The 113,626-nt window shown below is 51.0% G+C and carries 112 protein-coding genes, 2 tRNA genes, 1 other RNA gene and 2 pseudogenes; 60 read left to right on the plus strand and 57 right to left on the minus strand.

Going from position 1 to position 113,626, the window contains the following annotated elements:
- Positions 1-349: 349 nt before the first annotated feature.
- On the minus strand, positions 350-541 hold the full coding sequence (locus NA624_RS00005) for a DinI-like family protein (protein ID WP_000497441.1): 192 nt from the start codon (positions 539-541) through the stop codon (positions 350-352).
- Positions 542-967: 426 nt separating this feature from the next.
- On the opposite strand from NA624_RS00005, the gene pepN reads away from it, so the two are divergent.
- The 3 genes from pepN (at position 968) to zapC (ending at position 5,506) form a co-directional block, all read left to right on the plus strand.
- Complete coding sequence (gene pepN / locus NA624_RS00010) at positions 968-3,580, plus strand: aminopeptidase N (RefSeq protein ID WP_000193768.1); 2,613 nt, start codon at positions 968-970, stop codon at positions 3,578-3,580.
- Positions 3,581-3,787: 207 nt separating this feature from the next.
- Positions 3,788-4,798 carry a quinone-dependent dihydroorotate dehydrogenase gene (gene pyrD, locus NA624_RS00015; protein ID WP_000291723.1) on the plus strand — a complete coding sequence of 337 codons (1,011 nt, stop codon included), beginning with the start codon at positions 3,788-3,790 and terminating at the stop codon, positions 4,796-4,798.
- Between the two features lie 165 nt (positions 4,799-4,963).
- Positions 4,964-5,506 (plus strand): cell division protein ZapC, encoded by a 543-nt coding sequence (zapC, locus tag NA624_RS00020; RefSeq protein WP_001220671.1) that lies wholly within the window; start codon positions 4,964-4,966, stop codon positions 5,504-5,506.
- Here zapC and NA624_RS00025 read toward each other — a convergent pair.
- The gene (locus NA624_RS00025; protein ID WP_000224062.1) at positions 5,503-6,612 is read right to left on the minus strand and encodes a YcbX family protein; all 1,110 of its coding nucleotides are present in this window, start codon (positions 6,610-6,612) and stop codon (positions 5,503-5,505) included. The two genes, zapC and NA624_RS00025, sit on opposite strands and share 4 nt — an antisense overlap.
- A 98-nt stretch (positions 6,613-6,710) precedes the next feature.
- Between NA624_RS00025 and rlmKL the strand changes: the two genes are divergently transcribed.
- From rlmKL to rmf, 6 genes are all read left to right on the plus strand, one after another.
- Positions 6,711-8,819 carry a bifunctional 23S rRNA (guanine(2069)-N(7))-methyltransferase RlmK/23S rRNA (guanine(2445)-N(2))-methyltransferase RlmL gene (gene rlmKL, locus NA624_RS00030; RefSeq protein ID WP_001086481.1) on the plus strand — a complete coding sequence of 703 codons (2,109 nt, stop codon included), beginning with the start codon at positions 6,711-6,713 and terminating at the stop codon, positions 8,817-8,819.
- 12 nt (positions 8,820-8,831) lie between these two features.
- Positions 8,832-10,739, plus strand: a complete 1,908-nt coding sequence (locus NA624_RS00035; protein ID WP_000053044.1) for an ABC transporter ATP-binding protein — start codon at positions 8,832-8,834, stop codon at positions 10,737-10,739.
- A 14-nt stretch (positions 10,740-10,753) separates the two neighbouring features.
- Positions 10,754-12,007: a membrane integrity-associated transporter subunit PqiA gene (gene pqiA / locus NA624_RS00040; RefSeq protein ID WP_000333193.1), complete on the plus strand. Its 1,254-nt coding sequence runs from the start codon at positions 10,754-10,756 to the stop codon at positions 12,005-12,007.
- A gap of 4 nt (positions 12,008-12,011) precedes the next feature.
- Positions 12,012-13,652, plus strand: coding sequence for an intermembrane transport protein PqiB (pqiB, locus tag NA624_RS00045; protein WP_000433412.1), 1,641 nt, complete (start codon positions 12,012-12,014; stop codon positions 13,650-13,652).
- A complete protein-coding gene (gene pqiC, locus NA624_RS00050; protein ID WP_000759136.1) occupies positions 13,649-14,212 on the plus strand; it encodes a membrane integrity-associated transporter subunit PqiC in 564 nt (187 codons plus the stop codon). Before pqiB ends, pqiC begins: the two co-directional genes overlap by 4 nt.
- A gap of 255 nt (positions 14,213-14,467) precedes the next feature.
- On the plus strand, positions 14,468-14,635 hold the full coding sequence (gene rmf / locus NA624_RS00055) for a ribosome modulation factor (protein ID WP_001537784.1): 168 nt from the start codon (positions 14,468-14,470) through the stop codon (positions 14,633-14,635).
- Positions 14,636-14,735: 100 nt separating this feature from the next.
- Here rmf and fabA read toward each other — a convergent pair whose 3' ends face one another.
- Together fabA and NA624_RS00065 are read right to left on the minus strand one after the other, a co-directional pair.
- Positions 14,736-15,254 carry a bifunctional 3-hydroxydecanoyl-ACP dehydratase/trans-2-decenoyl-ACP isomerase gene (gene fabA, locus NA624_RS00060; protein WP_000227928.1) on the minus strand — a complete coding sequence of 173 codons (519 nt, stop codon included), beginning with the start codon at positions 15,252-15,254 and terminating at the stop codon, positions 14,736-14,738.
- Between the two features lie 68 nt (positions 15,255-15,322).
- Positions 15,323-17,083, minus strand: a complete 1,761-nt coding sequence (locus NA624_RS00065) for an AAA family ATPase (protein WP_000156462.1) — start codon at positions 17,081-17,083, stop codon at positions 15,323-15,325.
- Positions 17,084-17,268: 185 nt separating this feature from the next.
- Between NA624_RS00065 and matP the strand changes: the two genes are divergently transcribed.
- Positions 17,269-17,721, plus strand: a complete 453-nt coding sequence (gene matP, locus NA624_RS00070; protein WP_000877172.1) for a macrodomain Ter protein MatP — start codon at positions 17,269-17,271, stop codon at positions 17,719-17,721.
- 71 nt (positions 17,722-17,792) lie between these two features.
- Here matP and ompA read toward each other — a convergent pair whose 3' ends face one another.
- Positions 17,793-18,845 (minus strand): porin OmpA, encoded by a 1,053-nt coding sequence (ompA, locus tag NA624_RS00075; RefSeq protein WP_001562588.1) that lies wholly within the window; start codon positions 18,843-18,845, stop codon positions 17,793-17,795.
- A 356-nt stretch (positions 18,846-19,201) separates the two neighbouring features.
- Positions 19,202-19,711: an SOS-induced cell division inhibitor SulA gene (sulA, locus tag NA624_RS00080; protein WP_000288730.1), complete on the minus strand. Its 510-nt coding sequence runs from the start codon at positions 19,709-19,711 to the stop codon at positions 19,202-19,204.
- A 216-nt stretch (positions 19,712-19,927) separates the two neighbouring features.
- Here sulA and NA624_RS00085 point away from each other — a divergent pair, with 216 nt between their 5' ends.
- Positions 19,928-20,533 carry a TfoX/Sxy family DNA transformation protein gene (locus tag NA624_RS00085; protein ID WP_001202375.1) on the plus strand — a complete coding sequence of 202 codons (606 nt, stop codon included), beginning with the start codon at positions 19,928-19,930 and terminating at the stop codon, positions 20,531-20,533.
- On the opposite strand, the gene yccS is transcribed toward NA624_RS00085, so the two are convergent.
- Both yccS and NA624_RS00095 read right to left on the minus strand, forming a co-directional pair.
- Positions 20,520-22,673, minus strand: coding sequence for a YccS family putative transporter (yccS, locus tag NA624_RS00090; RefSeq protein ID WP_000950884.1), 2,154 nt, complete (start codon positions 22,671-22,673; stop codon positions 20,520-20,522). The genes NA624_RS00085 and yccS overlap by 14 nt on opposite strands.
- 18 nt (positions 22,674-22,691) lie before the next feature.
- Positions 22,692-23,138 (minus strand): YccF domain-containing protein, encoded by a 447-nt coding sequence (locus tag NA624_RS00095; protein ID WP_001261222.1) that lies wholly within the window; start codon positions 23,136-23,138, stop codon positions 22,692-22,694.
- Between the two features lie 123 nt (positions 23,139-23,261).
- Here NA624_RS00095 and helD point away from each other — a divergent pair, with 123 nt between their 5' ends.
- Positions 23,262-25,316, plus strand: a complete 2,055-nt coding sequence (gene helD / locus NA624_RS00100; RefSeq protein WP_000420522.1) for a DNA helicase IV — start codon at positions 23,262-23,264, stop codon at positions 25,314-25,316.
- Positions 25,317-25,351: 35 nt separating this feature from the next.
- On the opposite strand, the gene mgsA is transcribed toward helD, so the two are convergent.
- Entirely contained in the window at positions 25,352-25,810 is a 459-nt protein-coding gene (gene mgsA, locus NA624_RS00105; RefSeq protein ID WP_000424187.1) for a methylglyoxal synthase, read from the minus strand.
- Positions 25,811-25,904: 94 nt separating this feature from the next.
- Positions 25,905-26,567, minus strand: a complete 663-nt coding sequence (locus tag NA624_RS00110) for a DUF2057 family protein (RefSeq protein ID WP_000847732.1) — start codon at positions 26,565-26,567, stop codon at positions 25,905-25,907.
- 173 nt (positions 26,568-26,740) lie between these two features.
- On the opposite strand from NA624_RS00110, the gene NA624_RS00115 reads away from it, so the two are divergent.
- Positions 26,741-27,154: a CoA-binding protein gene (locus NA624_RS00115; protein ID WP_001537782.1), complete on the plus strand. Its 414-nt coding sequence runs from the start codon at positions 26,741-26,743 to the stop codon at positions 27,152-27,154.
- 44 nt (positions 27,155-27,198) lie between these two features.
- Here NA624_RS00115 and hspQ read toward each other — a convergent pair whose 3' ends face one another.
- Positions 27,199-27,516 carry a heat shock protein HspQ gene (gene hspQ, locus NA624_RS00120; protein ID WP_000561983.1) on the minus strand — a complete coding sequence of 106 codons (318 nt, stop codon included), beginning with the start codon at positions 27,514-27,516 and terminating at the stop codon, positions 27,199-27,201.
- A 57-nt stretch (positions 27,517-27,573) separates the two neighbouring features.
- Positions 27,574-28,785 (minus strand): 23S rRNA (cytosine(1962)-C(5))-methyltransferase RlmI, encoded by a 1,212-nt coding sequence (rlmI, locus tag NA624_RS00125; protein WP_000140480.1) that lies wholly within the window; start codon positions 28,783-28,785, stop codon positions 27,574-27,576.
- Positions 28,786-28,999: 214 nt separating this feature from the next.
- Between rlmI and NA624_RS00130 the strand changes: the two genes are divergently transcribed.
- Genes NA624_RS00130 through yccX form a run of 3 tightly spaced genes read left to right on the plus strand, consistent with a single transcriptional unit; the run spans position 29,000 to position 30,683 of the window.
- Positions 29,000-29,548 carry a YbhB/YbcL family Raf kinase inhibitor-like protein gene (locus NA624_RS00130; RefSeq protein WP_000859413.1) on the plus strand — a complete coding sequence of 183 codons (549 nt, stop codon included), beginning with the start codon at positions 29,000-29,002 and terminating at the stop codon, positions 29,546-29,548.
- A 25-nt stretch (positions 29,549-29,573) separates the two neighbouring features.
- Positions 29,574-30,353 carry a helix-turn-helix transcriptional regulator gene (locus NA624_RS00135; protein WP_000548082.1) on the plus strand — a complete coding sequence of 260 codons (780 nt, stop codon included), beginning with the start codon at positions 29,574-29,576 and terminating at the stop codon, positions 30,351-30,353.
- 48 nt (positions 30,354-30,401) lie between these two features.
- Positions 30,402-30,683 (plus strand): acylphosphatase, encoded by a 282-nt coding sequence (yccX, locus tag NA624_RS00140; RefSeq protein WP_000072883.1) that lies wholly within the window; start codon positions 30,402-30,404, stop codon positions 30,681-30,683.
- On the opposite strand, the gene tusE is transcribed toward yccX, so the two are convergent.
- Together tusE and yccA are read right to left on the minus strand one after the other, a co-directional pair.
- Positions 30,680-31,009, minus strand: coding sequence for a sulfurtransferase TusE (tusE, locus tag NA624_RS00145; RefSeq protein ID WP_000904446.1), 330 nt, complete (start codon positions 31,007-31,009; stop codon positions 30,680-30,682). The genes yccX and tusE overlap by 4 nt on opposite strands.
- An 86-nt stretch (positions 31,010-31,095) precedes the next feature.
- The gene (gene yccA, locus NA624_RS00150) at positions 31,096-31,755 is read right to left on the minus strand and encodes an FtsH protease modulator YccA (protein ID WP_000374046.1); all 660 of its coding nucleotides are present in this window, start codon (positions 31,753-31,755) and stop codon (positions 31,096-31,098) included.
- Positions 31,756-32,149: 394 nt separating this feature from the next.
- Between yccA and NA624_RS00155 the strand changes: the two genes are divergently transcribed.
- Positions 32,150-32,237 (plus strand) — tRNA-Ser (locus NA624_RS00155).
- A 136-nt stretch (positions 32,238-32,373) separates the two neighbouring features.
- Here the strand turns inward: NA624_RS00155 and pipA are convergent.
- Positions 32,374-32,874, minus strand: a pseudogene (gene pipA, locus NA624_RS00160) (type III secretion system effector protease PipA); the annotation flags it as partial.
- A gap of 169 nt (positions 32,875-33,043) precedes the next feature.
- Positions 33,044-33,919: an SPI-2 type III secretion system effector PipB gene (gene pipB / locus NA624_RS00165; protein ID WP_001123036.1), complete on the minus strand. Its 876-nt coding sequence runs from the start codon at positions 33,917-33,919 to the stop codon at positions 33,044-33,046.
- A gap of 217 nt (positions 33,920-34,136) precedes the next feature.
- Between pipB and NA624_RS00170 the strand changes: the two are divergent.
- A pseudogene (locus tag NA624_RS00170) lies at positions 34,137-34,458 on the plus strand (hypothetical protein).
- Positions 34,459-34,467: 9 nt separating this feature from the next.
- Here NA624_RS00170 and sigE read toward each other — a convergent pair.
- A complete protein-coding gene (gene sigE, locus NA624_RS00175; protein WP_000444724.1) occupies positions 34,468-34,809 on the minus strand; it encodes a type III secretion system chaperone SigE in 342 nt (113 codons plus the stop codon).
- Between the two features lie 16 nt (positions 34,810-34,825).
- Complete coding sequence (gene sopB, locus NA624_RS00180; RefSeq protein ID WP_001166958.1) at positions 34,826-36,511, minus strand: SPI-1 type III secretion system effector inositol phosphate phosphatase SopB; 1,686 nt, start codon at positions 36,509-36,511, stop codon at positions 34,826-34,828.
- A 334-nt stretch (positions 36,512-36,845) separates the two neighbouring features.
- Here sopB and NA624_RS00185 point away from each other — a divergent pair, with 334 nt between their 5' ends.
- Positions 36,846-37,016: a YlcI/YnfO family protein gene (locus NA624_RS00185; protein WP_001111006.1), complete on the plus strand. Its 171-nt coding sequence runs from the start codon at positions 36,846-36,848 to the stop codon at positions 37,014-37,016.
- On the opposite strand, the gene NA624_RS00190 is transcribed toward NA624_RS00185, so the two are convergent.
- From NA624_RS00190 to hprR, 4 genes are all read right to left on the minus strand, one after another.
- Positions 37,017-37,127, minus strand: coding sequence for a hypothetical protein (locus NA624_RS00190; RefSeq protein ID WP_000174814.1), 111 nt, complete (start codon positions 37,125-37,127; stop codon positions 37,017-37,019).
- 108 nt (positions 37,128-37,235) lie between these two features.
- The gene (locus tag NA624_RS00195) at positions 37,236-38,705 is read right to left on the minus strand and encodes a C69 family dipeptidase (RefSeq protein ID WP_000760235.1); all 1,470 of its coding nucleotides are present in this window, start codon (positions 38,703-38,705) and stop codon (positions 37,236-37,238) included.
- Between the two features lie 172 nt (positions 38,706-38,877).
- Positions 38,878-40,242 carry a heavy metal sensor histidine kinase gene (locus NA624_RS00200; RefSeq protein WP_000240026.1) on the minus strand — a complete coding sequence of 455 codons (1,365 nt, stop codon included), beginning with the start codon at positions 40,240-40,242 and terminating at the stop codon, positions 38,878-38,880.
- Positions 40,235-40,915, minus strand: a complete 681-nt coding sequence (gene hprR / locus NA624_RS00205) for a response regulator transcription factor HprR (protein WP_000698217.1) — start codon at positions 40,913-40,915, stop codon at positions 40,235-40,237. The genes NA624_RS00200 and hprR overlap by 8 nt, the downstream gene beginning before the upstream one ends.
- Before the next feature lie 135 nt (positions 40,916-41,050).
- Between hprR and hiuH the strand changes: the two genes are divergently transcribed.
- Positions 41,051-41,461 carry a hydroxyisourate hydrolase gene (hiuH, locus tag NA624_RS00210; protein WP_000833182.1) on the plus strand — a complete coding sequence of 137 codons (411 nt, stop codon included), beginning with the start codon at positions 41,051-41,053 and terminating at the stop codon, positions 41,459-41,461.
- A 332-nt stretch (positions 41,462-41,793) separates the two neighbouring features.
- Here hiuH and NA624_RS00215 read toward each other — a convergent pair whose 3' ends face one another.
- The 3 genes from NA624_RS00215 to hpaR all read right to left on the minus strand — a co-directional run bounded on the left by NA624_RS00215 (position 41,794) and on the right by hpaR (position 44,544).
- Positions 41,794-42,306 (minus strand): 4-hydroxyphenylacetate 3-monooxygenase reductase subunit, encoded by a 513-nt coding sequence (locus NA624_RS00215; RefSeq protein WP_001195556.1) that lies wholly within the window; start codon positions 42,304-42,306, stop codon positions 41,794-41,796.
- Positions 42,307-42,323: 17 nt separating this feature from the next.
- Positions 42,324-43,886, minus strand: coding sequence for a 4-hydroxyphenylacetate 3-monooxygenase, oxygenase component (gene hpaB / locus NA624_RS00220; protein ID WP_000801496.1), 1,563 nt, complete (start codon positions 43,884-43,886; stop codon positions 42,324-42,326).
- A gap of 217 nt (positions 43,887-44,103) precedes the next feature.
- Positions 44,104-44,544: a homoprotocatechuate degradation operon regulator HpaR gene (hpaR, locus tag NA624_RS00225; RefSeq protein WP_000543924.1), complete on the minus strand. Its 441-nt coding sequence runs from the start codon at positions 44,542-44,544 to the stop codon at positions 44,104-44,106.
- 274 nt (positions 44,545-44,818) lie between these two features.
- On the opposite strand from hpaR, the gene hpaG reads away from it, so the two are divergent.
- The 9 genes from hpaG (at position 44,819) to NA624_RS00270 (ending at position 53,871) form a co-directional block, all read left to right on the plus strand.
- A complete protein-coding gene (gene hpaG / locus NA624_RS00230) occupies positions 44,819-46,108 on the plus strand; it encodes a 4-hydroxyphenylacetate degradation bifunctional isomerase/decarboxylase (RefSeq protein WP_000679210.1) in 1,290 nt (429 codons plus the stop codon).
- The gene (gene hpaE, locus NA624_RS00235) at positions 46,105-47,571 is read left to right on the plus strand and encodes a 5-carboxymethyl-2-hydroxymuconate semialdehyde dehydrogenase (RefSeq protein WP_000723524.1); all 1,467 of its coding nucleotides are present in this window, start codon (positions 46,105-46,107) and stop codon (positions 47,569-47,571) included. The genes hpaG and hpaE overlap by 4 nt, the downstream gene beginning before the upstream one ends.
- A 1-nt stretch (position 47,572) precedes the next feature.
- Positions 47,573-48,424, plus strand: coding sequence for a 3,4-dihydroxyphenylacetate 2,3-dioxygenase (gene hpaD / locus NA624_RS00240; protein WP_000516978.1), 852 nt, complete (start codon positions 47,573-47,575; stop codon positions 48,422-48,424).
- A 9-nt stretch (positions 48,425-48,433) separates the two neighbouring features.
- Entirely contained in the window at positions 48,434-48,814 is a 381-nt protein-coding gene (locus NA624_RS00245) for a 5-carboxymethyl-2-hydroxymuconate Delta-isomerase (protein WP_001119849.1), read from the plus strand.
- A gap of 144 nt (positions 48,815-48,958) precedes the next feature.
- A complete protein-coding gene (gene hpaH, locus NA624_RS00250) occupies positions 48,959-49,762 on the plus strand; it encodes a 2-oxo-hept-4-ene-1,7-dioate hydratase (protein ID WP_000884795.1) in 804 nt (267 codons plus the stop codon).
- A gap of 10 nt (positions 49,763-49,772) precedes the next feature.
- The gene (gene hpaI, locus NA624_RS00255) at positions 49,773-50,564 is read left to right on the plus strand and encodes a 4-hydroxy-2-oxoheptanedioate aldolase (protein WP_000785060.1); all 792 of its coding nucleotides are present in this window, start codon (positions 49,773-49,775) and stop codon (positions 50,562-50,564) included.
- 72 nt (positions 50,565-50,636) lie between these two features.
- Positions 50,637-52,013, plus strand: coding sequence for a 4-hydroxyphenylacetate permease (hpaX, locus tag NA624_RS00260; RefSeq protein ID WP_001285803.1), 1,377 nt, complete (start codon positions 50,637-50,639; stop codon positions 52,011-52,013).
- A 9-nt stretch (positions 52,014-52,022) separates the two neighbouring features.
- Positions 52,023-52,919, plus strand: coding sequence for a 4-hydroxyphenylacetate catabolism regulatory protein HpaA (hpaA, locus tag NA624_RS00265; RefSeq protein WP_000336602.1), 897 nt, complete (start codon positions 52,023-52,025; stop codon positions 52,917-52,919).
- 13 nt (positions 52,920-52,932) lie between these two features.
- Positions 52,933-53,871: an MBL fold metallo-hydrolase gene (locus NA624_RS00270; RefSeq protein WP_000976558.1), complete on the plus strand. Its 939-nt coding sequence runs from the start codon at positions 52,933-52,935 to the stop codon at positions 53,869-53,871.
- 407 nt (positions 53,872-54,278) lie between these two features.
- Here NA624_RS00270 and NA624_RS00275 read toward each other — a convergent pair whose 3' ends face one another.
- The 3 genes from NA624_RS00275 to cbpA form a co-directional block, all read right to left on the minus strand.
- Positions 54,279-54,641, minus strand: coding sequence for an anti-adapter protein IraM (locus NA624_RS00275; protein WP_001542612.1), 363 nt, complete (start codon positions 54,639-54,641; stop codon positions 54,279-54,281).
- Between the two features lie 653 nt (positions 54,642-55,294).
- Positions 55,295-55,600, minus strand: a complete 306-nt coding sequence (gene cbpM, locus NA624_RS00280) for a chaperone modulator CbpM (protein ID WP_001284251.1) — start codon at positions 55,598-55,600, stop codon at positions 55,295-55,297.
- Positions 55,600-56,520: a curved DNA-binding protein gene (gene cbpA, locus NA624_RS00285; RefSeq protein ID WP_000420603.1), complete on the minus strand. Its 921-nt coding sequence runs from the start codon at positions 56,518-56,520 to the stop codon at positions 55,600-55,602. The genes cbpM and cbpA overlap by 1 nt, the downstream gene beginning before the upstream one ends.
- A 235-nt stretch (positions 56,521-56,755) precedes the next feature.
- Between cbpA and NA624_RS00290 the strand changes: the two genes are divergently transcribed.
- The 5 genes from NA624_RS00290 to agp all read left to right on the plus strand — a co-directional run bounded on the left by NA624_RS00290 (position 56,756) and on the right by agp (position 61,543).
- A complete protein-coding gene (locus NA624_RS00290) occupies positions 56,756-57,118 on the plus strand; it encodes a copper resistance protein (RefSeq protein ID WP_001118902.1) in 363 nt (120 codons plus the stop codon).
- Between the two features lie 48 nt (positions 57,119-57,166).
- Positions 57,167-59,053 (plus strand): protein-disulfide reductase DsbD family protein, encoded by a 1,887-nt coding sequence (locus NA624_RS00295; protein WP_000972971.1) that lies wholly within the window; start codon positions 57,167-57,169, stop codon positions 59,051-59,053.
- Complete coding sequence (locus NA624_RS00300) at positions 59,050-59,673, plus strand: DsbA family protein (protein ID WP_000876684.1); 624 nt, start codon at positions 59,050-59,052, stop codon at positions 59,671-59,673. The genes NA624_RS00295 and NA624_RS00300 overlap by 4 nt, the downstream gene beginning before the upstream one ends.
- The gene (locus NA624_RS00305) at positions 59,663-60,169 is read left to right on the plus strand and encodes a protein disulfide oxidoreductase (protein WP_000907529.1); all 507 of its coding nucleotides are present in this window, start codon (positions 59,663-59,665) and stop codon (positions 60,167-60,169) included. The genes NA624_RS00300 and NA624_RS00305 overlap by 11 nt, the downstream gene beginning before the upstream one ends.
- A gap of 132 nt (positions 60,170-60,301) precedes the next feature.
- Complete coding sequence (gene agp, locus NA624_RS00310) at positions 60,302-61,543, plus strand: bifunctional glucose-1-phosphatase/inositol phosphatase (RefSeq protein WP_000749187.1); 1,242 nt, start codon at positions 60,302-60,304, stop codon at positions 61,541-61,543.
- A 33-nt stretch (positions 61,544-61,576) separates the two neighbouring features.
- On the opposite strand, the gene NA624_RS00315 is transcribed toward agp, so the two are convergent.
- Together NA624_RS00315 and wrbA are read right to left on the minus strand one after the other, a co-directional pair.
- A complete protein-coding gene (locus NA624_RS00315) occupies positions 61,577-61,804 on the minus strand; it encodes a YccJ family protein (RefSeq protein ID WP_001143125.1) in 228 nt (75 codons plus the stop codon).
- 20 nt (positions 61,805-61,824) lie between these two features.
- Entirely contained in the window at positions 61,825-62,421 is a 597-nt protein-coding gene (wrbA, locus tag NA624_RS00320; protein WP_001062898.1) for an NAD(P)H:quinone oxidoreductase, read from the minus strand.
- 384 nt (positions 62,422-62,805) lie between these two features.
- On the opposite strand from wrbA, the gene NA624_RS00325 reads away from it, so the two are divergent.
- Positions 62,806-62,973 (plus strand): general stress protein, encoded by a 168-nt coding sequence (locus NA624_RS00325; RefSeq protein WP_001273663.1) that lies wholly within the window; start codon positions 62,806-62,808, stop codon positions 62,971-62,973.
- Positions 62,974-63,108: 135 nt separating this feature from the next.
- Entirely contained in the window at positions 63,109-63,747 is a 639-nt protein-coding gene (gene rutR / locus NA624_RS00330; RefSeq protein WP_000083128.1) for an HTH-type transcriptional regulator RutR, read from the plus strand.
- Here the strand turns inward: rutR and NA624_RS00335 are convergent.
- Both NA624_RS00335 and putA read right to left on the minus strand, forming a co-directional pair.
- A complete protein-coding gene (locus tag NA624_RS00335; protein WP_000821064.1) occupies positions 63,744-64,139 on the minus strand; it encodes a lysozyme inhibitor LprI family protein in 396 nt (131 codons plus the stop codon). The two genes, rutR and NA624_RS00335, sit on opposite strands and share 4 nt — an antisense overlap.
- A gap of 58 nt (positions 64,140-64,197) precedes the next feature.
- Entirely contained in the window at positions 64,198-68,160 is a 3,963-nt protein-coding gene (gene putA, locus NA624_RS00340) for a trifunctional transcriptional regulator/proline dehydrogenase/L-glutamate gamma-semialdehyde dehydrogenase (RefSeq protein WP_000537503.1), read from the minus strand.
- 421 nt (positions 68,161-68,581) lie between these two features.
- On the opposite strand from putA, the gene putP reads away from it, so the two are divergent.
- The gene (putP, locus tag NA624_RS00345; RefSeq protein ID WP_001018467.1) at positions 68,582-70,090 is read left to right on the plus strand and encodes a sodium/proline symporter PutP; all 1,509 of its coding nucleotides are present in this window, start codon (positions 68,582-68,584) and stop codon (positions 70,088-70,090) included.
- A gap of 892 nt (positions 70,091-70,982) precedes the next feature.
- Positions 70,983-71,771 (plus strand): phosphate starvation-inducible protein PhoH, encoded by a 789-nt coding sequence (phoH, locus tag NA624_RS00350; RefSeq protein WP_000533527.1) that lies wholly within the window; start codon positions 70,983-70,985, stop codon positions 71,769-71,771.
- Between the two features lie 105 nt (positions 71,772-71,876).
- Here phoH and NA624_RS00355 read toward each other — a convergent pair whose 3' ends face one another.
- The 3 genes from NA624_RS00355 to NA624_RS00365 all read right to left on the minus strand — a co-directional run bounded on the left by NA624_RS00355 (position 71,877) and on the right by NA624_RS00365 (position 75,557).
- Entirely contained in the window at positions 71,877-72,758 is an 882-nt protein-coding gene (locus tag NA624_RS00355) for a MurR/RpiR family transcriptional regulator (RefSeq protein WP_000433674.1), read from the minus strand.
- Between the two features lie 285 nt (positions 72,759-73,043).
- Complete coding sequence (locus NA624_RS00360) at positions 73,044-74,540, minus strand: sodium:solute symporter (RefSeq protein ID WP_000628085.1); 1,497 nt, start codon at positions 74,538-74,540, stop codon at positions 73,044-73,046.
- Positions 74,541-74,876: 336 nt separating this feature from the next.
- A complete protein-coding gene (locus NA624_RS00365) occupies positions 74,877-75,557 on the minus strand; it encodes an N-acetylmannosamine-6-phosphate 2-epimerase (protein WP_000054244.1) in 681 nt (226 codons plus the stop codon).
- Positions 75,558-76,063: 506 nt separating this feature from the next.
- Here NA624_RS00365 and NA624_RS00370 point away from each other — a divergent pair.
- The 4 genes from NA624_RS00370 (at position 76,064) to NA624_RS00385 (ending at position 80,641) form a co-directional block, all read left to right on the plus strand.
- Positions 76,064-77,224 (plus strand): N-acetylneuraminate epimerase, encoded by a 1,161-nt coding sequence (locus NA624_RS00370; protein ID WP_000525757.1) that lies wholly within the window; start codon positions 76,064-76,066, stop codon positions 77,222-77,224.
- Between the two features lie 44 nt (positions 77,225-77,268).
- Positions 77,269-77,961, plus strand: a complete 693-nt coding sequence (locus NA624_RS00375; protein WP_000700859.1) for an oligogalacturonate-specific porin KdgM family protein — start codon at positions 77,269-77,271, stop codon at positions 77,959-77,961.
- Between the two features lie 282 nt (positions 77,962-78,243).
- Positions 78,244-79,524 (plus strand): MFS transporter, encoded by a 1,281-nt coding sequence (locus tag NA624_RS00380; RefSeq protein WP_000560753.1) that lies wholly within the window; start codon positions 78,244-78,246, stop codon positions 79,522-79,524.
- Between the two features lie 10 nt (positions 79,525-79,534).
- Positions 79,535-80,641 (plus strand): Gfo/Idh/MocA family protein, encoded by a 1,107-nt coding sequence (locus NA624_RS00385; RefSeq protein ID WP_000988594.1) that lies wholly within the window; start codon positions 79,535-79,537, stop codon positions 80,639-80,641.
- Between the two features lie 149 nt (positions 80,642-80,790).
- Here NA624_RS00385 and NA624_RS00390 read toward each other — a convergent pair.
- Together NA624_RS00390 and NA624_RS00395 are read right to left on the minus strand one after the other, a co-directional pair.
- Positions 80,791-80,926, minus strand: a non-coding RNA gene (locus tag NA624_RS00390) — RtT sRNA.
- A 48-nt stretch (positions 80,927-80,974) separates the two neighbouring features.
- A tRNA-Ser gene (locus NA624_RS00395) sits at positions 80,975-81,062 on the minus strand.
- A 235-nt stretch (positions 81,063-81,297) separates the two neighbouring features.
- Between NA624_RS00395 and ghrA the strand changes: the two genes are divergently transcribed.
- From ghrA to NA624_RS00415, 4 genes are all read left to right on the plus strand, one after another.
- Positions 81,298-82,236 carry a glyoxylate/hydroxypyruvate reductase GhrA gene (gene ghrA / locus NA624_RS00400; RefSeq protein ID WP_000402552.1) on the plus strand — a complete coding sequence of 313 codons (939 nt, stop codon included), beginning with the start codon at positions 81,298-81,300 and terminating at the stop codon, positions 82,234-82,236.
- A gap of 84 nt (positions 82,237-82,320) precedes the next feature.
- Positions 82,321-83,058 (plus strand): phosphatase, encoded by a 738-nt coding sequence (locus tag NA624_RS00405; RefSeq protein WP_000283646.1) that lies wholly within the window; start codon positions 82,321-82,323, stop codon positions 83,056-83,058.
- Between the two features lie 23 nt (positions 83,059-83,081).
- Positions 83,082-83,636: a TorD/DmsD family molecular chaperone gene (locus NA624_RS00410; protein WP_001001890.1), complete on the plus strand. Its 555-nt coding sequence runs from the start codon at positions 83,082-83,084 to the stop codon at positions 83,634-83,636.
- A gap of 100 nt (positions 83,637-83,736) precedes the next feature.
- Entirely contained in the window at positions 83,737-84,219 is a 483-nt protein-coding gene (locus tag NA624_RS00415; protein ID WP_001546652.1) for a DUF1097 domain-containing protein, read from the plus strand.
- Between the two features lie 38 nt (positions 84,220-84,257).
- Here the strand turns inward: NA624_RS00415 and csgG are convergent, their stop codons facing one another.
- The 4 genes from csgG to csgD are packed head-to-tail and all read right to left on the minus strand — an operon-like array spanning position 84,258 to position 86,611.
- Entirely contained in the window at positions 84,258-85,091 is an 834-nt protein-coding gene (csgG, locus tag NA624_RS00420) for a curli production assembly/transport protein CsgG (protein WP_001137620.1), read from the minus strand.
- Positions 85,092-85,117: 26 nt separating this feature from the next.
- On the minus strand, positions 85,118-85,534 hold the full coding sequence (gene csgF, locus NA624_RS00425) for a curli production assembly/transport protein CsgF (protein ID WP_001264073.1): 417 nt from the start codon (positions 85,532-85,534) through the stop codon (positions 85,118-85,120).
- Between the two features lie 26 nt (positions 85,535-85,560).
- A complete protein-coding gene (gene csgE / locus NA624_RS00430) occupies positions 85,561-85,956 on the minus strand; it encodes a curli production assembly/transport protein CsgE (RefSeq protein ID WP_000833307.1) in 396 nt (131 codons plus the stop codon).
- A gap of 4 nt (positions 85,957-85,960) precedes the next feature.
- Complete coding sequence (csgD, locus tag NA624_RS00435; RefSeq protein ID WP_000481517.1) at positions 85,961-86,611, minus strand: biofilm master transcriptional regulator CsgD; 651 nt, start codon at positions 86,609-86,611, stop codon at positions 85,961-85,963.
- A gap of 754 nt (positions 86,612-87,365) precedes the next feature.
- Here csgD and csgB point away from each other — a divergent pair.
- The 6 genes from csgB to NA624_RS00465 all read left to right on the plus strand — a co-directional run bounded on the left by csgB (position 87,366) and on the right by NA624_RS00465 (position 91,207).
- Positions 87,366-87,821, plus strand: a complete 456-nt coding sequence (gene csgB, locus NA624_RS00440; RefSeq protein ID WP_000791656.1) for a curli minor subunit CsgB — start codon at positions 87,366-87,368, stop codon at positions 87,819-87,821.
- Between the two features lie 41 nt (positions 87,822-87,862).
- Complete coding sequence (csgA, locus tag NA624_RS00445) at positions 87,863-88,318, plus strand: curli major subunit CsgA (protein ID WP_000771416.1); 456 nt, start codon at positions 87,863-87,865, stop codon at positions 88,316-88,318.
- 61 nt (positions 88,319-88,379) lie between these two features.
- On the plus strand, positions 88,380-88,706 hold the full coding sequence (gene csgC / locus NA624_RS00450; RefSeq protein ID WP_000557256.1) for a curli assembly chaperone CsgC: 327 nt from the start codon (positions 88,380-88,382) through the stop codon (positions 88,704-88,706).
- Positions 88,707-88,836: 130 nt separating this feature from the next.
- The gene (locus NA624_RS00455) at positions 88,837-89,157 is read left to right on the plus strand and encodes a type 1 fimbrial protein (RefSeq protein ID WP_000111254.1); all 321 of its coding nucleotides are present in this window, start codon (positions 88,837-88,839) and stop codon (positions 89,155-89,157) included.
- A gap of 87 nt (positions 89,158-89,244) precedes the next feature.
- Positions 89,245-89,784, plus strand: a complete 540-nt coding sequence (ymdB, locus tag NA624_RS00460) for an O-acetyl-ADP-ribose deacetylase (protein ID WP_000203948.1) — start codon at positions 89,245-89,247, stop codon at positions 89,782-89,784.
- Positions 89,720-91,207 carry a phospholipase D family protein gene (locus tag NA624_RS00465; RefSeq protein WP_000976323.1) on the plus strand — a complete coding sequence of 496 codons (1,488 nt, stop codon included), beginning with the start codon at positions 89,720-89,722 and terminating at the stop codon, positions 91,205-91,207. Before ymdB ends, NA624_RS00465 begins: the two co-directional genes overlap by 65 nt.
- 16 nt (positions 91,208-91,223) lie before the next feature.
- Here NA624_RS00465 and mdoC read toward each other — a convergent pair whose 3' ends face one another.
- Complete coding sequence (gene mdoC / locus NA624_RS00470; protein ID WP_000100072.1) at positions 91,224-92,378, minus strand: glucans biosynthesis protein MdoC; 1,155 nt, start codon at positions 92,376-92,378, stop codon at positions 91,224-91,226.
- 271 nt (positions 92,379-92,649) lie between these two features.
- On the opposite strand from mdoC, the gene mdoG reads away from it, so the two are divergent.
- From mdoG to NA624_RS00485, 3 genes are all read left to right on the plus strand, one after another.
- On the plus strand, positions 92,650-94,185 hold the full coding sequence (gene mdoG, locus NA624_RS00475; protein WP_001562609.1) for a glucans biosynthesis protein MdoG: 1,536 nt from the start codon (positions 92,650-92,652) through the stop codon (positions 94,183-94,185).
- Positions 94,178-96,721, plus strand: a complete 2,544-nt coding sequence (gene mdoH / locus NA624_RS00480; RefSeq protein WP_001044607.1) for a glucans biosynthesis glucosyltransferase MdoH — start codon at positions 94,178-94,180, stop codon at positions 96,719-96,721. The genes mdoG and mdoH overlap by 8 nt, the downstream gene beginning before the upstream one ends.
- Positions 96,722-96,794: 73 nt before the next feature.
- Positions 96,795-97,022 carry a YceK/YidQ family lipoprotein gene (locus NA624_RS00485; protein ID WP_001219156.1) on the plus strand — a complete coding sequence of 76 codons (228 nt, stop codon included), beginning with the start codon at positions 96,795-96,797 and terminating at the stop codon, positions 97,020-97,022.
- Here NA624_RS00485 and NA624_RS00490 read toward each other — a convergent pair whose 3' ends face one another.
- The 3 genes from NA624_RS00490 to NA624_RS00500 all read right to left on the minus strand — a co-directional run bounded on the left by NA624_RS00490 (position 97,023) and on the right by NA624_RS00500 (position 99,768).
- Entirely contained in the window at positions 97,023-97,397 is a 375-nt protein-coding gene (locus NA624_RS00490) for a MysB family protein (RefSeq protein WP_000180050.1), read from the minus strand.
- A gap of 81 nt (positions 97,398-97,478) precedes the next feature.
- Positions 97,479-98,693 (minus strand): multidrug efflux MFS transporter MdtG, encoded by a 1,215-nt coding sequence (gene mdtG, locus NA624_RS00495; protein WP_000075051.1) that lies wholly within the window; start codon positions 98,691-98,693, stop codon positions 97,479-97,481.
- Between the two features lie 154 nt (positions 98,694-98,847).
- A complete protein-coding gene (locus tag NA624_RS00500; protein ID WP_000163973.1) occupies positions 98,848-99,768 on the minus strand; it encodes a Kdo(2)-lipid IV(A) acyltransferase in 921 nt (306 codons plus the stop codon).
- 219 nt (positions 99,769-99,987) lie between these two features.
- Here NA624_RS00500 and trhO point away from each other — a divergent pair, with 219 nt between their 5' ends.
- A complete protein-coding gene (trhO, locus tag NA624_RS00505; protein ID WP_001144628.1) occupies positions 99,988-101,040 on the plus strand; it encodes an oxygen-dependent tRNA uridine(34) hydroxylase TrhO in 1,053 nt (350 codons plus the stop codon).
- A gap of 51 nt (positions 101,041-101,091) precedes the next feature.
- Here trhO and NA624_RS00510 read toward each other — a convergent pair whose 3' ends face one another.
- From NA624_RS00510 to mdtH, 10 genes are all read right to left on the minus strand, one after another.
- Positions 101,092-101,667: a YceI family protein gene (locus NA624_RS00510; RefSeq protein ID WP_000739886.1), complete on the minus strand. Its 576-nt coding sequence runs from the start codon at positions 101,665-101,667 to the stop codon at positions 101,092-101,094.
- Positions 101,664-102,236, minus strand: a complete 573-nt coding sequence (locus NA624_RS00515) for a cytochrome b (protein WP_001159782.1) — start codon at positions 102,234-102,236, stop codon at positions 101,664-101,666. The genes NA624_RS00510 and NA624_RS00515 overlap by 4 nt, the downstream gene beginning before the upstream one ends.
- Before the next feature lie 261 nt (positions 102,237-102,497).
- Entirely contained in the window at positions 102,498-102,611 is a 114-nt protein-coding gene (locus NA624_RS00520) for a YceO family protein (protein ID WP_001253282.1), read from the minus strand.
- A 40-nt stretch (positions 102,612-102,651) separates the two neighbouring features.
- The gene (gene solA, locus NA624_RS00525; RefSeq protein WP_000872767.1) at positions 102,652-103,770 is read right to left on the minus strand and encodes an N-methyl-L-tryptophan oxidase; all 1,119 of its coding nucleotides are present in this window, start codon (positions 103,768-103,770) and stop codon (positions 102,652-102,654) included.
- Between the two features lie 111 nt (positions 103,771-103,881).
- Complete coding sequence (bssS, locus tag NA624_RS00530; protein ID WP_000414441.1) at positions 103,882-104,136, minus strand: biofilm formation regulator BssS; 255 nt, start codon at positions 104,134-104,136, stop codon at positions 103,882-103,884.
- A 289-nt stretch (positions 104,137-104,425) separates the two neighbouring features.
- The gene (gene dinI / locus NA624_RS00535) at positions 104,426-104,671 is read right to left on the minus strand and encodes a DNA damage-inducible protein I (RefSeq protein WP_001217763.1); all 246 of its coding nucleotides are present in this window, start codon (positions 104,669-104,671) and stop codon (positions 104,426-104,428) included.
- 73 nt (positions 104,672-104,744) lie between these two features.
- Positions 104,745-105,791, minus strand: coding sequence for a dihydroorotase (pyrC, locus tag NA624_RS00540; protein WP_000126587.1), 1,047 nt, complete (start codon positions 105,789-105,791; stop codon positions 104,745-104,747).
- A gap of 103 nt (positions 105,792-105,894) precedes the next feature.
- A complete protein-coding gene (locus NA624_RS00545; RefSeq protein WP_000713054.1) occupies positions 105,895-106,455 on the minus strand; it encodes a lipoprotein in 561 nt (186 codons plus the stop codon).
- A gap of 124 nt (positions 106,456-106,579) precedes the next feature.
- Entirely contained in the window at positions 106,580-107,227 is a 648-nt protein-coding gene (grxB, locus tag NA624_RS00550) for a glutaredoxin 2 (RefSeq protein WP_000780893.1), read from the minus strand.
- A gap of 63 nt (positions 107,228-107,290) precedes the next feature.
- On the minus strand, positions 107,291-108,499 hold the full coding sequence (gene mdtH, locus NA624_RS00555; RefSeq protein WP_000092229.1) for a multidrug efflux MFS transporter MdtH: 1,209 nt from the start codon (positions 108,497-108,499) through the stop codon (positions 107,291-107,293).
- A 236-nt stretch (positions 108,500-108,735) separates the two neighbouring features.
- On the opposite strand from mdtH, the gene rimJ reads away from it, so the two are divergent.
- The 4 genes from rimJ (at position 108,736) to murJ (ending at position 112,767) form a co-directional block, all read left to right on the plus strand.
- Positions 108,736-109,320, plus strand: coding sequence for a ribosomal protein S5-alanine N-acetyltransferase (gene rimJ, locus NA624_RS00560; RefSeq protein WP_000468204.1), 585 nt, complete (start codon positions 108,736-108,738; stop codon positions 109,318-109,320).
- Positions 109,321-109,355: 35 nt separating this feature from the next.
- Complete coding sequence (locus NA624_RS00565) at positions 109,356-110,003, plus strand: YceH family protein (protein WP_000873047.1); 648 nt, start codon at positions 109,356-109,358, stop codon at positions 110,001-110,003.
- A 1-nt stretch (position 110,004) separates the two neighbouring features.
- Positions 110,005-110,928, plus strand: coding sequence for a Gfo/Idh/MocA family protein (locus NA624_RS00570; RefSeq protein WP_001259728.1), 924 nt, complete (start codon positions 110,005-110,007; stop codon positions 110,926-110,928).
- A 303-nt stretch (positions 110,929-111,231) separates the two neighbouring features.
- Positions 111,232-112,767: a murein biosynthesis integral membrane protein MurJ gene (gene murJ / locus NA624_RS00575; RefSeq protein WP_001537775.1), complete on the plus strand. Its 1,536-nt coding sequence runs from the start codon at positions 111,232-111,234 to the stop codon at positions 112,765-112,767.
- Positions 112,768-112,848: 81 nt separating this feature from the next.
- On the opposite strand, the gene flgN is transcribed toward murJ, so the two are convergent.
- On the minus strand, positions 112,849-113,271 hold the full coding sequence (flgN, locus tag NA624_RS00580) for a flagella biosynthesis chaperone FlgN (RefSeq protein ID WP_000197547.1): 423 nt from the start codon (positions 113,269-113,271) through the stop codon (positions 112,849-112,851).
- 4 nt (positions 113,272-113,275) lie between these two features.
- Positions 113,276-113,569, minus strand: a complete 294-nt coding sequence (gene flgM / locus NA624_RS00585; protein ID WP_000020893.1) for a flagellar biosynthesis anti-sigma factor FlgM — start codon at positions 113,567-113,569, stop codon at positions 113,276-113,278.
- Positions 113,570-113,626: the final 57 nt, after the last annotated feature.

Here is a 113,626-nt window from a genome sequence, read left to right on the forward strand (position 1 = left end):
GCCGGAGGAATATCGGCAACACAATCATTTGGCCGGGATCTCAAAAAATGCCTGGAACTAAAACGGGTCTATTTACAATAATATACTCGCCGAATAGTAATTTTGTTAATGTAATTATATACTACAGTGTGGATATTAATACAATTCTTTTGTTGTTAATTATTATTTATGAAATTAATTGAAAGTGAATAAGTTAGAGGTGTTTGTTGGCCTTAAAATTACATTTGTTGAGGGGGCTTATATGATATGTTTTTATTGTATTGTCGCATTTTTCTTAAGCTGAATCCGGATTTTGGGGAGGTGGCTAAATGTAAATGACGTGGTTTAAGATAAATCTATTTTTAATAAGCTATCTGTTCAAATTTTCGCGATCGCTTTTGTTGGTATCACTATTCAAGCAGTTTGCCTGCATCGGCTTCACCCTCACTTCGGCATCAGGGAAAATCTGGTGCACCTGCTTCGTCAGTTCGGCCAGAATGATCTCGCTGGCCCCTTCGAGTCCTTCAACATTACGCTTGTCATAAACCAGTTCTACGAACATACGTGTTTCGCTAATAACTGTTTGTATATACAGTATTTTTGCTTTGGCGGTTTTGTCTGTCAAGGCATGAACCACTTGTTTTTAAATTTTGGGGAACATACTGCGGGCGTGTTTGTTATCGATTTTCCCTGCAGGGCTGATGGGGTCTGGCGTTGACTAAAATTATGTGTGGGGCATGGATGGGGCAAAAGTGGTCTGTGAAGTTCGTTAAAGTTCGTTAATCAAGCTTCATCTCGATCTCGCTCATCCCTTGTTTAAAGCGCTCCTGGACGATCTTTATCGATTTTAAAAACTATGAGTACATATTATAAAAATGTAGCAAAGAGGCCGTTTGTGCCTGAAAAGATGAACATTCTGCGTAGCGCGATTTGCGCAACAGGAATAGACTGGAGTCGACACTCTACACAAAGATGCGAAAGGTTTTTTATGACACAACAGCCACAAGCCAAATACCGCCATGACTATCGCGCGCCGGATTACCAGATTACTGATATTGACTTGACCTTTGACCTCGATGCCGAAAAAACCGTGGTCACCGCAATAAGCCAGGCTGTTCGTCATGGCGCGCCTGATGCGCCTCTTCGCCTTGATGGGGAAGATTTAACGCTGGTATCTATCCACGTCAACGATGCGCCGTGGACAGCATATAAGGAAGAAGAGGGCGCGCTTATCATCCGCGACCTGCCAGAGCGTTTTACGTTACGCATTGTCAACGAGGTAAGTCCGGCGGCGAATACGGCGCTGGAAGGATTGTACCAGTCCGGCGATGCGCTCTGTACCCAGTGTGAAGCGGAGGGCTTCCGCCATATTACCTGGTATCTTGACCGCCCGGACGTACTGGCGCGATTTACCACCAAAATTATTGCCGATAAAAGCAAATATCCCTTCCTGCTCTCCAATGGCAACCGTGTTGCGCAGGGCGAACTGGAGAATGGCCGTCACTGGGTTCAGTGGCAAGATCCGTTCCCGAAACCGTGTTATCTGTTTGCGCTGGTGGCCGGTGATTTTGACGTGCTGCGCGATACCTTTACCACCCGCTCCGGGCGTGAAGTCGCGTTAGAACTGTACGTTGACCGTGGCAATCTGGATCGCGCGCCGTGGGCAATGACCTCGCTGAAAAATTCCATGAAATGGGATGAAACGCGTTTTGGGCTCGAATATGACCTCGACATCTATATGATTGTCGCGGTGGATTTCTTTAATATGGGCGCGATGGAGAATAAAGGTCTCAATATCTTTAACTCCAAATACGTGCTGGCGCGAACCGATACCGCGACGGATAAAGATTATCTCGATATTGAGCGCGTGATAGGTCATGAGTATTTCCACAACTGGACCGGCAACCGCGTCACCTGCCGCGACTGGTTCCAGTTGAGCCTGAAAGAGGGGCTAACCGTGTTCCGCGATCAGGAGTTTAGCTCTGATTTGGGGTCACGCGCGGTGAACCGCATCAGTAACGTGCGTACCATGCGCGGTTTACAATTCGCGGAAGACGCCAGCCCGATGGCGCATCCTATCCGCCCGGATAAAGTAATCGAAATGAATAACTTCTACACCCTCACCGTTTATGAAAAGGGTGCGGAAGTCATTCGCATGATCCACACGTTGCTGGGTGAGGAAAATTTCCAGAAGGGGATGCAGCTTTATTTTGAGCGCCATGACGGCAGCGCCGCGACGTGTGATGACTTCGTACAGGCGATGGAAGATGCTTCTAATGTCGATTTGTCCCATTTCCGCCGCTGGTACAGTCAGTCCGGCACGCCGATTGTAACGGTAAAAGATGATTATAATCCGGAAACCGAGCAGTACACGTTGACCATCAGCCAGCGTACTCCGGCGACGGCGGATCAGGCGGAGAAGCAGCCGCTGCATATTCCATTCGCCATTGAACTGTACGATAACGAAGGCAACGTCATTCCGTTGCAAAAAGGCGGTCACCCGGTCAATGCCGTGCTGAACGTCACGCAGGCGGAGCAGACATTTACCTTCGATAATGTCTACTTCCAGCCTGTTCCGGCCTTGCTGTGCGAGTTTTCAGCGCCGGTGAAACTGGAATATAAATGGAGCGATCAGCAGTTGACGTTCCTGATGCGCCATGCGCGCAATGATTTCTCCCGTTGGGATGCGGCGCAAAGCCTGCTGGCCACATACATTAAACTGAATGTGGCGCGTCATCAGCAGGGGCAACCGCTATCGCTTCCGGTGCATGTCGCTGATGCGTTCCGTGCAGTACTGTTGGATGAGAAAATCGATCCGGCGTTGGCCGCAGAAATTTTAACGCTGCCTTCGGCCAATGAAATTGCGGAGCTGTTTGAGGTCATTGACCCGATCGCCATTGCGCAAGTTCGTGAAGCGCTAACGCGTACGCTGGCGGCAGAACTGGCGGATGAGTTCCTGGCTATCTATAACGCCAATCATCTGGATGAGTATCGTGTTGATCACGGCGATATCGGTAAGCGCACGCTGCGCAATGCTTGCCTGCGCTTCCTGGCGTTTGGTGAGACGGAGCTGGCTAATACGCTGGTCAGCAAACAGTATCGCGACGCCAATAATATGACCGATGCGCTGGCGGCCCTGTCTGCTGCGGTGGCGGCGCAGTTGCCGTGCCGCGATATGCTGATGCAGGAGTATGACGATAAGTGGCATCAGGACGGCCTGGTGATGGATAAATGGTTTATCCTGCAATCCACAAGCCCGGCGGAAAATGTACTGGAAACCGTACGCAGCCTGCTCAAACACCGTTCTTTCAGTATGAGCAACCCGAACCGCATCCGTTCATTAATTGGCGCATTTGCTGGCAGCAACCCGGCGGCGTTCCATGCGCAAGACGGTAGCGGATACCAGTTCCTGGTCGAGATGCTGACCGATCTGAATAGCCGTAACCCGCAGGTAGCATCTCGCCTCATTGAACCGCTGATTCGTCTGAAACGTTATGATGATAAGCGTCAGGAGAAAATGCGCGCGGCGCTGGAGCAGTTAAAAGGACTGGAGAATCTTTCCGGCGATCTGTACGAGAAGATAACTAAAGCGTTAGCCTGACAGTATCTGCTATAAAGAGGTAAGACATGCCCGGTAAGCGTTAGCGCTGCCGGGCATTTTTTTGCCGGACGATGACGCTCGCTGGCGAAACGTGAAGTGAGAATGAAGGAAAACGATTGCTATTTATTGCCGTAGGTCAATTCCCTTTTGCTTTATTATCGCCCATAATACGCCCCCGGTTTGCACACCGGGAATCCAGGAGAGTTCATGTACTATCCCTTCGTTCGTAAAGCCCTTTTCCAGCTCGATCCAGAGCGCGCTCATGAATTTACATTTCAACAATTACGCCGCATTACAGGTACGCCGCTGGAAGCGCTGGTGCGCCAGAAAGTACCGACAAAGCCGGTTACCTGCATGGGACTTACCTTTAAAAATCCACTGGGGCTGGCTGCCGGTCTGGATAAAGACGGGGAGTGCATCGACGCGTTAGGCGCGATGGGGTTTGGCTCCCTGGAAATCGGCACCGTGACGCCGCGCCCACAGCCGGGTAACGATAAGCCGCGTCTTTTTCGTCTGGTGGATGCTGAAGGTCTGATCAATCGGATGGGCTTTAATAATCTGGGCGTCGATAACCTGGTCGAGAATGTTAAAAAAGCCCATTTTGATGGTATTCTGGGAATTAACATCGGTAAAAATAAAGATACGCCTGTCGAAAATGGCAAAGATGACTACCTGATTTGTATGGAAAAAGTCTATGCTTATGCGGGTTATATCGCCATTAATATTTCTTCGCCGAATACGCCAGGGCTACGTACGCTCCAGTATGGCGATGCGCTGGACGATCTGTTAACTGCCATTAAAAATAAGCAAAACGATCTTCAGGCGATCCACCATAAATATGTGCCGGTGGCAGTAAAGATCGCGCCGGATCTTTGTGAAGAAGAATTGATCCAGGTTGCCGATAGCCTGCTTCGTCATAATATTGATGGGGTGATTGCGACAAATACCACCCTCGATCGTTCTCTGGTACAAGGAATGAAAAATTGCCAGCAAACGGGGGGATTAAGTGGCCGGCCATTACAATTAAAAAGCACAGAAATTATTCGCCGTTTATCCCAGGAGTTAAAAGGACAATTGCCTATTATCGGCGTCGGCGGCATTGACTCAGTTATCGCCGCGCGCGAGAAGATAGCGGCAGGAGCTACGCTGGTACAAATTTATTCCGGCTTTATTTTTAAAGGCCCGCCATTGATTAAAGAAATCGTAACGCACATCTAAACTTTACCCTTTATCAGACAACCAGGGCTTTATTTCCGGCGCTGGTTGTTTTATATTTCTCCACTGTTGCTTATTTAGACATTTTAGGCTTTTATTATTGGGGTAATAAACGAAGCGGCGAAAGGACAATGCTGTTACGAGTTGCTTAAAAGCGGGAGAGAGGTAATGCGAATTAAACCTGACGATAACTGGCGCTGGTATTATGATGAAGAGCACGATCGTATGATGCTCGATCTCGCCAATGGTATGCTTTTTCGCTCGCGCTTCTCTCGTAAAATGCTTACGCCGGACGCGTTTTGCCCGACCGGTTTTTGTGTGGATGATGCCGCGCTCTATTTTTCCTTTGAAGAAAAATGCCGGGATTTCGAATTAACTAAAGAGCAACGCGCGGAGCTGGTGTTGAATGCGCTGGTGGCGATTCGCTATCTCAAACCGCAGATGCCAAAAAGCTGGCATTTTGTGGCGCATGGCGAAATGTGGACCCCGGGAACGGGCGATGCCGCAAGCGTCTGGTTAAGCGATACGGCGGAACAGGTTAATTTGCTGGTCGTTGAGCCGGGAGAAAATGCCGCGTTGTGTCTGCTGGCCCAGCCGGGCGTGGTGATAGCAGGCCGAACCATGCAGCTTGGCGATGCGATTAAAATTATGAACGACAGGCTGAAACCGCAGGTTCACTGTCACAGTTTCAGCCTTGAACAAGCGGTTTAATTTTCCAGTCGTAACGCGGTCTTAGGCACGCAGCTACAGCTCAGAATCGTACCATCGTCACCCATAGCCGATTTTTTCAGCGGACTTACTTCGCCTTCCAGCAAACGTATCCGGCAGCAACCACAGATACCTGCCCGGCAAGAATACGGAATACGAATTCCCTGATTCTCCAACTGTTCCAGTAGTACCTGTTGATTATTCCCACAGAAGGTTTGCCCCTGCCAGTCGATGGTTACACTCGCGTCCGGGTGTTTATCTGGCGTAACGCTGTCGTCGACCGTTGTGGCGCCATAAGCTTTTGCCGGGGCTGTCGCCAGAATCTCCACTTCATCGCCGACGCGAATGACGCCGCTATTGCGGGCAATCAGATTCTGACCGAAATCCACATCGCCATTGTCCTGGGCGGTACGAAAAGCTTGCAGTGTCGCCAGCGGTTCTCCGGAAGGATGTTTTTGCCCCTTTTCAGGGCTGACGGTCGTAAAAATACAGCGGCTACAGGGTTTCACGACGTCAAAAATCACATCGCCAATGCGAAGCACTTTCCAGCTATCTTCCTCCCAGGCCGCTACGCCGGAAACCACTAAGTTTGGGCGGAATTGTTCCATTTGTACGCCTGCCGGACAACGCTGTTGCAGATCGCGCAGCGAGGCTTCGTTGGTTAATAAATACGGGTAGCCATCGGCAAATCCCAGCGGCACCGCGTTATGCCGTTTAACCCGGCGCGTCAACTGCGGCCCAACCCAGCGCAACTGGACATCGCGGGAGAAAAAGCCGCTCAACCATTGATTAATCGCCGTCGGGGCGACGCGAGCGGTAAAATGGTTTCCCCAGACCTCGGTCGGCGCATCCTGCGGGGTGAAATCCGTAAAGCGAACCAGCGCGCTACTGCCGTCTGGCGCGGTCAAATGAAGGCCGTCGTGTAAGGGGGAGGGGGTAAAACGTACCATTTGTGGAAACTGGCGGGCGGTGATAAATGTGCCGTCAGGCTCGGTTATCATGAAGATGCGATCAAAAGCCAGGCCGCTGATATCTGCCAGCGCATGAGTCAGACCAATGCCGCGCATGGATTTGACCGGATGAATAAAGAGCCGTGATAACGTCGCCACCGTACAGTCCCTCAAATGAAAATAAGCCTTCAACTTTATGACATGGGCGTGAGATTAGCTATAATGCGCAACAATTTTCTTAGCGTAAAAGTGACAATATGAATTCTCTGTTTGCCAGTACGGCCCGCGGGCTGGAAGAGCTGTTAAAAACTGAACTGGAAAAACTGGGCGCCGTAGGGTGTCAGGTTGTTCAGGGTGGGGTCCATTTTCAGGGCGACACGCGGCTTATTTACCAGAGCCTGATGTGGAGCCGCCTGGCCTCGCGTATTATCCTGCCGATGGGTGAGTGCAAGGTCTACAGCGATCTCGATCTTTACCTCGGCGTTCAGGCGATAAACTGGACAGAGATTTTTAATCCTGGCGCGACGTTTGCGGTGCATTTCAGCGGCCTGAACGACACCATCCGTAATAGCCAGTATGGCGCGATGAAAGTTAAAGACGCGATTGTCGATGCGTTTACGCGGAAAAATCTTCCGCGTCCAAATGTGGACCGCGAATCGCCGGACCTCCGTATTAATGTCTGGCTGAATAAAGAAACTGCCAGCATTGCGCTGGATCTCAGTGGTGATGGCCTGCACCTGCGCGGTTATCGCGATCGCACCGGGCTGGCGCCAATTAAAGAGACGCTGGCGGCAGCGATTGTTATGCGTTCCGGCTGGCAACCAGGTACGCCGCTGCTCGACCCTATGTGTGGTTCGGGGACACTATTGATTGAGGCCGCGATGTGGGCGACCGATCGCGCGCCGGGCCTGCACCGTGGTCACTGGGGATTTAGCGGCTGGGCGCAGCATGACGAGGCTATCTGGCAGGAAGTGAAAGCCGAAGCGCAGACCCGGGCGCGTAAGGGACTGGCGGAGTATTCCTCTCATTTCTACGGTTCCGACAGCGATGCGCGCGTCATTGAGCGGGCGCGCAGCAACGCCCGTCGCGCCGGTATCGGCGAGCTTATCACCTTTGAAGTGAAAGATGTGGCGCAACTGAGTAATCCATTGCCGAAAGGCCCGTATGGTACGGTGATCAGTAACCCGCCTTACGGCGAACGTCTGGACAGCGAACCGGCGCTGATTGCGTTGCACAGCCTGCTGGGCCGTACCATGAAAAATCAGTTTGGCGGCTGGAACCTGTCGCTGTTCAGCGCTTCGCCCGATTTGCTGGGCAGCCTGCAATTACGTGCCGACAAACAGTTTAAAGCCAAGAATGGCCCGCTGGACTGCGTGCAGAAAAACTATCATATTGCGGAAACCACGGCGGACAGTAAACCGGCGACGGTGGCGGAAGATTACGCTAATCGCCTGCGTAAAAATCTTAAAAAGCTGGAGAAATGGGCGCGCCAGGAAGGGATTGAATGCTATCGCTTGTATGATGCCGACCTGCCGGAATATAACGTGGCGGTAGACCGTTACGGCGACTGGGCAGTGATTCAGGAATATGCGCCGCCGAAAACGGTGGATGCGCAAAAAGCGCGGCAACGTCTGTTCGATATTATTGCGGCAACCTTGTCAGTGCTCGGTATTCCGCCGAATAAACTGGTGTTAAAAACCCGTGAACGACAAAAAGGAAAAAACCAGTATCAGAAAATGAGCGAGAAGGGCGAGTTCCTTGAGGTCAGCGAATATAATGCGCGCTTATGGGTAAATCTGACGGATTATCTCGACACCGGTCTGTTCCTCGATCACCGTATTGCCCGCAGAATGCTGGGAGAAATGAGCAAAGGCAAAGATTTCCTGAATCTCTTTTCTTATACCGGCAGCGCCAGCGTACATGCGGGGCTGGGCGGCGCGCGCAGCACCACAACGGTGGATATGTCCCGCACCTATCTGGAGTGGGCCGAACGTAATTTGCGTCTGAACGGACTGAGTGGCCGCGCGCATCGCCTGATTCAGGCCGACTGCCTGGGCTGGCTGCGCGAGGCGAATGAACAGTTCGATTTGATCTTTATCGATCCGCCAACGTTCTCTAACTCAAAACGTATGGAAGAGTCGTTTGATGTTCAGCGCGATCATGTTGCGTTAATGAAAGATTTAAAACGCCTGCTGCGTAAAGGCGGCACCATCATGTTCTCAAATAATAAGCGCGGATTCCGTATGGATCTGGAAGGGCTGGCTGAGCTGGGGCTTACCGCACAAGAAATTACGCAAAAAACGCTTTCCCCGGATTTTGCCCGTAACCGTCAGATTCATAACTGTTGGCTGATCCGCGCCGCCTGAAAGGAAAAGTAAATGTCATTAATCAGTATGCATGGCGCATGGCTGTCGTTCAGCGACGCGCCGCTTCTCGATAACGCAGAGTTGCATATCGAAGATAACGAACGCGTCTGTCTGGTGGGGCGTAACGGCGCCGGGAAATCCACCTTGATGAAGATCCTCAACCGCGAACAGGGTCTGGACGATGGGCGTATTATTTATGAGCAGGATCTGATCGTCGCGCGTCTGCAACAGGACCCGCCCCGTAATATTGCGGGCAGCGTCTATGACTTTGTCGCCGAAGGTATCGAAGAACAAGCGGAATACCTCAAGCGCTATCATGAGATTTCCCGTCTGGTGATGACCGATCCCAGCGAGAAAAACCTCAATGAAATGGCGCGCGTACAGGAACAGCTCGATCATCATAATCTGTGGCAGCTGGAAAACCGTATTAATGAAGTGCTGGCGCAGCTTGGACTCGATCCTAACGCCGCGCTGTCGTCGCTCTCCGGCGGCTGGCTGCGTAAAGCCGCGCTGGGTCGGGCGCTGGTCAGCAATCCGCGCGTATTGTTACTGGATGAACCGACTAACCATCTGGATATCGAAACTATCGACTGGCTGGAAGGGTTTCTGAAAACCTTTAACGGAACGATTATTTTTATCTCTCACGATCGTTCGTTTATTCGCAATATGGCGACCCGCATTGTCGATCTCGATCGTGGCAAACTTGTCACCTATCCGGGAAATTACGATCAATACCTGCTGGAGAAAGAAGAAGCGCTGCGCGTAGAAGAATTACAAAACGCGGAATTTGATCGCAAACTGGCGCAGGAAGAAGTCTGGATTCGCCAGGGTATCAAGGCGCGCCGCACCCGTAATGAAGGGCGCGTGCGGGCGTTAAAAGCGATGCGTCGTGAACGCAGCGAGCGCCGGGAAGTGATGGGCACGGCGAAGATGCAGGTCGAAGAGGCGACGCGCTCCGGTAAAATCGTTTTTGAGATGGAGAATGTCGATTACCAGGTAGAAGGAAAACAACTGGTAAAAGATTTCTCCGCTCAGGTGCAGCGCGGCGACAAGATTGCGTTAATTGGCCCGAACGGCTGCGGTAAAACCACGCTACTGAAACTGATGCTGGGACAGCTTCAGGCTGACAGCGGGCGCATCCACGTAGGAACGAAGCTGGAAGTCGCCTACTTCGATCAGCATCGCGCCGAACTGGATCCGGAAAAAACCGTGATGGATAACCTTGCGGAAGGCAAGCAAGAGGTGATGGTAAACGGTAAGCCGCGCCATGTACTGGGCTATTTGCAGGACTTCCTGTTTCATCCCAAACGGGCGATGACGCCCGTTCGCGCGCTTTCTGGCGGCGAACGTAACCGTCTGCTGCTGGCGCGACTGTTCCTCAAGCCGAGCAATCTTTTAATTCTCGATGAACCAACGAACGATCTTGACGTCGAAACGCTGGAACTATTAGAAGAATTAATTGATGGCTATCAGGGCACGGTACTACTGGTCAGCCACGATCGGCAATTTGTCGATAATACAGTGACGGAATGCTGGATTTTCGAGGGCGGCGGCAAAATCGGACGTTATATCGGCGGCTACCATGATGCGCGTGCGCAGCAAGAGCAGCATCTGGCGACGAAACAGCCGATGGCGAAAAAAAATGAGGAAGTTATTGCCCCTAAAGCAGAAATTGTAAAACGTGGCAGTAGCAAACTAAGCTATAAACTGCAGCGCGAGCTGGAGCAGTTACCCGGTCAGCTTGAAGACCTGGAAGCGAAGCTGGAAGCGCTACAGGCGCAGGTTGCGGATGCGGCCTTTTTTAGCCAACCCCATGAGCAAACGCAGAAAGTTCTGGCCGATTTAAGTCAGGCGGAGCAAGAACTTGAGCAAGCCTTCGAACGTTGGGAGTATCTTGAAGGCCTGAAAAACGGGGCATAACGAAAGGAGCGCCTATGTGTGAACATCACCATGCTGCGAAGCACATATTGTGCTCGCAATGCGACATGCTGGTGGCTTTACCCCGCCTCTCGCATGGGCAAAAAGCAGCATGTCCACGATGCGGCGCAACGTTAACGACCGAGTGGGACGCGCCCCGGCAGCGTCCTACCGCCTATGCGTTAGCGGCACTATTTATGTTGCTGCTTTCTAACCTTTTTCCCTTCGTGAATATGAATGTCGCGGGCGTCACCAGCGAAGTCACGCTTCTGGAAATCCCCGGCGTCATGTTTTCTGAAGATTACGCCAGCCTCGGCACGTTCTTTTTATTATTTGTCCAACTGGTGCCGGCATTTTGCCTGGTGACCATTCTATTACTTGTCAACCGCGCCAATCTGCCGTTGTCGGTAAAAAAAACGCTGGCAAGGATCTTTTTCCTCCTCAAATCGTGGGGAATGGCGGAAATATTTCTCGCCGGGGTGTTGGTCAGTTTTGTTAAGCTGATGGCCTACGGCGATATCGGCATCGGCAGCAGTTTTATTCCCTGGTGCTTATTTTGTCTCGTTCAACTGCGGGCGTTCCAGTGTGTCGATCGCCGCTGGCTGTGGGATGATATCGCCCCGCAGCCTGCACTGGCGCAGCCGTTAACGCCGGGGATTACCGGTATCCGGCAGTCTTTGCGTTCTTGCGCCTGCTGCACGGCGATCCTGCCTGCGGAGAGTCTCGTCTGTCCGCGTTGCCATACGAAAGGCTATGTCCGGCGTAAAAACAGTTTGCAGTGGACGCTGGCGTTATTATTTACCTCGATCATGCTTTATCTGCCCGCCAATATTTTGCCGATTATGATTACCGACTTACTGGGCTCTAAAATGCCGTCGACCATTCTGGCTGGCGTGATTTTGCTGTGGAGCGAGGGGTCTTATCCGGTGGCGGCGGTTATCTTTCTCGCCAGTATTATGGTGCCGACGCTAAAAATGATCGCCATTGCCTGGCTTTGTTGGGATGCGAAAGGCCACGGTAAACGCGACAGTGAACGGATGCATTTTATTTATGAAGTAGTGGAGTTTGTGGGACGCTGGTCAATGATTGATGTCTTTGTCATTGCTGTACTCTCTGCGCTGGTGCGCATGGGAGGGTTAATGAATATTTATCCTGCGATGGGTGCGTTGATGTTTGCTTTAGTCGTCATAATGACAATGTTTTCTGCGATGACCTTTGATCCGCGTCTGTCGTGGGATCGTGAATACGAACCAGGCCATGAGGAGTCCTGATAGCATGGAACCTAAAAAAGGGGAAGCCAAAGTACAAAAGGTGAAAAATTGGTCGCCTGTCTGGATATTCCCGATTGTTACTGCGCTTATCGGAGCCTGGATTCTGTTTTATCACTACAGCCACCAGGGACCGGAAGTTACCTTAATTACCACCAATGCGGAAGGTATTGAAGGCGGAAAAACGACGATCAAAAGTCGCAGCGTGGATGTCGGCGTGGTTGAAAGCGCGACGCTGACTGACGATCTGACCCATGTACAAATCAAAGCGCGGCTTCATTCCGGCATGGAAAAGTTGCTGCATAAAGACTCGGTATTTTGGGTCGTAAAACCGCAGGTGGGGCGTGAAGGCATCAGCGGGCTTGGGACGCTGCTATCAGGCGCGTATATTGAACTACAACCAGGAAGTAAGGGCAGTCAGCCGGAAAGCTATCAGCTTCTTGATTCACCGCCGTTGGCGCCGCCCGATGCCAAAGGCATTCGTGTGATTCTGGACAGCAAAAAGGCCGGTCAGCTCAGTCCCGGCGATCCCGTTCTGTTCCGGGGCTATCGGGTAGGATCCGTTGAAACCAGCTCTTTCGATCCGCAAAAACGGACAATGAGTTATCAGTTGTTCATTAAGGCGCCAAACGATCGATTGGTTACCAGTAATGTCCGATTCTGGAAAGATAGCGGTATCGCTGTGGATCTGACATCGGCGGGAATGCGCGTGGAAATGGGATCGTTGACGACATTGTTTGGCGGCGGCGTGAGTTTTGATGTGCCGGAAGGACTTGAGCAGGGGCAACCTGTCGCCGAAAAAACGGCGTTTAATCTCTACGACGATCAAAAAAGTATTCAGGATTCGCTGTACACCGATCATATCGATTACCTGATGTTCTTTAAAGATTCGGTGCGCGGATTACAACCTGGCGCGCCGCTGGAGTTCCGCGGTATTCGTCTGGGGACGGTAAGCAAAGTGCCTTTCTTTGCGTCTAAAATGCGCCAGGTATTTAACGATGATTACCGTATTCCTGTGCTGGTGCGCATTGAACCGGAGCGTCTGAAAGCGCAACTGGGAGAAAATGCGGATGTTGCCGCGCATTTGGCGGAGCTGCTTAAGCGCGGTCTGCGTGCATCGCTTAAAACCGGTAACCTGGTGACCGGAGCGCTGTATGTCGATCTGGACTTTTATCCTAAGGAACCGCCGATTACCGGGCTACGCGAATTTGATGGTTATGAAATTATTCCCACCGTCAGCAGCGGCCTGGCGCAAATTCAACAGCGACTGGTGGAAACGTTGGATAAGATCAACAACCTGCCGCTGAATCCGATGATTGAACAAGCGACCAATACGCTGTCTGAAAGCCAGCGTACTATGCGTCGGCTGCAAACCACGCTGGATAATATGAACAAGATTACCTCCAGTCAGTCGATGCAGCAGCTTCCGGCGGATATGCAAACGACGTTACGCGAACTTAACCGCAGTATGCAAGGCTTCCAGCCTGGATCGGCGGCGTATAACAAAATGGTGGCGGATATGCAGCGTCTCGATCAGGTGCTTCGTGAGTTACAACCGGTGTTGAAAACTCTGAACGAGAAGAGCAACGCGCTGGTATTTGAAGCGAAGGATAAAAAAGATCCTGAGCCTAAGAGGGCGAAACAATGAAAAAATGGCTAGTCGTGATAATGGCGTTCTGGCTGGCGTCATGTAGCTCCGGCGGAGAGAATAAAAGCTATTATCAGCTCCCGATAGCGCAAAGCGGTGTGCAAAGCACCGCAAGCCAGGGCAACCGTCTCTTATGGGTAGAGCAGGTTTCCGTACCTGACTATCTGGCAGGTAACGGCGTGGTGTATCAAACCAGTGATGTCCAGTATGTGATTGCCAATAACAATCTGTGGGCCAGCCCGCTGGACCAGCAATTACGTAACACGCTGGTGGCGAATCTTAGCGCCCGGCTTCCTGGCTGGGTCGTCGCTTCCCAGCCGTTGGGAACCACCCAGGATACGTTGAACGTTACCGTAACCGGATTCCATGGACGTTACGATGGTAAGGTTATCGTCAGCGGGGAGTGGCTATTAAACCACAACGGACAACTGATTAAGCGGCCTTTCCATATCGAAGCCAGCCAGCAGAAAGATGGCTATGATGAGATGGTCAAAGTACTGGCAAGCGCATGGAGTCAGGAAGCAGCCGCTATCGCAGATGAGATAAAGCGCCTTCCCTGAGATAAAAGTAATGTAAATTTAACCGCTTCAGGTCGTGCGCCTGAGGCGGTTTTTTTATTTTTGACGCCGGAAAAATAGTTGTTATGGCTCACATTTTTTGTACAAATGATTTACCGTATAGCTCACAAATATGACATTGGTGTGAATTTTGCGCATTGACGGGCGATCCATTTAGAGGTATTCGTGTAGTGTGATTGCACATTTTGTAATCACTGTTTTCTTTTCCACCAGATACAAATATGAGGGAAACGAGGCATGAAGAGACAAAAACGAGATCGCCTGGAACGGGCACATCAACGTGGATATCAGGCCGGCATCGCCGGACGATCAAAAGAAATGTGTCCCTATCAGACGCTGAATCAACGGTCATACTGGTTGGGAGGTTGGCGACAAGCCATGGAGGACAGGGCGGTAATGGCCTGATTCTGTCTCTTTAGAAAAAAGAAACCTCCGCAGTGCGGAGGTTTCGCCTTTATTGGCTTTGCAAGCATGATACCGATAGCGCGGAATATCAATTCAACACTTAGAACGCGGAAGTATCCTGGAACAAACCGACTTTCAAATCGTGTGCGGTATAGATCAGACGACCATCCACCAGAACCTCACCGTCCGCCAGGCCCATGATCAGGCGACGGTTTACGATACGTTTGAAATGAATGCGATAGGTGACTTTCCTGGCTGTCGGCAGAACCTGGCCGGTAAATTTCACTTCGCCCACGCCCAGAGCGCGGCCTTTGCCTTCGCCGCCCAACCAGCCCAGGTAGAATCCCACCAATTGCCACATAGCATCCAGACCCAGACAACCGGGCATCACCGGATCGCCGATAAAGTGGCATCCGAAGAACCATAGGTCCGGATTGATATCCAGCTCGGCTTCGACATAGCCTTTGTCGAAATTGCCGCCCGTTTCGGTCATCTTAACGACGCGGTCCATCATCAGCATGTTCGGCGCAGGGAGTTGCGGCCCTTTAGCGCCAAACAGTTCACCACGACCAGAGGCAAGAAGGTCTTCTTTTGTATAGGATTCGCGTTTATCTACCATGTTTTATGTAAACCTTATTTTATTGAAGCACGCAGGATAGCTAACACGTGTACGCTGAACAAGTCCGATCAGTTCGGAATAAAAGCGTTCAGCCAACGTAATGGCCACGGGAAACGATGACGGCCTTCCTGTTGCGTCGCCTGCGCGATACGCTCCTGGATAGTCTGCATCAACGTCGTTTGACCTTCGCCATCCCACACCAGATTTAACAGTAGCGGTAAGGCGTCGGTCACGTCGTCTACCGCCCAGATAGTGAACTTCTCTTCTTTAACCGCTTGCAGCAGTTCAGATTTAAGACTGAGATGGCGGACATTGGCGGCAGGGATAATCACGCCCTGTTTACCGTTTAATTCCCGCTGCTCGCAGATGGCGAAGAAACCTTCAATTTTTTCGTTTAGCCCACCCACCGGTTGAGCGCGACCAAACTGATCGACCGAGCCGGTAATCGCAATGTTTTGATTCACTGGCACATTGGCCAGCGCGCTGATGAGCGCACATAATTCCGCCATAGAGGCGCTATCGCCATCCACTTCGCTGTAGGACTGCTCAAAGGTTAACGAGGCAGAGAAGGGAATTTGTTGCTCCAGCTGCAACTCCGACATCAGGAAGGCCTGCATAATCATCATTCCCTTAGCGTGGATATTTCCGCCAAGTTCGGCCTTGCGCTCAATATCGTTAAATTCGCCATCGCCGATATGCACAACACAGCTAATTCGCGACGGTTCGCCAAAGGCGCGTGGATGTCCGGGAAACTCAATGACGGAAAGCGCATTGATTTGTCCAACACGTTCGCCTTCGGTTTCAATCAGGATCTGCTCTTGCAGAATCTCATCCTGCATCCGCTCCGCCAGAAAGCCTTCTCGCCATTCGCGTCGGGCAAGCATCAGGCTGAGCGCTTCTGCGCCGCAGGTATCGCCTTCGCATAAAGGCGACGCCTCCTTAAACTGGCGGGCTATCCACAGTGGGCAAAGAGGCAGCGTATCCTGTTCGCCGGTATAGCGCACAGCCTCGCGTATCAGGACGGGCCAGGCGTCCGGTGCCGGAGGGGGCAAATTATCGCGTAAAGCGATACGCGTCACCCATTGACACCACAGGGTCATAGCTTCTGCGTCCGCTATCTGTAAATTGTCTTCAAATTCACTGTAGATAGCCTGTTCCGCGAGCTCCGGTTCCATTTCCTGAAAATCAGCCAGTGATTCACGTTCGCCAACCAGAATCACCTTCAGTTTGAGCGGCATTGATGGCACGGAGACCGGTAATGGACGCGACTCGTCAAACGCCACCCAGTCAAAACGCTCGCGGCTAACGATGGCTTTCAGACGCATCCACAGTAACGGCTGCGCCAGAAGGGTTCGTAAGGAAATAATCAGCACGCCGCCGTTCGCCTGATGAACCAGTCCCGGCTGCAGGGTAATGTCGCCGTTATACTGCCGCAGGCAACCAAAGAGCTGTTCGGCTTCGACCCAGTCCGCGCTGACGACTTGTGTGACGGTGGCAAAGTTGTCTTGCGCATTCTGCGCGGCGCGGTAATGAACAGTATGCCCGGAAACGTCATAATGTCCGCCGGTTAATTGTCCGGCATCGGTTTGCAGAGCGCGGACGGCATCTGAAAGTAAAGTGAGATACTCTTGCTCTTCAGGCGCTTTAGTCAGCATAAAAGAGGATGAGGTCCACGGCTGAATAAGCTGCTCAAGCGCAAATTGCAGTCGTGGCTGAGTATCACTGAGTAAGGTGTCGTTTTCGTCAGTCGCGTGTGGCTGTGCAAATATCTCCTGATAGCTTTCGCTATCCGGAACCAGATCACGCCATGCAAGTTTCGTAATGGTCAAAGTTGAGGTTTTTTAGTCTGTTGTAAAAGGGGGGATTATAGCCTAACCCGTCACGCTGCACACGCGGAAAGCGAATGCAAAGTAATATGAAGACGTGTAACCATTCACAGGTTAGAGATTCTTTTCTTCAGATGGCTAAAAAACTGATATTCTGATAACAGTTACACGGTAACATTGGGATCGCAATGAAATATCAACAACTTGAAAATCTTGAAAGCGGTTGGAAATGGAAATATCTGGTGAAAAAGCATCGCGAAGGGGAGTTGATCACCCGCTACGTGGAAGCCAGTGCTGCCCAGGAAGCCGTCAATTTGTTGTTGGCCCTCGAAAATGAACCGGTGCGGGTAAATGTCTGGATAGACAGGCATATGAATCCTGCCTTGCTTAATCGGATGAAACAAACCATTCGGGCAAGACGCAAACGACACTTCAATGCGGAACATCAGCATACGCGCAAAAAATCTATCGATTTAGAGTTTATGGTCTGGCAGCGTCTGGCGGGCCTTGCGCAGCGACGCGGTAAAACATTATCCGAAACGATAGTGCAACTGATAGAAGACGCGGAGCATAAAGAGAAATATGCCACGCAAATGACCACGTTAAAGCAGGATTTACAGGCGTTATTAGGCAAGAAGTAACGCTGAAAGGCGTTGTCATCCAGACCAGAGCAAAAAACCCCGCGACGCGGGGTTTTTTATCAGACGGAAACTTAAGCCTGCGGCTGAGTTACCACGTCTTTAACGCCTTTAACTTCGATCTCTACGCGACGATCCGGAGCCAGGCAATCGATCAGGGCAGCGCGAGGTTTCACGTTGTCACAGGTGTTGCCGGTAACCGGGTTAGATTCGCCCATACCACGTGCGGAGATTTTGTCAGACGGAATACCTTTGGAGATCAGGTAATCAACAACAGACTGAGCACGTTTCTCGGACAGACCCTGGTTGTAAGCGTCAGAACCGATACGGTCAGTGAAGCCCAGAACGACGACGGAACCGTCTTTCGGATCCAGGTTGCTCAGCTGGCTGTACAGCTGATCCAGAGCCTGCTGGCCTTCTGGTTTCAGAGTTGCTTTGTTGAAGTTGAACAGTACGTCAGACTTCAGAGTGAAGTGCTTGGTCTGTACTTCCGGAGCCGGAGCCGGAGCCGGAGCTACTACCGGAGCAGCTTCTTGCTGGCCGAAACGGTAGGAAACACCTACGCTCAGCAGGCCGTTGTCCGGACGGGTGCCGATGGTGTTGGCATCACCGATGTTGTTAGTCCACTGGTACTCCAGACGGGTTGCGATTTCAGGGGTGATGGCATACTCGATACCGCCCGCGAATACCGGGGAAACGCCGGTGTCGTGGTCTTTAGTAGACGCGCCGCCAGGGACGTTAGACTTGGTGTCTGCACGCCATACCATACCACCCAGACGGGTATAAACGTCCAGATCGTCAGTGATTGGATAACCCAGTTTAGCGGTCAACTGAACGCCCTGAGCTTTATAAGCGCCATTGATGTTGTCGCCTTTGTACGGCATACGGCCTAACCAGTCGTAGCCCATTTCAAAGCCAACGTACGGGTTAACCTGGTAACCACCAAAAGCACCTGCGCCCAGTTGGTTTTCATGAGTCGGGCCATCATTGTTAATGAAGCCGGTGTCATGGTACTGAGACCAGCCCAGTTTAGCACCAGCGTACCAGGTGTTATCTTTCGGAGCGGCCTGCGCTACGGTAGCGAAACCAGCCAGTGCCACTGCAATCGCGATAGCTGTCTTTTTCATTTTTTGCGCCTCGTTATCATCCAAAATACGCCATGAATATCTCCAACGAGATAACACGGTTAAATCCTTCACCGGGGGATCTGCTCAATAGTTACTCTACCGATATCTACGGCTTATGCTGAGCACCCCTGGCGATGTAAAGTCTACAACGTAGTTGGAAACTTACAAGTGTGAACTCCGTCAGACATGTGAAAAAAACATGCTGGATATACACATCATTTAACAGTTTCAGATGATAAATCGTACAGCAAAAATTGCGGAAACCGCTTCTGGCAAGCTTTCTCGCAAAAAAAACGTTACCACTCAAAGGAGATGCGTTCGCGTAAAAAAAAGTCCAGGATAAATCCTAATTTTACTTAATGATACAAATTAGAGTGAATTTTTAGCCCGGAATGCTGTCTCCTGGGTAAAGCGTGCGCACGTACAGGGCGCATGATAAACCCTACCGCATTACCTACCTTCGCTGCTTCAACCAGGCTGGCATGTTCTTCTTCTGTCAGTTCTTCAGTCAACCAACCAATTACCACGCTGTAATTTCCTGTACGCAAAGCGCGGATCATCGACTCCAGCGTATGACGAGGCGCAAGCTGGCTAATTTGCATCACTTTCGTTAATGGCAAACCTGAAGACTGTACCCATTCACGGCTGAGCTTTTGCTGCGGCGTGAGCCAGAGCTGCCAGCGTGATTGTTGGCCTAACTGACGGAGTAAAGGCAAAAGCAGGAGTTGCGCCATCATGGGCTGGTCTTCGTGGTAGACAACTTCACTGACCAGTCCTGCCGCGGCATTTTCCGTAGCGGTGCGCGCAGCGTTGTGGGTAGTGGTAGGAAATGACGAAGAACGATTTGCATAACCTGAAGTGTACATAATCAATCCAGCCCTGTGAGTTACTGTATATTCATACAGTACCCCTGTGGCGATGAAAGATCAACTCTATTTTCGGAAACTGTCTCGCAATTTTTATTCTTAGTGGCGTCAAAAATAAAAATCATCTTGCTCGCGGAGTATAAGTTGCCTATTTTCGTCATTAACGGATCCGTTACTGCAAATCATTCTTTTACTTTATGATTTAAAAGGAATTTTATGAGAGCACTCTCTTATGACAGGATCTATAAATCGCAAGAATATTTGGCCTCTTTGGGGACGATCCAGTATCGATCTTTATTCGGTAGCTATAGTCTGACCGTGGAGGATACCGTCTTTGCGATGGTGGCTAATGGTGAGCTTTATCTCCGCGCCTGTGAAGAAAGCGTACCCTACTGTGTGAAGCATCCTCCCGCCTGGCTCATGTTTATGAAATGTGGACGTCCCGTTATGCTCAACTATTACCGGGTGGATGAAAGCCTGTGGCGCGATCAGCAGCAGCTGGTACGTTTATCGAAGTATTCTCTTGACGCGGCAATGAAGGAAAAACACAGCCGTATTTTACAGCACAGACTCAAAGATCTCCCCAATATGACCTTCCATCTGGAAACATTGCTCAATGAGTCAGGGATAAAGGACGAAAATATGTTACGCATACTGGGCGCGAAAATGTGCTGGCTAAGGTTGCGACAAAGCAATCCCTTGCTGACGGTGAAAGTTTTGTATGCCCTGGAAGGCGCAATTGTCGGCGTACATGAAGCGGCGCTCCCGGCGAGTCGTCGCCAGGAGCTTGCCGACTGGGCTCATTCGCTTACGGCTGGGTAATTAATGTAGAAGTCGGCGGTGAAATTTGCCGTTGCAAGCGTCCAATCTCGGGCAGTAAGGCAATGAGCAAACCAATTTGTTGAACAACCAGAGGTTCTTTGCTGTCCGGACGTGTTTCCAGCGACTGAACTCGCTGCTTTAAACCCTCCAGCGCCTGGTGTACGCGCTGTTCGTCTTCAGGTTGATGATGAAGCGCATCATCAACGTAGCAGACCGCGTCATCCAGAAGCCCCAACACGTCCGGATTACTGAGCTTTTCGCGGTGCGCGCCGAGGGCGGAGATATAGCTGGTAAAAGTGTGATTGAGGCAAAGCAGCCTGAACGCCGCCTCCCGGGTTTCGGCCGTGACGTCGGGTTCGCTCGACATATTAGAAACCACGGATGCCAGTTCTGCATCGCGGTTGTGCGCGTCGCGTCTGGCAATGCGATAGGCCAGGCGGTTATCCCGTCCCTGGTGATATTGCTCAAGGATCGCATCAAGGTAGCGGCAATTAGCATCGGTGGCGCGCTGGAGTACCCGGGGAAGGTTGCGAAAGCGCCAGTCCGGCCAAATAAAGCTGACCGCAGCCCAGGCGATAGCGCAGCCAATTAACGTGTCGACGACGCGCGGTAACGCTACCTCGAAGCCTTCGCCCAGGAGGTTAAAGCAGAGTAATACCAGCAGGGTGATGAACATCGTCGCATGGGCATACTGCACATTACGGAATGCGAAGAAAAGCACGCCGGTAATCACCAGCAGAACTAACTGTCCTTCAAGCGAAGGGACAAACCATAAAATCGGCAGGCCGATCGCAACGCCTACCAACGTACCGATAATCCTGAGCGCAAGGCGATGGCGGGTCGCGTTATAGTTAGGCTGACAAACGAACAGGCTGGTGAGCAATATCCAGTACCCGTGGCGCATCCCGGTAATTTGGATGAGAGCATAACCGATGCACAATACCAGCGACATGCGTACCGCATGGCGAAAGAGAGCGGACTCCGGGGTAAAATTACGCCTCAGACGCAGCCAGATGTCGCTAAACCCGTGCAGGCTATCATCAGCCAACTGGTTTTCTGACTCATTGCGCGGCATTGCCTGGGCCTGCTCCGACTCGATCGTCGCCAGTTGCGCATCAATAGCGCGTAGGTTGGTTAATAAGAACCCAAGCGTATTTAACAGCTCTAACGAAGCGCCGCTGGCGCGCATACGTTCAAGCGCGGCGTCAATGTGGGTAAAGACGCGTTCAAAACGCGGATCATGCTGGTACGGCGTACGCAGTAAGATACAGCGCGCCAGCTGCGTACAGGCCTGCGCCTGCATCGACATCAGACGTTGAAAGCGGAACATGACGTCGCTATGGCGAAAATAATCGCGCAGCGTCTGGTATTGAATATGCGAAGAACTGGCGCGTTCATGAATATCCTGCGCCACAAAATAGTAATGGAGGGTGCGGCGCGTACCGCGTTGACCGCGATCGCCGCGCAGTCGAGTCAACAACGACACTTTCGTTTGGTTCAGCGTCGCCATTAACTGCCCGTTCGCTAACGCTAAACCATAGAGCGGCGCCTGGCTTTCATCTTCAATATCAGGATCAAACAGACGTGATTTCAGTTCCAGATAGTGCGCTAACTGTTCGTAACTGCGTGCCAGATTATCCTGCAACGGACGGATCGGAAATAGCAGATGCCCGGTTAGCGTCAGTAGGTTATACCATACTGCGCCTGCCAGCAGGAGTAGAGGTTGCTGATACCAGTGATCGTATAAAGAGGTACCCAGCATCGTATAGATGGCAATGAGTAACGCGCCGAACGCGATGGTGGCATAGCGTTGCCCTAATCCTCCCAACAGAATAAACCCGCTGGTGGATAACGTTAAGCCCAACGCAAATAGCCACGGCCAGGGAAAGAGCAGCTCCACAGAAGCCGACGCGATAAAAAAGCAAATTAAGGTAATGATTAAATTACGCAAGCGTCCGGCAAGGCGGTCGTCGAGATCGGTTAGCGCCGCGGCAACCATACCGAGCGTGAGCGGGATGGTCAGTTTGACGTCGCCCAGCCACCAGGGCAGGGCGGTGGTGCCGCACAGAGCGATAAAAATGCGGATGTAATACAGCCAGGTACTGTTCCAGGTATAACGGCGAATCAACGGACTTAACATAAAGGCTATTTGTCCCGATCATTCAAAACGGCGGCGCGCGTTAGCTTCTCGCGCGGCGCGAGCGGTTTCTACAGAGACGACGCGGCGACCGACAGGCCAAAGCGCAATCGCGGCAATTTTAAAGTTCGCAATACCGACAGGTATCCCGATGATAGTGACACACTGCGCGATACCGGAGGCAATGTGCATCAGGCATAGCCACCAGCCGAAAAAAAGTAACCAGAAAATATTCAGCAAGGTACCGCCAGTATTCATTAATACGCTTTTCGCCGCCGGATTAAGTTCGTCAACGTGAATGGCTTCATTACCGTAAGGGAACAGGGACAGTTTGGTTATCTCCCAGCAGGAGCGGGTCAACGGCAGGGTAAAAATAAGCACAATACTGACCAGCGTCGCCAGCAGCCAGGCCAGCGTAGTGGCAAAGCCGCCCAGTACAAAGTTTAAAATATTCAGAACGGTACGCATAAACCCTCAGTTCATTCCGGTTTTCTATCACTGCGGGCAATTGTAACGTTTTTTTAGACTGGAGCACGTTTTCTCTGGCGGTTACACTGATAAGCACATCTTTACGTCTGGATTCGCTGAGTCATGGAACTGAAAGCAACTTCTCTTGGAAAACGTCTGGCGCAACACCCGTATGATCGTGCCGTGATCCTCAACGCTGGGGTGAAAGTGTCTGGCGACAGGCATGAATATCTTATTCCATTCAATCAGTTATTGGCGATTCACTGTAAGCGTGGGCTGGTATGGGGCGAGCTGGAGTTTGTCCTGCCGGAGGATAAAGTCGTGCGTTTGCACGGTACTGAGTGGTCGGAAACTCAGCAATTCCATCGCTATCTGGACGCGCACTGGCGTCGCTGGAGCCAGGAGATGAGTGATGTCGCCGCGCAGGCATTACAAGAGCAATGGGCGCGTATTAGTGAGCGAACGGGCGAAAACCAATGGCTTACCCGTGAACGCGTTCGGGGGCTGGAACACGAAATTCGCCAGACGTTTGCCGCCTTACCGCTGCCGGTCTCACGTCTGGAGGAGTTTGATCACTGTCGCGAGATATGGCGTAAGTGTCTGGCATGGTTGCAGGATAGCGAGGGAAGTCGGCAGCAGCATAATCAGGCGTATGCCGATGCCATGCTGGAAGCGCATGCCGACTTTTTTACGCAGATAGAATCTTCTCCGCTTAATCCCTCCCAGGCCAGGGCGGTGGTTAACGGCGAATCATCGTTACTGGTACTGGCGGGTGCGGGAAGCGGCAAGACTTCGGTGCTGGTGGCGCGCGCGGGTTGGCTGTTGGCGCGCGGACAAGCCGATGCGGGGCAAATTCTTTTACTGGCGTTTGGTCGCAAGGCGGCAGAAGAGATGGATGAGCGTATCCGCGAGCGCTTACATACGGAAGAGATTACTGCCCGTACGTTCCATTCGCTGGCGCTGTATATTATTCAGCAAGGCAGTAAAAAAGCGCCGGTTGTCAGTAAGCTGGAAAGTGACGCCACCGCACGGCATCAGCTATTTCTGCGCACCTGGCGTCAGCAGTGTAGCGAGAAAAAAGCGCAGGCCAAAGGCTGGCGTCAGTGGCTGGAAGAGGAGATGCAGTGGGTAGTGCCGGAAGGTAATTTCTGGGACGATGAGACATTGCAGCGGCGTCTGGCCCCTCGCCTGGATCGTTGGGTCAGCTTGATGCGTATGCACGGCGGCGCGCAGGCAGAAATGATCGCTGGCGCGCCAGAGGAGTGCCGCGAGCTGTTTGGCAAACGCATTAAGCTGATGGCGCCGCTGCTGAAGGCCTGGAAAAGCGCGTTGAAAGCGGAAAATGCCGTTGATTTCTCCGGTCTGATCCATCAGGCAATGGTGATCCTCGAAAAAGGGCGTTTTATCAGCCCGTGGAAGCATATTCTGGTCGATGAATTTCAGGATATTTCCCCGCAACGGGCGGCGCTGTTAGAAGCACTGCGCAAGCAGAATAGCCAGACTACGCTGTTTGCCGTGGGCGATGACTGGCAGGCGATTTACCGTTTTAGCGGGGCGCAGCTCTCCTTAACGACGGCGTTTCATCAGATGTTCGGCGAGGGCGAGCATTGCCACCTGGACACCACGTACCGTTTTAACAGTCGGATTGGCGATATTGCCAATCGCTTTGTACAGCAGAATCCGCACCAGCTTAAAAAACCGTTAAATAGTCTGACCCCAGGCGATAAAAAAGCGGTGACGTTATTAGATGAAAGCCAGTTGGACGCGTTACTGGATAAATTATCCGGCTATGCGAAGGAAGATGAACGTATCCTGGTGCTGGCGCGCTATCATCATCTGAAACCCGCGAGTCTACAAAAAGCGGCGACTCGCTGGCCGAAGTTACAGATAGACTTCATGACTATCCATGCCAGCAAAGGCCAACAGGCCGATTACGTGATTCTTGTCGGATTGCAGGAGGGTAACGACGGTTTCCCCGCCCCGGCGCGAGAATCCATTATGGAAAGTGCGCTTCTTCCTCAGGTTGAGGATTTTCCGGACGCTGAAGAGCGGCGTTTGTTATATGTGGCGTTGACGCGCGCGCGTGCGCGGGTCTGGCTGCTTTTTAATAAAGATAATCCCTCGCGCTTTGTGGAGGCGCTTAAACAGCTGGATGTGCCGGTGGCGAGGAAGCCCTAAAGCGCGGGCGGTACAGCATCCCGCCCGCGTAGCGGTTATTTCAGGCGCTCGGCCAGATAACGCGCATAATCCGGAATAAGAATATCTACAGCGTCATTAAAATGCGGGGACTGGATGATAAAGTCCGCCGTTGAGACATTAGTGGCGACAGGAATATTCCATACGGTGGCCAGACGCAGTAGCGCTTTGACATCGGGGTCGTGCGGTACCGCGTTAAGCGGGTCCCAGAAGAAAATCAACACGTCGATTTTCCCTTCTGAAATGAGCGCGCCAACCTGCTGGTCGCCGCCCATCGGGCCGCTCAGCATCGCATTAACGTCCATACCGGTTGCGCGCTGGATCAGATTCCCCGTGGTGCCGGTTGCATAAAGAACGTGTTTTTCCAGCAACGGCTGATGGCGTTCCACCCAGTTCATTAACATCTGTTTGCAGTGGTCGTGAGCAACCAACGCGATATGTTTGCGCGTCGGCAAGGTGCGAGTCGTCAGTTCCATAATTCGATTCCGTAGTTAACCTGTCTACAGATTACTGGAAGCGCTTGATGCTGCAAGAGAAAGACAAAAAAATTGCGCGCTGGGACAACTCATATCAAGAGGGCGGCTGTTTTTCCGCCCATTGCAGAAAATGATGGCGTGTCTGCGGGTCGGCCAGTCGGAACCAATATTTCAGCCGCTGTTCTGTCAGAGTTTGTGATTGCGGCGGTACGGTATCAAGCTCTGAGACGTCGGAAAGTAATGTGCTGTCGTCTGCCATCATCGTGGCGAACTGAGGAAGCGAGGCGCGTTTCGCCGATTTATTATAACGCTCGGTCTCTATTTCATAATCGACCACTTTAGCCGTAGAAGTAATGGCCAGAATATCGAGTTTTACCGGAATGGGCATGGCGTCGCCGTCCAAAAGCGCCAGACGCGGCGCCGCGTTAAAATGCGAGGCTTCGCGCTCGTTTTCCAGCCGCGGGAGCTGAAAATTGACCTGACTTATCAGCTGGGTATCGAAACTTATCACCAGCGGCGGAGAAATATAAAGCCGCTCTTCATTACCGGGCAGGCGGATGGTTTTTTCCACCCGGAAAACGAGTTGATGCGGCCCGTTTTCCAGTTCGATGCTCTCTGCGCCGCGTAATAAAGAGCTGGACACCTTTTTACCGTCCAGCACCAGCAGATCAACCTCATTCGACAAACGGAGCGTTGTGGCAAAAACAGTCACCGGCAAACAGAGAGCAAGGAAGGTGGTTAGCGCGCCGGTTTTCATAAGGTTCTCCTGTCCAAAGGCCGTCTGGCTAATAATGTATCGAAATTTTTCTTAGATCATGTTTACTAACATATAGACATATTTTGGCGTTTTGCTCTCATACATCGGTATGGGATGAATGGTTGCTATGTCAGGTTTGTCGTACACTTTGCAAAACAGCCAGGAGAAAGATGATGAAAGAGACCGATATTGCTGATGTATTGACGTCCACTCGCACTATCGCGCTGGTAGGTGCGAGCGATAAACCCGATCGTCCAAGTTATCGGGTAATGAAATACCTGCTTGAGCAGGGTTACCATGTGATTCCGGTTGCGCCAAAAGTCGCGGGTAAGACATTGCTGGGGCAACAGGGGTATGCCACGCTGGCGGACATTCCAGAAAAAGTCGATATGGTGGATGTTTTTCGCAACTCTGAAGCTGCATGGGGCGTTGCGCAGGAAGCTATCGCTATCGGCGCAAAAACGCTGTGGCTACAGCTTGGCGTGATCAACGAGCAGGCGGCGGTACTGGCGCGGGATGCAGGCATGACCGTGGTGATGGATCGCTGCCCGGCGATTGAGATCCCTCGCCTGGGGCTGGCGAAATAAAAGTTTAAATGGCCGGATATCGCCCTCCGGCCTTTTAAATACAATCAGTTACGTAGTCGCGGCGCCTGAAGCTGTTTGCGAATGGTACGCGCCAGTTCATCCATCGATGGCTGTTCTGGATGCTCGTCCCGCATTTCGCTTCGCAACTGGGCCTCGGCCAGATAAGTATGCACTGGCTGACCATCATCATCTTCCATTACCACGTGGTACCACGGAGCAGCGCGAAGTTCGTCGTTAACCGCCAGTTCATCAGGCGACGGCTCATCAAGCGAATATTCCGGGTCGATATCGACGACCACTCCGAGGTAACCTAACAGGGAATGGCGGACCTGTTGGCCGATACCGAATTTGCTGGCTATCATAGTCACCTCCCGGGAAATAGATACCCTTTATATGAGGATACTATTCCACTTTTCAAGTTACATGACGCGACAGGCAAACCCTTTCAGATACAGCCCTTCCGGGTAGGTGGCGATCACCGGGTGATCGGCGGCCTGACGGAACTGCTCTATAAATTGTACATCACGACCGGCATCTATTGCGGCATCGGCAATGATTTTCTGAAATAAATCGCTGGTCATCAGTCCGGAGCAAGAGAATGTCAGCAGTATGCCGCCCGGATTGAGCAGTTGAATCGCTAACATGTTAATGTCTTTATAGCCCCGGCAGGCCCCCATTAACTGGCTTTTATTTTCGACGAATTTGGGCGGGTCCATGATGATGACGTCGAATTTTTCGCCGTGTTCACGGTAAGCGCGCAGCAACTTAAACACGTCATCGCGCACGAATTCGGCTTTGCTCAAGTCCAGTTGGTTCAGTTCAACGTTTTGCCTGGCGATATCCAGCGCATCCTGTGAGGTATCCACGCTGACAACCTGGCGACAACCGCCCATTAACGCCGACACGGCAAAACCGCCGGTATAAGAGAAGCAGTTCAGTACCCGCTGATTTTCCACGTAGCGGCGCGTCGCCAGACGACTGTCGCGCTGATCAAGATAATAACCGGTTTTGTGGCCGCCCTGGATATCGACCAGCAATTTCATACCGTGTTCTTCAATTGGCAGAAGCGCAGGTGGCAGTTCGCCAGTGACCGGGCCTTGCGTCAGCGCCATCCCTTCTTTTTTCCGCACGGCGACGTCGCTGCGATCGTAAATAGCGCAATCCGGATAGCATGTTTGCAGAGCGCTAATTAATGCGGCGCGTTGATATTCGGCCCCGGCACTGAGCAGTTGCAGCACCAAAAAATGACCAAAACGATCGATAGTGACGCCAGGCAGGCCATCGGATTCACCGGCGATCAGACGATAGCTATCCAGGCCGTCTTTTTTCGCCAGCCAGTCGCGCCACTGCTGCGCCTGGCGCAGGCGGCGGGTGAAAAACGCAATATCAATGGATTCTGCTTTATCAAATGTCCAGACGCGCGCGCGGATCTGGGATGCTGGCGACCAGGCGCCGCGTGCTAACCACTTTCCCTGATGGTCGACGATATCGATAGTTTCACCGAGGTTGGCTTTGCCTTCCAGACGGGAGACGGCGCCGGAAAAGACCCATGGGTGGCGGCGGAGTAAAGATTTTTCTCGCCCTTTGCTGAGGACTAAACGGGGATATTGCGGAAATGTAGATTCAGTCATGCGGAGTAACCTCTCACAAACAGTGACGCGAGCCGGATGATAGCTCCAGCCAGGGACCGTGAAAACGAAATGGCGCGTAGGGTAGCACAGATGAGAGAGGCAATCACCAGCGTATGGCGGTGAGCGTTTCTGCACAAAATAGAATCGTAAAGGCACAGTTTCTTCAGCGGACGCTTTTTATAGTGTTATTTCTTTACATGAAGAAGGAAATACAATGAAAACAGTCTTCTCTTTGACCGCAGCCGCAATGATGGCATTGAGTGGCGGCGTATCTGCCGCGTCGGCGTTTAGCCTCAGTAGTGCGGATATTCCGGCGGATTTTCGTTTAACGCAACAGCATATCTTTAAAGGATTTGGTTGTAGCGGAGAAAATATTTCGCCGCAGCTGAGCTGGCGCAATCCGCCTGCCGGAACCAAAAGCTACGCTATTACCGTCTTCGATCCTGATGCGCCCACCGGAAGCGGCTGGTGGCACTGGACGATGGTGAATATTCCTGCGCAGATTCACGACCTGCCGACGGGGGCTGATAAAAAAACGTTACCCGCTGGAGTGGTGCAGGGACGGAATGATTTCGGTTATGCTGGCTTTGGCGGCGCCTGTCCGCCGCCGGGCGATAAGCCTCATCGCTATCAGTTTACTGTGTGGGCGCTGAATACGGCAACACTGCCGCTCGACAGTGAGTCGAGTGGCGCGTTGGTAGGGTTTATGCTTAACGCGCATGTGATTGCGAAAGCACAATTCACGGCCACATACGGAAGATAAAATAGAGGACGGCACGGTGCAGGAGATGCATATTCGACATCAGGATCTTACGACGGCAGAGGTGCGTTCCAGTCATCTGCACCGTTTGCATCGTGTTACGCTTTTTTCCGCCGCTATTTGCCATATTACGCAGGGCAGTAAAGTCATCATTCAGGATGATAGCCGCCTTGTCGCCGGGCCGGGCGAGTTGATTATTATTCCGGCGAACACGCCGCTGGAGATTATTAATCAGCCTGCGCAGAACGGTTTTCGCTCCGACCTGTTGTTACTTTCACCGGAGATTATTGCTCGCTTTAAAACGATGTACGTTCAGGATTATCCACCGGCAAACCTGACATCGCTGTGTACGCCGATGAGCCGTAGCCTGACATTTATGTGGGAGAACGTGTTGGATGCTGTGCGCCAGGGTTTACCCGTTGGGCTACAGGAACATCAGGCGATGGGGTTACTGTTAGCGCTTTTGCATGATGGCGCGGCAGGACCGCTGCTTATTGAACGGCGTTACACCCTCACGGAGCAGGTGCGGCAACTGATTATGCTCTCGCCTGCTAAGCTATGGACAGCCCAGGAGATAGCCCGCCGTCTTGCTATGGGAACATCGACGCTGCGTCGGCGTTTGCAGCGCGAATCGCAGAGTTATCGACAAATTGTTGAAGAGGTGCGCATGTCCTGCGCGCTTTCTCAACTGCAATCGACGACGCTGCCGATCGGCGAAATAGCGCTACGGTGCGGTTACCTGTCGGGGTCGCGATTTACGGCCAGATTCCGCCAACATTATGGGTGTCTGCCCAGTCAGGTACGTTAAGTATGTCCTGTATGAGCCTCCACCACTGATTATGAAAGGAGAACCATCATGTCGAACGTCTGCATTATCGCCTGGGTTTATGGTCGCGTTCAGGGAGTCGGGTTTCGCTATACCACGCAGCATGAGGCGCAGCGGCTGGGGTTAACCGGCTATGCGAAGAATATGGATGACGGAAGCGTAGAAGTGGTGGCCTGTGGCGACGCGGCGCAGGTGGAAAAACTCATCAAGTGGCTGAAAGAGGGCGGGCCGCGCTCTGCTCGTGTGGACAAAATCCTCACTGAACCGCACAGCCCTCGCGAGACGCTAACAGGCTTTAGTATTCGGTGTTAAATACATTTTACCGGCTTGGGCAGACCGGCGATTTTGGTCGCTTGCTTTGCCGGGCCTTTCGGGAACAGACGATACAGATAGCGGCTGTTGCCTTTTTCTTCGCCGAACTTATTCGCCATCGCCTTTACCAGCATTCGGATGGCGGGAGAGGTATTAAACTCCAGGTAAAATTCGCGCACGAAGCGCACGACTTCCCAGTGTTCCGCAGAGAGCTCAATGCCTTCATTGGCGGCGATAGCGACTGCCAGCGCTTCACTCCACTGCGTCGTCTCTTTCAGATAGCCTTCGCTATCAGTACTGATTTCTTTACCTTCAAAGATCAACATAACGTTTCACTGCGTAATCAACACGGACGGCAGTGTAGCAAAAAATAAAGCCCTGCATAAGCAGGGCTGGAAGAGGGGAATGTCGATTAGTCGCGGCTGGCGAAGCCCAGGATGCTGAGCAGGCTGACAAAGATGTTGTACAGCGAAACGTACAGACTGACGGTCGCACGAATATAGTTGGTTTCACCGCCGTGAATGATGTTACTGGTTTCATACAGGATAGCGCCCGAGGAAATCAGGATAAACACCGCGCTAATCGCCAGGTGCAATGCAGGCAGTTGCAGGAAAATATTCGCCACCATACCAATCAGCACGACGACGATCCCGGCCATTAACATACCGCCCAGGAAAGACATATCCTTACGGGTGGTCAGAACGTAAGCGGAGCAGCAGAAAAATACTAACGCGGTCCCACCCAGCGCCAGGCCAATGACATCGCCCATGCCTGCTGACAGATAGGCGTTAAGAATCGGGCCCAGGATATAGCCGAGGAAGCCGGTAAACGCAAAAGCAGACAGGATACCGACCGGCTTATTGGCGGTTTTATAGGTCAGGAACATCAGCCCATACATACCGACCAGCGTCAGAATCAGGCCGGGGGAGGGCAGCATCAGTACCGTACTGGCTGTCGCGGTAATTGCGGAGAAAGCCAGCGTCAGGCTCAACAGAAAATAGGTGTTGCGCAGTACTTTGTGCGTACTCAGTAGCGAGCTACGATCACGCGATGATGTAATGATACGATCCATTAGTCACTCTCTTATGACAGATGTAATTAATAAAGGAGAATAATAAAAACAGTCACTGTCACCCAGTGGTTTTACCCATCTTTACGCATTCGTTTACGTTTAGTTTCCTTAAGAGATTTCAGGTGATTACCGTCGTTAAAACGGTCTGCTCATGCCTGGCGCTACGCCATAAAACAGGCGGCAGCGCCAACTACGCGCTACCGATAAAAAATTGATAATCACAGAGGTAAAACAGTGGGGACGATCAACACGTATTAAGCCAGTTTTTGTGTTGAAGAAATGGTCAATGTGCCGCTATTTCAGGCAATTAACGAAATTTTGCCTGTTTTTCACGCAAACGAACACATTCGGTCTTTACATGACGCACCGGGATGTTTATAGTGCGCCTCATTCCGGAAGTGTGGCCGAGCGGTTGAAGGCACCGGTCTTGAAAACCGGCGACCCGAAAGGGTTCCAGAGTTCGAATCTCTGCGCTTCCGCCAGATTAAACAAGGGGTTACCGAAAGGTAACCCCTTTGTTTTTTGGGCGCTTAGAATATAGTTAGAAAATACTGCTAGAACATTTCCCGAAAAAACGGACTACGTGGGTTTTTAGTTTCTTTTCGTTTCCTGATGTGTCTATTTATTGAAGATGTAGACCATTCTGGGAGGTGAAGGATGCCCCATCTCTTTCAGAATAATGTTGGTATATTCGACAACAGGGCCTCCTGGATGATTTTCTTCTTTATCCTGAAGATGGCTCAGTGCATGTACAACTTCATGAATAAATGAACGTTTTGTGTCAAAAAGTTGTCTTCCTTCGTTACTTTCATAATGTTCGGTATATGAATCATCAGAATCGTCCAGATTGAGACAAATAACTTTCCTGCCTTCTGAAAGTTTGAAGTGTTCCTGAGCCACGGTAGTTTCAAAGGCTTCGCCTGCCCCCAGTAGCCAGCGCTGCTCCACATCATGTAGTTCTTTTTCATATGCGTAATTCATCAGTCTGCGGAATGTTTCGCTTTGGGTATACGCATTTTGAAGTACGGAGGATAGTTCATCGTAACATTCGTCATAAGTGTCGTCATCAATTTCTGTATCAGGGTCTATTCCACCCGCGCCTGAGATAAGGTACTCCACAGCCTGGATATTTTTAATCAAAGAGCTTATTCTGCTACGCTCTCATATCAACAATGTAAAAATACGCTGAAAATGTTATTTATAATGAAACTTAGGGGCGGGGTTTATTTAATAAAACAAGGGGGCTTCTGTTTGAATACTTCTTGTTTATAAAATCCCTTTATCTCGACTAAAATATTGGATGGGGGAAAAGCGTTTTATCATTGTAATCCGGGAGTGGAGTAGGGGTATGTTGACTACCTGTCAGATCGGCTCCTGTTAATGCTTTCGCTAAAGTTAGAGCTATCTTATCTAATTTTGCACCATTTAGTTTGGTGTCAGTTAAGTCTGAGCCGAATAGAATTGCAGCGGTTAAGTTTACACCGGACATGTTAGCGCAAGTCAGGTCTGCGTGAGTCAGGTTTGCTTTAGTCATGTTTGAACCCATTAGATTTACAGCGTGTAGATTTGCACAACACAAATTTGCACCGACTAAATTTACATTAGAAAGAGTTGTTTCACGGAAATCTGCATTAGAAGCATCTATTTTTGACAAATCTTCCCCCTGGAAATCTTTATGAGCCAGGTTTACTCCGCGCAGGTTCAGAAAACCATCCTCGGTTATAAGTGAATCAGGCTGTTGTATATTATGTTTACTCATCAGCTTTAACATTCGACATACATTCCAAAATCTCTCACTATCAACGTTATCCGTTACAGTTTTTCCATTTTTGTTCACTTCAATAATGACCATGGGATCCGTATTTTCGGATGCTGCTCCACATGACAGACATATAGTACACCCGTTGACATCCTCCAGAAATATTTTATTACCATCGAAGAAAGCATCTTTATTTACATATAATAATGATGTGGTCAGTTTTCCAATTACCTCCCGAAAGCATCTTTCATTGCTTCTTCTTACTCCACCACAGGTAAAAAAATTGACAAACCATTCCAGTATACCGCGTGGTGAAGTTGCACTTTTCATTGCTTCTTTCGTACCGGTACCGGCCGCATGCAAATATCTTAATATATTTTCTGGGGACGCGTTAGTTATTGGCATTTTGATTCCTTCTTATGGAAGTGAGTCGATTCCTTATAGGTGTGAGTCAAGTCACATTTATACAAGGAATAATAAAAAAAGATATAAGGTGATTTTTGTATTTAGAGCTTTGGTTGGGTATGAGTAGGTGTCTGGCATCTGACAAGAGGCGATGATATCTGCCATAACGGTGAAGCAGAAGTAATATCACCCGTGAATAATAAGATTATCCTTACTATTGACTTCCTTCATTTCCAGCATAGCTTACGCTTCATCATCAATGAATAAACAATTAAGTTTGTTGAGCGAAAATTTACCTAAAGAAAAAATAATAAGCCTTAATATTTTTTTGCAGTATTTCAACTTATAGCAGAATAAATGTGCGTAGATGGCGTAAAAACCTGACGAGCAGAAATACTTACACACTAAAAATGCTCCCGCAAACAGAGCAAAATGAGAAAGAGGAACGTTTGCCCCTTACATTTCCACCAAAGATTCTGGTTTTATCTCTTGTAAAGGGCATACGTATCGCGTTTTATCTCATTAAGAAAGTATGTTGACGTATTACATTATGCATAATGCTCTTTCAATTGCTTCACGTTTGAAATGAATAATTCAAAACCAGTGAGCGCCTCTTCTTCGGTACTGGTTTGCGGCAAGCGATAAAGCGCCACTAAAGCAGTATTGTCTGCGTCAGCGCCGATAGTGACGGCGCTCGTGTAGTTAAGACGTAAAAAATGCTGCAAAGTCAGGATGTCGTCAGGCAGTGGCATAAAGGGACAGCACATTTCCAGTGTATGATCGGATTCATTAAAATAAACCTGTATCCCATCATCAATGATAAGCAGTGGCTCATCTTCTGGCGCATCCAGGCCTAACGCGTCATATAAACGATTTAATAGACTTTCCATATAGTTACCTCAAGACTCAAGATGTGATTAATGAAGAAATGCCTTTTACTGACTGCCAAATATTTTCATCCCCAACTCGTTTTTGATAGGAAAGATTGAGCACCTCTGGCGATAAATTTTTCATTACTTTGTTTCCCGCCCCGCCCGTATTTTGTTTCTGAATCTCCAGGTTGCCGCTATTCAGTAATACTTTTTGGAAAATTTTCTGTCCACCGCTATCCGGAAGACTACCAGGCGCACTTAACATATGGGTCTGATGTAAAGAAATGTGCTCTCGCTTGATTTCTGAATCCATCATCCCTGTACGATCTTTGCCGCTTTTACAATTCCAGGCGGGCACCGCGTCAATTTCATGGGCTAACATGGCAAGGCGTTGTGCGAGTTTATAGGGTTCACCGCCATCTTTATGATGTAGGTTATTTTTCCAGATATCCTTAATCTGGCGCGCTAATGTATTGACGACCTCATAATTATCCGGGTATTGCGCCAGCCATTCGCCAACCCAGCCACCAGGTCTGGCTTCAGGGCGTAAATCATTGCCTAATAACTGATGTAGCGCTTCGGCATTATATCTATCCGATGCCTTAAGGCCAAAGCCGAGCTTGAGCGCCAGCTCATTAACACCCACATTAAATGCGGCGACGTCCGGTTTTATTTTTACCGTCTGTAGATCGCCATCTTTATTGCGGATTTTTAAATGAATCATTTTTCCCGGCTGGGTCAACGATTGCCATGCGCGCATTTGATCCTCGACCATCGTTCCCTCTTTGCCGAAAATATTCGACGCGGTGAGTAACCCGACGGATACCAGTTTCAGGCTTACCGCTTCGCCCTCTAAGGCTCTGTTAAGCAACTCAGGTTTACTAAAAAGTGCCGCAGTTAATACTTCTTTGGCTTTGTTTTCAGCGCCGACCTGACGCAGAAGCGGATCTTTTTCATGATAGGGGGAAAGCACGCCATGACGTATCCCGCAAAAGAGCGTTTTATCTTTACCGTCCTCATGCACACTCACCGTGGACATCCACAAATTGTTGGCGTGATGAATATTCCTGGTATCCCAACTGCATACGCCCTTTCCCTGATAAGCACTGGGAAAGATATCTTTTGCGCCAATTTTCATCTCTGCGGCAGGGAGCTGCGTGTTGGTATAGTGATGCCCGTTATGCGTGAGTGTATTTTTTATGGTTTGCCAGGGCTGGTTATTAAGCTGCTTGACCTGAGCATCTCTAAACGCTACTGCCGCAAAGCGATGAGCTTCTTTTGCAGGTAGGCCATTTTGCTGCTGAGTGCGTGCTGCAATAAGTTCGATAAGATTTTTCTTCAATGCTTTTGCCGCGGCTTCTTCTTGTTTTGTTGCTGGCCGGTCCGCTTTAACTTTGGCTAACTCCATTTGGTTTGCCATTGACGTTAGAACCGGGTCTTGTTTACCCAGAACGGTTGCCGCGACGGTAAGAAGATCGCGCTGTAAGTTATAGAGGTTATGCAGCGAGTGGTTAGACGTCTTCTGATGCTGTAGATAATTCCCCCATGTCGCGCCGGGTTCTCGCAGGACAATAATTTCCGGGCGAACGTCGGGCGCTTTAGCCGGCGCTTTGCCCTGGCCTGAGAGAATCTGCATTCCGTTGTATAAGGTTTTTTGTAGGCTTTTAAAAGCCTCCTGGGTTTTTAGTGAAGCTGAGTGATAGAAGCTCTGTATTTGCATAGCGTTTTTAATATTCCTGAATAGGGGAGTGGGAACATTCAACAGGGTTAACAACCCTTTAAAAGAATGTGACTTTTATGCGCCAGGAACTTTAAAAAAATGTCCTTTTTAATGAGAAAGCGCTTCTGATCAGGCGGGGAGGTGTCCTGACGTGTCCATACGTAGTGGCGATCATGGGGGGAGAACGACGCATCAAATGTTCATAAAATCTACAAACTTCACAATTTAGGGCACAACTTTTATTGAAAACCCACCTTCTTGACTCAGATCAAATTCACCGATTTACTCCTGCGTAAAGTAACGGCGTTACATCAAATGTTATACAGGTGTGTGTATGCCAGCAAAGCCCCGGACAAGTAAGACCGTGACGAAAAATATTCGTTTTTCCTATTCCATGCTTGAACAGATAGAATTCGCGTTGAAATCTGAAAAGACGCGGAATTTTTCAGCATGGGTAAAAGAGGCCTGTCGGGAAAAGTTATGTAACACGGGACATAAGCTGTAGTTATCGTTTTATGTGAGAGGAGGCGGCCATTTTGAAAAGAACAACGTGCTTATATACCTCCTGGGTTTTTGCCGCTTTTGTCTCTCTGCTGATATTTGCCTGGAGTGTCATAAACTATCCTCTCTATGAATCCATAATAATTATTGTCTTTTATATCTGGCTAATTCTGGTGCCGCTTTATCTTATTGTGTATGAGTGGCTAATAGATTGTCATTAAATTTATGGTTGCGTACTTGAAAAGTGATATTTCATATCTGTGCGGTAAGTCATTGTCGTAATAATATTATTGGTCAGGCGACGGGCGAGCGTCTGCGCATTTTGCATCGTTTTATCTTCAAAATTTTGCAGTAAGCGTTGCGCTTCTTTCGGATGCGACGCATATAATCTCAGATAGCTCTGTTCCATCTTATACTGCTGCTTAGCTGTTTGCTGTTCAAATGTTTTCCAGGCGTGTTGCACATCTGGCGCAAACGCATTGTAGTCCTGCATAACCAGCGTTTGCAGCGTGCGGAATGTCCAGTAGGTAGAGTCGTTGCTCGCCCGATCGGTTCCTTTATCATCTCCGGGTTGATAATGACGCATCCCCTGATAATAGGGGAGATAGACGCTAAGAGATGGCATTCCATAGGCGATGTATTCTACGTTGCCGATAGCCTGCGGTAATTTCGGTCTGACCTGTAAAATATGTGACTCCTGGGTACGAAAAACGGATATAGGTCGCCATGGTTCTTGTGGATTATGACTGGCATAAGGGTCGTGCGACGTACCCTGATAGTGATTGCGTAACGCGTTTTTTACTGCCGCCACGCTGATCTTCGTTATTGGCGTTAAAAAAACAGGAAATGTTTCCCCTTCGCTAACGACCGTATCCAGATGCGGATTAAACTGGTGTTGTAGCGTCCAGACGCGCGGATAATTATAGGTGGTATCGTTTTTGTTATCCTGCGAATAGGCTTGATGAAAGTCGAATTCGCCGCGGGCCGGATCATATAATCCCTGCTTTTTCGCAAAGCTTACTAACGTTGGTGACGCCATATAATTCGCGTTATCATTCGGATCGTAATGCCGTAAACGTCCCTGATTGGCGGAAACGAAATAGCTATCTGCCGGAAGTCTTACTGCCAGCCATTGATGACCGCTTCCCGTCTCCAGATACCATATCTCTTTGCTATCAATAAACGCGACGCCGAAACCTTCGCCCGCGCCTTTTTGTTCAATAATGTCTCCCAGTAATTTGGCGCCCTGACGCGCCGATTGCGCCACTGGCAGGATCACGGACTCAATGGCGTCTTCCGTGATTCCCGTTTTTGTCACGTAAGGATCGGCAGCCAGCGCCGCTCTGCCGTTATAAATGGTTTCCGTTGCGCTCATTCCGACGCCCGCCGAATTGAAACCGGCTTCACCCATGGCGTTATCGTTAGTATCAAAGTCATGAATCGCCGTATAGCGCATCGCTGTCTCCGGAAGCGGCCAGCTAAAATTGTTCCGATGTGCTTTATACTCGCCTTGTTGATGAAACGCGACGGGATGAATAACCTTATGCTTGGCGTTATTTGCCGAGCCATCCTCGTTGCGCGCGATAATAAAGGAGCCGTCAGCCGAAGCCTGATTGCCTACCAAAAGGGTAGTACAGGCGATGACTTTACCCATACCCAGCAGCGTAACGGCGAATGCAAGATACTTTTTCATAAAGGTTCCCACTGAATAACGCGTTATGGGATGAATTGACCCTGGATTGGAAACCGAGAAAGTGATCGAGCCAGCAATATTCTTTGCCGGCATCCTTTATTTTCTCTTTATTGAGGTTGTATTGATAACCACAGCCCTGTGGCAGGGAAGGGGAACAGAACCTGTACTGACCTTAGCTATCACCGCTATCAGGCAGACGAACCGAAAAGATATTATGTTCATCGGCATAGCGGTAAGATGCCGAACCACCGTGTAATAGAGCAATCGCGTTAACTAACGATAACCCCAGGCCGAAACCGGCAGTGTGGCGGGCATTATCTCCTCGCCAAAAACGCCGGAAAAGCTTATCCGCATCGGCGGGGTGGCTGCCCGGATTAGCGACCCGAATTTCTGCAACGTTATCATCATAAGCGCTTTCAATACGTATCACGGCGTTTTCATCAGAATAACGGATGGCATTCGTCAGCAGGTTTGAGAGCACTCTTTGTAATAATATTTCGTCAGCCCATACCGTTCCCTGACATTGATTTATAAAACAGATGCGCTTCTCCTCGGCAAGGGGGCTAAGATAATCCAGCATATTTTCGACCAGCGCATTGAGCGAAACAGGCTGTTTTTTTACCGCTATATTCTGGTGCTCCGCGCGTGCCAGAAAGAGAATATTTTCTGTCAGTCGCGACAGTCCCTCCAGCTCTTCAATATTATCGACAAGGGCTTGTTGATACTCTTCGGCGCTGCGTTCCTGACTCAGCATCACCTGATTCTTCCCCAGTAAAATATTAACAGGCGTGCGCAGCTCATGCGCCAGATCGTCGGCAAATTGGTTCAGGCGTTCAAAATCGTCGGAAAGCTTCTGGCGCATGGTATTTAGCGCTTGTCCAAGCGGCCTGAGCTCAACGGGTAACGCCTGTTCCGCCAACGGCTGGCGAAGTGTGCCGCTATCTGTCGCCGCGGTGAGTCGGCTGAGCGACGTAATGGCCCGCAGCCCGTTTCTGATGACTAATGGACTGAGCGCCGAACAGACGAGGATCGCGATAAGGCTAATCAGCAAACTGTTGCGGCGATATTGCGCCAGCATTTGCCGCCTTTCCGTCGCCAGCCTGGCAATAGTAAGGGTCAGCGGGTCATCGCCGCTTCTGGCGTTTACTCGTACCGCGGTCAGCTCCGTGCCTTGTACCGCTTGGCGAAATAAGGTTTCGCGGGTGATGTTTTTAGCCAGCGGAATCTCGTTAAAGCGTTGGTCGGGGATGCCGCTATGATTAATCGCAACATTGTGGCCTGTTGCTGAATGGATCAATAAGATATCCTGCTTCGTATCCACCATCCGATTGAAATAGAGCGGCAGATTTTCCGGCCTGGCGCCATCCAGTAACAGTTGCTGCATTTGCGCCGCCCGATTTATTAGCGTCATATCATCCCGATACGTTAATTCTTTGCTCAGCGCGTTATAGAGCGTCCAGCTAATGCCGGTACAGGCGAGGATAAGTATGGCGATAAAAGAAATTGTCAGGCGCAGCGTCATTGATAACTTAACCATTCTGCGACGTTTCCGCCTGTAATCGATAACCCATCCCCCGGACGGTCATAATGAGCTTCTTTTCAAATGGATCGTCTACTTTGGCGCGCAGCCGACGAATCGCGACATCAACGGTGTTGGTTTCACTATCAAAGTTAATTCCCCAAACTTCGCTGGCGATCGCGGTTCGGGGCACAATTTCTCCTGCCCGGGAGGCCAGTAACCAGAGGAGCAGGAATTCTTTGCGGGTCAGGGAAATCGGTTTGCCATTTCGTGACACCGATTGCTTTGTGGCATCCATGTCCAGACCATTGATCGTCAGTCGGGTAAAGACCGGGACGTGCTGTCTGAGTTGAGCTCTCACCCGGGCCAGCAGTTCGGCGAAGGAAAAAGGCTTAACAAGGTAATCATTAGCGCCCGCCTCAAGACCTTTGACGCGATCCTCAACCGAGTCGCGCGCCGTCAGGCAAATAACGGGGGACTGATGCGCAGTGCGTAACGCGCGTAAAACCTGCCATCCATCAAGCCCCGGCAGCATAATATCAAGAATAATCAATGAATAATGTTCCTGAAGGGCCAGGTGTAATCCGTCTCGTCCATCACAGGCATAATCAACCACATAGCCTGCCTCCGTGAGTCCCTGACGTACCCACTGAATGGTTTTCTGGTTATCTTCAATCAATAAAATCTTCATCAACGCAGTATGCCATAGGCTTGGTAGCGAATCCGTAAATCTCCAACAAGATGACATAATTGTCATGTCCGTGTAAGGTTAATCCTGGACGCGCCAGATATATTTTCCTGCATCAATACCGTAAAGGAGTGAAGCATGAAACGATATATACTGGCTACCGCGATAGCATCTCTTGTTGCAGCCCCTGCAATGGCGCTGGCCGCTGGCAACAATATTCTCAGCGTACATATTCTCGATCAGCAAACAGGCAAACCGGCGCCCGGCGTGGAGGTGGTACTGGAGCAGAAAAAGGATAACGGATGGACGCAATTAAATACCGGGCATACCGACCAGGACGGACGTATTAAAGCACTGTGGCCCGAAAAAGCTGCCGCGCCGGGGGATTATCGCGTTATTTTTAAAACCGGCCAGTATTTTGAAAGTAAAAAACTGGATACGTTTTTCCCGGAGATTCCCGTCGAGTTTCATATCAGCAAAACGAATGAGCACTATCATGTGCCGCTGTTATTAAGTCAGTATGGTTATTCAACCTATCGCGGGAGCTAATTTAGAGCCTATCCCATTAGGGCTATTTTACTTGCCATTTTGGACCTGGGCAGTGCTCGCCAAAACGCGTTAGCGTTTTGAACGCCGCTAGCGGCGGCCCGAAGGGCGAGCGTAGCGAGTCAAACCTCACGTACTACGTGTACGCTCCGGTTTTTGCGCGCTGTCCGTGTCCAAACTGGCTGCGCCAATAACGCCTGGTGGGATAGGCTCTTAGATTGTATTAATCGCCGCGATTTATGGCGATCAAACATCGCGGCGGGAATAAAAATCTTCAGCGTATCGACTCTTCTCCCACAAGCGGTGGTTATCCCGCTTGTGGGCATGAGTGACGGTTAAACAGGCGCTTCCATCTCAAGTCTGACCGGATGAAAACGGCGTTTGAAATAAATCAGGCCATGCCCATCCTGGCTAAGGATAATATTTTTGATCGCCACCAGATACACCAGATGCGTGCCAATGGTTTGTACCTCGCTGATCTCGCCTTCAAGACCGGCCAGCGCGCCGTTAAGTACCGGCTGGCCCAGCGGCCCGTTTTGCCAACATGGCTGGTGAAAACGCTCCTCCATCGCCATCCCCGTCATACCGGCAAAGTGGCGCGCCATCAGCTCCTGCTCATGGTTAAGTACATTAATGCACAGCCTGCCGTTACCCTGAAAAACGGGGTTCATGGCGCTATTGGCATTAATACATACCATTACGGAGGGCGGCGTATCGGTGACGGAGCAGACCGCTGTTGCGGTGATACCGCAGCGTCCGGCGTGACCCGCCGTGGTTACGATGTTGACCGCTGCCGCCAGACTTGCCATCGCATCGCGAAAACGCAGACGTTGTTCATCTACTTGCATGAGAACCTCCTGCCGCGTTATTTCAGCAGCTTATCCAGTTGATTGATGTCGTCGTTATTGTGCAAATGCGAAACCGTCCAGCCATTCTGATCGTATTCGGAGAGGCAGCGATCGACCATTGCCATCATCTTATCCATATTGCCGGAGCTCTGGGCCTGACGCAGGCACTGCAGACGAATTTCATCCTGGCTGCCCGAGTAGTTAATCTCGTACAGCTCATGGCGACCGCCGAACTCGCTGCCGATGGCATCCCACATCAATTTAAGAATTTTGATACGTTCAACATGGTCCATTCCGTTAGAGCCGCGTACGTATTTCGCCAGGTACTGGTCGATTTGCGGATTATTCAGATCGCGGGCGCTGGAAGGCAGGTAAATCAGGCCGCTGGTAACGTTACGTTCAATAATATTTTTAATTTTCGCGTAGGCCATTGGGGCCATCACACGATAGGTTTGCAGCGCGGCGTGGTCCGGTAGCCAGGCGCCGTTTACCCACGGGGTTGCTTCAGAACACATAGAATCGCTCAATGCCCAGAACATATTGCGCCAGGCCACGACTTCGCCGAGATCGGCCTGCACGCCACGGAACTCTACGGTACCCGTACATTCGAGCGATTTTTTCAGCAGCGCGGTAATGAAATCAAGTTTAACCGCCAGACGAACACAGGCTTGCAGTGGATACATACGGGCAAAGCCGCCTTCCATCGTCCAGCGACGGCAACGATCGAAATCACGGTAAATCAACACGTTTTCCCACGGGATCAGCACCTTGTCCATCACCAGAATGGCATCGTTTTCATCAAAGCGGCTGGAGAGTGGATAATCAAACGGCGAGCCCGTCGCGCCCGCGACCATTTCATACGAGGCGCGCGAAATAAGTTTTACGCCTTCGGCATCCATTGGCGCGACAAACATCAGAGCAAAATCCGGGTTTTCGCCCATCACCTGGGCTGAGCCGAAACCAATCATGTTGTAGTGAGTCAGGGCGGAGTTAGTGGCGACAACTTTCGCCCCGCTGACAATAATCCCGGCGTCCGTCTCTTTCTCCAGCTTGATATAGACGTCTTTCACTTCGTCGGCAGGTTTGTGGCGGTCAATGGGCGGGTTGACGATAGCATGGTTAAAGTACAGGCCGGTCTCCTGAATACGGGTGTACCAGTTACGGGCGTTCTGCTCAAACTGGCCGTAGAAAGCTGGGTTAGCGCCCAGAGCGCAGCCAAAGGCGGCTTTGTAATCCGGTGTGCGTCCCATCCAGCCGTAACTCAGGCGTGACCACTCGGCGATAGCATCACGCTGTTGGCGCAGATCGTCTGCGCTTTTCGCCACGCGGAAAAATTTATGTGTATAACCGCCGCTGCCGGTATCGGTATTCCAGCACAGGGTATCTTGCATCGATGGTTTATGTAATGCGTCATACAGTTGTGCGACAGAGGCTGCGGCATTGCGGAATGCCGGATGTGTCGTAACATCTTTAACGCGTTCACCGTAAATATAAATTTCCCGCCCGTCCTGCAGGCTTTTTAAATACTCTTCGCCCGTTAACGGACGCTTGTTATCAGTACGAAAATCTTCAGGTTTCATTGCGGCCTCTTCCTCGTTAATCGGAATGTTTTGTTAATAATATGTTTCTTATTTGTTGTTTAATTGAATAGGCAGAAGCGTAAACTGTGAAGAGACTTTCAGGACAACGGCGGGTACTTTTCAGATGAACGTCGAAGAAGAAGAGTAAAATGCGATCGCCGTCAACGTTGTAAGCGGGAGGGGATTCCCGTGTCGGCGGCGTGGGAAGGTAATAATACTATGCTTCCGCTTCGCTATCAGGATGCTGGCGCCCCAGGGCAATAAGATCGTCCAGCAGCAGCATCAATTGCTGTGTTTTTTCGGGCGTGAAATCGGCCTCAATTTTTCGATAAGCCTCTTCTACCTGGCTCCGGGCACGGGAGTACAACGTTTGTCCCTGCTCCGTCAACATGACATATAACTTACGCTGATCGTTAACCGGCTTGAGTCGCAACACCAGTCCGTCTCGCTCCATGCGCGTCAATATTCCGGTCAGACTTGGACGCAAAATACAGGTACGAAATGCCAGCTCGTGAAAATCCATAGAGGGGCTATCGGCCAGGATTCGCACAATGCGCCATTGCTGGTCGGTCAGATTGTGGCTTTTAACGATGGGGCGGAAATAGGTCATTGCCGCTTCGCGCGCCTGAAGCAATGCGATGGTTAATGAATCATGCATAAGCGTTTCTCTTTTGCAGAATTATTAATACCTGAATAATCGTGTTTACCGATGTGAGCTATGACATCTGTTTTATGTCCAAAGTTTAACAGAAACAAGGGGTTTTATTTAACTCTTTGATATATATGTATTTGATAATAAATTTGTGAAAATATTGTTAATCACATCACAAATACTTTACTTCAGCTTGCTAAATGTACAGCGAAAGCATAAATCTAATCATTAATATATTAATGAAATCACAGCCCGTTAAATCGGCCTGAGGAGTTTATGTATGAAGGGTACTGTTTTCGCCGTTGCGTTAAACCATCGCAGCCAGCTTGATGCCTGGCAAGAGGCTTTCTCTCAGCCTCCCTATAATGCGCCGCCTAAAACCGCAGTGTGGTTCATCAAGCCGCGTAATACGGTGATTCGTCACGGCGAACCCATTCCTTATCCGCAGGGAGAAAAGGTACTGAGCGGCGCGACAGTGGCGCTCATTGTGGGGAAAACCGCCAGCCGGATACGCCCTGAAGCGGCGGCGGACTATATCGCCGGGTATGCGTTGGCTAACGAGGTCAGCCTGCCGGAAGAGAGCTTTTATCGCCCGGCGATTAAAGCGAAATGTCGCGATGGCTTTTGCCCTCTGGGTGAAATGGCGCCGCTGAGTGATGTGGATAACCTCACCATTATCACTGAAATCAACGGACGAGAAGCGGACCACTGGAATACTGCCGATTTACAGCGTAGCGCCGCACAGCTGCTTAGCGCGTTAAGTGAGTTCGCTACGCTTAACCCTGGCGATGCGATCTTACTCGGTACGCCGCAGAATCGCGTTGCGCTGCGTCCCGGCGATCGGGTGCGTATTCTGGCGAAAGGTTTACCCGCTCTGGAAAATCCGGTTGTCGCAGAAGATGAATTCGCCCGCCACCAGACGTTTACGTGGCCGTTGTCAGCAACGGGAACGCTATTTGCGCTGGGGTTGAACTACGCCGATCACGCCAGCGAGCTGGCATTTACGCCGCCGAAAGAGCCGCTGGTATTTATCAAAGCGCCAAACACCTTTACCGAACATCATCAAACGTCGGTGCGCCCGAACAACGTCGAATATATGCACTATGAAGCCGAACTGGTCGTGGTAATTGGCAAAACGGCGCGTAAGGTGAGCGAAGCCGAAGCCATGGAGTATGTGGCCGGTTACACCGTCTGTAACGACTACGCGATCCGCGACTATCTGGAAAACTACTACCGTCCAAATCTGCGGGTAAAAAGCCGCGACGGCCTGACGCCGATAGGCCCGTGGATTGTGGATAAAGAGGCGGTTTCTGATCCGCATAACCTGACGTTACGCACCTTTGTCAACGGTGAGCTGCGGCAGGAAGGGACGACCGCCGATCTGATCTTCAGCATCCCGTTCCTGATTTCTTATCTGAGCGAATTTATGACGTTGCAACCGGGCGACATGATTGCCACCGGTACGCCGAAAGGGTTGTCCGATGTGGTGCCGGGGGATGAAGTTGTCGTGGAAGTAGAAGGCGTGGGTCGCCTGGTTAACCGAATCGTCAGTGAGGAGAGCGCAAAATGAAGAAAATAAATCATTGGATTAACGGCAAAAATGTTGCAGGTAACGACTACTTCCAAACCACTAACCCGGCGACTGGTGACGTGCTGGCGGAAGTGGCCTCCGGCGGTGAAGCAGAAGTGAACCAGGCTGTCGCGGCGGCCAAAGAGGCGTTCCCGAAATGGGCCAACCTGCCGATGAAAGAGCGTGCGCGCCTGATGCGCCGCCTTGGCGACCTGATTGACCAGCATGTGCCGGAAATCGCGGCGATGGAAACCGCCGACACCGGCCTGCCTATTCACCAGACTAAAAACGTGCTGATTCCGCGCGCCTCGCATAACTTCGAATTCTTCGCCGAAGTGTGCCAGCAGATGAACGGCAAGACCTATCCGGTTGACGATAAAATGCTCAATTATACGCTGGTGCAGCCCGTCGGCGTCTGCGCGCTGGTGTCGCCGTGGAACGTGCCGTTTATGACCGCGACCTGGAAAGTCGCGCCGTGCCTGGCGCTGGGTAACACCGCGGTGCTCAAAATGTCCGAGCTGTCGCCGTTGACTGCCGACAGGCTGGGCGAGCTGGCGCTGGAGGCAGGAATTCCGGCAGGCGTGCTGAACGTGGTGCAGGGCTATGGCGCGACGGCGGGCGATGCGCTGGTACGCCACCATGACGTGCGTGCGGTGTCGTTTACCGGCGGGACCGCCACCGGTCGCAATATCATGAAAAATGCTGGCCTGAAAAAATACTCGATGGAGCTGGGCGGCAAATCGCCGGTGCTGATTTTTGAAGATGCCGACATTGAGCGCGCGCTGGACGCCGCGCTGTTCACCATCTTCTCGATCAACGGCGAACGCTGCACCGCCGGGTCGCGCATCTTTATCCAGCAGAGCATTTACCCTGAGTTCGTGAAGCGCTTTGCCGAACGCGCGAATCGCCTGCGTGTCGGCGATCCGACCGACCCGAATACCCAGGTCGGCGCGCTGATTAGCCAACAGCACTGGGAGAAAGTCTCCGGTTATATTCGCCTCGGCATTGAAGAGGGCGCAACGCTGCTGGCGGGCGGTGCGGAAAAACCCACTGACCTGCCTGCGCATCTGAAAGGCGGTAACTTCCTGCGCCCAACCGTGCTGGCCGATGTCGACAACCGTATGCGCGTCGCGCAGGAAGAGATCTTTGGGCCGGTCGCCTGCCTGCTGCCATTCAAAGACGAAGCGGAAGGGTTACGTTTGGCGAACGACGTGGAATACGGTCTGGCCTCTTATATCTGGACCCAGGACGTGAGCAAAGTGTTGCGCCTGGCGCGTGGGATTGAAGCCGGCATGGTCTTCGTCAACACCCAGAACGTCCGCGACCTGCGCCAGCCGTTCGGCGGCGTGAAAGCCTCCGGTACCGGGCGCGAAGGCGGCGAATATAGCTTCGAAGTGTTTGCGGAAATGAAAAACGTCTGCATCTCAATGGGCGACCATCCTATCCCAAAATGGGGAGTTTGATATGGGCAAGTTAGCGTTAGCAGCAAAAATTACCCACGTGCCGTCGATGTATCTTTCTGAACTGCCGGGAAAAAATCACGGTTGTCGTCAGGCAGCCATTGATGGGCATATTGAAATTGGCAAGCGTTGCCGCGAAATGGGCGTTGACACCATTATCGTATTCGACACCCACTGGCTGGTGAATAGCGCTTACCACATTAATTGTGCCGACCATTTCCAGGGCGTCTATACCAGCAACGAATTGCCACACTTTATTCGCGACATGACCTATGACTATGACGGCAATCCGGAGCTCGGCCACCTGATCGCCGACGAGGCGGTCAAACTGGGCGTGCGCGCTAAAGCGCATAACATCCCGAGCCTGAAGCTGGAGTATGGCACGCTGGTGCCGATGCGCTACATGAACAGCGACAAGCACTTCAAAGTGGTCTCCATTTCGGCGTTCTGCACTGTGCATGATTTTGCCGACAGCCGCAGACTGGGCGAAGCCATTCTCAAGGCGATTGAGAAATATGACGGTACCGTAGCGGTATTCGCCAGTGGTTCTCTGTCGCACCGTTTTATTGACGACCAACGGGCGGAAGAGGGGATGAACAGCTACACCCGCGAGTTCGATCATCAAATGGACGAGCGCGTGGTCAAGCTGTGGCGCGAAGGCAAATTCAAGGAGTTTTGCACCATGTTGCCGGAGTACGCCGACTACTGCTACGGCGAAGGCAACATGCACGACACGGTCATGCTGCTGGGAATGCTGGGTTGGGACAAATACGACGGCAAGGTGGAGTTCATCACCGATCTGTTCGCCAGCTCCGGTACCGGCCAGGTGAACGCTGTTTTCCCGCTGCCTGCGTAAGGGGTGTTTATGCCGCACTTTATTGCTGAATGTACTGAAAATATTCGCGAGCAGGCTGATTTACCCGGCCTGTTCAGCAAGGTAAACGAGGCGCTGGCCGCCAGCGGGATTTTCCCCATCGGCGGTATCCGCAGTCGCGCCCACTGGCTGGATACCTGGCAGATGGCTGACGGTAAGCATGATTACGCGTTTGTGCATATGACGCTGAAAATCGGCGCCGGGCGCAGCCTGGAGAGCCGTCAGGAAGTTGGCGAAATGCTGTTTGGGCTGATTAAAGCCCACTTCGCCGACCTGATGGAGAACCGCTATCTGGCGCTGTCGTTTGAGATTGCCGAGTTACATCCGACGCTCAATTACAAACAAAACAACGTACACGCGTTATTTAAATAGCACACTCTTTCGCCCGGTGGCGCTGCGTTTACCGGGCCTACAAAAAAAACGATGCACGAAGCAATACCGAACCGTAGGCCGGGTAAGACGCACCCGCGTCGCCACCCGGCGCAGCAGCACCGAATGACGTAACAGGAAGCAACTATGCTCGATAAACAGACCCATACCCTGATCGCCCAGCGACTTAATCAGGCTGAAAAACAGCGTGAACAGATCCGCGCAGTGTCGCTGGATTACCCCAACATCACTATTGAAGATGCCTATGCTGTACAGCGTGAATGGGTCAATATCAAGATCGCCGAAGGGCGCACGCTCAAAGGCCACAAAATCGGCCTGACCTCAAAAGCGATGCAGGCCAGCTCGCAAATCAGCGAACCGGATTACGGCGCGCTGCTTGACGATATGTTCTTCCATGACGGCGGCGATATCCCCACCGACCGTTTTATCGTCCCGCGTATTGAAGTGGAGCTGGCGTTCGTGCTGGCGAAACCGCTGCGCGGCCCTCACTGCACGCTGTTCGACGTCTACAACGCCACGGATTATGTGATTCCGGCGCTGGAACTGATTGACGCCCGCAGCCACAACATCGACCCGGAAACCCAGCGTCCGCGCAAAGTGTTCGACACCATTTCCGACAACGCCGCCAACGCCGGGGTGATCCTCGGTGGTCGTCCCATCAAACCAGACGAGCTGGATCTGCGCTGGATCTCCGCGCTGCTCTATCGCAACGGCGTGATCGAAGAAACCGGCGTCGCCGCAGGCGTGCTGAATCATCCGGCCAACGGCGTAGCGTGGCTGGCGAACAAGCTTGCCCCCTACGATGTCCAGCTTGAAGCCGGGCAGATCATCCTCGGCGGCTCGTTCACCCGCCCGGTGCCGGCGCGCAAGGGCGACACCTTCCATGTCGATTACGGCAACATGGGCGCGATCAGTTGCCGGTTTGTGTAAGGAAAAAACGATGAAAAATGCTTTCAAAGACGCGTTAAAAGCGGGGCGCCCGCAAATCGGTTTGTGGCTGGGGCTTGCCAACAGTTACAGCGCTGAACTGTTAGCGGGCGCCGGCTTCGACTGGCTACTGATTGACGGTGAACACGCGCCAAACAACGTGCAGACGGTGTTGACCCAGTTGCAGGCGATTGCGCCTTATCCCAGCCAGCCGGTGGTGCGTCCGTCATGGAACGATCCGGTACAGATTAAGCAACTGCTCGACGTCGGCGCGCAAACGCTGCTGATACCGATGGTGCAGAATGCCGATGAAGCGCGAAACGCCGTGGCGGCTACGCGTTATCCGCCTGCCGGTATTCGCGGCGTGGGCAGCGCGCTGGCGCGGGCATCGCGCTGGAATCGCATTCCGGACTATCTCCACCAGGCCAACGACGCTATGTGCGTACTGGTGCAGATTGAAACGCGTGAGGCGATGAGCAATCTGGCGTCAATTCTCGACGTGGATGGCATTGACGGCGTGTTTATTGGCCCGGCGGATCTCAGCGCCGATATGGGCTTTGCCGGCAATCCGCAGCACCCGGAAGTGCAGGCGGCGATTGAGAACGCCATCGTGCAGATACGCGCGGCGGGGAAAGCGCCGGGGATTCTGATGGCCAATGAAGCACTGGCGAAACGTTATCTGGAACTGGGGGCGCTATTTGTCGCCGTCGGCGTTGACACCACGCTGCTGGCGCGCGGCGCGGAGGCGCTGGCGGCGCGCTTTGGCGCAGAAAAAAAGCTGTCCGGTGCGTTCGGCGTCTATTAAGCCTGGCCCGGTAAGCGCAGCGCTACCGGGCAACCGTAGTACCCTACAAAAATTCCCATCAGAGGAAAAAAAATGAGCGACACATCATCTGCACTTCCGGAAAGCCCCGAGTCTGTCAGTTCGCACAACGCGCTCAGCACGGGTCAACAAACCGTCATAAATAAACTGTTCCGCCGACTGATCGTATTTTTATTCGTGTTGTTTATCTTCTCGTTTTTAGACCGTATCAACATCGGTTTTGCCGGGTTGACGATGGGGCAGGATCTGGGGTTAAGCGCCACCATGTTTGGCCTTGCCACGACGCTGTTTTACGCCACCTACGTCATTTTTGGCATTCCCAGCAACGTGATGTTGAGCATCGTCGGCGCCCGCCGCTGGATTGCGACCATTATGGTGCTATGGGGCATTGCATCTACCGCCACGATGTTCGCGGTGGGACCGAAAAGCCTGTATGTGCTGCGAATGCTGGTGGGCATTACCGAAGCGGGCTTTTTGCCAGGAATATTGCTCTATTTAACCTACTGGTTCCCGGCATTTTTCCGCGCCCGCGCCAACGCATTATTTATGATTGCCATGCCGGCCACTACCGCGTTGGGGTCGATTGTCTCCGGCTATATTTTATCGCTGGACGGCATATTCAATCTGCATGGATGGCAGTGGTTATTCCTGTTGGAAGGATTTCCGTCAGTTTTGTTAGGCATTATGGTCTGGTTTTACCTGGATGATACCCCGGCAAAAGCCAAATGGCTGACGGCAGAGGATAAAAAATGTTTGCAGGAGATGATGGATAATGACCGCCTGACGCTGGTTCAGCCGGAGGGGGCCATCAGCCATAACGCCATGCAGCAGCGTAGTCTGTGGCGCGAAGTATTCACGCCAATTGTACTGATGTATACGCTGGCCTATTTTTGCCTTACCAATACGCTTAGCGCCATTAGTATCTGGACGCCGCAAATCCTGAAAAGTTTTAATGAAGGCAGCAGCAATATCACCATCGGCCTGCTGGCGGCGATCCCGCAGATTTGTACTATTCTGGGCATGATTTACTGGAGCCGCCATTCGGACAAACATCAGGAACGTAAACATCACACGGCGTTGCCGTTCCTGTTTGCCGCCGCGGGCTGGCTGCTGGCGTCGGCGACCGACCATAACCTGATCCAGCTCCTGGGGATCGTGATGGCATCCACGGGTTCCTTTAGCGCGATGGCGATCTTCTGGACCACGCCGGATCAGTCGATCAGTTTACGCGCCAGGGCGATAGGCATTGCGGTCATCAATGCCACCGGCAATATTGGCTCCGCGCTCAGCCCGTTTATGATTGGCTGGCTAAAAGATATCACCGGTAGCTTCAATAGCGGACTCTGGTTTGTCGCTTCTCTGTTAGTCGTCGGCGCCGCCATTATCTGGCTTATTCCCATGAAAGCATCGCGTCCGCGCGCCACCCCTTGAGGAGAAACTATGTGCCAACGTGCGATCGCCAATATTGATATCAGCAAAGAGTATGACGAAAGCATGGGCAGTAACGATGTGCATTATCAGTCGTTTGCTCGTATGGCGGATTTCTTTGGTCGTGATATGCAGGCGCATCGCCACGACCAGTTTTTTCAAATGCACTTTCTTGATACCGGGCAGATTGAGCTACAGCTCGACGATCATCGCTATTCGGTGCAGGCGCCGCTATTTGTGCTTACGCCGCCCTCGGTGCCGCATGCTTTTATTACCGAATCGGATAGCGATGGTCATGTTCTGACGGTACGCGAAGAGCTGGTTTGGCCGCTGCTGGAAGTGCTTTATCCCGGCACCAGAGAGGCCTTCGGCCTGCCGGGAATCTGTCTGTCGCTGGCGGATAAACCCAACGAGCTGGCGGCGCTCAAACATTACTGGCAGCTAATTGAGCGGGAGTCCACGGAACAACTGGCTGGCTGCGAACATACCCTGGTGCTACTGGCACAGGCGGTATTTACCTTGCTGTTGCGTAATGCGAAGCTGGACGATCACGCCGCAACCGGGATGCGCGGTGAACTGAAACTTTTTCAGCGCTTTACCCTGTTAATTGACAACCACTTCCATCAGCACTGGACGGTGCCCGATTATGCCTGCGAGTTGCATATTACCGAATCTCGTTTGACCGATATTTGCCGACGTTTTGCTAATCGCCCGCCTAAACGCCTGATTTTTGATCGGCAATTACGCGAGGCGAAACGACTGCTGCTTTTTTCCGACAATGCTGTCAACGAGATCGCCTGGCAATTAGGTTTTAAAGATCCGGCTTATTTCGCCCGTTTCTTTAATCGCCTTGCTGGCTGTTCTCCTTCGCAGTTTCGCCAACGTGAAGTTCCCTCTTTTCTCAACTAAGAAGAGTAAAAACATGATGAAAAAAAGCGTCGCTATGCTGGCGGTTTGTATGCTGGCGCAAAGCCACCTTGCTATTGCTGCTGGTGCTCCTGCGCCTCAAGAGATCAACATTGTTTTACTGGGCACCAAAGGCGGGCCTTCTTTGCTCAATACAGCCAGACTACCGCAAGCGACGGCGCTCACTATCGGCGATAAAATATGGCTGATAGATGCCGGCTACGGCGCCAGTCTGCAACTGGTGAAAAACGGCATTCCACTGCGCAACATCAATACTATTTTGCTCACCCATCTGCACAGCGACCACATACTGGATTATCCTTCCTTGCTGATGAATGCCTGGGCAAGTGGTCTGAAAGACCATACCATACAGGTGTATGGCCCGCCGGGAACCCAGGCGATGACGAAGGCTAGCTGGAAGGTCTTTGACAGGGATATCACGCTACGCATGGAAGAAGAGGGGAAACCCGATCCGCGCAACCTGGTTAAGGCGACCGATATTAGCCAGGGCGTCATCTATAAAGATGAACTGGTTACAATAAGCGCGCTGAAAGTGCCTCATTCCCCTTTCCCGGACGGTGAAGCGTTTGCTTACCGTTTTGATACCCAAGGTAAGCGAATCGTCTTCTCTGGCGATACGTCCTGGTTTCCGCCGCTTGCAACGTTTGCCCAAGGGGCGGATATCCTGGTACATGAGGCGGTACATGTCCCTTCGGTAGCAAAACTGGCTAATAGTATTGGCAACGGAAAAACGCTGGCTGAAGCGATTGCGTCGCATCACACCACGATTGAAGATGTCGGTAAGATTGCTCGCGAGGCCCACGTGAAAAAACTGGTGTTAAGTCATCTGGTGCCTGCGACGGTTGCGGATGACGTCTGGCAACAGGAAGCCATGAAAAATTACCCGGGCCCTGTCATTGTCGGTCATGACAATATGACGATAAGCGTACCGTAAGTATCAGGGCAGGGGTAAACCCACGGGCTGACATGATGTCAGCCCGTTATGCTTTTGGCGATCAGCATGACACGCAGAGCTTTTGTCTAAAACATTATTTTTTCTAAACACTACTTGCTGATTTTTATGCACAATAAAGGTAAGATGATTGCTCTGGTGAAATATTACTAAATAAGAATGTCACGGATGGAATTTATACAGTGTTAAAAGCAATGCGTTTCTTTGTCTGCCGGCCATCAGTAATATCCTCTGTACCGGCTCCTCGTTGCCAAAGTGAAGGTTAGATTAAACGAATCAAAAAATATCCGAACTGTACAATTTTTATATCAAACATATTTAACTGCAAAATACTGCAAACGTGCGCGAATACACTTAATCAGTAGTATGGCTAATGCATACTTTATTTCCTAAACTTTCTTATTATCTATTTGAATATTTCTGGTTAAACCAAATGGACAAACGGATACCAGACACTCGAAAGGATAACTGCAGGCTTCTGGTTTAGGATTGCAGTTACCAGGACAGTGGCTATTTTCTTTAAGCGATTTCCATAGAGCAGGATTAAACCTGGTAACGTTGTAAACAGTAACGGGATAAAGTTTATCGTTTATTAAGACCCCCTTATTAAAGGGGATGATAATGCTACCTGGAGGCATGTAAACATCTGCCTGATACCATAAGGTCAATCTAAGATTTTTTAGGCTATGTATGCATGAGAACGATACTCCGGTAGAGGGACTTATAACTGTATCAACGACCTTCCATTCCATTACAGAAACCTTTTAAGTGAAATAGTCAATGGTGTAAATTACATTTTCCGCAAGCCTATTCAGGATAGATGAAAATCTGAGAAACATAACTCGTTGAAAACGATCGTTTTTTATTGACCACTCTATTTATATTGATTTTTTAATAAGTTATTTATTTTATGCTCTTATTTTGTTTACATTCTATTACATTTTTGTATTTTATACGTGGTGTAAATATTGGGCGGCAGTGGATGTTATAACGCTCAATTATTAAACTGTAAGTGACTGTTGTATTTCTTATTTATAAATACTGCAACCTGTAAGCGCAGCGGTTCATTTTACCCGGCATTGACAGGGAGAAGGTACGTATCAACCAGAGAGTACAAAACAGTGAAAGAATATATTCTTCAGGCAATAAATGATCGCTAACGTGTAAAAATAACCGACGTATCTAAAAAATGTGAACTTGTGGCTGGTCTTTATTTAAACGATGATCTTCGCAATGGCGCATTAATGGCTGACATTGGCGGTTCGTTGATCGGGTTGTGCGCGGTGAAAGGCTATATTTCTTCCGTTGGGGGAAGTATGTCAGAGGCATTCTGGTATTATACCGGGTGCATGTAAATCCGGGGTGGGCAGAAAGCCCACCCTCGGTTTATTGCCTTTATCGTGGATTAGGGATGCGAGATAAAGCGAGAAAGGCGTTGCAGCAGTAACCGGTTTTCTTCGCGCAGCCGTGAATTCTCTTCCAGCAGCGTTAACGCGACCGCGATCCCAGGCCAGTCGAGCGCCAGCTCCTCGCGTAAGCGTAGCGCGCGTTGTACCACGCTCGCTGCGCGATCGTCGAATTGCCAGTCGGCGTTATCGTCTTCGTAAGGCTCAATTACCCCAAGTCCGACGATTTCGTTTAGCTCCTCTTCCGTCACGCCGGTGTGCAAACAAAATTCGGTGATGGTAAAGGTGACAGTGATGTTAGCCATTATGCTTTCCCCCATTGCTGGCGTGGGTCAAAGGACGACTGCGCGTCCGCCAGTTGTTGCCACAGGGCAGCTGTTTTCTCGTCAGGTTTCGGCGGCATAACGATTTTGATGATGGCATAGAGATCGCCAGTGTGCTTTTTACTGGCTAATCCTTTTCCTTTGATACGCAGCCGCTGACCTGCCTGGCTGCCGGGGGGAATGGTCAGCAAAATACGCTCTTTAAGCGTTGGCACAGACACCTTCGCGCCGAGCGCCGCCTCCCATGGGGCAAGCGGAAGGACGACTTCCAGATCCTGATTGACGATATCAAAGAGCGGATGCGGGGCAATATGGATAACGAGCCATAAATCGCCATTAGGTCCGCCGTTTTCCCCCGGCGTGCCCTGGCCTTTCAGTCTGATTCGTTGCCCGTTGCTGACGCCAGCCGGGATTTTCACATTCAATGTTTTGGGAATTTCCCGCTCCACCAGACCGAACGCGTTATAAACGGGGACGGAATAGCTAATCGTACGCTGGTGCTCTTCCAGCGTTTCTTCCAGGAATACCGCCACTTCAATTTCGATATCATGACCGCGTGCGGCGTGGCGGTGGTGCGAATGGCGACCGTGCTGACCAAAAATAGACGAGAAAATATCATCAAAATCTTCGGCGTTATACGGTTGGCCTTCGTGTTGCTGGAACTGGCGATTAAATTGTGGATCGTTACGGTGTTGCCATAACTGGTCATACTCGGCGCGCCGTTGCTCATCACTCAGCACTTCCCATGCTTCAGCAACCTCTTTGAAACGGGCTTCGGCATCGGGTTCTTTGCTGACATCTGGATGGTACTTGCGGGCCAGTCGGCGATAGGCGGTCTTAATCGTCTTGAGATCGTCCGTCGGTTTCACGCCCATAATGGCGTAATAATCCTTAAGTTCCATAGCATCATCTCGCTAAATCAATACATACAGAAGGGACCCCAAAAAGGTTTCTCCACTAAGTGTAGGGTAAACCTGAAAAGTGCGTATGAAAACACCAGTTATATCATTAGTAAGAATAAATTACGTTGTTCGACTATCAGAAGGTTGCGCAGCGCGCCGACATAACTTTACAGGGGAAAGGTTGCCAAAACCGCGCCAGTGGCTAAGATAACTCGCGTTAAACAGTGAGGGCGCAATGGCGAAACAACAACGGATGGGCTGGTGGTTTCTTTGCCTTGCATGTGTCGTGGTAATGGTTTGTACCGCGCAACGCATGGCGGGCCTGCACGCCTTGCAGATGCAGGCGACGGCCTCTGCTGCGGTGGTCAGCGCTCCCTCTTCGACAGATGACGGCTCGCCGGTCACTCCCTGTGAATTAAGCGCCAAGTCGCTGCTGGCGGCGCCTCCGGTACTCTTTGAAGGCGCTATCCTTGCGCTTTGTCTACTGCTTTCCTTACTGGCGCCTGTCCGGGTCATGCGCCTGCCGTTTTCGCCTCCACGGGCTATTTCGCCGCCCACATTACGGGTACATCTACGATTTTGTGTCTTCCGTGAATGACAGACCGGTTATTGCTAACGGTTACTTACTCATTCACGGAGAAAAAATATGATGATTTTGTTCAGGCGGATACTGTTCTGCCTGTTATGGCTTTGGCTGCCCGTCTCCTGGGCGGCGGAAAGCGGCTGGCTGCGTTCGCCCGATAACGACCATGCCAGCATACGGCTACGTGCCGATACGTCCGCTAACGGTGAGACCCGACTGTTGCTGGATGTCAAACTGGAAAACGGCTGGAAAACCTACTGGCGCGCGCCGGGGGAAGGGGGCGTGGCGCCCTCTATCGCCTGGAAAGGCGACATGCCTGAGGTGAGCTGGTTCTGGCCAACCCCCTCGCGCTTTGATGTGGCGAATATCACCACCCAGGGATATCACGACGAGGTGACCTTTCCGATGATCGTGCGCGGTACGCCGCCGGCGACCTTGAGCGGTGTGTTGACGTTATCAACCTGCAGCAATGTTTGTCTGTTGACCGATTACCCCTTTTCCGTGACGCCCACTGTGCAGAATGCCGATTTTGCCCATGACTATGCACGGGCGATGGGTAAAGTTCCACTCCGCAGTGGGCTAACGGACTCGCTTGAAGTCGGCTATCGCCCGGGAGAACTGGTGGTCACTGCTACGCGAGCGGCGGGCTGGTCATCGCCCGGGCTCTATCTTGACACCATAGATGACGTCGATTTTGCGAAGCCTCGCCTGCGCGTAGAGGGCGACAGGTTACAGGCGACGGTGCCGGTGACGGACAGTTGGGGCGAAAAGGCGCCCGATTTGCGCAACAAATCGCTGACCCTCGTGTTAGCCGATGGCGCTATCGCCCAGGAGAGCACGCAAACCATTGGCGCTGCGCCAGCGCAAACGCCGGACAATGCGGCGCTACCTTTCTGGCAAGTTGTAATGATGGCGCTGATCGGCGGACTGATTCTTAATTTAATGCCCTGCGTGCTGCCGGTTCTGGGCATGAAACTTGGCTCTATTTTATTGGTAGAGGAAAAAAGCCGCTCTCACATCAGGCGACAATTTTTGGCTTCGGTCGCCGGTATCATTGCGTCATTTATGGCGCTGGCGGCGTTTATGACCCTCCTTCGCCTGTCAAACCATGCGCTGGCCTGGGGAGTCCAGTTCCAGAATGCATGGTTTATTGGTTTTATGGCTCTGGTGATGTTGTTGTTTAGCGCCAGCCTGTTCGGGCTTTTTGAGTTCAGGCTTCCCTCATCTATGACCACGAAACTGGCCACTTACGGCGGTAACGGTATGTCGGGACATTTCTGGCAGGGGGCGTTCGCCACGCTGCTGGCGACGCCTTGTAGCGCGCCGTTTCTGGGTACGGCGGTGGCGGTGGCGCTCACGGCGTCGTTGCCGACGCTATGGGGGCTGTTCCTTGCGCTTGGCCTGGGAATGAGCGCGCCGTGGCTACTGGTCGCGATACGACCAGGGCTTGCGCTACGTTTACCGCGCCCCGGGCGTTGGATGAATGTCCTGCGCAGGATCCTCGGTCTGATGATGCTGGGGTCGGCTATCTGGCTGGCGACGTTACTCCTGCCGCATTTCGGCTTCACTGCGTCAAAGAGCGCGCAAGACACGGTTCAGTGGCAACCGTTGAGTGAACAGGCAATCCAGTCGGCGCTGGCGCAGCATAAGCGGGTATTTGTCGATGTTACTGCGGACTGGTGTATTACCTGTAAAGTGAATAAATACAACGTCCTGCAAAAAGAGGATGTACAGGCTGCCTTGCAACAGCCGGATGTTGTGGCGCTGCGGGGAGACTGGACGCTGCCGTCCGATGCCATTACAGATTTTCTGAAAACGCGCGGCCAGGTCGCCGTGCCGTTTAATCAGGTATATGGCCCCGGCTTGCCGGAAGGGGAGGCATTGCCCACTTTGCTGACCCGCGATGCGGTATTACAAACGTTGAAAAAAGCGAAAGGAATAACCCAATGAAATACATGATTGTTTTACTGCTGGCGCTGTTTTCGACGCTGAGCATCGCGCAAGAAACCGCCCCTTTTACGCCGGATCAGGAAAAGCAGATTGAAAATCTGATCCATGCGGCGTTGTTTAACGATCCTGCCAGCCCGCGGATAGGCGCTAAACACCCTAAGCTGACGCTGGTGAACTTTACGGATTACAACTGCCCGTACTGCAAACAGCTCGATCCGATGCTGGAAAAGATTGTGCAGAAATATCCTGACGTTGCGGTCATTATTAAACCGCTGCCATTCAAAGGAGAGAGTTCCATACTGGCGGCGCGTATTGCGCTGACCACCTGGCGCGAGCATCCGCAACAGTTCCTCGCGCTACATGAAAAACTCATGCAAAAGCGCGGTTACCATACGGATGACAGTATTAAACAGGCCCAGCAGAAAGCAGGGGCTACGCCAGTGACTCTGGATGAAAAAAGTATGGAAACGATACGCACTAATTTGCAGTTGGCAAGGCTGGTCGGCGTGCAAGGAACGCCAGCGACGATCATTGGCGACGAGCTGATTCCGGGCGCAGTGCCCTGGGATGCGCTGGAAGCGGTGGTGAAAGAAAAACTGGCGGCTGCCAATGGCGGGTAAACTGCGGCGTTGGCTGCGTGAAGCCGCGGTTTTTCTGGCGCTCCTCATCGCGATAATGGTGGTCATGGACGTCTGGCGCGCGCCGCAGGCGCCTCCGGCGTTTGCCACGACACCGTTACGTACGCTGACGGGAGAGTCGACAACTCTGGCGACATTGAGCGAAGAACGCCCCGTACTGCTCTATTTTTGGGCCAGCTGGTGCGGGGTATGCCGCTTTACTACGCCTGCGGTCGCTCGCCTGGCGGCGGAAGGGGAAAACGTCATGACCGTTGCGCTCCGCTCCGGCGATGACGCTGAGGTTGCCCGCTGGCTGGCGCGCAAGGGCGTTGACTTCCCGGTCATCAATGATGCTAACGGCGCCTTATCCGCTGGATGGGAAATCAGCGTGACGCCAACGCTGGTGGTGGTTTCACAAGGTCGGGTTGTGTTCACCACCAGCGGCTGGACCAGCTATTGGGGCATGAAGCTTCGGCTGTGGTGGGCAAAAACGTTCTGAATATGCGCCGGGGTTTCCCGGCGCTAACGCGTTTACTGTAAGAAAAACCCCCGTTTTGCGAAATCGTTCCCGGAAAAATGATCCATTTCTGTCACACTCAGAACGATTTGATAACAACAAGAGGTCATAGGGATGAAAAAATCATTACTCGCTGTTGCTGTGGCAGGGGCTGTTTTGTTGTCATTCGCCGTACAGGCGCAGACAACGCCGGAGGGTTATCAATTACAACAGGTGCTGATGATGAGCCGCCATAATCTGCGGGCGCCGCTGGCGAATAATGGCAGCGTACTGGCGCAGTCGACGCCGAACGCCTGGCCGGCGTGGGACGTTCCCGGCGGGCAACTGACGACGAAAGGCGGCGTGCTGGAAGTCTATATGGGACACTACACACGTGAATGGCTGGTCGCGCAGGGGCTGATACCGTCGGGAGAATGTCCGGCGCCCGACACGGTATATGCCTATGCGAATAGTTTGCAGCGCACCGTCGCCACCGCGCAATTTTTCATTACCGGCGCTTTCCCCGGCTGTGATATTCCTGTTCATCATCAGGAAAAAATGGGCACTATGGACCCTACCTTCAATCCGGTAATTACCGATGATTCCGCCGCGTTCCGGCAACAGGCCGTACAGGCGATGGAAAAGGCGCGTAGTCAGCTACATCTTGATGAGAGTTATAAACTGCTTGAGCAGATAACGCATTATCAGGACTCGCCGTCCTGCAAAGAGAAGCATCAGTGTTCGCTAATCGACGCGAAAGATACCTTCAGCGCGAACTATCAGCAAGAGCCTGGCGTGCAGGGGCCGCTTAAAGTAGGGAACTCGCTGGTGGATGCGTTTACCCTGCAATATTACGAAGGGTTTCCGATGGATCAGGTCGCCTGGGGCGGGATCCATACCGATCGGCAGTGGAAGGTGCTGTCAAAACTGAAAAACGGCTATCAGGACAGCCTGTTTACCTCACCCACGGTGGCGCGCAATGTCGCTGCGCCGCTGGTGAAATATATCGATAAGGTGCTGGTTGCCGATCGCGTTAGCGCGCCGAAGGTTACCGTGCTGGTGGGGCATGACTCCAATATCGCGTCGCTGCTGACGGCGCTGGATTTTAAACCCTATCAGCTCCATGACCAGTATGAGAGAACGCCGATTGGCGGCCAGCTTGTCTTCCAACGCTGGCATGACGGCAACGCTAACCGGGATTTGATGAAAATCGAGTATGTCTACCAGAGCGCCCGGCAGTTACGCAATGCGGAAGCGTTAACGCTCAAATCGCCCGCGCAAAGGGTAACCCTGGAACTGAAAGGATGTCCGGTGGATGCGAACGGCTTCTGTCCGCTGGATAAGTTCGATAACGTCATGAACACTGCCGCAAAATAGCCGTATGCCCCCGCGCAGGCGGGGGCGTTTGTGTTATACGTTCTTACGTTCGATGATTTGTTCGCCCCAGAAGAGCGAGTCTTTGTCCGTTTTCTCAAAGGCTTTGATCAGCACCTCATCGCTACCTTCTTCCCATATTTTTTCTGCCAGTTTCTCGTCATAGTGAGCGACTTCAAAAATGGCTTCGGCAATTTCCGGCGACGTATTACGCAGGCTTGCCCATTCGCCGACGCGGTGCGCTTTTGCTTCTTGAGTTGGCATTCGAATCCTCCTGTTGAAGATTAGCCGTTGAGTTTGACTGCCAGACCGGCGACGTATTCCCCCTGATAGCGAGCGATAGAGAGTTCCTCCTGGCTTGGTTGACGCGAACCGTCGCCTCCGGCGATAGTCGTTGCGCCGTAAGGCGTGCCGCCGCGAACCTGGGAGACGTCAAACAGTTCCTGTGCGGCATAGCCTATCGGGACAATCACCATCCCATGATGGGCAAGCGTAGTCCAGGTCGAGGTGATCGTCTGCTCCTGGCCGCCGCCCGTTCCGGTAGAACTGAACACGCTGCCGAGCTTGCCGTATAGCGCGCCGGATGCCCACAGTCCGCCGGTTTGGTCCAGGAAGGTACGCATCTGGCCTGACATATTGCCAAACCGGGTTGGCGTACCAAAAATAATGGCATCGTAATCCGCCAGCTCCTGTGGGGTGGCAACCGGTGCGTTTTGCGTTTTACCGCCAGCTTTTGCGAAGATTTCAGGCGGCATTGTTTCTGGCACACGCTTTATAATGACCTCTGCGCCGTCGACTTTCTTTGCCCCTTCCGCCACCGCGTGCGCCATGGTTTCAATGTGTCCGTACATGGAATAATAGAGCACCAGAATCTTTGCCATTTGTACTACTCCTCAGATTAATCAGGTGTGTAGCGATTCGCTACGTCTATTTAAAGATATGCTCTCCTGTGAAGAGTGCAAATTTCAGCGCCATTTCTTTGATTTATAACAATAATTAATTTGGCGACCTTTGTTGCAAAATGATACATTTTTAAGCGCTTTGATTTTTCTAAATATAAGAATAACTTATTTATTTCTTATGGTTATTATTCTGCATATTCGGCTTCTGATGTTGCAGAATATTTCGGTAAGCGGCCTACCACGGCGTTTTTCACTATGCTTAATGTTACGCGGCGTTACTGATGATATCGTTCATACGCTGCGCGAGGAGATACTCCTCATTACCTATGCAATATGATGTCTAATCTATGACGGAGGTCAGTAATGGCAAACCATCGTGGCGGTTCCGGTAATTTTGCGGAAGACCGCGAAAGAGCATCAGAAGCAGGTCGTAAAGGTGGTCAGCACAGCGGGGGCAATTTTAAGAATGACCCGCAGCGTGCATCCGAAGCAGGCAAAAAAGGGGGCAAAAGCAGTAACCGTAATAGCTAGCCTGCGTCACAACAGCAAGACGCTGAGCGTTTCGCGCTAAAAGCGTCATGCGCCACCGCCGCCGGATTTCCGGCGGTTTTTTTGTTTATAAGCCGGATTTGGTATGCTTGCGTCCTGACAAAAAGGAGAGGGCGCATGTCGCAACGCACAGAGAAAAAAATCGGGAAACGCTCGCAGGCCACCGGTGCAAAACGGCAGCTTATCTTAACCGCCGCGCTTGCTGTTTTTTCCCAGTATGGCATTCATGGCGCGCGTCTTGAGCAGGTCGCCGAGCGGGCAGGCGTCTCCAAAACCAATCTGCTTTATTATTATCCCTCGAAAGAGGCGCTGTATGTCGCGGTAATGCGACAGATCCTGGATGTCTGGCTGGCGCCGCTCAAGGCGTTTCGCGCAGAATTTTCCCCTCTGGAGGCCATCAAAGAGTATATCCGTCTCAAGCTGGAGGTTTCGCGTGATTATCCGCAGGCGTCGCGGCTCTTCTGTATGGAGATGCTGGCGGGCGCGCCGCTCTTGATGGAGGAACTGACCGGCGATCTAAAAGCGTTGATAGATGAAAAATCCGCGCTGATTGCCGGATGGGTGCACAGCGGGAAACTGGCGCCCGTCTCCCCGCACCATTTGATCTTCATGATTTGGGCCGCCACGCAACATTACGCCGATTTTGCCCCTCAGGTTGAGGCGGTAACCGGCGCGACGCTTCGCGATGAAGCCTTTTTCAACCAAACGGTCGAAAGCGTTCAGCGCATTATTATTGAAGGGATTCGCGTGCGTTAACCGGCTGGCGGCAGTGGGCAGCTCAAATCCCCCTCTTCACATTGCAGCAGCGAGGCTAAAAACGCTTCGCGTTCGTTCGTTTTATCGGTCAGGCACTGGCTGGCGATCATGGGTTGCACGCTGCCGCCCTCCGTACCTGAACGAATCAGAGCGCAATCGGCGTCGCGCAGGGCAATCCATGCCACCTGCGCTTTTTGCAACAGCTCGCGCTGCGGCGGTTGCGCACGCTTAAGCGCGCTTTGATAGGTTTCGTTCAGCTTTTTATCTGCCGCCTGGTATTGCGCGGCGGCGCAGCGATTCATTTCCAGCTGCGTACTGGCGCTGGCACACTCATCAGCCAACGCCTGACTGCTGAACAACAACGCAGCGCAGGTAAGGAAAATTCGTTTCATACGCTCCTCTGACGCGAGTAAAAAGGCTCCATTGACGGAGCCTTAATTAACCACAGTATTAGCCAATTGTCATCAGGCTGGCATTACCGCCAGCGGCAGCAGTGTTTACGCTCAGCGAACGTTCAATATAGAGCCGTTCCAGCAGTATATTGCTTTCGCCGCGGGCGAACCCCTGTACCGACACTATCGCGCCTTCGCGGGCGGCGACGGCTTCGCAAACGGTTCGCAGCTTGTCGGAGTCGCCGTGGAAAATCACCGCGTCAAACGGCTGCGCCATCAGCGTTTCCGCTTTCGCAAACTGGACACGCGCCGCAACGGCGGCGGGGAGACGTTTCGCCAGATCGCGGTGGAAGGCGTCGTCTGACCATAGCGCCTGACTGCCGACGGCGAGAACGGCGGCAAGCTGCGTCAACGTGTCCTGTTCATCATCAGCCAGGCATAATACCCGTTCACGCGGCAACAGCGTCCAGGTATTACGCTCGCCGGTCGGCCCCGGTAGCAGGCGCTGCGTGCCGGCCTGCGCCAGATCGGCGAATTGTCGGCAGAGCGTCTGTAGCGCCGGGCGATCCGCCGCCCATTGCGTCAGGGCGGTCAACGGCGCGAGTAGCGTGGTTTTAAGCTGCGCATCCACCGGGTAACGCGCATCCTGACGAGTCAGCGTCGTATTGAGCGCATTGGGCGGGCGGTGTGCCAGCAGGCGGTAGAGATAGAGCGGCCCTCCCGCTTTTGGCCCGGTACCAGACAGTCCTTCGCCGCCAAACGGCTGGACGCCGACGACCGCGCCCACCATATTACGGTTAACGTACAGGTTGCCGACGTGGGCGGAACCGGTGACTTGCGCAATGGTTTCATCAATACGGGTATGTACGCCCAGCGTTAGCCCGTAGCCGGAAGTGTTAATCTGTTCGATAAGCTCCGCCAGTTGGTTACGGTTATAACGCACGACGTGCAGCACGGGCCCGAAGACCTCTTTTTCCAGTTCTGCGAAGTTTTCCAGCTCAATAAGCGTGGGCATAACAAACGTACCGGTCTGCCATTCCTGCGCGTCATCGTTGTTTTCACGCGCGGCCTGGAAAACCGGGCGGCCTTTGGCGCGCATCGTCTGGATATGACGCTCGATGTTGGCTTTGGCCTCGCTATCAATCACCGGCCCGATATCGGTCGTCAGACGGCCTGGATTCCCCATCCGACACTCCGCCATCGCGCCGCGTAACATTTTCAGCGTATGTTCGGCGATATCGTCCTGCAAACACAGCACGCGGAGCGCGGAACAGCGTTGTCCGGCGCTGTCGAAAGCGGAAGCCAGCACATCCACGACCACCTGCTCGGTGAGCGCGGAAGAGTCGACAATCATAGCGTTCATACCGCCGGTTTCCGCAATCAACGGAATAGGGCGGCCCTGGGCGTCAAGACGCGTGGCGATGTTGCGCTGCAACAACGTCGCGACCTCCGTGGAACCGGTAAACATCACGCCGCGTACACGCGCATCGGCGGTAAGCTGGGCGCCGACGGTTTCTCCCCGTCCCGGCAACAGTTGCACGACGCCCGGTGGTACGCCCGCTTCCAGCAAAATGGCAATGCCCTGGGCGGCAATCAGCGATGTCTGCTCTGCCGGTTTCGCCAGAACGCTGTTACCTGCCGCCAGCGCGGCGGCGATTTGGCCGGTGAAAATGGCCAGCGGGAAGTTCCACGGACTGATACAGACCACCGGCCCTAACGGGCGATGCGTTTCGTTATCGAAATCGTCACGCACTTGACCGGCATAATAATGGAGGAAGTCTACCGCTTCGCGCACTTCGGCAATGGCGTTGCTGAACGTTTTCCCCGCTTCGCGCACCAACAGGCCAATCAACTGCTGCATTTGGCCTTCCATCAATACCGCCGCCCGCTGCAAAATGGCGGCGCGTTCTTGCGGCGGCGTCGCAAACCAAACCGGCGCCTGATTGACCGCGTTTTGCAATGCCTGTTCAACCTCGCTTTCTGTCGCTTCGCGTCCCCAGCCGACAATATCTTTCGGTTCCGCCGGGTTGATAACCGGCGTCATCTCACCGTCGGCCACCGGTTGTTCCAGCACAGGTTTGGCCTGCCATTTCTGCATGGCGTTGCTTAACAGGGCAGAAGAAAGCGAGGCGAGGCGATGTTCATTCGCTAAATCAAGTCCGGCGGAGTTTATCCGACCTTCGCCGTACAGATCGCGCGGCAGCGGAATTTTCGGATGCGGTATGCCAGCCTGACCTTCCTGCTGCGCCAGTTTTTCCACGGCCTCGACCGGGTCGGCCACCAGTTCATCGAGCGGTAGGGTGGCATCGGCGATGCGGTTGACAAAAGAGGTGTTGGCACCGTTTTCCAGCAGGCGTCGTACCAGATAGGCCAGCAGGGTTTCGTGTGTTCCCACCGGCGCGTAAATACGGCAGGGACGGTTAAGTTTTCCGTCCGCTACTTTACCGGTGACCTGTTCATACAGCGGTTCGCCCATGCCGTGCAGGCACTGGAATTCGTACTGACCCGGATAGTAATTTTGCCCGGCCAGATGATAAATCGCCGCCAGTGTGTGTGCGTTATGGGTCGCGAACTGCGGGTAGATCAGATTAGGTACGGCGAGCAATTTTTTCGCACAGGCCAGATAAGAGACATCGGTATACACTTTGCGGGTATAAACCGGATAACCCTCCAGCCCTTCCATTTGCGCGCGTTTGATCTCGCTATCCCAGTAGGCGCCTTTCACCAGACGAATCATCAGCCGACGGCGGCTACGGGAGGCCAGATCGACTAAATAATCAATGACCAGCGGGCAGCGTTTCTGGTAAGCCTGGATCACAAAGCCAATGCCGTTCCAGCCCGCCAGTTCGGGTTCGAAGCAGAGTTTTTCCAGCAGATCGAGCGAGATCTCCAGACGATCCGCCTCTTCGGCGTCGATATTGAGACCGATATCATACTGGCGCGCCAGCAGCGTCAGGGATTTCAGGCGCGGATAAAGCTCCTCCATTACCCGATCGTATTGCGCGCGACTATAGCGTGGATGCAGGGCGGACAGCTTAATCGAGATGCCTGGCCCTTCGTAAATACCGCGACCGTTAGACGCTTTGCCGATGGCATGAATCGCTTGCTGGTAAGAAACCATATAGGCCTGCGCATCGGCGGCGGTTAACGCGGCTTCGCCCAGCATATCGTAAGAATAGCGGAACCCTTTCTCTTCCAGTTTTCGGGCATTCGCCAGCGCCTGAGCAATGGTTTCGCCAGTCACGAACTGCTCGCCCATTAAACGCATCGCCATGTCGACGCCTTTGCGGATTAACGGTTCGCCGCTCTTGCCGATAATGCGGTTCAGCGAGCGTGAAAGATTAGCTTCGTTATGCGTTGAGACCAGTCGGCCGGTAAAGAGCAGCCCCCAGGTGGCGGCGTTTACAAACAGCGACGGGCTACGGCCAATATGCGACTGCCAGTTGCCATTACTGATTTTGTCGCGAATTAACGCATCGCGCGTAGCTTTGTCGGGAATACGCAGCAGCGCTTCCGCCAGACACATCAGCGCAACGCCTTCTTGCGAAGAGAGGGAAAACTCCTGCAACAGGCCTTGCACCATACCCGCGCGACCGCTGGCGGATTTTTGATTGCGCAATTTCTCCGCCAGTTGATACGCCAGTTTATGCGCCTGCTCAGCGACAGGCGGCGACAGGCGCGCCTGTTCCATTAGCATTGACACCGCATCGGTCTCCGGGCGGCGCCAGGCGGCAGTGATGGCGGCGCGAGAGACGGATTGGGGAAGAATCTGTTCGGCAAACTCCAGAAAGGGCTGATGCGGCTCATCCTGCGGCGCGACCGGCTCCTCGCTTTCATTTGCCGCGCCGGCAAACAGCGCAGGTAGCTCCGGTAGCGTATCGCTATTTTCCAGCTTGTCCAGATAGCTAAAGATCGCCTGTTTTATTAACCAGTGCGGCGTGCGATCGATACGCGAGGCGGCCATTTTGATCCGTTCGCGCGTGGCGTCGTCCAGCTTAACCCCCATCGTGGTGGTTCCCATACCCTCTACTCCTGTTATTCGCTCTATCTGCTAACCAATAGTTAGCGGAAAATATCCACTATGTTGCAACTTTGTGCAACCGCGTTAAATGTGACCTGCGTTGCAAGCTTAAAAATGAATAAATTGTTAAAAAAAGAAAGAGGAAGTCTGACGGGGAAAACCATCTGGATTTATTTTCTCTGCGGTAGTTAACACTTTTAAAAGGTGCAACCGCAAAAAATGTGAGAGAGTGCAACCTGGAGAAAAATAGTATCCCTCTGCAATCAAATTTGATGTAAATGGTGTGTTAAATCGATTGTGAATAACCACCGCTTCCGGCAGGATACGGTCGCCCTGGTAAACATAACACCCTTGCCACGTTCCGGCAGGGTACAAAACGGCACGCTACGGTAGTGCCAATAAATAAATTTGGAGAACCTTGATGGCTATTAGCACACCGATGTTGGTGACATTCTGTGTCTATATTTTTGGCATGATATTGATTGGGTTTATCGCCTGGCGCTCAACCAAAAACTTTGATGACTATATTCTTGGCGGTCGCAGCCTGGGGCCGTTTGTTACGGCTTTATCAGCCGGCGCGTCGGATATGAGCGGCTGGCTGTTAATGGGGCTGCCTGGCGCTATCTTTCTGTCGGGGATCTCTGAAAGCTGGATCGCCATTGGCCTGACGTTAGGCGCATGGATTAACTGGAAGCTGGTGGCAGGGCGCCTGCGCGTGCATACCGAATTTAACAATAACGCGCTCACGTTGCCGGACTATTTTACCGGTCGGTTTGAGGATAAGAGCCGAGTCCTGCGTATTATTTCCGCGCTGGTCATTCTGCTGTTTTTCACTATCTATTGCGCGTCAGGTATTGTCGCTGGAGCACGACTGTTCGAAAGCACCTTCGGTATGAGCTATGAAACCGCACTGTGGGCGGGGGCCGCGGCAACCATTATTTATACCTTTATCGGCGGGTTTCTTGCCGTTAGCTGGACGGATACCGTTCAGGCCAGCCTGATGATTTTTGCGTTAATCCTGACGCCGGTGATGGTTATTGTCGGCGTAGGCGGTTTTAGCGAGTCGCTGGAGGTGATCAAGCAAAAGAGCATCGAGAATGTCGACATGCTCAAGGGGCTGAATTTTGTCGCCATTATTTCCCTGATGGGCTGGGGACTGGGTTACTTCGGTCAGCCGCATATCCTGGCGCGCTTTATGGCGGCGGACTCCCATCACAGCATTGTTCATGCGCGTCGTATCAGTATGACCTGGATGATTCTGTGTCTGGCGGGCGCGGTGGCGGTGGGCTTCTTTGGCATTGCGTACTTTAACAATAACCCCGCGCTGGCCGGGGCGGTGAACCAAAACTCAGAGCGCGTATTTATTGAACTGGCGCAGATCCTGTTTAACCCGTGGATTGCCGGTGTTCTGCTGTCTGCTATCCTGGCGGCGGTGATGTCGACGTTGAGCTGTCAGTTGCTGGTATGCTCCAGCGCGATTACGGAAGATTTATATAAGGCTTTTCTGCGTAAAAGCGCCAGCCAGCAAGAGCTGGTATGGGTAGGGCGAGTGATGGTGCTGGTGGTAGCGCTGATCGCCATTGCGCTGGCGGCGAATCCCGATAACCGTGTGCTGGGGCTGGTGAGCTACGCCTGGGCTGGATTCGGCGCGGCATTTGGACCTGTTGTCCTGTTTTCTGTGATGTGGTCGCGTATGACACGTAACGGCGCGCTGGCGGGAATGATTATTGGCGCGGTGACGGTTATCGTCTGGAAACAATATGGCTGGCTGGATCTGTATGAGATCATCCCTGGCTTCATTTTCGGCAGCCTGGGGATCGTAATCTTTAGCCTGCTTGGCAAAGCGCCGACAGCAGCGATGCAGGAACGCTTTGCAAAAGCGGACGCGCATTATCATTCCGCGCCGCCGTCGAAGCTACAGGCGGAATAACCGACATGTCCGATAGCATTATTGCCATCGGACATATTTTACCAAGCGGCGTTATACGCCCGCCTGGTCCTCTGATAAGTCCCGGACCGATTGACTGAAGATGTTCAGGTAAATGAGGACGCACTCTCAAACTATTTTTAGCCCTTGAGCGCCGTTAACGCGGGCGTAATACATCTCGAGTAATCACTAACTAGCCATATATGAAATCGCCTGTTAATGGTACCAATAGCCTTGACGCAATAGAGTAATGACAAAAATTAAAACAAGTCAGCGTTACTGGCGTAAGTATGCCGCACAAAATTTTGCATAAATAATGCCGTTTTAGCGATGGGAGAGAGGACACGTTAATTATTCCATTTTAACCTTATATATGTTCAATATTCAATGGGTTATGGATGTTTTCAGCATTAATACCCGCAGTAGCTAATGATTATCTTTTTTAGTCTCCTGCCGATGAAATAATCGTGTAATCTTTCTGTAAGAGACTGACAATGACGCAATAATTTTTGGTTAATGCTTGGTGAATATATTGTTGCATTATTGATGTTTTGTGTTGTACTTAGTAGTAATAGCGGTAGTTCCCCGGCAGTGATGGTCACTCACTATGGAGATCGCGAATGGTAATGTCCGCACCAGGACACATTGTTTACAGTAGTTACAACACCCTGTACGGACATTCTCTCTCCGGTGGTGGTCTTGTCATCTTAAAAGCTCTCATCATTTCTCTTACTGTCCATACCCATGACGTCATATGTGGTGCGCGTAGCCGTGTGTGGCGTCGTTTCAAAAAGCAAGCTAAGGCTTACAAGGAAGCCAACCCTCAGATGTGTGTGCGCATAATCGCGTTCAAGAGAACGCGGGTGATGTATACCTACAACTCAAGGTGCTATCCATGGGAAGACAAAAAGCAGTGATCAAAGCTCGTCGTGAAGCAAAGCGTGTGTTGAGACGAGATTCGCGTAGTCATAAGCAACGTGAAGAAGAATCGGTCACGTCACTGGTACAGATGGGCGGAGTAGAAGCCATTGGCATGGCGCGCGATAGTCGCGATACCTCTCCTGTTAAGGCGCGAAATGAAGCACAGGCGCATTATCTGAACGCTATCGACAGTAAACAGCTTATTTTTGCGACCGGCGAAGCCGGCTGCGGGAAAACATGGATCAGTGCGGCAAAGGCGGCAGAAGCATTGATTCATAAGGACGTCGAGAGGATCATTGTGACGCGTCCGGTATTGCAAGCTGATGAAGACCTTGGTTTTTTGCCCGGTGATATCGCTGAAAAATTCGCGCCTTATTTTCGTCCCGTCTACGATGTCCTGCTTAAACGGTTGGGCGCGTCCTTTATGCAATATTGTTTGCGCCCGGAAATCGGTAAGGTAGAAATTGCCCCGTTCGCCTATATGCGTGGGCGTACTTTTGAAAATGCGGTCGTGATCCTCGATGAGGCGCAAAATGTGACTGCGGCGCAAATGAAAATGTTTTTGACGCGATTAGGCGAAAATGTCACGGTCATTGTCAATGGCGATATTACGCAATGCGACCTGCCGCGCGGCGTGCGTTCCGGGTTGAGCGATGCGTTGGAACGCTTTGAAGAAGATGAAATGGTAGGGATTGTGCATTTCAACAAAGACGACTGCGTGCGCTCGGCGCTTTGTCAGCGAACGCTTCACGCATACAGCTAATATAGCATTGACTTTCAGAGCCCGGGAAACCGGGCTTTGTTATCTATAAAGCATCCAGCAGACTCATGGACAAAAAAGGAAAATGACGCCTGTACGTGAAGGGAATTATTTTGTCATGTCCAGGGCATTCATTGTCCGTAATTTGCTTTCTCGGGCCTGTTCCGGCGAGGACTGTACAAGAAGGGTATAGAGCAGGTCAAAGACGAAAAGCTGCGCGGCTTTCGTACCGATCGAGTCACCCTGCAACATTCCTTGCCGATTACCATTGATCAGGCAAAAATCGGCCTCTTCACATAATGGAGAACCCAGATTATGGGTAATGGCGACTGTGGTGGCGCCAGCCTGTCGGGCCAATCGGAGTGAATGCACTGTTTCTGGCGATGTGCCCGAGTGACTGACACCCATCGCGACATCGCCTGCTTTTAATAGCGTAGCCTGCATGTACATAAAATGGTTATTGCTTACCGCATCGCCCCGTAAACCAATACGCATTAGCTTGTGTTTCATATCCAGCGCCGTGATCCCCGATGAGCCCACACCAAAGATATAAACTGAGTGACAGTGACGTAGGGCGTCCACGACACCGAGAACCTGTTGCATATCAAGCAGATTTAGCGTTTCAGATAATACATTACTAATGGTGTTCTGCAATTTTAAACCAATGGCGTGGGCATCGTCGGATTCGCTAACTTCGGCATCCAGTAGAGGACTACTGTCATCAGACTCGGTAGTGGCAAGTTCAATGGCCAGGTCCATTTTAAAATCCTGAAAACCTTTATAGCCCAGGGTGCGACAAAAGCGAATAACCGTGGCTTCTCCGGCCTGTGTTTCGCGTGACAAATCGGCAATAGATGACTGTGTCACCTGTCTGGGGAAGGCTAAAATATATTGCGCAATACGCTGGGAGGCACGTGTCAGGCTTTTTTGCATAGCACCCAGAGTGTCAAGGATTTTTCCGGGTTTAAGACGTGGGGGTTGAGGCTCCATATAGTTCCTGCTCTTGAGGGCTGATTGCGGCACAAAGCCTGCAATATCGAACAGAGCAGAGCCTATCAAGTCTGCGGCATGAAAAAAAGCGCGATGTAAGTAAAGGAGGGGGAATATTTACATCGCGTTGCCAACTTATGACAGAACATCACTGGAGAGTAATCTGTTTGCTCTTACGGTGTTTATAGCGCGCCATTTGACGGATGGTTTATACCTGGCCCGGTATTGTCGCCCCGGGCGTTGGCGTCACCGTGTGCTGTGTCGGTATAGCGTGGTATCATGAAATCATAATGTCACCTTTGGTTCAGGTTTTTCATCCAGCGTCAATGGCGGTGCCGGGGCAAATAACGGGGCGAAAATAACGCCGCTGATCACCACGCTTAGCGAGCCAATGACCCCATAAAAGAAGAAGTTAAGGTCAGTGGCATAGCGTGCGCCCAGCACGGTAATGACGCTGATAATAATTCCTAAAACCGCACTCCCGGCATTTGCTCGTTTAAAGAAAATGCCCAGCATGAACAGACCGGTCATTGGCCCTCCCATCAGACCTATCAGACTATTAAATGCATCCCAGATTTCTGATTCATCGGCCATGACCAGCCATACCGAGGCTGCGCTACTTATCAGGCCCGCGACCAGAATAACTAACTTAGCTATTTTCATACGGTTTTCTGGCGTTCTTTTTTTATGACTCAAACGCTGATAGATATCGGAATTAAAACAACTGGAAATGCTGTTTAAGCTGCTGGAGATGCTGGACTGCGCGGCAGCGAAAATAGCGGCGATTATCAACCCTGCAATGCCGACTGGCATTTCGGTGACCACGAATAAGGGTAAAATGCCGCCAGTGTTGAATCCCGCCGGTAATAATTGTGGATGTTGCTGATAGTAGACAAACAATGCCGAGCCGATAGCAAAAAAGAAAACAGGGATCACAGCAACCAGTTTGGCATTTGTAAGTAATGTTTTCTTCGTTTCCTCTATGGAGTCAGTCACGATATAGCGTTGGACCACATCCTGACTGGCAGTAAATTGCTGAATATTGGCAAACAGAAAACCAATCATCAATACAGGTACTGTGCTTTCCGTCCAGCTCCAGTGGAACTGCGTAGCCGGAAAGAATTTATCCGCCTGCTGCGTCACCGTAAAAATTTCACCAATGCCGCCCTGGACTTTGAGACATATCACTATAAAAATCAGTATCGCGCTGCCAGAAAGTAAGAGGCCTTGAATAACATCAGTCCATATTACTCCTTCAATTCCACCCATCCAGGTATAAATGATACACATCACGCTAATCAACAGTACCAAAATCACCGGGTCTATAGCGATGAAGGGGCGCAAGGCCAGCACGGTGAGGAAAGTGATAATGGCGATACGTCCGATATGAAACAACATAAATGACATGCTGGCGAATAGACGGCAGCGCACATCGAACCGTGCTTCGAGATATTCATAGGCTGATGTGACTTTCAATTTCCGAAAAAACGGAATATAGAAATAAAAAACCAGCGGTAAAATTGCGATAGCCAGATACTGACCAATGATAAACGTCCAGTCGGAAGTAAACGCTTTGGCAGGAATTGACATAAATGTAATTGAGCTTAACGTAGTAGCAAATACACTGACCCCAGCCGCCCAACCAGGAACCCGGCCACCACCGCGAAAATAATCGTCTGCTGTTTTTTGCCGTCTGGAAAAATAGACACCGACTAACATCATGGCCAGGAGGTAGCCAAATAATACAAGATAATTAACGATGCCGAAAGAATGTGTAATCATAGTTCTTTCCTGCTTATGGTTTTGATTAGAGTTGCGGTCATCGTCTGTGTATTTTTATCTTCCCATCATTCAGACGATACGATATTCAGATCAAGTAATAGTTTTTGTTAATCTCAATGACGGTAATCATGAGATGTAAAAGGCAGAACATTTATGCTCCACCAATGGTGATGCCCAGACGTATGTCCTGCCGGATACCTGAAATAGCAGCTATCCGATATTGCGTTCAAACAGGTTTCAGGCCTGGGTATCGTATTTGCCGATAGCATTATTAACGTCGGATCATTCTCTGAGACATAAATATCAATAGTAAGCGTGTTCATTTTCTTTTCCTGTTCAGCGTCTTACTGCATGACTGAACCACTGACAGATATGCTCGATACGGGTGATAGCGGAACCAACGGTAACTGCCCAGGCACCATGCTCAATAGCATTGGCCGCCAGTGCAGGCGTGTTATAGCGCCCCTCGGCAATAACACGACAACCTGCATGGCTCAGTTGCGTCACCATTGCCAAATCTGGCTCAACCGGCGTGATGGGGCCGGTATAGCCAGACAGTGTTGTACCAATGAATTCGATTCCTTTCTGATGGCAACTTATGCCTTCATTCACGGTTGAACAGTCTGCCATCGCCAGTAATCCATGCAGGCGAATACGTGTCAGTAAACTATCAATATCAACCGGGCGAGAGCGGAATGAGGCATCAAAAGCGATAATATCGGCACCTGCCTGCGCCAGGGCGTCAACATCCTGTAAATAGGGAGTGATACGGACTGGCGACCCTGTAAGGTCACGTTTAATTATCCCAATAATTGGAACAGAAAGATGGGGACGAACAGTCCGCAGATTCTCAATGCCTTCAATGCGCACAGCGACCGCACCCGCCGAAGCCGCTGCCTGTGCCATTGCAGCCACAATTTCAGGTTTATCCATAGGGCTGCCTGGTACCGGTTGGCATGAGACAATCAGCCCACCGTTTTCGTGTACACTTTGTTCCAGCCTGGCTAATAGTGACATCCAGTTCCGCCTTATATATTTTGAAGTTTTGCTCCGTTTTATGTTATGTTGTGGAGTGTTGCTGCATCAAGCAAAAAGATAGAAAAATGTGAACACAGTCATAAGGTATGTTTGTTATTCAATTACTGCGCCAGCGGATTTGAGGCTATAACCTGAAGCTACAAGACAAATACAATTCATTCTGACGGCAGCATGCTGTATTTTATTAACTGCTTCCGGCATAAAGATAAAATGCTCAGAAGGAGCTTATACGCCACGGGATAGCCAGTATGAAATGCATCACATAATTCTTGTTGTATTTATTCAGAATGCTATCACTAATGAGTTTGGCCATAACAGGTCACCCATAATCACTTCTAACATCACCATGGGGTGCTTTTACCTCGCACATGATAACCCCATGTAATTATTTTTAGCGCTTGGTCACATTTTGTCATTATCATTGTTGAAATTATGCGCCATAAGATCACTAATGATGAAGCTTTACTCCAATTGTATTTCTTCGCATGGGGATGCAGATGAAAAACTTTAAGAAAATGATGACGCTAATGGCGCTATGTTTATCAGTCGCTATCACCACATCAGGATATGCAACGACGCTTCCTGATATACCAGAACCACTGAAAAATGGTACTGGCGCTATTGATAATAATGGCGTGATTTATGTCGGCTTAGGTACCGCAGGGACATCCTGGTATAAAATTGATCTTAAAAAGCAACATAAAGACTGGGAGCGTATAAAGTCGTTTCCTGGTGGAGCTCGTGAGCAATCCGTGTCGGTATTTTTAAATGATGAGCTTTATGTTTTTGGTGGCGTAGGGAAAAAAAACAGTGAATCACCGTTGCAGGTTTATAGCGATGTGTACAAATACTCACCGGTGAAAAATACATGGCAAAAAGTTGACACTATATCTCCAGTTGGATTAACAGGGCATACGGGAGTAAAATTAAACGAAACGATGGTACTTATTACCGGAGGGGTTAATGAGCATATCTTTGATAAGTATTTTATTGATATAGCGGCTGCGGCTGCGGATGAAAGTGAAAAAAATAAAGTCATCTATAATTATTTTAATAAACCTGCCAAAGATTATTTTTTTAATAAAATCGTATTTATCTACAATGCTAAAGAGAACACATGGAAGAATGCCGGTGAGCTGCCAGGCGCGGGGACGGCAGGATCGTCATCGGTAATGGAAAATAATTTCCTGATGCTGATTAATGGTGAGCTCAAACCGGGTTTACGTACCGATGTGATTTACCGCGCCATGTGGGATAACGACAAGCTAACATGGTTGAAGAACAGCCAGTTACCGCCATCGCCTGGAGAACAACAGCAAGAAGGGTTGGCCGGAGCATTTTCGGGCTATAGTCACGGTGTCCTGCTTGTCGGTGGTGGCGCGAATTTTCCGGGAGCAAAACAAAATTATACCAATGGAAAGTTTTATTCCCACGAAGGAATAAATAAAAAATGGCGAGATGAAGTCTATGGTTTGGTTAATGGCCATTGGCAATATATGGGTAAAATGAAACAACCTCTCGGCTATGGTGTATCAGTAAGTTATGGTGATGAAGTTTTCCTTATCGGTGGTGAAAATGCTAAAGGGAAACCTGTTTCGTCTGTAACCTCCTTTACCATGCGTGATGGTAATTTATTAATAAAATAATTTTTAAATACAAAAATAAAGTTAATTGATAAGCGGAGTATTTTATGAAAATCAACAGATATCTTCTGGGTATGGTTTCGTTTATAGCATTTTCATCATATCTACAAGCGGCAACCCTTGATTATCGGCATGAATATGCTGATAGAACCAGAATTAATAAAGACCGTATTGCTATAATTGAAAAACTTCCTAACGGCATTGGTTTTTATGTCGATGCCAGCGTTAAATCGGGAGGAGTAGATGGTGAGCAGGATAAGCATTTAAGCGATCTCGTCGCAAACGCTATAGAACTGGGCGTAAGTTATAATTATAAAGTTACGGACCATTTTGTTTTGCAGCCGGGATTTATATTTGAAAGCGGTCCAGACACTTCAATTTATAAGCCTTATTTAAGGGTGCAATATAATTTTGATTCTGGTATTTATATGGCTGGTCGTTACCGCTATGACTATGCAAGAAAGACAGCTAACTACAATGATGATGAGAAAACGAATAGATTTGATACTTATATAGGTTATGTTTTTGATGAGTTGAAATTAGAATATAACTTTACCTGGATGGATAGCGATCAAATTAAATTTGATAACAAAAAAACAAACTATGAGCATAATGTGGCTTTAGCCTGGAAACTGAATAAGTCATTTACACCATACGTTGAGGTTGGAAATGTAGCGGTGAGAAATAATACCGATGAGAGACAGACCCGTTATCGCGTTGGATTACAATACCACTTTTGAGAAAGGTTAAAGAGTTACTGTACTAATCTTTGCTTAGTATTCATATCGATAATCTTATAGCCCGTAGCTACGTTACAGAACGTTAGACTTTGTCTTGAGTATTCACGTCCTTAACGTAGCTACGAATAAGGATGATAAACAATGAATATACGCTTTACATAGCTACGATCTCAGGCGGTTGTCGGAAAGTGCCGGTTGATAGTGTCTTATTCGGCAATTGATATGACTTAAAAATTAATTCCGTAAGCATTTCAGACGGTAACAGCAAATAAGGGTTTTATTGTGATAGCAAAATTCTTCCCGTGGTATAGCGAGATAACTCGTCCACAAAAAAATGCTTTATTTTCAGCATGGCTGGGTTACGTTTTTGATGGCTTCGACTTTATGCTGATTTTCTACATTATGTATCTGATCAAGGCTGACTTAGGATTGACAGATATGGAGGGCGCATTCCTTGCCACAGCGGCCTTTATTGGGCGACCATTTGGCGGGGCGCTATTTGGTCTGCTGGCAGATAAATTTGGCCGTAAGCCGTTAATGATGTGGTCGATAGTTGCCTATTCTGTAGGTACAGGGTTAAGTGGCCTGGCTTCCGGTGTAATTATGCTGACGCTTAGTCGTTTCATTGTCGGTATGGGGATGGCGGGGGAGTATGCTTGCGCTTCTACTTATGCCGTGGAAAGTTGGCCAAAGCATTTAAAATCTAAAGCGAGCGCATTTCTGGTTTCAGGTTTCGGTATTGGTAACATCATAGCAGCCTACTTTATGCCTTCATTTGCCGAAGCGTATGGTTGGCGTGCTGCTTTTTTTGTCGGTTTGCTACCCGTTCTTTTAGTAATCTACATCCGGGCCAGGGCTCCTGAATCTAAAGAGTGGGAAGAAGCCAAACTCAGTGGTCTCGGAAAGCACTCACAAAGTGCCTGGTCAGTTTTCTCTTTGTCAATGAAAGGGCTATTTAATCGAGCTCAATTTCCACTGACATTATGTGTATTTATTGTTCTGTTCTCTATTTTCGGCGCAAACTGGCCAATCTTTGGTCTACTGCCTACATATTTAGCGGGCGAGGGCTTTGATACGGGCGTGGTCTCTAATTTAATGACGGCGGCAGCATTCGGCACTGTATTGGGAAATATCGTTTGGGGTCTGTGCGCAGATAGAATTGGTTTGAAGAAAACGTTCAGCATTGGTCTTCTCATGTCCTTTTTATTCATTTTCCCGTTATTCAGAATTCCGCAAGATAATTATTTACTGCTGGGCGCATGTTTATTCGGTTTAATGGCGACTAACGTAGGTGTTGGCGGGCTGGTTCCCAAATTCCTCTACGACTACTTTCCTCTTGAGGTTCGTGGTTTGGGTACTGGGCTGATTTATAATCTTGCTGCGACATCAGGCACATTCAATTCAATGGCGGCGACCTGGCTTGGAATAACAATGGGGCTAGGCGCTGCGCTAACGTTCATTGTTGCTTTCTGGACCGCAACAATTCTACTCATTATTGGCTTATCCATTCCGGATAGGCTAAAAGCACGTCGTGAAAGGTTTCAGTCAACAAAAGAATTTTAATAGAGGATAAATGATGACGAAATACGGTGTTGTAGGTACGGGTTATTTTGGCGCTGAACTGGCGCGATTTATGTCTAAGGTTGAAGGAGCGAAAATCACTGCGATTTACGATCCGGTAAATGCGGATCCGATAGCGAAAGAGCTGAACTGTGTCGCCACTGCAACGATGGAGGCGCTTTGTACCCATCCTGATGTGGATTGCGTAATTATTGCTTCACCAAATTACTTACATAAAGCGCCGGTCATTGCGGCGGCTAAAGCGGGTAAACACGTGTTTTGTGAAAAACCTATCGCCTTAAATTACCAGGATTGTAAGGATATGGTTGATGCCTGCAAAGAAGCTGGTGTTACCTTTATGGCGGGTCACGTTATGAACTTTTTTCATGGGGTTCGCCACGCTAAAGCGCTCATCAAAGCCGGTGAAATCGGTGAAGTTACACAAGTTCACACTAAACGTAATGGTTTTGAAGACGTGCAGGATGAGATCTCATGGAAGAAGATTCGCGCAAAGTCAGGCGGGCATCTGTACCATCACATTCACGAGCTAGATTGTACACTGTTCATCATGGATGAAACCCCATCCCTGGTTTCAATGGCGGCGGGGAATGTTGCGCACAAAGGTGAAAAATTTGGTGATGAAGATGATGTTGTCCTAATCACTCTTGAGTTCGAAAGCGGTCGTTTCGCGACACTTCAGTGGGGATCATCGTTCCACTACCCTGAGCACTATGTATTAATTGAGGGCACGACAGGTGCAATTCTCATTGATATGCAAAATACGGCTGGTTATCTAATAAAAGCGGGCAAAAAAACACACTTTCTTGTGCATGAAAGCCAGGCGGAGGATGACGATCGTCGCAACGGTAACATATCCAGCGAGATGGATGGCGCAATCGCTTATGGTAAACCCGGTAAACGTACGCCGATGTGGCTCTCATCAATTATGAAACTGGAGATGCAGTACTTACATGATGTGATAAACGGTCTGGAGCCAGGCGAGGAGTTTGCTAAATTGCTAACAGGAGAAGCGGCGACAAATGCCATTGCTACCGCTGATGCTGCGACGCTTTCCTCAAACGAGGGGCGCAAAGTAAAACTCACTGAAATTCTTGGCTAAAATTGAAAGCCGGATGGTGGTGTTATTACCCGGTGGCGCTGCGCTTATGTAGACCGGATAAGGCACCTGTGAACTATGCGCCATCCGGCAATGGACGGGGGCTTAATGCGAAAAAAGCCCGTACTTTCGTACGAGCTCTTTCTTGAATATGGCGGTGAGGGGGGGATTGACTCGCTGCGCTCGCCCTTCGGGCAGTCTCCTCGCAAGCTCGTCGTCTGTCCAACTGGCTGCGCCAGTTGTCGAACCCCGGTCGGTGGTTCTCATCCCCCCTTGGTTTGGGGGATACATATAAGCAAAAAGCCCGTACTTCTGTACAGGCTCTCAACTTGAATATGGCGGTGAGGGGGGGATTCGAACCCCCGATACGTTGCCGTATACACACTTTCCAGGCGTGCTCCTTCAGCCACTCGGACACCTCACCAAATTGTCGCTCCAGCATTACTGGAACGGGCGCTAATGTAGGGAAATATCTTTTCTACGTCAATCAACTTTTTTAAAAAAAAGCGCGTTTATACAAACTTCCACCAATCTGTGGCTTTAATAAGCGAAAACTGCTTTTTTTGCCCGCGCCGGGAAATTTGCTATGCTGCACATCCCGTTGAAAACGCTGATAACAGGCGCAATCACATTCCGCACAATACTGCTCAGGAGATAACATGGAGATAATTTTTTATCACCCGACATTTAACGCCGCCTGGTGGGTAAATGCGCTGGAGAAGGCTCTCCCACATGCGCGCGTTCGTGAATGGAAGGTCGGTGATAACAACCCCGCAGACTATGCGCTTGTATGGCAGCCCCCGGTTGAAATGCTGGCCGGAAGACGCTTAAAAGCCGTCTTTGCGCTGGGCGCGGGGGTGGATGCAATTCTGAGTAAATTAAATGCGCATCCGGAAATGCTGGACGCCTCCATTCCTCTATTTCGTCTGGAAGATACCGGAATGGGCCTGCAAATGCAGGAGTATGCCGTCAGCCAGGTATTACACTGGTTCCGTCGTTTCGATGATTATCAGGCGCTGAAGAATCAGGCGCTATGGAAACCGTTGCCGGAATATACCCGCGAAGAATTTAGCGTCGGTATCATGGGCGCAGGGGTGCTGGGCGCAAAAGTGGCAGAAAGTCTACAGGCGTGGGGGTTCCCGTTACGTTGCTGGAGTCGTAGCCGCAAATCTTGGCCTGGCGTGGAAAGTTATGTGGGGCGTGAAGAGCTGCGCGCTTTCCTGAACCAGACGCGGGTGCTGATTAATCTGCTGCCGAATACGGCCCAAACGGTAGGAATTATTAACAGCGAATTGTTGGATCAATTGCCGGATGGCGCCTACGTGCTGAATCTCGCGCGCGGCGTTCATGTTCAGGAGGCTGATCTGCTGGCTGCGCTTGATAGCGGTAAGCTAAAAGGCGCGATGTTGGATGTCTTTAGCCAGGAACCGTTACCGCAGGAAAGCCCATTATGGCGCCATCCGCGAGTCGCCATGACGCCGCACATTGCGGCAGTCACCCGTCCGGCGGAAGCCATCGATTATATTAGCCGCACAATTACCCAGCTGGAGAAGGGAGAGCCGGTGACGGGGCAGGTGGATCGGGCGAGAGGATATTGACATCAACCCGGCGCGGGCCGGGTTTCGCTAAAAAACGCTGGCGATACCTGCTATCCTTGTCGGAAATGACTACAGGAGAGAGCAATGTATCCCGTTGACCTGCATATGCATACCGTCGCCAGCACTCATGCCTACAGTACTCTGAGCGATTATATCGCGGAAGCCAAACGCAAAGGCATTAAACTTTTTGCGATTACCGACCATGGTCCGGACATGGAAGATGCGCCGCATCACTGGCATTTTATTAACATGCGCATCTGGCCGCGTCTGGTTGACGGCGTGGGGATACTGCGTGGCATTGAGGCGAATATCAAGAACATTAACGGTGAAATTGATTGCTCCGGAAAGATGTTCGACTCGCTGGATCTGATTATCGCAGGCTTTCATGAGCCCGTTTTTGCGCCGCATGATAAAGAAACCAATACCCAGGCGATGATCGCGACCATCGCCAGCGGCAAGGTGCATATAATTAGTCACCCCGGAAATCCAAAGTATCCAGTGGAGGTTAACGCCATCGCGCAGGCGGCGGCGAAACACCATGTAGCGCTGGAAATCAACAACTCTTCTTTTTTGCATTCGCGTAAAGGAAGCGAAGATAATTGCCGCGCGGTCGCTGCCGCCGTACGCGATGCGGGAGGCTGGGTAGCGTTAGGCTCTGATTCCCATACGGCCTTTACGCTTGGCGATTTCACCGAATGCCGGAAAATTCTGGATGCGGTGAATTTTCCGGAAGATCGAATCCTGAACGTCTCGCCGCAGCGCTTACTGGCCTTCCTCGAATCACGCGGTATGGCGCCTGTACCGGAATTTGCCGAACTTTAATCGTTATTTACGGGAAGATATCAATGAATGAGTTTTCAATCCTGTGCCGTGTGCTGGGATCGTTGTATTACCGCCAACCGCAAGATCCTTTACTGGTTCCGCTGTTTACGTTAATCCGTGAAGGTAAACTGGCGGCAAACTGGCCGCTGGAGCAGGATGATATGCTGGCGCGTTTACAGAAAAGCTGCGATATCACGCAGATTTCCACTGATTACAATGCGTTATTTGTTGGGGAAGAGTGCGCGGTAGCGCCATACCGCAGTGCGTGGGTCGAAGGCGCGGAAGAGTCTGAGGTGCGCGCTTTTTTAACGTCGCGAGGGATGCCGCTGGCCGATACGCCTGCCGATCACATTGGCACTTTATTGCTCGCGGCCTCCTGGCTGGAAGATCAGTCTGCCGAAGATGAAAGTGAAGCGCTGGAAACCTTATTTGCCGATTATCTGCTTCCCTGGTGCAATACCTTCCTCGGTAAAGTTGAAGCCCATGCCGTTACGCCATTCTGGCGCACTCTGGCGCCGCTAACGCGTGATGCGATAGGGGCCATGTGGGATGAACTTCAGGAAGAAGATGAAGAATAATGTGATGTAAATCACCATTAACTGCAACGGGTTTTACATCATTGCATAAAATGTGTGCGTGATCTCATTAATGTGCCGCTTTTCTGTTATGATGCGCGCCATGAACATACTTCTTTCTATTGCTATCACTACGGGCATCCTTTCTGGAATATGGGGATGGGTGGCCGTCTCCCTGGGGTTACTAAGCTGGGCCGGTTTTTTAGGCTGTACGGCTTATTTCGCCTGTCCGCAGGGCGGCTTTAAGGGATTGTTAATTTCCGCCTGTACGCTGTTAAGCGGTATGGTGTGGGCGCTGGTCATTATTCACGGTAGCGCGTTGGCGCCGCATCTGGAAATTGTCAGTTACGTGTTGACGGGGATCGTGGCATTCCTGATGTGTATCCAGGCAAAGCAGCTATTGCTTTCTTTTGTCCCGGGAACATTTATCGGCGCCTGTGCGACATTTGCAGGGCAGGGTGACTGGCGGTTGGTATTACCGTCGCTGGCGCTGGGGCTAATCTTTGGCTATGCCATGAAAAATAGTGGGCTATGGCTGGCATCACGCCGCGAGCAACATTCAGCGAATACGGCGGTCACAAAATAAAAAAGCGTGGGGTTCTTCCCCACGCTTTGTCGTATTCATCAGGATTCTGGCGGTACTGACAGCTCACGGTATTTCACCAGAATATCATTTTGCCTGTCCGCTTTATTCTGCAAATCCCACAGGCCGCGATCGATACCATCATTAATGAGGAAGATAACGCCGGTTTCAATGGCTGACATCAGACACAGCATCACCGGTTCGTTCGAGGTATAGCCGATTTCGCCTTCCAGTAAACGCTGGTAATCAATAAAACGGAACACGCCTGCCTGTACTTCATAGGAAAGGATCGTTTTACTGGTGTTCACCGAAGAAAGGATCTCGCCCGTACTGACGTTAACCACGCGCAGGTTGACAGCAATCTGATCCAGCTGATACTGCGTATCGGCGCCAATACCGAAATATCTTGCGCCGACCCCGCCGGATTTGACGTTACTTTCATAACCAATAATAGAACCTTCCACCATAATATTTGCCGCCGTCAGCGACTGAAGCGGGATACGGTTATTCATCGCCACGGTGCCGTTTTCCTGGGCTGCGCGAATAATTTTCCGTTCATTCAAAAGATTCTGTAAGCCTTGTCGTTCCAGTGGGATAAACCAGCGCGAATCTTTCAGCGCGGTGACCAACATAGCGGTGGCGCTCTGCGGCACAGCTGTGGAAAAGTTACTTGCCGGGTAAGGTTTAAATTGGCCCGTTTCATCCTGAATGTTATATACCGAAACAAAGATCTTACCGGTGGGAGCAGGTAAGTGCGTCAAATCTTTGTAACTTTGTGCGCGGGGCATTAATGTCGGTTTCGCAGCTTGTTTCGGCGGGGCAGTTAAGCATCCGCTCAACAATAAAACGGCAACCAAAATAAGTAAGCGCGGCATGATTTATATCCTTTAGTGACTGTAGCTTAAAAATCGGTTGACTGAGTTTGTAAACCTGACACTTCGATGGTCGAGGTTCTTCCCGTTTTTCTGTCCGTGACGTTGAGCTGGAGCTGTCCGTCGCGATTAGCGATATCGATAATAAAATCGTTGGTCACCATACGTCCTGGTTTCCCGGTATTAATATTGGTCAACAAGCCGCCCAGAATTTGCGATTGAATAGCCTGCGTAAAGTTATCCAACGCTGAGGGGGTTTCGATACCAAAATCGTTATCATAAGCGGGGTCTTTATATGAATTTTGCGCCTGGGCGCTATTCAATAAAAAGGAACCGTTATTGGGGTTTCCACCAAAGTTAGGATTACGGAACTGGAACGTCATGTTTCCAGCCCAGGTTAATGGCGAAAAAAGCATGAGCAGCACTACTGCATGTTTAACACGCATGACAGCCTCCGGATAAAAATCATGTTTTAGAATTCATCACGCGCTAAATCACTCGTACTTAATAGCGTTTGATCTATTTGTCGGCGATTTAATGCTTCCTCTGTTTGCGCTAATGCGAAGACGACGGTTTTCTCGAAGTCTCTTTTCATTGGAAATAAAAAAGTCTGGAAAATAACGTCCTGATTTACCGTTATGGTGATCCAGCTTCCCCAACGCGCACTGGGTCTTTCATTAATGGTCAGATTGCCGGTGTATTCGCTTTCCCATTTGTCGCTGAATGCACGATAGAATTCATGTCCTATCGAAGAGACGGTATGGTCGGTTAACAATCCGGGAACCTCGACTTCAACTTCATTGGCATGCAGGTTTCCGGTAGCGAACAGTAACTCTGCTGCTACAATCCAGGTCAGATAGCGTTTCATGGCCTTACCGCCTGAGATTATCGTTTGCCCATGAAACTGCCTGGGTGCGATTTTTGACAGCTATCTTTTTGAAAAGATTATAAAGATGTGTCTTAACCGTATTCTCGCTGATAAATAGCGACCTGGCGATTTCATTATTAGAGGCACCAATACGTAACTTATTGAGGATCTCTTTTTCGCGATGAGTGAGTAATGCGGACTCGGTGCTGTTGTAGCGGTAATTTCCTGAGTGTGTAATCAGGTAACTGGCTAATTTTTGTGAAAAATAGCATTCGCCCCGCAGAATACCCTGTAATCCGCTGACCACGTGTTCCTGGTCTTCAGTGGCGTAAAACACGCCGTTAATATGAGGCCAGTTTTCAATTTCACGGTAGGGATAATCGTCAGGGGTATTTAACAATAATGTTTTTATATTATTGTTTTTGCGGCTTAAATTATCCTGCCAATAGTGGATAAGCTTCTTATCCGCTTCCATCATATCCATTAAAACAATGCAACCGGCTGAGATATCTTCCAGAGAACGTTGAATATTATGCAGTTTTCCGGTTATGGCCAGCGATTGCTTTAAATGTTGCAATAATGCCGTAGCTTGCAGTGATGGCTTTGTGATCAACAATAGTGTGTGACCATGACTACTATGGACTTCATTAAACATGATGAAACTCCACTTTTTTTAATCGCACATCTGACAGCTGCCCCCATAAAATAAAGGCACCAGAAGTACTGACAGATGTTGCACTGCTGTGGGTTGAAATAGCCCATTATCCAGAAAGAGAAAAATATTTACGAAAATACTTTTAACTGTTTTCAATCTAGCCATTACAAATCTTAAAGCAAGTGTTAAACTTGTAACAAGATGTAAAAATATATATTAAAATGTTGTTTTTGGGTTTTTTTGAAGTTTAGATTTGATAGTAAAGTTGTACATTTCGCTGTTATTGCATAGATTTAAAAAATCATACAAATTATAATAATTCATTGATTTTTAATCATTTTAATTATTGTATGTCATGTTTTGATTTTATTTTTTCTTAAAATTTGAGACGTGGCATTAACCTGGACAGCACAAAGACAAAAAAAACGAAGTGTGTCACGTCTTGTGCGTATTGCCCCCCATGGGAAGCATAAGAACATCCCCATGGCGGCATAACACACACCAACACTTCATTTTTTAGGTGCGCGATACACTATCTTCTGTGGCCAAAAATCAATTATAAAAAATCACGTGGCTATCGTTTTATTAGCACTTTGGTATGAGCTTAAATAACAAAATACCACGCGTGGGTGAGTTATTAAAAATGTTTCCACGGACATACTCTTCATCGTAACGACGCGTTAACAAAAAACGCATGTCGCTAACAAAACAATAGATAGTTTTCGCTATGTACGACCAGGTCCAGGGTGACAGCATGAAAAACAAATTGTTATTTATGATGTTGACAATACTGGGTGCGCCTGGGATTGCAACCGCGACAAATTATGATCTGGCTCGTTCAGAATATAATTTTGCGGTAAATGAATTAAGCAAGTCTTCATTTAATCAGGCGGCCATTATTGGTCAAGTCGGCACGGATAATAGTGCCAGAGTACGCCAGGAAGGATCAAAACTATTGTCCGTTATTTCACAAGAAGGAGGAAATAATCGGGCGAAAGTCGACCAGGCAGGGAATTATAACTTTGCATATATTGAGCAAACGGGCAATGCCAACGATGCCAGTATATCGCAAAGCGCTTACGGTAATAGTGCGGCTATTATCCAGAAAGGCTCTGGAAATAAGGCCAATATTACCCAGTACGGTACGCAGAAAACAGCAGTTGTAGTGCAGAAACAGTCGCAGATGGCTATTCGCGTCACCCAACGCTAATACCGTTACGACTTTTAAATCAATCCGATGGGGGTTTTACCATGAAACTTTTAAAAGTGGCAGCATTCGCAGCAATCGTAGTTTCTGGCAGTGCTCTGGCAGGCGTCGTTCCACAATGGGGCGGCGGCGGTAATCATAACGGCGGCGGCAATAGTTCCGGCCCGGACTCAACGTTGAGCATTTATCAGTACGGTTCCGCTAACGCTGCGCTTGCTCTGCAAAGCGATGCCCGTAAATCTGAAACGACCATTACCCAGAGCGGTTATGGTAACGGCGCCGATGTAGGCCAGGGTGCGGATAATAGTACTATTGAACTGACTCAGAATGGTTTCAGAAACAATGCCACCATCGACCAGTGGAACGCTAAAAACTCCGATATTACTGTCGGCCAATACGGCGGTAATAACGCCGCGCTGGTTAATCAGACCGCATCTGATTCCAGCGTAATGGTGCGTCAGGTTGGTTTTGGCAACAACGCCACGGCTAACCAGTATTAATTTAGCGTCTGCGCTAATAAAAAAACAGGGCGTAAGCCCTGTTTTTTTTCGGGAGGAAATTATGCATACTTTATTGCTCCTTGCCGCACTTTCAAATCAGATTACGTTTACCACAACTCAGCAAGGCGATATTTACACGGTGATCCCTCAAGTCACATTAAACGAACCCTGCGTCTGTCAGGTGCAAATTCTCTCTGTGCGCGACGGCGTAGGGGGACAAAGCCATACACAGCAAAAACAAACGCTATCTTTACCTGCTAATCAACCGATTGAGTTGTCTCGTCTTAGTGTAAATATATCTTCAGAGGACTCGGTTAAAATTATTGTTACTGTTTCGGACGGACAATCACTGCATTTATCACAACAATGGCCGCCTTCTGCACAGTAGTTTTTGATGGTGGCGGAAATGGATTGGCTGACTTGGGTATAAAGAGGCGATAAAAGCGTCTCATCGTCTCGGCATGTCGCTAAAAGGTAACGCCGAACCCTCGAGGATGACTAATCATTGAGGAGTTAACATGTCCGTAATCAAGAAAAATATCCCTGCCATAGGTCTGTGTATCTGCGCTTTTTTTATCCATTCTGCGGTAGGGCAACAAACGGTACAGGGCGGCGTTATCCATTTTCGCGGCGCGATTGTTGAGCCACTGTGCGATATTTCTACTCACGCCGAAAATATTGATTTAACCTGCCTACGCGAAGGTAAAAAGCAAATGCACCGGATTGACCTTCGGCAGGCATCTGGATTACCGCAGGATATTCAGTCCATTGCGACGGTGCGGCTGCATTATCTCGATGCGCAAAAAAGCCTGGCGGTGATGAATATTGAGTACCGTTAACGGCGGTGTCATAGATATAAAAAGAGCGACTCTGTTAAAAGCCCTGCTGTACACTTTGCAGATAAGGTGAGACAAAGGGGGGGGGTTATGACATCACGTCTTCGGGTCATACAGGGTGATATCACTCAACTTAGCGTCGATGCGATTGTGAATGCCGCTAACGCATCATTAATGGGCGGCGGCGGCGTAGACGGCGCGATTCATCGCGCGGCGGGGCCGGCATTGCTGGACGCCTGTAAACTCATCCGCCAGCAACAGGGCGAATGTCAGACGGGACATGCGGTTATCACGCCTGCTGGCAAGCTTTCGGCAAAGGCGGTTATTCATACAGTGGGGCCCGTCTGGCGAGGCGGCGAACACCAGGAAGCTGAGCTACTCGAAGAGGCATACCGGAATTGTTTACTGCTTGCCGAGGCGAATCACTTTCGTTCCATCGCTTTTCCGGCAATCAGTACCGGCGTTTATGGCTATCCACGCGCCCAGGCCGCTGAAGTCGCCGTCAGGACGGTTTCAGATTTTATTACCCGTTACGCTCTGCCTGAACAGGTATACTTTGTCTGTTATGATGAAGAAACTGCCCGGCTTTACGCAAGATTACTTACTCAGCAAGGCGACGACCCTGCCTGATAAAACACGCCTGGAGCGTGCCGTTGAACCGCTATGCGCGCGCCATCCCGGAGAGTGCGGCATTCTGGCGCTGGATAACAGTCTGGACGCTTTTGCCGCCCGCTACCGCCTGACCGAAATGGCGGCGCGGACGCTGGATGTGCAGTATTATATTTGGGAAGACGATATGTCCGGGCGGCTGCTCTTTTCGGTACTGCTGTCGGCGGCGAAGCGCGGCGTTCATGTTCGTCTGCTGCTGGATGATAACAATACGCCTGGTCTGGATGATACGTTGCGCTTGCTGGATAGCCATCCTAATATCGAAGTTCGTCTGTTTAATCCTTTCTCTTTTCGTACGCTACGCGCGCTGGGATATTTGACGGATTTTGCGCGGCTGAATCGGCGGATGCACAATAAAAGTTACACTGCCGACGGCGTAGTGACGCTGGTCGGTGGGCGCAACATCGGCGATGCCTATTTCGGCGCTGGCGAGGAACCGTTATTTTCCGATCTGGACGTGATGGCCATTGGCCCGGTGGTCAATGATGTCGCCAATGATTTTGAACGTTACTGGCGCTGTAGTTCAGTGTCGACATTGCAGCAAGTATTATCTCTTTCTGAGCAGGAACTGACGCAGCGTATCGAACTTCCCGAATCCTGGTATAACGATGAGATCACCCGCCGTTATCTGCATAAGCTGGAAACCAGCCAGTTTATGGCGGATCTCGATCGCGGAACATTGCCGCTGATTTGGGCAAAAACACGCTTGCTTAGCGATGACCCTTCTAAAGGCGAGGGGAAGGCGCAGCGCCATTCGCTTCTTCCGCAGCGATTATTTGACGTGATGGGCTCGCCGACTGAGCGTATCGACATTATTTCCGCTTACTTTGTCCCTACGCGCGCAGGCGTGGCGCAGTTGCTTAATTTGGTCAGGAAAGGCGTGAAGATCGCCATCTTAACTAACTCTCTGGCGGCCAACGATGTGGCGGTCGTTCACGCAGGGTACGCGCGCTGGCGAAAGAAATTACTGCGCTATGGCGTGGAGCTCTACGAACTGAAACCGACCCGCGAACATGAAACCGCCGTACATGATCGCGGACTCACCGGGAACTCAGGTTCCAGCTTACATGCTAAAACGTTCAGTATTGATGGTAGTAAGGTGTTTATCGGATCGCTTAATTTTGATCCCCGTTCAACGCTTTTAAATACCGAAATGGGCTTTGTCATTGAAAGTGAGACGCTGGCGACGCTTATTCATAAGCGTTTTACGCAGAGCCAACGCGATGCGGCCTGGCAGCTGCGGCTGGATCGCTGGGGACGAATTAACTGGATCGATCGTCAGCAAGAAGAGGAAAAGGTGTTAAAGAAAGAACCCGCTACGCGTTTCTGGCAGCGAGTTCTGGTACGGTTGGCGGCAATTTTACCTGTGGAATGGTTGCTGTGAACCCGCGCGCGGAAAACTACCCGATCGCGGCGCGGCTTTCTTGTTTTACCGGCGGTTTACCTGAAAAGAGAAATTTCAGAAGCGGGATGCGTAAATGAATTTCATACAGAATTAACGCAATACCCATAACAAATATCAGCCCGCACAAGAACCCGATCAGGTTGGAGGAGATATGCGGCGTAATATACGCGCCAAAGAAAAGCGTTAAGGGATGATGCACCAGATAGATAAACAGCGAAGCATTCACGAAATAGGTGACACGCGCGGACTGGAAGTTTAACAAGCGATGCCCCAGTGAAAATACTACGTTCACCATCCACAGCCCCATGACCATCGTAATCACGGATTCGGTTTCGTACATCCAGGCGTCGCCGCTCCCATAACGTTGATTCAGCAGATACGCGATAAAAGCAACGGCAGCGCCTAAAGTGCATCCGCGTGAGGGCGTGGTGAAGCGCGCTTTCAGATCGGGGTGAATGAAGGCCAACGCGCCGAGAATAAAAAATGGCACATAAAATAGCGTTTGCATCACAATAAAATTGAACATGCCGTCACTGAGGATTGCTGGATATACGATGAAAATAATGCGCCTGATAGCGGCGTAAGCGATCCCCAGCAGGAAAAAAATAAGCGAAAGTTTGGCCAGTGAAATAGCGGCGGGACGAGGCTTGCTTGTTTCCTGCCTTTTTTGGAACCAGGTAAAAATCCCGATGCTGACTGTGGTTAATATCACCAGCACCAGTAAAAACCACAGATGTGAAATGAGTTCCCACGCTAACGTATTATATTTTTCATAGGCAGAGAGTGTAGGCCAGTTCTCTGTTTTCTCTTTGACATATTGCAACAGGATAAATTGCGGCAAGGTAAGCAAAGGGATTGCGGTAAGCATGGGAATACCCACACGTTCTACCCGTACTTTCCACCAGCGTTTTAACGGATAACGTAAAAACAACATGTACGAAAAATAACCAGAAATAACAAAAAACACCTGCATACGAAAAGCGTGGATAAAATCGTTAAACAGGGTTAGCCACCATGATGGCGTGGTGCTATTGACATGCCAACTGTGAGTGGAATAGATCAACGAGATATGAAAGGGAATCCCTAACAACATCAGCCATGCGCGGATAGAGTCAAGAAAATATTCGCGCGGCGCGGGTACAGAGCTCATATAAGGTCACGTATTCTCAGATTTTTCACCTTATCCATAAGGCGAATTATAGTTACATTCGGTAGCAACCCTACACCAACTCCGACAACCTGTCTCCAGGATAAGCACGCAAAGTGAAAACAGGCGCGGGAGGTGCTTAATCCATGAGCCAGCGCGCTGAACAAAGCCTGGATTCAGTTGTCGTAATGCCTGATTATCCATTAAAATGGATCGGATCGATATAAGCACACAAAGGGGGAAGTGCTTACTTATTATGAAACATAAACGACAAATGATGAAAATGCGTTGGTTGGGCGCAGCTATTATGTTAACGCTCTACGCATCATCGAGCTGGGCGTTCAGTATTGATGACGTGGCAAAACAAGCTCAATCTTTAGCCGGGAAAGGCTATGAGGCGCCTAAAAGCAACTTGCCCTCCGTTTTCCGCGACATGAAATATGCGGATTATCAGCAGATCCAGTTTAACAGCGATAAAGCCTACTGGAACAACTTAAAGACCCCTTTTAAGCTCGAATTTTACCATCAGGGGATGTACTTCGATACGCCGGTCAAGATTAACGAAGTGACGGCGACGACGGTCAAAAGAATCAAATACAGCCCGGATTACTTCAATTTTGGCAATGTTCAGCATGATAAAGACACGGTAAAAGATTTAGGCTTCGCCGGGTTCAAAGTCCTGTACCCCATTAACAGTAAAGATAAGAACGACGAAATCGTCAGTATGCTTGGCGCCAGCTATTTCCGCGTGATCGGCGCAGGCCAGGTATATGGCTTATCTGCGCGCGGCCTGGCGATTGATACCGCCTTACCATCTGGTGAAGAGTTTCCCCGCTTTCGCGAGTTCTGGATTGAGCGTCCAAAACCCACCGATAAGCGTTTGACCGTCTATGCATTACTCGATTCTCCGCGCGCGACCGGCGCTTACCGTTTTGTGATCATTCCTGGCCGCGATACCGTGGTGGACGTGCAGTCAAAAGTCTATCTGCGCGATAAAGTAGGCAAGCTGGGCGTTGCGCCATTAACCAGTATGTTCCTGTTTGGGCCAAACCAGCCGTCGCCGACGACCAACTATCGTCCGGAACTGCATGACTCGAACGGCTTATCCATTCATGCGGGTAATGGCGAGTGGATTTGGCGTCCGCTGAACAATCCAAAACACCTCGCGGTGAGCAGCTATGCGATGGAAAACCCTCAGGGATTCGGCCTGTTGCAGCGCGGCCGCGAGTTCTCGCGCTTTGAAGATTTAGACGATCGCTACGACCTGCGTCCAAGCGCCTGGATTACCCCGAAAGGCGACTGGGGCAAAGGTAAGGTTGAACTGGTTGAAATTCCGACCAATGATGAAACCAACGATAACATCGTCGCTTACTGGACTCCGGATCAACTGCCGGAACCGGGTAAAGAGATGAACTTCAAGTACACTCTGACCTTCAGCCGCGATGAAGATAAACTTCATGCGCCGGATAATGCCTGGGTGCTGCAAACACGCCGCTCAACGGGCGACGTTAAACAGTCGAATCTGATTCGCCAGCCCGACGGCACTATTGCCTTTGTGGTGGATTTCGTTGGCGCCGACATGAAAAAACTGCCGCCGGATACGCCCGTCGCTGCGCAAACTAGCATTGGCGATAACGGTGAAATCGTTGACAGTAATGTACGCTATAACCCAGTCACTAAAGGCTGGCGTTTAATGCTGCGCGTGAAAGTCAAAGACGCGAAGAAAACCACGGAAATGCGTGCCGCATTGGTGAATGCCGATCAGACGCTAAGTGAAACCTGGAGCTACCAGTTACCTGCCAATGAATAAAACAACTGAGTATATTGACGCACTGCTGCTTTCTGAACGTGAGAAAGCGGCATTGCCGAAAACTGACATCCGCGCCGTGCATCAGGCGCTGGATGCCGAGCATCGGACTTACTCGCGAGAAGACGATTCACCGCAGGGTTCCGTAAAGGCCCGCCTTGAACACGCCTGGCCGGATTCATTGGCGAAGGGGCAGTTAATTAAAGATGATGAAGGGCGCGATCAGTTGCAGGCTATGCCAAAAGCGACGCGCTCTTCGATGTTTCCCGATCCCTGGCGAACCAACCCGGTTGGCCGTTTCTGGGATCGTCTGCGTGGGCGGGATGTAACGCCGCGCTATGTTTCTCGTCTGACAAAAGAAGAGCAGGCGAGCGAGCAAAAATGGCGTACCGTCGGCACTATACGCCGCTATATTTTGTTAATTTTGACTCTGGCGCAAACCGTCGTCGCGACCTGGTATATGAAGACCATTCTGCCTTATCAGGGATGGGCGCTCATCAATCCTATGGATATGGTGGGGCAGGATATTTGGGTCTCCTTTATGCAGCTCCTGCCCTACATGCTGCAAACCGGTATCCTGATTCTGTTTGCCGTGCTGTTCTGCTGGGTGTCAGCCGGATTCTGGACGGCGCTGATGGGCTTCCTGCAACTGCTTATCGGGCGCGATAAGTACAGCATCTCCGCGTCTACGGTTGGCGATGAGCCCCTCAATCCGGAACACCGGACGGCGCTGATCATGCCTATCTGTAATGAAGACGTTAGCCGCGTTTTCGCCGGTCTGCGCGCGACCTGGGAGTCCGTTAAAGCCACAGGCAACGCCGCGCATTTCGACGTCTATATCCTTAGCGACAGTTATAACCCGGATATCTGCGTGGCGGAGCAAAAGGCGTGGATGGAGCTTATTGCGGAAGTGCAGGGCGAAGGCCAAATTTTTTACCGCCGCCGCCGCCGCCGTATGAAACGCAAAAGCGGCAATATTGACGATTTTTGCCGCCGCTGGGGCAATCAGTACAGCTATATGGTGGTGCTGGATGCGGACTCAGTGATGAGCGGCGAGTGTCTGAGCGGGCTGGTGCGCCTGATGGAAGCGAATCCAAACGCCGGGATTATCCAGTCTTCGCCGAAAGCGTCGGGGATGGATACTCTGTATGCCCGCTGCCAACAGTTCGCGACCCGTGTTTATGGGCCGCTGTTTACCGCCGGGCTGCACTTCTGGCAGTTGGGAGAGTCGCACTACTGGGGGCACAATGCCATTATCCGCGTGAAACCGTTTATCGAGCACTGCGCTCTGGCGCCGCTGCCGGGAGAAGGTTCGTTCGCCGGATCGATTCTTTCTCACGACTTTGTGGAGGCGGCGCTAATGCGTCGGGCAGGGTGGGGCGTCTGGATTGCCTACGATCTCCCCGGCTCCTATGAAGAGCTGCCGCCAAACCTGCTGGATGAGCTTAAACGCGACCGCCGCTGGTGTCACGGCAACCTAATGAACTTTCGTCTGTTCCTGGTGAAAGGAATGCACCCGGTGCATCGCGCCGTGTTCCTGACGGGGGTAATGTCATATCTGTCCGCGCCGTTATGGTTTATGTTCCTCGCGCTTTCTACCGCGCTGCAGGTCGTTCATGCGTTAACAGAGCCGCAATATTTCCTTCAGCCGCGCCAGCTTTTTCCGGTCTGGCCGCAGTGGCGTCCGGAACTGGCAATCGCGCTGTTTGCGTCAACGATGGTGCTGCTGTTCCTGCCGAAGCTGCTCAGTATTATGCTGATCTGGTGTAAAGGCACCAAAGAGTATGGCGGTTTCTGGCGCGTTACGCTGTCGCTGTTGCTGGAAGTGCTGTTCTCCGTGTTGCTGGCGCCGGTGCGTATGCTGTTTCATACCGTGTTTGTGGTCAGCGCGTTTCTCGGCTGGGAAGTGGTCTGGAACTCACCGCAACGCGACGATGATTCTACGCCGTGGGGAGAAGCCTTTATGCGTCACGGTTCTCAACTGCTGCTGGGGCTGGTCTGGGCGGTGGGTATGGCGTGGCTGGATTTACGCTTTCTGTTCTGGCTGGCGCCGATTGTCTTTTCGCTGATTCTGTCGCCATTTGTTTCGGTGATCTCCAGTCGTTCAACGGTAGGATTACGCACCAAACGCTGGAAGCTGTTCCTGATCCCGGAAGAGTATTCGCCGCCTCAGGTGTTGGTCGATACCGATAAATATCTGGAGATGAATCGCCGCCGTATTCTGGACGATGGCTTTATGCATGCGGTATTTAACCCGTCGCTTAATGCGCTGGCGACCGCGATGGCCACCGCGCGTCACCGCGCCAGTAAGGTGCTGGAAATAGCCCGCGATCGTCATGTGGAGCAGGCGCTAAACGAAACGCCGGAGAAACTGAACCGCGATCGGCGTCTGGTTTTGCTCAGCGATCCGGTGACGATGGCGCGTTTACACTATCGGGTCTGGAATGCGCCAGAGAGATACTCTTCCTGGGTAAACCATTATCAGTCTCTCGTCCTGAATCCGCAGGCGTTGCAGGGACGAGCATCGTCAGCGGGATAAAGTCTTGAGGTCTGGAGTGAGGTGAAAAATACCGGCGTGATGCCGGTATTTTTATAGTGAAATGAGGTATCAGGTGCGTATATTCGTGGTGAGCATAATGGTGATTACCTTGAGCGGCTGCGGCAGTATTATCAGCAGAACGATCCCCGGACAAGGACACGGCAACCAGTATTACCCTGGCGTGCAGTGGGATATGCGTGATTCCGCATGGCGCTATATCACTATCCTCGATCTGCCCTTCTCACTGATCTTCGATACATTGCTGCTGCCGCTCGATATTCACCACGGGCCTTATGAGTAATTAACGCTCATCCCATTCGTCTGCCGCAGTACGGCCTTCCTCGGTATCAAGCGGGGGTTCAAGCTGGAATTCCCCTTCATCCCATTCATGCAAGGTATTCTCTTCCTGCCACTCCTGGCGGATCTCTATCTCATCATAATCGCCGTCAAACACGCTCTGCGCGGCTTCACCACTCAGCATTGGCAGACATTCGCCATCTTCACCTTCATCGGCGAAAAATTCGACCTGCCACATGATGTCCCCATCCTGCAGTACATATTTCTGAACGTTGAACTGCTGCACATTCGCTTCATCTTGTTCGAGGCCTGGATGGTCAGCCAGAAATTCTTCCCGGGCTGCATCGATAGCTTCTTCCAGCGTGGCATACATGGTCATCAGTGTCTCCCTTTGATTTGACGAGGTATTTAGGGAAAGAATAGCTGATTCTGTGATATTGCAAGTATGAAAGCGCAAAAATCATTCTATTGCCAGTCTGCGCCGTCGTAAGCTGTTCCATGAATAGATAGCATTGAACAACACCACGCCTGCCGTGACGCAGAATACGGCGCGGAAGCCATAGTTTGCGGAAATTGCGGCGCCCATGAGAGGGCCGGTGACGTTGCCGATATCGCGGAAAGATTGGTTGTAACTGAATATGCGCCCGGCTATCTGGTTGGTAGAGTTGTAAACCAGCAGAGTTTGAACGGCTGGCAGCAGCGCGCCATCCGCCGCGCCAAGCAGAAACCGCAATAGCGCGAGCTGCCACGGCGTTTGCACAAAAGACATTGGAATCAGCAGCAGTACGGAAATAATCAGCGCGACGATAAGAATCTTTTCCGGGCCAATTCTGTCGCCGAGCTTGCCGAGTCGGGGGGCGCTAAGTAATGCCGCCACGCCGGGAACGGACGCTATCATCCCGCTAATGAACGCAATATTACTGACATTTCCCGCGAGTTCGCGCACATAGAGCGTCAGGATGGGCGCAATAGACCCCGTCGCCACCTGAATAATCAGCGTGGTGACAAACAGGCTTAACACCAGGCGGGGATTTTTTAACGAGGCGACCACTTCCCGAACGTGAAGCATCTCTTTTTTGCTCACCGGCAGGAAATTCTCGCGAATAAAAAAGAAGGTGAGCAGAAAACAGATAAACAACACGCTGGCGGTAATAAAAAAGACCGGGCGAAGGCCGTAATGGTCGGCGAGCAGACCGCCCGCAAGTGGGCCAAGCAGAGCGCCGCTGACGCCGCCAGTAGAGAGCGTCCCTAACGCCCAGCCGCTTTTATGGCGCGGCACCTGAGTGGCGATGAGCGCATTGGCGTTGGGAATAAATCCGCCCAGCAGGCCTAATAACGCGCGGAGGATCAGAAATTGCCAGATATTTTGCGCCATGCCCATTAACAGCATGACAATGGCCATGCCGAGAGCGGAACGCAACAGCATGATCTTACGCCCTTTACGATCCGCCAGGCCGCCCCAAAAAGGGGAAGCGATAGCTGAAAAGAGGAACGTAATACTAAAGACCAGCCCGGACCACATGTTGAGCGCGCTATGGCCTGTTACGCCGAGTTGCTCAACGTAGAGAGGGAGAAAAGGCATGACCAGACTGAATGCCGCGCCGGTTAAAAAACAGCCCAGCCAGGTAACGGTTAGATTGCGTTTCCAGTTTATGGGGACATCAGAGGGTGACATAGCGTTCCACAGTATGATGCGCGGTTTGCGCTATCATCAATTTAATTATGAGCGTACTAATTATAATTATGCGCCGACCTTACCAGCCTCGCAATGTGGGGAGCTTTTAAAGCTAAAAGAGGGGAAAAATTGCAGCCTGACGGCTGCAATCCTGTCAATAGCGCGACGGTACGCCTTCAGGGCGAGTTTTAAAGCGGCGATGCAGCCACATATACTGCTCTGGCGCCATCATAATGCACTGCTCGACAATCTTATTCATCCACGCGGCAGTCGCTTCTGCGCTCTCCAGCGGAGGCGAATATTCCGCAGGAAGAATGATCAGTTCGTAGCCTTTCCCATCGGGTTTACGGCGAGGCACGAAGGGGATAATACAAGCTTTAGACATGCGCGCGAGCATCCAGGTACCGGAGGTCGTGGCAGCCTGGTCGACAGCGAATAATGGTACAAAAACGCTGGCGCGCGGGCCATAATCGTGATCCGGCGCATACCAGATCAATTCGCCGCTTTTCAATGCCTTAACCATGCCTTTCAGATCTTTGCGATCCAACATCGATTTATTGGAGCGTAAGCGTCCCCAGGTCTGTAACCAGTCGAGCAACGGATTATCATTCGGGCGATAAACTCCAATACCCGGGTTATGCATACCAAACATGCGGGCGCCAAACTCAAGGGTAAGGAAATGTATTCCTACCAGAATGAACCCCAGCCCCTGCGCCTTAACTTCACGGATATGCTCCAGACCGCTCGCTTCCATCCAGCGGTTCACTCGCCGATCGGGCCAGAACCAGGCCATGCCGGTTTCCATCACGCCCATACCGACGGATTCAAAGTTTTTGACCACCATGGTGTGGCGTTCCTGCGCGCTCATTTCCGGAAAGCATAATTCAAGGTTGCGATAGGCGATTTTCGCGCGGCGTTTCATTACGCGTCGCGCCAGGTGGCCCAATGCGCAACCCAATTTATAGATGACCGGGTAGGGGAGTTGCACGACCAACCAAAGCGCGCCTATACCCAACCAGGTTAACCAATAGCGCGGGTGCAGTAAGGCCACGGAGAACTTAGGCAACTTCGTCATTTCTATCCTGTCTTTCAACGAACAATTCCCCGTATTCTCGCATCTTTTTGCGTTGAGCAAAAATATGTAGCAGGAGAGTGGCGATTAAATCGACAATTGTTGTTAATTATTTAGTGTAAAGCAGGAAATGTAGCGCAAAATGTGTGGATGTAAATTGGCGAGACTTGCCTTATCATGCCTGCCCACTTTATTTTTTGCTGATTGCAGGATACGTACACCATGCCAGTGTTACACAACCGCATCTCTAATGACGAGCTGAAAGCCAAAATGCTGGCGGAAAGCGAGCCGCGTACGACAATTTCTTTTTATAAATATTTCACTATCGCCTCTCCGCAACAGACGCGGGACGCGTTGTATCAGGTGTTTACGGCGTTGGACGTTTTTGGTCGCGTTTACCTGGCGCATGAAGGCATCAATGCGCAAATCAGCGTGCCGCAAAGCAAGCTCGAGACGTTTCGTCAACAGCTTTATACGTTCGACCCCGCGCTGGACGGGCTGCGTTTAAATATCGCGCTGGAGGATGACGGAAAGTCATTTTGGGTGCTGCGTATGAAAGTTCGCGACCGTATCGTCGCTGACGGTATTGACGATCCGACTTTTGACGCCAGTAATGTCGGCGATTATCTGAAGGCGGCAGATGTGAATGCGATGCTGGACGATCCTGACGCGGTCTTTATTGATATGCGCAACCACTATGAGTATGAAGTCGGCCATTTCGAAAATGCTCTGGAAATCCCGGCGGATACGTTTCGTGAACAGTTGCCAAAAGCGGTTGAAATGCTGCGGGAACATGCAGATAAAAAGATAGTGATGTACTGTACCGGCGGTATTCGTTGTGAGAAAGCCAGCGCCTGGATGAAACACAACGGTTTCAATAAAGTCTGGCATATTGAGGGTGGCATCATTGAGTACGCCCGTCGCGCGCGCGAGCAGGGGCTTCCCGTTCGCTTTATCGGCAAAAACTTTGTATTTGATGAACGAATGGGCGAACGAATCTCGGATGATATTATCGCGCATTGCCATCAGTGCGGCGCGCCCTGCGATAGCCATACCAACTGCAAAAACGACGGTTGCCATCTGCTGTTTATTCAGTGTCCGCAGTGCGCCAGTAAATTTAACGGCTGCTGTAGTGAACAATGCTGTGAAGAGTTGGCCTTGCCGGAGGAAGAACAGCGCCGACGTCGCGCGGGTCGCGAGAACGGCAACAAAATTTTTAATAAATCGCGTGGTCGGCTTAATAGCAAACTGAGCATTCCCGATCCGGCTGAGTAATATTTTGCCGGATAGCAGCGTAAAGGCCGCTATCCGGCATTTCGCCAGGCGTTACTTCTGCTGAACGCCTTCTACTGAGATGATAAGCTCAACCTCTTGTGAGGCCGGGCCGAGATCGGTAGTTATATTGAAATCCTTCAGCTTAATTTTTCCTTCGGCCTCAAAGCCCGCGCGCTTACCGCCCCACGGATCGTCGCCCTGGCCCATCAGCTTTGCTTCCAGCGTCACCGGTTTAGTCACGCCATTGAGCGTCAGATTGCCGGTAATATCCAGTTCATCGCCCTCTTTTTTCACGCTGGTAGAGGTGAAGGTTGCCTGCGGGAATTTCGCAACATTAAGAAATTCCGCGCTACGCAGGTGTTTGTCACGTTCGGCATGGTTAGTGTCGACGCTATTGGTGTTAATGGTCACGTTCACTTTGTCTGCCGACGGATTTTTTTCATCAAAAGTAAACGTGCCGTCGAAATCTTTAAAGGTGCCGTACAGCCAGCTGTAGCCCAGATGCTGGATGCGGAAATTGACGAACGCATGTTGGCCTTCTTTATCAATTTTATACTCCGCCGCCACGGCGGAACCGGTCGTGAATAACAAGGATGCGAGGGTGAATCCCAGCAGGTTTTTTTTCATTTTTGAGCTCCATAGTCAGATGACGACATTCCTGTCATACGTTTCAGTGTGTCGTCTTTATCGATGAAATGGTGTTTTAGCGCCATAACCCCATGCGAGAGCGAGATAATGACCAGCGACCAGGCAAACCACAGATGCAGCGTTCCGGCGATGTCAGCCTGCGCGCCCGCGTCCGTAAGCGTGGCCGGAATCTCAAACCAGCCAAAGACGCTAATCGGTTTACCGTCGGCGGTGGAAATCAGGTAGCCGCTAATGATTATCGCAAAGAGCAGGAGATACAGGAGGAGATGACCTGCGGCGGCGCCAGCGCGCGTTAAACGGGAATAGCTGGTCAACGCAATGGGCGGCGGAGAATAAAGCCGCCAGATAATACGCACGATCAGCGCCATCATCAGTAATATGCCAATACTTTTATGTATTTCCGGTGCCTGGTGATACCAGCCGTCGTAATAACTGAGCGTGACCATCCATAAACCCAACGCAAACATGCCATAGACCACCAGGGCGGTCAGCCAGTGGAGCGCGGCGGAAACCACGCCATAACGCTGTGGAGTATTTTTAAATTGCATAAACACACCAATCAATATTTCACGAGAGAATGAAAATGGCGTGGAAAAGCGCCGAATGCAACTTATAAATAAGAATTTGAATGATATTTATTTTTATTTCAATAATTTTGATGTTGTTTGCGGTTCAGCTTCAGAAGTTTCGAGATATTTCCCCCTGATAACCGCGCAATGGCAGGAACTGGCATTATTGCCGTGCTTAACGTTATGAAATAAAAAGCGAGGAACTTTCAGGAAGTGTCAGTTAACGTCAATGAAAAGCAATCAAAAGAAAAGGAGATAAACAATATCCATCACCGCCAGCAGCGACCAAAGAATAACGTAAAGCATGAAATGTTCGCGAATATTATTCATCAGAAAATGAAAGAGACGACGCATAGCTTACCTTAATAAACAGCCCCTTTACGGGGCCGACAAATTATTGGCTAAAACGGGAAAGCCGGAACGGCGTCAGATCAAAGGAGGGCGTTTTTCCCAACGCAAAATCCGCAGCGATTTCTCCTAACACCGGGGCGAATTTAAAACCATGTCCGCTGAGTCCAGTGATGACAAGCGTATTCTCATGGCCAGGCAGCGTATCGATAATAAAATCCTCGTCCGGCGAATTATCATAGGTACATGCCGCCCCATGTAAACAACCGCCGATACCCGGCAGTACATTACGCAAGAAAGGAAATGCTTCCGCGCCATCGCTGGCAACGGCGGCAAAGGGCTTGCGCTCTTCCGGAGCCTGTATTAGCTGTCCGCCATTGTGTTTGCCGATTTTTAACTCGTCGCTCTCCGCCGGGAAGCCGTAATATTGATCGCCGTTGGGCATTTCGCCGGTAAAGGCCGGAAAGCGGTTTTTAGTACTGTAACGTCCATCCGCCTTAAACCAGGCAAAAACTTTACGTACGGGCTGAACGGGCAGCTCCGGTACCAGCGCTTTGACCCAGGTGCCCGCGCTAATCAGCGCTTTGCTGGCGTGGTAGCAGCCTTCACTCGTCTCTATCGTCACACCGTTATCATCATGGTGAATATGGCTTACCGGGCTGTTGAATAGCTGTGCGCAGCCTGCTTCTCGGGCCAGACGAAGCCATGTGGTAATGGCTAATTCGCTGCGCAGGAAACCGGAGTCAGCTTCAAACAGCCCGATATAATTATCGGGCACGCGAATTTCCGGCCAGCGCGTCATGAGGGCCGTCGCGTCCAGGCGCTCGACGTTTAATTGCCACTGTTGCGCGCTTCGTGCGACGTTGGCTAAGAAAGCGGAATCGGCCGGGCCGAGGTTGACGACGCCGGAGCGGACAAAAATAGGCTCTTCATTGTGTGTGGAGAGTTCATCCCAAAGCGCCTGGGCGCGAAGCACCAGCGGGACATATTTTTCGCCTTCACCATAAGCGTGGCGGATAAGTCGGGTATCGCCGTGGTGGCTGCCCTGTTGATGAGGCGGCATATGCGCATCGGTCATCAGGACCTTTAGCCCGGCGCGGGTGGCGTAATAACCAGCGGCGGCGCCAACCGAACCGCTGCCGATAATAATAAGGTCGTATTTCATCAGCTTCTCTCTGCTATCGCGATGATTTCAGGGTAAATAACTGCGCTGAGATATACAAGCCAGAAATAAGTGAGGCACCTTACGGTGCCTGAGAGAGGGGAGCGCGTCACGCTAATGGCGACGATACTCGTTTTCCTGGTAATCACCTGATTCTATTTTGGCGATGCCGGCTTCTAATATTGAAATAAATTGCCTGGCTACATCTGTCGTTAACCAGAGCGTTTGACCAACTTCAGTCCCTTCCGGTTCCGGACGATTTGGGGTCTGGTAGTGCAAACGCAGCATCAGCGCATCATAGCTATCGACGGTGCTGATGTCCCATCCTACAAGCGGATGGGTCTGAATGACTTCATTATTCTTTTCCATCATGCCCCCCTGGTACGTGTTATAAGACAACGGTTCTCGAGGTTCAATGCGTGTTTTTCTTCTGAAGCAACTTCAGTATACCAATTAATAAGGCTATTCACTGCGTTTTTAAAGAGACCGGAGGATAAATTTCTCTTTTTAAGAATTATATGAACAATAAAGCGGCAGTTCATTCATATTTTTTTAGGATGTTGTGCAATTATTTTGACGGTCAGGCGAAATATTCATCAGTTGCGCAAATAAAAAAGCCGGGGCGACCCGGCAAACATACATCACTGCATATCATTTTTTATTCATTGATGAACCAGTCATCAGCGCTCTCCCAGGTCTCCTGGAGAATCTCGCTAATGCGTTCTTTGTCCTCTTTTGATGCGCCAATGACGGACAAGTTGTTGGCGGTAGCGTAACGTACGGTGACGTTACCTAAGTTCTCAGGAAAATGATGGCTAATACGACGGGAGAGTTCGCCCGCCAGCGCATCAATCGCACCGGCAGGCAGAGGTGACGTTTTGGCTATAGTGACTTCAATACGCATAATGGCCCCCTGTTGAATATGCTGGATATATATACAGTTAAATCCAATATATAGCAACAGGTAAGCGCATTTTTTATTTTTTTACTGACCAGCGTACTGTTTCACCCGCTAAAAAAGGCACCAGCGAATCATCAGCCAGCGCGATATTTTCCGGTACCTGTTGTTCATCGCGAACCAGTTCCACCCACCCCGTATTCACCGGCAGGCCATAGAATTGCGGGCCATTCAGTGAACAGAACGCTTCAAAGTGCGCCAGCGCGTTCATTTCCTCAAACACGGCGGCATAACTGCCAAGGGCGGAGGGGGCGTTGAAACAACCAGCGCAGCCGCAACTGGTCTCTTTACGATGACGTGAATGCGGCGCTGAATCCGTCCCCAGGAAGGCGCGCGTAAAACCACTGGCAACCAGTTCGCGTAACGCCTGCTGGTGAATATTGCGTTTCAGAATCGGCAGACAGTACAGGTGAGGACGAATGCCGCCAACCAGCATATCATTACGGTTAAACATTAAATGTTGAGGCGTAATGGTAGCCGCCAGGTAGTCGTTGCCGTCACGGACATACTGCGCGGCATCTTTGGTCGTGATGTGTTCAAAGACCACTTTAAGCGCGGTCAGACGCTGGCGTAGCGGTTCCATTACGGTGTCGATAAAACGCGCTTCGCGATCGAAGATATCAACATCCGCATGGGTCACCTCACCGTGGACCAGTAATGGCATTCCGAGTTTTTCCATCCGCTCCAGTACCGGCATGATAGCGTCGACTGACGTTACGCCATGACTGGAGTTAGTGGTGGCATTGGCCGGGTAAAGCTTAGCCGCAGTAAACACGCCTTCATGGAAACCACGCTCCAGTTCATCGGCATCGAGCGAATCCGTTAAATAGCAGGTCATTAACGGCGTGAAATCATGCCCGGCGGGCACCGCATCGAGAATACGCTGACGGTAGGCGATCGCTGCATCAACGGTCGTGATGGGGGACGCCAGGTTCGGCATCACGATAGCGCGACCATAAATTTCGCTGGTATAGGGTACGACCGTTTTTAACATGTCGCCATCGCGAAGGTGAACGTGCCAGTCGTCCGGGCGGCGGATCTTTAAAACCTGGGATGGTGCAGTCATTAATAAGCTCCGGCTGAGGAATAGTCTTTTTGCCGGAAACAAAGGATAAGCGGAAACGTTTTCGTTTGCACGTAAAAAAAGGGCGCGAGCGCGCCCTCCGATATCAATTGGTGAAAGGAATAACGATTTCACCAGGTTTAACTTCAATGCCTTTCGCGAGTTTCTTCGCTAACGCTTCGCCTTTACTACTGTCCTCACGCAACACGTAAGCGGGCCGCTGGTTAAAGTAGCTACGTAAAGACTGATTTAAATAAGGCAGGAGCGTTTGTAGCACCGATTGCATTTTCTCCGGCGTCACGGTGGCGTCTACTACTTCCATCTCCTGAAGATAGATGGCGCCTTTTTCTTTATCAAAGACCGGCAGGGCTTTTAGCTTGAGTTTCATCGTCGCTTTTTGACTGCCAAACAGGGAATTCATATCCAGCCTGGCATCGCCAGTAAGGGTGACTTTATTAGGCTCTTCCCGACCAATCTGGCTGGCAAGGTTAGTCAATACGATATGCGCGTCGGCAATTCCGGGCAGACCAATATCTTTTGAGAAATTATTCCGTTTTTCAAGCGCTTGATTGATTTCTTGTTCGCTAATGGTGTATTGCGTAAGTTGATTACAACCCACTAACAGGCCGCTAACTACCAGCGCAGCGGCAAAAAAAAACTTTTTCATGGCGTTCCTTAGCATGTTGCCTGTGCCCTAATCTTGACACAAAGCAGCATGTCGCGCCAGCGGACATGGCGCCACTAGAAAAAGCTGAAAAAGGCGGCAAGAAAGGGTTGCCGCCTGGCGGGCGTTAGATAGCCATTGAGGAGAGTAAATTAATTTGCGTCTGCTTTGCCATATTATCGCGATAGTCCGCGACTTTTGTCGGCCAGTGAATACCGGCGACCAGCGTCAGATTACGCAGAAGCGGAAACAGATGAATATCATCTTCCGATAATTCGCCGTTAACGGCGTTAGGCTGTACGATGAGTTTATCCAGCAAACGTAAATCATCGCCGATCTTTTTAATCAGTCCGGCAGAGTGCGCAAGATGGTTGTCAAAACTGCCAGATGAGGCTTCTTTTTTGCGGATAAAATACTGGCGCGCCGCAGGGGTAGAAAATTCATCGAAAGCGGATTTTGCAAATCGCGGCAGCAGTAGCTGATTAACGTAACCGTTAACTTTGCGCAACCACTCCTCAATGGCTGGATTGCGTTTCCCGGTTAACAGCGGTTTGCCGTCGAGGTTGTCGACATAATGTACAATATCCATACTTTCAGGAAGGTAGCGACTATCATCTTTTTGCAGGATGGGCACCATCTTTTGACCAATCATCCGGGTGGGCGTCGCCTCGTCGTCATTTTGTAACACGTTAAGTTCAACGGGGATGTTCTTCAGGCCGAAAATCATGCGGGCTTTAACGCAGAAAGGGCAATGATCGTAAATATAAAGCTTCACGTTTCTCCTCCATTTGACTGTCGGTTCCTGACCAGTATGGAGGAGATAGCGACAGGTATCAAATCAGGCACCGGGTTCCAGCATCCGGCGCGGCGTGCGTTTATGACTAAATTGCCAGCCTAAAGCCAAAAAGGTGATAAAGCCGATAATACCGAGCATCATCCACGGTAGTTCAGGCTGCGCAAGCGCTTTACCCATATCAAACAACCAGCCGCCGCCGATATAACCAATCGCGCCGCCAATGGCTAATCCCAGACGGCTAAAGCCCATATAGCTTCCCCGCGCCCTCGCGTCCGCGAGCGACGCGCTGAGCGTTTCGCGCGCCGGTTCGGCGATAACCGAGCCGATGTAGAAAGCGCAAATAAGCGTAAAAAGCTGCTGTAAATTGCCCACCATCCCGATGGGGATCATGCTCAGCGACATGACGAGCAAACCAGCCATCAGCCGATGCTCCAGCCGAAAACGCTTTTCGCTCCAGCGGGCAATCGGGTAGAGCAACGTCAGCGAGAGACACGCTTCGATAGCGTACATCCATTTCACGGCAGCAGGCGAACCGGCGATATCGTTTACCATAATCGGCAGCATTAACATGACCTGTACCGCCAGCATATAATAGCCCGCCAGCGTCAGCACGTAGGTGACAAACCTTTTATCGCTCATAACGCGGCGCATTCCTTCACGCACCGGCGTTCTGACCGTTGATAGCTTCCAGGCCGGAAGCAGCCATGCGTTGAAAAGGGCGCATAATATGAACAAAATAGCGCCTGTCGCGCAGACCAGACGAAAATCGTATTGTAGCAACCAGCTTCCCAGTAGCGCGCCAATCACCGCACCCGCGCTGTCCTGCATCATCAACAGAGAGAAGAAGCGGCCCCGTTGCTCCGGACGAATTAATTTGACCACCAGCGCTGAGCGCGGCGGGTCGAAAAGCGTACCGCCGAGACCGGAAAGAAAGCAGGAAAACCACAAGAGCCAGGGCTCATGCGCGATACCCATGGTGGCAAAGCCGGCGGCGCGCATCAGCATACCGGTGACAATCATCGGTTTCGCGCCAAAGCGATCGGCGATGGCACCGCCAAAAATGCCCAGACCTTGTTGAATAAACTGGCGCAGGCCGAGCGCGATCCCTACCATTACGGCAGCCCACCCCATTTGATCGACAAAGCGAATAGAGATGAGCGGGAATACGACGAAAAAACCCAGCACCACCAACATGTTATCGATGAGAAGAAAATATTTACCCAGGCTCCTCGCCTGCGAGACGCGCGACATTTCCCCTCCCGGGAAATAATAGATGAGCGTCTTCTATTCTGCGGCGGCGTTTCGTTTTTTCCTACCGTTAGCGGGACAATATTTTTTTATCAAAAGTCCTTTTTAATCGAGAGTTTTCATCAAAATGTGGCAGCAATTCAAAAAATGACGATTTGCGCTTTTCACAGAGCCTGGTTGCGCAGGTATAGTAATGTTACTGGCGTGCTGAAGACGTTACAGGAAGGAGTAGGTATAGAATGTTTGGCTATCGTAGTAACGTGCCAAAAGTGCGCTTAACCACCGATCGTCTGGTGGTACGTTTAGTGCATGAGCGTGATGCCTGGCGTCTGGCCGATTATTACGCGGAAAATCGTCATTTTTTAAAACCCTGGGAACCGGTCCGTGATGAAAGTCATTGTTATCCTTCAGGATGGCAGGCGCGTCTGGGAATGATCGGTGAATTTCACAAACAGGGCTCCGCCTTCTATTTCGCGCTACTTGATCCGGAAGAAAAAGAAATTATCGGCGTGGCGAATTTTTCCAATGTGGTGCGCGGTTCTTTTCATGCCTGTTATCTGGGCTATTCCATTGCGCAAAAGTGGCAGGGGCAGGGGCTGATGTTTGAAGCCTTAACCGCTGCGATTCGCTATATGCAGCGCACTCAGCATATCCACCGTATCATGGCGAACTATATGCCGCACAACAAACGTAGCGGCGCGTTGCTGGCGCGGCTTGGCTTTGAAAAAGAAGGCTATGCGAAAGATTACCTGTTGATTGATGGACAATGGCGCGACCATGTCCTGACGGCGTTAACCACGCCGTTATGGACGCCGGGGCGTTGAGCGGCTTACGGAATGAGAGGCAAAGGGAGAAAACGATGAAATATGAATTAACCGCCACTGAAGCGCGAGTGATTGGCTGTCTGCTGGAAAAGCAGGTGACAACGCCGGAACAGTATCCGCTTTCCGTCAACGGCGTGGTGACAGCCTGTAATCAGAAAACCAACCGTGAACCGGTGATGAACCTGACGGAACAAGAGGTACAAGAACAACTCGATAACCTGGTGAAACGCCACTTTTTGCGTACGGTCAGCGGGTTTGGCAATCGCGTCACCAAATATGAACAGCGTTTCTGTAATTCCGAATTTGGCGATCTGAAACTTAGCGCGGCGGAAGTGGCGCTTGTCACTACGCTGCTGCTGCGCGGCGCGCAAACGCCCGGCGAGTTGCGTAGCCGGGCGTCGCGGATGCATGAATTCAGCGATATGGCGGAAGTTGAATCCACGCTGGAACGGCTTGCCAGTCGTGAGGACGGCCCGTATGTCGTCCGTCTGGCGCGTGAACCGGGTAAGCGCGAAAGCCGTTATATGCACCTTTTTTGCGGCGACGTCGATGAACTGTCTCTCCAGACGTCTGCGCCGGAAAGTGCGTCGGGCGATCTTCAGTCGCGCGTCGAAGCGCTGGAAAGCGAAGTGGCGGAGTTAAAGCAGCGGCTGGATTCTTTGTTAGCTCACCTGGGGGAGTAATGTGAGAACATTACGGATTGGCATTGTCGGATTAGGCGGTATTGCGCAGAAGGCCTGGCTGCCGGTATTAACCAACACCGCCGGATGGACATTACAGGGCGCCTGGTCTCCTTCGCGGGATAAAGCCTTACGTATCTGCGAAAGCTGGCGCATACCGTATGTGGATTCGCTGGCGAATTTAGCGTCCGGCTGCGATGCGGTCTTCGTCCACTCCAGTACCGCAAGCCATTATGCCGTGGTCAGCGAACTTCTCAATGCCGGCGTGCATGTTTGCGTGGATAAACCGCTGGCGGAAAATCTACGTGATGCCGAACGGCTGGTGGCGCTGGCGGCGCAAAAAAAATTGACGCTGATGGTTGGCTTTAATCGCCGTTTCGCGCCGCTGTACCGCGAACTGAAGACGCGCCTCGGCACTGCGGCGTCACTGCGTATGGATAAACATCGTACCGATAGCGTCGGGCCGCACGACTTACGTTTTACTTTGCTCGATGACTATCTGCATGTCGTGGATACCGCTCTGTGGCTGGCGGGCGGCGAGGCGCGCCTTGCCAGCGGCACGTTGCTCACCAGCGAGTCCGGCGAAATGTGCTATGCGGAACATCATTTTTCCGCCGACAAACTACAAATTACCACCAGTATGCACCGGCGCGCCGGAAGCCAGCGTGAATCGGTCCAGGCCGTCACCGACGGCGGGCTGTATGACGTGACGGATATGCGTGAATGGCGCGAAGAGCGCGGGCAGGGTATTCTCATCAAACCCATTCCGGGTTGGCAAACGACGCTTGAACAGCGTGGTTTTGTCGGATGCGCGCGACATTTCATTGACTGCGTACAAAATCAGACGGTTCCGGAAACGGCGGGGGAGCAGGCGATTTTGGCCCAGCGCGTCGTGGAGGCGCTGTGGCGGGACGCCATCAGCGAATAATCCTCTGTAACATCTGGCGGTAGTAATTCATCGTAATCCAGGTACTATACCCTCAATAATTCGAGTTGCAGAAAAGCTAACGCACATGCAACTCGAAGTATGGCGGGTATATATGCCCACTCTACATAATACCTCTTTTCACAGTGAATAATGGCAAACCGTGGGGAGTCTGTAAGGCCTGATAAGACGTTTTAACGTCGCCGTCAGGCGCGGTGATACAGCCGGATACGGCAGAAGTTGCGTTATCCGGTCGATGGATCAGCCATGCAGGAGTTTTACGCCAGGGTCTGGAATACAAAAGAAATGAATTTATTGAAATCGCTGGCTGCTGTCAGCTCGATGACTATGTTTTCACGCGTGTTGGGCTTTGCCCGTGATGCGATTGTCGCCAGAATTTTTGGCGCAGGGATGGCGACCGACGCCTTTTTTGTGGCGTTTAAACTCCCCAATCTACTACGCCGGATCTTTGCCGAAGGCGCTTTTTCTCAGGCCTTTGTGCCTATCCTGGCGGAATATAAGAGCAAGCAGGGTGAAGAAGCGACGCGGATCTTTGTCGCTTACGTTTCCGGCCTGTTGACGCTGGCATTGGCCGTCGTGACGGTGGCCGGTATGCTGGCCGCCCCGTGGGTGATTATGGTAACCGCGCCGGGTTTTGCCGATACTGCGGATAAATTCGCGCTGACGACGCAACTGCTGCGGATTACGTTTCCCTATATTCTGCTGATCTCGCTGGCTTCACTGGTTGGCGCCATTCTCAACACCTGGAATCGCTTCTCCATTCCCGCTTTTGCGCCGACATTTCTTAATATCAGCATGATCGGTTTTGCATTATTCGCCGCGCCATACTTTAATCCGCCGGTGCTGGCGTTAGCCTGGGCAGTCACCGTCGGCGGCGTGCTGCAACTGGTGTATCAACTTCCGTATTTGAAAAAGATCGGTATGCTGGTGCTGCCGCGCATTAACTTTCGCGACACCGGGGCGATGCGGGTGGTCAAACAGATGGGGCCGGCGATTTTGGGCGTTTCCGTCAGTCAGATCTCCCTTATCATCAATACCATTTTCGCCTCGTTTCTGGCCTCCGGCTCGGTCTCATGGATGTACTATGCCGATCGGTTGATGGAGTTCCCGTCCGGCGTGCTGGGCGTGGCGTTGGGGACCATCCTGTTGCCGTCATTGTCGAAAAGCTTTGCCAGCGGCAATCATGATGAGTACTGCCGCCTGATGGACTGGGGGCTGCGTTTGTGCTTTTTACTGGCGTTGCCGAGCGCAGTAGCGTTAGGCATTCTGGCGAAGCCGCTGACGGTCTCGCTGTTTCAGTACGGTAAATTCACCGCCTTTGATGCGGCAATGACGCAGCGGGCGTTAATCGCCTATTCGGTGGGGCTGATTGGCTTGATCGTCGTAAAAGTGCTGGCCCCGGGCTTCTATTCTCGCCAGGATATTAAAACGCCGGTGAAAATCGCCATCGTGACGTTAATCATGACTCAGTTAATGAACCTGGCGTTTATTGGACCGCTGAAACACGCCGGACTGTCGCTCTCTATTGGTCTGGCGGCATGTCTCAATGCGTCGCTGCTGTACTGGCAACTGCGCAAACAGAATATCTTTACGCCACAACCGGGTTGGATGTGGTTCCTGATGCGTCTGATCATTTCCGTACTGGTGATGGCCGCCGTATTGTTCGGCGTGTTGCATATTATGCCGGAGTGGTCGCAAGGGTCGATGTTATGGCGTTTGCTACGTTTGATGGCGGTAGTGATCGCGGGTATCGCGGCCTATTTCGCCGCGCTTGCCGTGCTGGGCTTTAAAGTGAAAGAGTTTGTTCGCCGGACGGCGTAAATTCAGTGCCTGATAGCGCTGTGCTATCAGGCCTACAAGGCATTCAGGCCGGAAAGGCGCAACGTCGCCATCCGGCACTGATTAGATAGAAATTTTTTTACCGCCGCGGTGAGAGACGGAAGTCTGACCGTCAGCCCCGTACAAGGTCGGCTCCTGGTGAGGTTTCAGCACCTCCAGCGCCTGTTGATTACGCTCAATTTGCCCTTCCAGCAGCCAGCCGTTGTGCTGGTTGAGGTCGCGAAGATGCTGCGTTTTTTCGGTAATCGCCTGCCAGCGCTCTGCAATGTCATCGTTTGCGCTACGCTGCGCGTTCTGCTCCAGACGGCGCTGTTGTTCCAGATAATCCAGCGTCGCCAGCAACGAGCTTTTTTCTTCTGTAATACGCTGTAGCTGGCTGCCGTTAATCTGGCCTACGGAAAGCTGTTGTTGCTCGGCGTCCATCACCGTCTTCAGGTCATTCAGGACGGTGGTCATCTGGTCAAGTATTTCTGACAAACGAGTCATACGCTTATTTACTCTGTAAGTAGCTCTGCGCCTCGCGAATGAGCGAGTCTGCTATTTTTCCCGTATCCATTTTTAACTCACCGTTACGGATAGCTGTTTTTAATGCTTCGACGCGTTCCATATTAATGTCGCTGACGCCTGGCTGCATGAGCTTCGCTTGCGCGTCGCTTAACGTTACGCTGGCGCTCGTCGCGGCGGACGTTTTTTCCTGACGCGTTTTTTGTACCGGCGTGTCGCTGGTTTCGCGCGTCTGGACAGTGCTAACGGGTTTCAAAGGTGAGGTACGGTCAATGCTCATTTATTTATCCTCATCGAGGGTTACGTTGTAGCGGCCAGCTACCATCATGGTTGAATA

The sequence above is a fragment of the Salmonella sp. NW38 genome, assembly GCF_051807745.1.
Lineage (GTDB): Bacteria > Pseudomonadota > Gammaproteobacteria > Enterobacterales > Enterobacteriaceae > Salmonella > Salmonella enterica.

Bases quoted from the DNA above. Each gene is read 5' to 3' on its own strand.
- NA624_RS00005 (WP_000497441.1), bottom strand. From the start codon at position 541: ATGTTCGTAGAACTGGTTTATGACAAGCGTAATGTTGAAGGACTCGAA.
- pepN (WP_000193768.1), top strand. From the start codon at position 968: ATGACACAACAGCCACAAGCCAAATACCGCCATGACTATCGCGCGCCG.
- pyrD (WP_000291723.1), top strand. From the start codon at position 3,788: ATGTACTATCCCTTCGTTCGTAAAGCCCTTTTCCAGCTCGATCCAGAG.
- zapC (WP_001220671.1), top strand. From the start codon at position 4,964: ATGCGAATTAAACCTGACGATAACTGGCGCTGGTATTATGATGAAGAG.
- rlmKL (WP_001086481.1), top strand. From the start codon at position 6,711: ATGAATTCTCTGTTTGCCAGTACGGCCCGCGGGCTGGAAGAGCTGTTA.
- NA624_RS00035 (WP_000053044.1), top strand. From the start codon at position 8,832: ATGTCATTAATCAGTATGCATGGCGCATGGCTGTCGTTCAGCGACGCG.
- pqiA (WP_000333193.1), top strand. From the start codon at position 10,754: ATGTGTGAACATCACCATGCTGCGAAGCACATATTGTGCTCGCAATGC.
- pqiB (WP_000433412.1), top strand. From the start codon at position 12,012: ATGGAACCTAAAAAAGGGGAAGCCAAAGTACAAAAGGTGAAAAATTGG.
- pqiC (WP_000759136.1), top strand. From the start codon at position 13,649: ATGAAAAAATGGCTAGTCGTGATAATGGCGTTCTGGCTGGCGTCATGT.
- rmf (WP_001537784.1), top strand. From the start codon at position 14,468: ATGAAGAGACAAAAACGAGATCGCCTGGAACGGGCACATCAACGTGGA.
- fabA (WP_000227928.1), bottom strand. From the start codon at position 15,254: ATGGTAGATAAACGCGAATCCTATACAAAAGAAGACCTTCTTGCCTCT.
- matP (WP_000877172.1), top strand. From the start codon at position 17,269: ATGAAATATCAACAACTTGAAAATCTTGAAAGCGGTTGGAAATGGAAA.
- ompA (WP_001562588.1), bottom strand. From the start codon at position 18,845: ATGAAAAAGACAGCTATCGCGATTGCAGTGGCACTGGCTGGTTTCGCT.
- sulA (WP_000288730.1), bottom strand. From the start codon at position 19,711: ATGTACACTTCAGGTTATGCAAATCGTTCTTCGTCATTTCCTACCACT.
- NA624_RS00085 (WP_001202375.1), top strand. From the start codon at position 19,928: ATGAGAGCACTCTCTTATGACAGGATCTATAAATCGCAAGAATATTTG.
- yccS (WP_000950884.1), bottom strand. From the start codon at position 22,673: ATGTTAAGTCCGTTGATTCGCCGTTATACCTGGAACAGTACCTGGCTG.
- NA624_RS00095 (WP_001261222.1), bottom strand. From the start codon at position 23,138: ATGCGTACCGTTCTGAATATTTTAAACTTTGTACTGGGCGGCTTTGCC.
- helD (WP_000420522.1), top strand. From the start codon at position 23,262: ATGGAACTGAAAGCAACTTCTCTTGGAAAACGTCTGGCGCAACACCCG.
- mgsA (WP_000424187.1), bottom strand. From the start codon at position 25,810: ATGGAACTGACGACTCGCACCTTGCCGACGCGCAAACATATCGCGTTG.
- NA624_RS00110 (WP_000847732.1), bottom strand. From the start codon at position 26,567: ATGAAAACCGGCGCGCTAACCACCTTCCTTGCTCTCTGTTTGCCGGTG.
- NA624_RS00115 (WP_001537782.1), top strand. From the start codon at position 26,741: ATGAAAGAGACCGATATTGCTGATGTATTGACGTCCACTCGCACTATC.
- hspQ (WP_000561983.1), bottom strand. From the start codon at position 27,516: ATGATAGCCAGCAAATTCGGTATCGGCCAACAGGTCCGCCATTCCCTG.
- rlmI (WP_000140480.1), bottom strand. From the start codon at position 28,785: ATGACTGAATCTACATTTCCGCAATATCCCCGTTTAGTCCTCAGCAAA.
- NA624_RS00130 (WP_000859413.1), top strand. From the start codon at position 29,000: ATGAAAACAGTCTTCTCTTTGACCGCAGCCGCAATGATGGCATTGAGT.
- NA624_RS00135 (WP_000548082.1), top strand. From the start codon at position 29,574: ATGCATATTCGACATCAGGATCTTACGACGGCAGAGGTGCGTTCCAGT.
- yccX (WP_000072883.1), top strand. From the start codon at position 30,402: ATGTCGAACGTCTGCATTATCGCCTGGGTTTATGGTCGCGTTCAGGGA.
- tusE (WP_000904446.1), bottom strand. From the start codon at position 31,009: ATGTTGATCTTTGAAGGTAAAGAAATCAGTACTGATAGCGAAGGCTAT.
- yccA (WP_000374046.1), bottom strand. From the start codon at position 31,755: ATGGATCGTATCATTACATCATCGCGTGATCGTAGCTCGCTACTGAGT.
- pipB (WP_001123036.1), bottom strand. From the start codon at position 33,919: ATGCCAATAACTAACGCGTCCCCAGAAAATATATTAAGATATTTGCAT.
- sigE (WP_000444724.1), bottom strand. From the start codon at position 34,809: ATGGAAAGTCTATTAAATCGTTTATATGACGCGTTAGGCCTGGATGCG.
- sopB (WP_001166958.1), bottom strand. From the start codon at position 36,511: ATGCAAATACAGAGCTTCTATCACTCAGCTTCACTAAAAACCCAGGAG.
- NA624_RS00185 (WP_001111006.1), top strand. From the start codon at position 36,846: ATGCCAGCAAAGCCCCGGACAAGTAAGACCGTGACGAAAAATATTCGT.
- NA624_RS00190 (WP_000174814.1), bottom strand. From the start codon at position 37,127: ATGACACTCCAGGCAAATATCAGCAGAGAGACAAAAGCGGCAAAAACC.
- NA624_RS00195 (WP_000760235.1), bottom strand. From the start codon at position 38,705: ATGAAAAAGTATCTTGCATTCGCCGTTACGCTGCTGGGTATGGGTAAA.
- NA624_RS00200 (WP_000240026.1), bottom strand. From the start codon at position 40,242: ATGGTTAAGTTATCAATGACGCTGCGCCTGACAATTTCTTTTATCGCC.
- hprR (WP_000698217.1), bottom strand. From the start codon at position 40,915: ATGAAGATTTTATTGATTGAAGATAACCAGAAAACCATTCAGTGGGTA.
- hiuH (WP_000833182.1), top strand. From the start codon at position 41,051: ATGAAACGATATATACTGGCTACCGCGATAGCATCTCTTGTTGCAGCC.
- NA624_RS00215 (WP_001195556.1), bottom strand. From the start codon at position 42,306: ATGCAAGTAGATGAACAACGTCTGCGTTTTCGCGATGCGATGGCAAGT.
- hpaB (WP_000801496.1), bottom strand. From the start codon at position 43,886: ATGAAACCTGAAGATTTTCGTACTGATAACAAGCGTCCGTTAACGGGC.
- hpaR (WP_000543924.1), bottom strand. From the start codon at position 44,544: ATGCATGATTCATTAACCATCGCATTGCTTCAGGCGCGCGAAGCGGCA.
- hpaG (WP_000679210.1), top strand. From the start codon at position 44,819: ATGAAGGGTACTGTTTTCGCCGTTGCGTTAAACCATCGCAGCCAGCTT.
- hpaE (WP_000723524.1), top strand. From the start codon at position 46,105: ATGAAGAAAATAAATCATTGGATTAACGGCAAAAATGTTGCAGGTAAC.
- hpaD (WP_000516978.1), top strand. From the start codon at position 47,573: ATGGGCAAGTTAGCGTTAGCAGCAAAAATTACCCACGTGCCGTCGATG.
- NA624_RS00245 (WP_001119849.1), top strand. From the start codon at position 48,434: ATGCCGCACTTTATTGCTGAATGTACTGAAAATATTCGCGAGCAGGCT.
- hpaH (WP_000884795.1), top strand. From the start codon at position 48,959: ATGCTCGATAAACAGACCCATACCCTGATCGCCCAGCGACTTAATCAG.
- hpaI (WP_000785060.1), top strand. From the start codon at position 49,773: ATGAAAAATGCTTTCAAAGACGCGTTAAAAGCGGGGCGCCCGCAAATC.
- hpaX (WP_001285803.1), top strand. From the start codon at position 50,637: ATGAGCGACACATCATCTGCACTTCCGGAAAGCCCCGAGTCTGTCAGT.
- hpaA (WP_000336602.1), top strand. From the start codon at position 52,023: ATGTGCCAACGTGCGATCGCCAATATTGATATCAGCAAAGAGTATGAC.
- NA624_RS00270 (WP_000976558.1), top strand. From the start codon at position 52,933: ATGATGAAAAAAAGCGTCGCTATGCTGGCGGTTTGTATGCTGGCGCAA.
- NA624_RS00275 (WP_001542612.1), bottom strand. From the start codon at position 54,641: ATGGAATGGAAGGTCGTTGATACAGTTATAAGTCCCTCTACCGGAGTA.
- cbpM (WP_001284251.1), bottom strand. From the start codon at position 55,600: ATGGCTAACATCACTGTCACCTTTACCATCACCGAATTTTGTTTGCAC.
- cbpA (WP_000420603.1), bottom strand. From the start codon at position 56,520: ATGGAACTTAAGGATTATTACGCCATTATGGGCGTGAAACCGACGGAC.
- NA624_RS00290 (WP_001118902.1), top strand. From the start codon at position 56,756: ATGGCGAAACAACAACGGATGGGCTGGTGGTTTCTTTGCCTTGCATGT.
- NA624_RS00295 (WP_000972971.1), top strand. From the start codon at position 57,167: ATGATGATTTTGTTCAGGCGGATACTGTTCTGCCTGTTATGGCTTTGG.
- NA624_RS00300 (WP_000876684.1), top strand. From the start codon at position 59,050: ATGAAATACATGATTGTTTTACTGCTGGCGCTGTTTTCGACGCTGAGC.
- NA624_RS00305 (WP_000907529.1), top strand. From the start codon at position 59,663: ATGGCGGGTAAACTGCGGCGTTGGCTGCGTGAAGCCGCGGTTTTTCTG.
- agp (WP_000749187.1), top strand. From the start codon at position 60,302: ATGAAAAAATCATTACTCGCTGTTGCTGTGGCAGGGGCTGTTTTGTTG.
- NA624_RS00315 (WP_001143125.1), bottom strand. From the start codon at position 61,804: ATGCCAACTCAAGAAGCAAAAGCGCACCGCGTCGGCGAATGGGCAAGC.
- wrbA (WP_001062898.1), bottom strand. From the start codon at position 62,421: ATGGCAAAGATTCTGGTGCTCTATTATTCCATGTACGGACACATTGAA.
- NA624_RS00325 (WP_001273663.1), top strand. From the start codon at position 62,806: ATGGCAAACCATCGTGGCGGTTCCGGTAATTTTGCGGAAGACCGCGAA.
- rutR (WP_000083128.1), top strand. From the start codon at position 63,109: ATGTCGCAACGCACAGAGAAAAAAATCGGGAAACGCTCGCAGGCCACC.
- NA624_RS00335 (WP_000821064.1), bottom strand. From the start codon at position 64,139: ATGAAACGAATTTTCCTTACCTGCGCTGCGTTGTTGTTCAGCAGTCAG.
- putA (WP_000537503.1), bottom strand. From the start codon at position 68,160: ATGGGAACCACCACGATGGGGGTTAAGCTGGACGACGCCACGCGCGAA.
- putP (WP_001018467.1), top strand. From the start codon at position 68,582: ATGGCTATTAGCACACCGATGTTGGTGACATTCTGTGTCTATATTTTT.
- phoH (WP_000533527.1), top strand. From the start codon at position 70,983: ATGGGAAGACAAAAAGCAGTGATCAAAGCTCGTCGTGAAGCAAAGCGT.
- NA624_RS00355 (WP_000433674.1), bottom strand. From the start codon at position 72,758: ATGGAGCCTCAACCCCCACGTCTTAAACCCGGAAAAATCCTTGACACT.
- NA624_RS00360 (WP_000628085.1), bottom strand. From the start codon at position 74,540: ATGATTACACATTCTTTCGGCATCGTTAATTATCTTGTATTATTTGGC.
- NA624_RS00365 (WP_000054244.1), bottom strand. From the start codon at position 75,557: ATGTCACTATTAGCCAGGCTGGAACAAAGTGTACACGAAAACGGTGGG.
- NA624_RS00370 (WP_000525757.1), top strand. From the start codon at position 76,064: ATGGGGATGCAGATGAAAAACTTTAAGAAAATGATGACGCTAATGGCG.
- NA624_RS00375 (WP_000700859.1), top strand. From the start codon at position 77,269: ATGAAAATCAACAGATATCTTCTGGGTATGGTTTCGTTTATAGCATTT.
- NA624_RS00385 (WP_000988594.1), top strand. From the start codon at position 79,535: ATGATGACGAAATACGGTGTTGTAGGTACGGGTTATTTTGGCGCTGAA.
- ghrA (WP_000402552.1), top strand. From the start codon at position 81,298: ATGGAGATAATTTTTTATCACCCGACATTTAACGCCGCCTGGTGGGTA.
- NA624_RS00405 (WP_000283646.1), top strand. From the start codon at position 82,321: ATGTATCCCGTTGACCTGCATATGCATACCGTCGCCAGCACTCATGCC.
- NA624_RS00410 (WP_001001890.1), top strand. From the start codon at position 83,082: ATGAATGAGTTTTCAATCCTGTGCCGTGTGCTGGGATCGTTGTATTAC.
- NA624_RS00415 (WP_001546652.1), top strand. From the start codon at position 83,737: ATGAACATACTTCTTTCTATTGCTATCACTACGGGCATCCTTTCTGGA.
- csgG (WP_001137620.1), bottom strand. From the start codon at position 85,091: ATGCCGCGCTTACTTATTTTGGTTGCCGTTTTATTGTTGAGCGGATGC.
- csgF (WP_001264073.1), bottom strand. From the start codon at position 85,534: ATGCGTGTTAAACATGCAGTAGTGCTGCTCATGCTTTTTTCGCCATTA.
- csgE (WP_000833307.1), bottom strand. From the start codon at position 85,956: ATGAAACGCTATCTGACCTGGATTGTAGCAGCAGAGTTACTGTTCGCT.
- csgD (WP_000481517.1), bottom strand. From the start codon at position 86,611: ATGTTTAATGAAGTCCATAGTAGTCATGGTCACACACTATTGTTGATC.
- csgB (WP_000791656.1), top strand. From the start codon at position 87,366: ATGAAAAACAAATTGTTATTTATGATGTTGACAATACTGGGTGCGCCT.
- csgA (WP_000771416.1), top strand. From the start codon at position 87,863: ATGAAACTTTTAAAAGTGGCAGCATTCGCAGCAATCGTAGTTTCTGGC.
- csgC (WP_000557256.1), top strand. From the start codon at position 88,380: ATGCATACTTTATTGCTCCTTGCCGCACTTTCAAATCAGATTACGTTT.
- NA624_RS00455 (WP_000111254.1), top strand. From the start codon at position 88,837: ATGTCCGTAATCAAGAAAAATATCCCTGCCATAGGTCTGTGTATCTGC.
- ymdB (WP_000203948.1), top strand. From the start codon at position 89,245: ATGACATCACGTCTTCGGGTCATACAGGGTGATATCACTCAACTTAGC.
- NA624_RS00465 (WP_000976323.1), top strand. From the start codon at position 89,720: ATGATGAAGAAACTGCCCGGCTTTACGCAAGATTACTTACTCAGCAAG.
- mdoC (WP_000100072.1), bottom strand. From the start codon at position 92,378: ATGAGCTCTGTACCCGCGCCGCGCGAATATTTTCTTGACTCTATCCGC.
- mdoG (WP_001562609.1), top strand. From the start codon at position 92,650: ATGATGAAAATGCGTTGGTTGGGCGCAGCTATTATGTTAACGCTCTAC.
- mdoH (WP_001044607.1), top strand. From the start codon at position 94,178: ATGAATAAAACAACTGAGTATATTGACGCACTGCTGCTTTCTGAACGT.
- NA624_RS00490 (WP_000180050.1), bottom strand. From the start codon at position 97,397: ATGACCATGTATGCCACGCTGGAAGAAGCTATCGATGCAGCCCGGGAA.
- mdtG (WP_000075051.1), bottom strand. From the start codon at position 98,693: ATGTCACCCTCTGATGTCCCCATAAACTGGAAACGCAATCTAACCGTT.
- NA624_RS00500 (WP_000163973.1), bottom strand. From the start codon at position 99,768: ATGACGAAGTTGCCTAAGTTCTCCGTGGCCTTACTGCACCCGCGCTAT.
- trhO (WP_001144628.1), top strand. From the start codon at position 99,988: ATGCCAGTGTTACACAACCGCATCTCTAATGACGAGCTGAAAGCCAAA.
- NA624_RS00510 (WP_000739886.1), bottom strand. From the start codon at position 101,667: ATGAAAAAAAACCTGCTGGGATTCACCCTCGCATCCTTGTTATTCACG.
- NA624_RS00515 (WP_001159782.1), bottom strand. From the start codon at position 102,236: ATGCAATTTAAAAATACTCCACAGCGTTATGGCGTGGTTTCCGCCGCG.
- NA624_RS00520 (WP_001253282.1), bottom strand. From the start codon at position 102,611: ATGCGTCGTCTCTTTCATTTTCTGATGAATAATATTCGCGAACATTTC.
- solA (WP_000872767.1), bottom strand. From the start codon at position 103,770: ATGAAATACGACCTTATTATTATCGGCAGCGGTTCGGTTGGCGCCGCC.
- bssS (WP_000414441.1), bottom strand. From the start codon at position 104,136: ATGGAAAAGAATAATGAAGTCATTCAGACCCATCCGCTTGTAGGATGG.
- dinI (WP_001217763.1), bottom strand. From the start codon at position 104,671: ATGCGTATTGAAGTCACTATAGCCAAAACGTCACCTCTGCCTGCCGGT.
- pyrC (WP_000126587.1), bottom strand. From the start codon at position 105,791: ATGACTGCACCATCCCAGGTTTTAAAGATCCGCCGCCCGGACGACTGG.
- NA624_RS00545 (WP_000713054.1), bottom strand. From the start codon at position 106,455: ATGAAAAAGTTTTTTTTTGCCGCTGCGCTGGTAGTTAGCGGCCTGTTA.
- mdtH (WP_000092229.1), bottom strand. From the start codon at position 108,499: ATGTCGCGCGTCTCGCAGGCGAGGAGCCTGGGTAAATATTTTCTTCTC.
- rimJ (WP_000468204.1), top strand. From the start codon at position 108,736: ATGTTTGGCTATCGTAGTAACGTGCCAAAAGTGCGCTTAACCACCGAT.
- NA624_RS00565 (WP_000873047.1), top strand. From the start codon at position 109,356: ATGAAATATGAATTAACCGCCACTGAAGCGCGAGTGATTGGCTGTCTG.
- murJ (WP_001537775.1), top strand. From the start codon at position 111,232: ATGAATTTATTGAAATCGCTGGCTGCTGTCAGCTCGATGACTATGTTT.
- flgN (WP_000197547.1), bottom strand. From the start codon at position 113,271: ATGACTCGTTTGTCAGAAATACTTGACCAGATGACCACCGTCCTGAAT.
- flgM (WP_000020893.1), bottom strand. From the start codon at position 113,569: ATGAGCATTGACCGTACCTCACCTTTGAAACCCGTTAGCACTGTCCAG.